The organism is Allobosea sp. GW821-FHT03A12 (assembly GCF_058986765.1).
This window is the reverse complement of record NZ_JBYSVZ010000004.1, coordinates 825978-918074: the sequence shown is the minus strand read 5'-3', so window position 1 is coordinate 918074 and position 92097 is coordinate 825978. Positions and strand designations below refer to the sequence as shown.

Here is a 92097-nt window from a genome sequence, read left to right as displayed (position 1 = left end):
CAGAAGGTGCTGGAGGAGGCGCCGTCGCCGCTGCTCGACGAGGCGACCCGCCGCAAGATGGGCGAGCAGGCGGTCGCGCTGGCCAAGGCGGTGAACTACGACTCGGCCGGCACGGTCGAGTTCGTCGCCGGCCAGGACAAGTCCTTCTACTTCCTCGAGATGAACACCCGCCTGCAGGTCGAGCATCCCGTCACCGAGATGATCACCGGCATCGACCTGGTCGAGCAGATGATCCGCGTCGCCCATGGCGAGACGCTCGCGATCTTGCAGGCGGATGTGAAGCTGAACGGCTGGGCGGTCGAATCCAGAGTCTATGCCGAGGACCCGACCCGCAACTTCCTGCCCTCGACCGGCCGGCTCGTGACCTATCGCCCGCCGAGCGAGGGCCCGGATGGCGAGGCCACCGTGCGCAACGACACCGGCGTGTTCGAGGGCGGCGAGATCTCGATCTACTACGATCCGATGATCGCCAAGCTGGTGACGCATGCGCCGACCCGCGAGGCGGCGATCAAGGCGCAGGCGCGGGCGCTCGATGCCTTCGCCATCGACGGCATCCGCCACAACATCCCCTTCGTTGCGGCGGTGATGCAGCATCCGCGCTGGATCTCGGGCAATCTCTCGACCGGCTTCATCGCCGAGGAGTTCCCGGAGGGCTTCTCGCTGCCGCAGCCGGAAGGCGAGATCGCCTTGCGCATGGCGGCGATCGCGATCGCCTGCGACCATCGCCTGAACAGCCGCAAGCGCCATGTCTCGGCGCAGATGGAGGGCTGGCGCAAGGTCGAGTTCGAGCGCACCCGCATCGTCTCGCTCGGCGGAGAACGCTTCGAGGGCGAGGTCTCGGAGCAGGGTGGGGGGGTGACGATCGCCTTCCCCGAGCGCAGCCTGACGGTCGCCAGCGACTGGCGGCCGGGCGAGCCGGTCTGGCGCGGCACGCTCGATGGCGTTGTCATCGCGGCGCAGGTCCGGCCGATCCTCAACGGCGTTTCGCTCGGCCATGCCGGCGCCTATGCCAACGCCCATGTCTACACGCCGCGCGAGGCCGAGCTGGCGGCGCTGATGCCGGAGAAGGCGGCGGCCGACACCGGAAAAGTGCTGCTCTGCCCGATGCCGGGCCTGGTCAAGGCGCTGCTCGTCAGCGTCGGCCAGGAGGTCAAGGCCGGCGAGCCGCTCGCCATGGTCGAGGCGATGAAGATGGAGAACGTGCTGCGCGCCGAGAAGGACGTCACCATCGCCAAGATCCTGGCCAAGGAAGGCGACTCCCTCGCCGTCGACGCCGTCATCATGGAATTCGCCTGAGGCGCTTGTCTTCGCCCGCCCGCCGGACGATTGTCGCCGCCCTATCATGCGAAGGTGGCGACCATGCTGACGATCTGGGGGCGGATCAGCTCCATCAATGTGCAGAAGGCGGTCTGGACGGCCGGTGAGGTCGGCCAGCCCTTCGAGCGCATCGATGTCGGCGGCAAGTTCGGCGGCAATCGCGAACCGGCCTATCTCGCCAAGAACCCGAACGGGCAGATTCCGACGCTGGAGGATGGCGAGGTCGTCATCTGGGAGTCGAACAGTATCGTGCGCTATCTCGCCGCGCGCTACGGCGCCGGCTGGATCTGGGAGGAGGACCCGGCGCGGCGGGCCGAGGCCGATCGCTGGATGGACTGGATGCTCTCCGAATTGCAGCCGTCGATGACCCCTGCCTTCTGGGGGCTGGTCCGCAAGACGCCGGGCTATACCGACGAGGCGGTGATCGCCGCCTCGGTCGCAAAGGCGCAAGCCAAGCTCGATATCCTGGAGGCGCACCTGGCGGGACGAGCCTTTGTCGCCAATGAGCGCTTCGGCATGGGCGACATCGCGGTGGCGCTCGGGGCGCATCGCTGGCTGCACATGCCGGTGCAGCAGAAGGACTGGCCCAATATCCGCCGCTGGTATGCGCAGGTTTCGGCGCGGCCGGCGGCCGCTCCGGCCATGCCGTTGCCGATCACGTGAGGACGGCAGCCTGCGCTTGACCCGGCCGATTTGGCGGTCATGATCGCCGCCATGCGCGGTTTCCTCGTCATTCCCGTCCTGATGGCGCAGTTTTCCTGCACGGCAGCGCTCGCGCAGGTGCCGACCAATCCGGTGCAGTCGGCCGATCGTCTGCAGGTCGCGAACTGCGTTCGGCAGGGCCTTGCCGCGAGCCCGGCCTGCATCGGCCTCGTCGCGGTGCCTTGTGTCAGCGCCGCCTCGGCGAATGATCGCGCCCAGGCCGAAATCTCCTGCGCGAGGCGCGAGGAGGCGGTCTGGCGCGAGCGCCTGACGCTGGCGGGAGCGGCGCTGGAGCGGACCCTCGAAGCGGGCGCGCGCAGCCAGTTCGCGGCGCTGCAGCTCGCCTGGCAGAGCTATGCCGTGCAGAAATGCGCCTTCTATGGCGCCTCGCAGCCACCGGCGCGCTCGGCCGGGCTGCAGGCGGGCTGCGAACTGCGCGAGGTGGCCGGGCGGGCGCTGGAGGTCGAGCGCCTGGCCGCACGGCAGACCCGCCGCCCGTCAGCGCAGCCGCCGCAGATCATACGGTAGGATCGGGGCTCGTCATGCTCGGGCTTGACCCGAGCATCTCTGGCAGGGGAGCGCCGGTCGGCGCCTTCTCGTCCTGAGATTCTCGGGTCTGCGCTTCGCTTCGCCCGAGAATGACGGCTTGGGATGACGGCGCTCGCCGCCGGCACTCACCGCAACGTGAACGCAAACCCGCACCGAACTCCCGCCGCGCTCGGCGGTTTCCTAACGGCCTGTCAGCTTTCTGTGGGTAAGGGAGGCGGGTCTGTTCAAGAAAATCATGTTCTTCGTCCTTTCCAAGATCCTCTGGTTCCTGGCCTCGCCGGTGAACCTCGCCATTGGCGGGCTGGTGCTGGCGAGCCTGCTCGCCTTCACGCGCTTTTCCGGGCCGGGGCGCTGGCTCGGGCTGATCTGCGTCGCCGTGCTCGGCCTGCTCGCCTTCAGTCCGCTGCCGCGGATCATCGTTCGGCCCTTGGAGGATCGCTTCCCGCAGCAGGCGGTGAACTCCGGCAAGGTCGACGGCATCATCGTACTCGGCGGCGCGATCGGCGTGGCGCGCGAGGACATCGTGCTCAACAACGCCGCGGCGCGAATGACCAAGGCAGTCGAGCTCGCCCGCGCCCATCCCGAGGCGAAGCTGGTCTTCACCGGCGGCGGCGGCAATCTGCTCTCGCCGCTGGTGCGGACCGAGGCCGACGGGGCGCGGCTGCTGTTCCTCGGGCTCGGCCTGCCGGAGAACCGGCTCGTCCTGGAGGACAAGTCGCGCAACACGGTCGAGAACGCAGTATTCACCCGCCGGCTGGTCGATCCCAAGCCCGGCGAGCGATGGCTCTTGGTGACCTCGGCCTGGCACATGCCGCGCGCCATGGGCGTGTTCCGCAAGGCGGGTTTCCAGGTCGAGGCCTTTCCGGTCGACTTCCTCTCGGCCGGCGCGCCGGCCGACTATCTCCGGCCCTATCGCAAGGCGGCGCGTGGGCTCGACATCGCCGACGACGCCTTCAAGGAATGGGCCGGACTGCTGGCCTATTACTTCGCGGGGTATACGGACGCGCTGTTCCCCGGGCCGGCGCAGGCCAAGACGAGCCGCTAGGCCGGCTGCTTCTCGCGGCTGATGGCGTCGAGCAAGAGCCTGGCGGCGATGCTCGCTCCATCCGAGCGGATCATCCGGCCCGTCTGAGCGGCACGTATCCTGATCTCGGACGACAGCGCGGTGACGAGTGCCGCCGACATCGACCCGGCTGTCGGGACAGCGCCGTCATGCGCTGCGCCGATGCCCAGCTCCGCTACCCGGCCGGCCCAATAGGGCTGGTCGACGATCTGCGGCACGACCACTTGCGGTACGCCAGCCATGGTCGCGGCCGTCGTCGTGCCGGCGCCGCCATGGTGCACGATCGCGGCCATCAGCGGGAACAGCGCCTGCTGGTTGATGTCGCCGGTGATGAAGCAGTCGCTTTCGTCGCCGCCCAGCGCGATGTCGGCCCAGCCGCGCAGCACGACCGTGCGATGGCCCTGTGCGCGGATCGTTTCGAGCGCAAGATGGGCGGCGTCCCGCGCTGATTGGACGAACATGCTGCCGAAGCCGACATAGATCGGCGGTTCGCCTGCCTCCAGGAATGCGATCAGCTCCGCTGGGAGCGGGCGGGTATCACGCAGGATCCACGCCCCCGTCTGCACGGCATCGCAGAGATCCGTCTGCCGCCACGGCCACAGGATCGAGTCTGAGGCCAGGAACGGCCGGTCCGTGAAGACGTGGTCGCGGGCATTGGCGACGGGCGGCAGGCCGACCGCGGCGCGATGTGTCGCCAGCGCCTCGCCGAACAGCGCATTCATGGTCCGCGCGTTGAAGTCCCACAGTTCGCGATTTTCGGTCACCTCCGCCGGCAGGGGATGGCCCGGATAGGGGAAGGGCCGGTGATGCTGCGACGGCAGGAAGAGCGGGCAGAAGGTGACGTGGCGATAAGAGAGGCCGCGCAGTTCAGCGACCGAGCGTGCGGCGCTCGCCGATGGAAACAGGCCGGTCGCGATGATCGCGTCGCAGCCCTTGGCCGCTGCGGAGATCGCGCCGAATTGCCCGGCCATCATGTCGGAGGCGAGCTTGTGGAAGTCGGCTGTCGATGCCGGCTTCGCCCGTTCGCTGACCCATTGGCGGATCGGCATGAAAGCCGGGGCCAGTGGCACCCCGGCTCGTTCGAGCAGCTCGACGAACTCCTGATCCGCCGGAGCGGAGACGATGGCCTCGACGCCGAGCGCCTGCAATTGCACGGCAAGCGCCGCCATGGGCTCGACATCGCCGCGCGAGCCGTAAGTCGATAACAAGACACGCATTTTGCTACTCCCTTTGGCCTGAGGTTCAGGCCGAGGGCAGCGTTGCTAGGACATGGAGGGGGGCTTGCCGCAAGCCCCGGGGCGCGTTAGACGATGATAGTGGCAAGAGGCGGAGGCGTTCCCCGCCTCTTTTTTATTGCAGCTGAAGCTGCGTCCTGCGAGCTGGCAGCACAGCCACCGACAACCTCGTCGACCATTCCAGACAGCATGAAACGGGCGCGGCCATCGCCGTCCGCAAATCGTTGTCGCGACACGAAGCAAGCTGATCGCCGTGAGACGGCCTAGTCTTCGCCGGCCGCATCGTCGCCCGGCAGGCGCAGGCGATAGACGCCGCGGAAATCGTCGGGATCGACCGGACGCCCTTTTCGTGTGATCACCAGCTTGCCGTCCTTCATCAGCTGCACGGCGACGCGGCGGATCGGCTGCATCAGCGGGCCCCAGCCATCGGGGTGGTCGCCGCCGAGGGCGCGGGCGACGTCCATCGGACCGAGCGTGCGCTCGCCGCCGCGCTCAGCCGCAAGGCGCAGGATGGTGTCGGCGAGTTCGTCGTCGGTCGGTCTGGTCATGGCGCTTGCTGAGCCGCGGAACGGGCTTCGTCAAGCCGCCTTGCGTCCCGCGCCCACTGCGGCTGCCGAATCCGAGGCGAATTGCCGGCGCCACATCACGGTCAGCACGGCTGCCGTCGCGATCAGGAAGAGCCAGGGCGAGATGAACCAGCCGAGATAGGCGAGCGCGAAGAAGAAGGCGCGCTGACCGCGGTTGAAATGCAGGCCGGCGACGATGTTCATTCTCACCGCCTCGCGCGCTGCGGCGATCGTCTCCGGCCTGTCGGCTTCCGTATGCGGCGGGATCGCGCCGATCAGGATGGCGCAGTAGTTGAACAATCGATAGGCCCAGCCGAACTTGAAGAAGGCATAGGCGAAGATCACCGCGAGGCCGATCACCTTGATCTCCCAGGCGGTGCGCGTCGTCTGCGTGGCGAAGGGCAGGTCGGCGAAGATCTGGACGACGCGGTCGGCCGATAGCAGCAGCGTCAGCGAGCCGCCGATCGCGATCAGCGAGGTCGAGGCGAAGAAGGCGGTGCCGTTCTGCAGCCCGTTCATCACCTGCGTGTCGATGATCCGGTTCTCGCGCTTGACCGATTCCATGATCCAGCGCTCGCGGCGCTCGTTCATCAGCGTGTTCAGGCTGCGCCGCGAATGCGGGCCGACCTCGACGGCCAAAAGATAGCCGATCCAGGCGGCAGCGAAGAAGGCGATCGCGATCAGGTCGAGCAGTCCGAATCCGGCCATGAGCCCCTCCGGCCGGCAGATTGGCGAGGCTGGCGCGCGCCCGCAAGCCTATCGATTGACGCCGGCCGCCGCAGCCGCCACTTTGCCGGCCTCTTAAGGGGAAGGCCGGCCATGCCGCAGACGATCACCAAGGGCTACAAGGCGCTGCTGGCCGAGGCGGAAGCGGCGGTGAAGACGCTCTCGGTCGAGGAGGCGAAGGGTCTGGTCGGGCGTGACGACACCGTCTTCGTCGACCTGCGCGATCCCCGCGAGCTCGAGCGGGAAGGGCGCATGCCCGGTGCCTTCCATTGCCCGCGCGGCATGCTGGAGTTCTGGATCGACCCGGAAAGCCCCTATGCCAAGCCGGTCTTCCAGGAAGACAAGCAGTTCGTCTTCTTCTGCGCCGGCGGCTGGCGCTCGGCGCTCGCGGCCAAGACGGCGCAGGACATGGGCCTGAAGCCGGTGGCGCATGTCGCCGGTGGCTTCGGCGCCTGGAAGAAGGCCGGCGCCCCGTTCGACGCGCCCGAGCCCAAGCAAGGCTGAGCCCGGCGCTTGTCCCATTACGTCGTCGTTTTCCTGGTCATCTGCTTCGTCTTCCGCAAGCCGCTCGGCCGCCTGCTGGCGAAGCGCTTCCCCGACCGGGCGAAGCGCCAGCGCGTGCTCGGCACGATCATCGCGGCATTCCTGCTGGTGATCGGGGTGAGGTTGCTGGCGCTGTTCTGGTGACGCGCGCGCCGCCCGCGCGTCATTCAACATCGTGACCGCAATGCGAAGCCCGATCGGTTTCCATTGCAACTACCCCATGCATTGGGCGCGGCTTGCACAATAAGCGGGCATCAGGCATCTTGCCGGCCTTGGCTCCAACTCAGGAAAGGGAGGGCTGAATGAATTTTATCTTCATCACCGCTCCCGCTGTGCGGGCACTCCACCACTAGGTTGGATCCGCACGAGGCCCGCCTGCCAGGCGGCCCGAGCCATCATTTCCAAGCGTCTTTTCTGAAGCCGCGGCTTTCGCTGCGCTTCGCCTGAATTTGGAGCCGGTCTCTCGGGACCGGATGCTTTCATGTCTCTTTCTCCCAAGACGGAGCGGCAGGAGCCGTTCCGGGCCGTTCTCGGCTTCACATTTTCGCATTGGGGCCGCCAGCGCTGGCGCGTCGCCGCCGTGGTCTTCACGGTAATGGCGGCGACTGCCGCCGACCTGTTCATGCCGCTCTATGCCGGGCGACTGGTCGATGCGGTCGCCGGCGACAAGGCGAGCGGGCTTGATGCCGCGCTCGCGGCGCTCGCCATGATGATCGCGCTCGGCGCCGGCACGGTGTTCTTCCGGCACCTGTCCTTCATCGGCATCACGCAGATGACCTTGCGCACCATGGGCGACGTGGCACGCGAAGCCTTCGCACGCCTGCAGCGCTTCTCGACCGACTGGCACGCCAATAACTTTGCCGGCTCGACAGTGCGCAAGATCACGCGCGGCATGTGGGCGCTCGACCTGCTCACCGACACGATCGTGATCGCGCTCTTGCCGTCATTGATCGTGCTGCTCGGCACGACGGTGCTGCTGGCCTGGCATTGGCCGGCGATGGGCGCGGTCGTCTTTGCCGGCGCGGTGATCTACTGCGCCGTGACGATGGCACTGTCGCTGCGCTTCGTCGCGCCGGCGGCGACGCTCGCCAATAGCTGGGACACGAGGCTCGGCGGCGCGCTTGCCGACTCGATCTCGTGCAACCCGGTGGTCAAGGCCTTCGGCGCCGAGAGCCGCGAGGACAGCCGCCTGACCGGCGTGCTGGCCAAGTGGGCCGGGCGGACGCGGCGGACCTGGGTGCGCGGAACCTGGTCGGGGACCGCGCAGCAGGTTGTCCTGCTCGGCTTGCGCGCCGCGGTCATCGGCCTGGTGATCTGGCTCTGGGCCAATGGTCAGGCCTCGCCCGGCGACGTCGCCTTCGTGCTGACCAGCTATGCCGTCGTGCATGGCTATCTGCGCGATGTCGGCCAGCACGTGCACAACCTCCAGCGTTCGGTGAACGACATGGAGGAGCTGGTCGCGATGCATTCGCTGCCCTTCGGCGTGCCGGATCGTCCGGGATCGACGGCGATGGACGTGACCGCCGGCGAGATCGCCTTCGAGCGGGTGACCTTCCACTATGGCGGTCACATCGAGCCGCTCTATCGCGACTTCTCGCTGACGATCAAAGCGGGCGAGAAGGTTGGCCTGGTCGGACGCTCCGGCTCCGGCAAGACCACCTTCGTCAAGCTGGTGCAGCGTCTCTACGACGTCACCGGCGGGCGCATCGCGATCGACGGGCGCGACATCGCCTCGGCGACACAGGCCTCGCTGCGCGCGCAGATCGCGATCGTGCAGCAGGAGCCGGTGCTGTTCCACCGCTCGCTGGCGGAGAACATCGCCTATGGCCGACCCGGCGCCAGCATGGCGCAGATCGAGCAGGCGGCGAAGCTCGCCAATGCGCATGAGTTCATCATGCGCCTGCCCAAAGGCTACGGCACGCTCGTCGGCGAGCGCGGCGTCAAGCTCTCGGGCGGCGAGCGGCAGAGGGTGGCGCTGGCACGCGCCTTCCTGGCCGACGCGCCGATCCTGATTCTGGACGAGGCGACCTCGAGCCTCGACTCGGAATCGGAGGCGCTGATCCAGGAGGCGATGGAGCGGCTGATGGAAGGCCGCACCACCATCGTCATCGCCCACCGGCTCTCGACGGTGCGCGCCATGGACCGCATCCTGGTCTTCGACCGCGGCAAGGTCGTGGAAGAGGGCCGGCATGAGACGCTGCTGACCCATGACGGCGGCATCTATCGGGCGCTGTTCGAGAAGCAGGTCAGCGAGCTGGCCAAGGGGCTCGTCGCCTGAACCACCAAAGCCCTGCCGCCCCTCAACGGGGCGGCAGGGCGGACCTTACCCTTGCTTTTGCTTATGGATTTATTGCGAAATCCGCATTCCACCGTCGGGAGCGAGCTCCTAGCATCGCGGCCGACAGGTGGGGGATTCATGGATCGTCGTCATTTCAGTATCGCGTTGGCTGCTGCGATGGCGGCGCCGCTGGCAGCGCGGGCGCAATCGGCCGTCTTCCTCGACTACACGCAGGATGCGCTCGACAGGGCCTATGACCAGCGCGTCTGGGCGCCGAACGCGCAGGAGGTGATCGCCCGATACGCCAGCGACAGTGCGGCGGTCCGGCAAAAATATCCGCCGAAGACGGAGCGCTACGGCGAGAGCGAGGCCGAGACGCTCGACATCTTCGCGCCGGCCGGCGCCAAGGGCCTGCCGGTGATGGTCTTCATCCATGGCGGCGCCTGGCGGGCGCTGGGGCGGGAGGACGCCTCGGCGCCAGCCACGACCTTCGTCGAGAACGGCTGCCTCTATGTGGCGCTGAACTTTGCCAATATCCCGGCGGTGCGCCTGCCCGAGATGGCGGCGCAGTGCCGGCGGGCACTCCTTTGGATTCACAGGAACATTGCGCGCCTTGGCGGCGATCCGCAGCGCATCTTCGTCTCGGGCCACTCCTCCGGCGGGCACCTCTGCGGCGTGATGCTGACGAGCGATTGGTCGGCGCTGGGCGGTCCGAAGGACCTGATCAAGGGCGGCGTCGCGATGAGCGGCATGTACGAGCTCTATCCGGTGATGCTCTCGGCCCGCAGCTCCTATGTCGATATCTCGAAGGACGAGCTCGCGGCGCTCAGCGCGATGCGCCATCTCGACCGGATCGCCTGCAATGTCATCGTTGCCTTTGGCGACAAGGAGAGCCCGGAATTCCAGCGGCAGTCCAACGAGTTCGCGACGGCGCTTGCCGGGATGGGGCGCCTGACGCGGCGGATCGTTCTGCCCGGGGCCAATCACTTCGTGGTGCCTGAGGCGCTCAACGATGCGAAGACCGAACTTTCTCAAGCCGTGCTGACGATGATGAAGGTAACCAGCTGAGGCAGCAGGCAACCGGACCAGGGTCAGCCGGGCTGGCAACAGCCGGACAGCAGGCTGTCCCTGTACCAGAGCGAGATCGTCATCGGCTTGTCCTCGTCGCTGTTGGTCGCCGAGCAAGCCTCATGGCCGATGACGGCGCGGATCTCGGATCTTGATCCGAAGGTCACGCCGGCGATCAGCGTCGTGTTGCGGCTCTGCTGCAGGGTGAAAGGGGAGGTGGAGGCCTCGCCGTTCCCATCCGAGAAGCGGGCCTTGCCGTCGGTCCCGAGCTTCAAGCTCCAATAGGGCTCGTCGCCGCCGCAGGTCAGCGGCGGGGCCGGGGTTTCCTGCGAGCGGGCGAATGCCATCGTGGGCATGGCAAGGAACAGCAGGATAGCGGCAGCACTGACGAGTTTCATCGATCTCGCTCCAGGAAAGACGCAATCCGGCTGCTACGAAACAGCGCCTTGCGCCACCATCCTCGCAGGATAGCGGCGCAAGAGCTGGTGGACGGTCGGCTCAGGCGGCCTGCGGCTCGTCCTCCTGGCGACGGCGGCCGAGCAGGAAGAACAGCGCCGAGCCGACGATGCCGATCGTGCCGGCTCCGGCGCCGACATAGATCATCTCGCTGTCCTGATCCGCCTGTTTGGCCGCATCGTCGGCGATGATCACCGCGTCCTTGCCCGGCTCGTCCGGCAGATACTTGATCTTCAGCGAGTCGACCGTGAGTTTGTCGTTGCGGATGATGCGATTGGCGAATTCGTTCGAGACCGAGATCTTCTCGGCGGTGCGGTCCTTGCCGGTGGCATCCTTCCAGGCGAGGTCGACGGAATAGCTGGTGCCGCCGCGGCGGCGCTTGGTCCGGGTCGCGCCCTCGACCGAGGCCTGCGCCTCGATGCCCTTCGCCGCGATCGTCCTGACGCGCTCGCCATCCTGCCAGCTGAAGAAGGCGAGGACCGGCCCTCCGATCGCTGCGATCAGCAGCAGCCATTTGATCTTGCCGGTGATCCAGCCGACGATTCCGCTCATTGGGGCCTCCATCGAGACAGTTCGGGAAAGGAGCCCGGAGCTTGCGTCTGGACGCCTCCCGCCTGTCCCGGCCAGCGCGATTTTCGCAAGTTGGATGGCCTCGCGCATGGCGCGCATGCGCCCGCGTCAATCTTTCGAAACTCGAACTATTCGGACGCTTTGCCGGCGCGGATCGCCGAGCTCGGCGCGGCGGCGCGTGGCCTGACACCGGCGACCGGACCGGCCGGCAGTTGCTCGTTCTGATCTTGATTCAACGGCTTGCCATCCTGAATCGGCTTGCTCAGAAAGCGATTCATCGAGGTAAGGTAAGTCTCTGGCAAGGCCCAGTTTCTGGCGCTGGCGATGACGCTTTCCAGATAGCCGGGACGGGGCTTTCCGATTTGCGCGCTACGCCCGACATAGATCAGCGCGCGCTTGGCGCCGCCTTCGACCACGACCGGCTGGTTGATCTTGATGTAGAGCCCGCTCGCCAGTTCCTCGAACTTGTCGAGCGTGCGGATGTCGCCGAGCGCGCAATCCCAGAGCACGCCATGGACGTTCTCGCGCGGGTCGCGGATCACCGAGGCATAACCGTCCGTGGTGATGATGAAGCGGTGCCGCGGCAGGCGCGCGAGGCCGAGTGCCGTCGAGCGCGGGCAGCGCTCGCGCATCGCGGCGACGTCCATGTTGGCGCCATAGGCAAAATAGAGGGGCATGTCGGCACCACGTCATTCTCGGGCAGAGCGTAGCGCAGACCCGAGAATCTCAGGACGGGGCGGCACTTGTTCTCACGCAGGCTTCTCGCCCCGAGATGCTCGGGTCAAGCCCGAGCATGACGCGTTCTGCGAGCGCCTCACTTCGTCTTGTTGAACAGCTCCCGCCCGATCAGCATGCGCCGGATCTCGCTGGTTCCTGCGCCGATCTCGTAGAGTTTGGCGTCGCGCAGCAGGCGGCCGGTCGGGTAGTCGTTGATGTAGCCGTTGCCGCCGAGCAGCTGGATCGCGTCGAGGGCGAGCTGCGTCGCCTTCTCGGCCGCGATCAGGATGGCACCGGCGGCGTCCTCGCGGGTGGTCTCGGCCCGGTCGCAGGCCTTGGCGACGGCGTAGACATAGGCCTTGCACGAGTTCATCGCGACATACATGTCGGCGACCTTGCCCTGGACCAGCTGGAACTCGCCGATCGACTGGCCGAACTGCTTGCGCTCGTGGATATAGGGCAGGACGATGTCCATCGCCGCCTGCATGATGCCGAGCGGGCCGGCCGAGAGCACGACGCGCTCATAGTCGAGCCCGCTCATCAGCACGTTGACGCCGCGGCCGACCGAGCCGAGCACGTTCTCCTCGGGCACCTCGCACTCTTCGAAGACGAGCTCGCAGGTGTCGGAGCCGCGCATGCCGAGCTTGTCGAGCTTCTGATGGGTCGAGAAACCCTTCATGCCCTTCTCGATCAGGAAGGCGGTGATGCCCTTCGGGCCGGCCTCCGGATCGGTCTTGGCGTAGACCACGAGTGTCTCGGCGATCGGGCCGTTGGTGATCCACATCTTGTTGCCGGTCAGGACATAGCGGTCGCCCTTCCTGACCGCCTTCGTCTTCATCGAGACGACGTCCGACCCTGAGCCGGGCTCGGACATGGCGAGCGCGCCGACATGCTCGCCGGAGATCAGCTTGGGCAGGTACTTCCTCTTCTGCACGTCGTTGCCGTTGCGGGCGATCTGGTTGACGCAGAGATTGGAGTGGGCGCCGTAGCTGAGGCCGACCGAGGCCGAGGCGCGCGAGACCTCCTCGATCGCGACGCAATGCTCGAGATAGCCGAGGCCGGCGCCGCCATATTCCTCCGGAACCGTGATGCCGTGCAGGCCGAGCGCGCCCATTTCCGGCCAGAGATCGCGCGGGAACTGGTTGGTGCGGTCGATCTCCTCGGCGCGCGGGGCGATCTTCTCCTGCGCGAAGGCATGGACGGTGTCGCGGATCGCGTCGGCGGTCTCGCCGAGGTCGAAATTGAAGGGGCGGGGCGCGTTGGCGAGCATGATGTCCTCCCGGCTCGGATGAGGCCTTTGCCCGGTTATAGCGCGGTTGCCGCCTAAGTCAGCGGGTGCGAGCGGGCAAATGGCTCTGCGCCGATGCGCAGGCTTTCGAAGGTGGCACGCGGCAAATCCGCCACACCTCGTCGATTTGGCTGGATGTGAACGGCTGTTCATTGCCTTGTGCGCGAGGAGGCCTGAGCCCTTCCGCTACGGTTGGGGCTTGATTTTTCGATGCGGAACGACTTGAAGCTTGCGCGGACGCTGCCGGCGCGTGGCCGGCGGCCGGCGCAGCTATGTCAGTCCGTTTCGATGCTCGCACTCGGCCTTGCGCTGCTCGCCGCCGCGCCTGCCGCCAATGCCCAATCGGTGACCGGCACCGGCGAGCTGACACCCGCCATCCCGGCGCCGCCGCTCCCGAACTGGAATCTGGGAGGGGGCAATCTCACCATCGGCGACACCGGCGCCGGCGCCTTGACCATAGCCGGTGGCGGGACCGTTTCCGATGTCCGTTTCGGCTCTATCGGCGGCCGGGCGGGCAGCACCGGCGCGCTGACGGTGACCGGCGCCGGCTCGAGCTGGAGCAGCGATCCGGGCTATATCTATGTCGGCCTTGCCGGCACCGGCACGTTGACGGTCGAGGATGGCGGCGCCGTCTCGACCGGCTACCTTCATATCGGCTATGCCGCCGCCGGCAACGGCACGGTGACCGTGACCGGCGCCGGCTCCAATCTGACCGCATCGACTTTTATCTCCGTTGGCTTCCACGGCGCCGGCTCATTGACCGTCGCGGATGGCGCCACGGTCTCCGGTGGCGGGGGCAGCGCCGACGGCAGCACTGTCGGCGCCTCCGCCAGCAGCAATGGCACGGTGACGGTGACCGGCGCGGGCTCGCGCTGGATTGATGCCGGCACCCTCACGGTCGGCCTCTTCGGCACCGGCACGCTGAGGGTCGAGAATGGTGGTGTCGTCGAGAGCCGCGACGGCCGGCTCGGCGCTGGCGCCGGTGGCACTGGCACGGTGACGGTGACCGGCACGGGCTCGACCTGGAGCAATAGCGGCCAGCTGATCGTCGGCAATTCAGGCACCGGCACGCTGACGATCGAGAATGGCGGCCAGGTTTCGAACACCAATGGCACGATCGGCAGCAACGCCGGCTCAACCGGCACGGTGACGGTGACCGGCCCCGGCTCGACCTGGACCAATAGCGGCTCTCTCTATGTCGGCGATTCCGGCACTGGCACGCTGACCATCGAGAATGGTGGCACGGTCTCGAGCACCTACGGCAATGTCGCCAGAAACTCCGGCAGCGTCGGCGCGGTGACGGTGAGCGGTTCCGGCTCGCGCTGGAGCAACAGCGGCGCGCTCCTTGTCGGCAACGCCGGTACCGGCACGCTGACCGTCGCGGCCGGCGGGGCGGTCTCGAGCACCACGGGCTATGTCGGCTTCAACCCCGGCGGCATTGGCACGGTGGCGGTGACGGGCGCCGGTTCGAGCTGGAGCAACAGCGGCGAGCTCACTGTCGGCCACCTCGGCACCGGCACGCTGACCGTCGCGAATGGTGGGACGGTCTCGAACACCACGGGCTATGTCGGCAGAGACTCCGGCAGTGCCGGCGCAGTGACGGTGAGCGGTTCCGGATCGAGCTGGAGCAACGGCGGCGACCTCTATATCGGCCACTCCGGCACCGGCACGCTGACGATCGAGAATGGCGGCAGCGTCAGCAACACGCTCTTTGGCTATGTCGGTACTTCGAGCGGCGGCATTGGCACGGTGACGGTGAGGGGCGCCGGTTCGAGCTGGACCAATGGCGGCGAGCTCTATGTCGGCTATTCAGGCTCGGGCACGCTGACGATCGAGAATGGCGGGACGGTTTCAAACACCCGTGGCTATGTCGGCTATGCGTCCGGCAACACCGGCACGGTGAAGGTGACCGGTGCCGGCTCGACCTGGACCAATAGCGGCGTGCTCCGAGTCGGCTATGAGGGCACCGGCACGCTGACGATCGAGGCTGGCGGCAAGGTCTCCAATACATTTGGTCTTGTCGGCGCCAGTTCTGGTAGCGGCACGGTGACGGTGACCGGCGCCGGCTCGACCTGGACCAACAGCGCCGAACTCTATGTCGGCGTTTCCGGCACCGGCACGCTGACGGTCGAGAATGGCGGCAATGTCACCAACACCACCGGTGGGATCGGCTCCAACGCCGGCAGCATCGGCACGGTGACGGTGACCGGCGCGGGCTCGACCTGGACCAACAGCGCCGAGTTCCATGTCGGCGCTTCCGGCACCGGCACGCTGACGATCGCGGATGGCGGCACGGTCACGGGCACCACTGGCTATGTCGGCACAAACACCGTTGGCATCGGCATGGTGACGGTGACTGGCGTCGGCTCGACCTGGGCCAATTCCGGCCCGCTCAATGTCGGCTACAGCGGCACCGGCACGCTGACCATCAAGAACGGCGGCAAGGTCAGCGCGCTGACGACGACGCTGGCAACCATCTCGGGCTCCAGCGGCACGCTGAACCTGCTCGGCGACGCTGTGAACGGCCGCGGCGTGCTCGAGACCGGCCAGGTGATCAAGGGCGCCGGCACGGCGACGCTCAACCTCGACGGCGGCATCCTACGCGCGACGCGCAACGAGGCCGACTACCTGTCCTACCAGTCCGGCTTCATCCGGCTGACCCTCGGCGCCAACGGCGTCGTTTTCGACAGCAACGGTTACGATATCGCCATCTCGACCATTCTCGAGGGTACAGGCGGCTTGACCAAGACCGGAGTTGGCACGCTGGAGCTGGGGGTCACGAATGCCTACACCGGCGGGACGACGATCCTGGGTGGCAAGCTGGCGATCTGGTCGGACGCCAATCTCGGCGCGGCCGCGGGCGGGCTGACGCTCAATGGCGGCACGCTGCTGGCGAACGACAGCTTCTCATCCTGGCGTACGGTGACGCTGGGTAGCGCCAGCGGCGGAATCGAGGTCGTGGCCGGTGAAACCTTGGTGCTGAATGGTTCGATCTCAGGCTCAGGCGGGCTGACCAAAAGTGGGACCGGCAGGCTGACGCTGGCGGGCTCCAACACCTATTCGGGCGCGACCCTCGTGCAGGAGGGCGGGCTCGTCATCCACGGTCCACAGGCCATGTCGGCGGCATCCGACTACAGCTTCGCCGCCGGGACGAGGCTCGACATCGCAGGCTCTCTCGGGACAGTGACGGCCGGCTCGATCGCCGGGGCGGGCCGGATCGAGATCGATGGCTCCACGACGCTGGAGACCGGCGCGACCAATGCCTCGACCACCTTCACCGGGCGGATCCTCTCCTCCGGCAGCCTGCGCAAGGTCGGCAACGGTACGCTGACGCTGACCGAGGAGAACAGTTATTCCGGCGGCACAGTGATCGCCGGCGGCGCGATCAGCATCGCCAAGGAGAGCAATCTCGGTAGCACCTCAGGGTCGCTGACGCTGGATGGCGGCGTGCTGCAGGTGACCGACACGCTGCTGCACGAGCTGACCCGCAATATCGTCTTCGGCGCGAATGGCGGCGGCTTCGACATCGTCGACGCCGGCAACAGCTTCTCGGTCGCGCAGTCCTTCTCCGGCACGGGGGCGCTGTCGAAAGCCGGCGCCGGCACGCTGGTGCTCAAGGGCACGCACAGCTATTCGGGCGCGACGACCGTGTCCGGCGGCACCTTGCGGGCGGGTCAGTCCGGCGCATTCTCTCAGAACTCGGCCTTCACGGTGGCATCAGGCGCGACGCTCGATCTCGCCGGCTTCAGCCAGACGATCGGCTCGCTCGCCGGCGCCGGCACGGTCGCGCTGGGCAGCGGCAACCTGACGACGGGCTCGAACAACGCCTCGACCACCTTCTCCGGCTCGATCACCGGCACGGGCGGTGTCACCAAGACCGGCACCGGCACGCTGACGCTCACGGGCACGAACAGCTATTCCGGCGCGACCAAGGTCACTGCCGGCAAGCTGGTGGTAAACGGCTCGATCACCAGCACGGTAGCGCTCGACGGCGGCACATTGGGTGGCTCGGGCACGATCGGCGGAGTCACTGCGCAGTCAGGCGCGACGGTGGCGCCCGGCAACTCGATCGGCACGCTGACGGTGGCGGGCAACGTCTCGTTCGCTGCGGGATCGACCTATCAGGTCGAGGTCAATGCGGCCGGGCAGAGCGACAGGATTGTCGCTTCCGGCTCGGCGACGATCTCGGGTGGGACGGTCCAGGTGCTCGCCGAGAACGGCAACTACGCCGCGAGCACGAGCTACACGATTCTGACCGCTACGGGCGGGGTCAGCGGCAGCTTCAGCAACGTCACGTCGAACCTCGCCTTCCTGACGCCCTCGCTGGTCTATGACAGCAACAACGTCACGCTGACGATGATGCGCAACGACGCCAGCTTTGGTCCTGATGGCGGTGGTGCGCAGCGGCCTTCCATCGCGCAGACCCGCAACCAGGGCTTCATCGCGATCGCGGCCGAGCGGCTGGGCGTCGGCAATCCGATCTATGACACGCTGATCTCAGCGACGGCGGCCGAGGCGCGGGCCGGCTTCGACCTGCTCTCGGGCGAGGCGCATGCGCAGGCGGTCTCGGTGATGATCGATGAGAGCCGGCTGGTGCGCGACACCATCCTTGGCCATCTGCGCGGGCCGCTGCTGACGCAGGCTCCGGGGCAGGTCGCGGGCGCCTTCACTGCCGATCTCCCCGGCCGCAAGGGGGCGATCGTCATGCCCGCGCCGCTGCCGCAGCCGCGCTATGCCTTCTGGGGCACGGCCTTCGGCAGCACCGGCAACACCGATGCCGACGGTAACGCCGCCTCGCTCAACCGCCGCAGCGGCGGCGCCCTGCTTGGCGCCGATGTCATGCTCTACGAGGCGCCGGGCTCCTCGCTGAAGGTCGGCGTCGCCGGCGGCTACAGCCAGTCGCGCTTCGATCTCGATGCCCGCCTGTCGAGCGGCAGGCTCGAAAGCGGCCATGCCGCGCTCTATGCCGGGGCGCGCTTCGGCAGCCTGCGTTTCGATGCCGGCGCGGCCTATAGCTGGTCCGAGAGCGACATCCGCCGCCAGGTCGCGATCCGTGGCTTCGGCGACCTCTTGCGCCTGCAGCGTCCCGGCTCGGTGACGCAGGGCTTCGCCGAACTCGGCTATGGCTTCGCCTTCAGCGGCTTTGCGCTTGAGCCCTTCGCCCAACTCGCTTTGATCCGCGTCAGCACCGATGCCGGCACCGAGCGCGGCGGGGCTGCGGCCTTGCGCGTGCTCTCTTCCGACCAGACGCTCGGCTTCACCACGCTCGGCCTGCGGGCCGAGGCGCGGCTCGGAGCGATGCCCTTGTTCGCCCGGGCCATGCTCGGCTGGCGACACGGTTTTGGCGAGCTGACGCCGCAGGCCCGCACCGCCTTTGTCGCCGGCACCACCCCGGCGCGCGTCTTTGCCGCCCCGATCGACCGCGAGGCCCTCGTCGCCGAGGCTGGGCTCGACTGGCGCATCTCCTCCGCAACCGCGCTCGGCCTGACCTACTCCGCGGCAATCGGCGAGCGCTCGCGCGACCACGCCCTCAAGGGCAGGGTCGAGATGCGGTTCTGAAAGAGGGATCCGCGGGGCGCACGACCGACCGCTCACCCCACAGGGCTTCAGCGAAACGCTGGGAGCAGGAGAGACGTTTTCGCGTGGTCCGGCCCGCTTTTCGAGCCGGCCCTGCATGTGGCTGCGGTTCTTTACCGGTGCCTGCGACTACCGTAGCCGGCGAGCTGACTACCGCCGGAGATTTGCCATGCCTCAGTCGTCGACCGTTTCACCGATTTCCACGGGCGCCCTCGTCCTGCGCTACACCGGGTTCCTTGTCATCGGCGTGGTCCTGCTGAACGTCGTCGTCCTGGCGCTCGAATCCTATTTCAAGTTCAGCCCCGGCAATATGGGCGCGATGGGGATATTCCTGATCTGGGGCGCAGGCACATGGGTCGGCCAGCTCTGGTTCCTGCGCGAGCAGGCGCGGCCGGCATCCGGCCGGGCCTGGACCGTCGCAGCCCTGTGCGCGCTCGTGACCTATGCGGTGCAGGCGGCCTTCGTGCTGTTGGCGGCGGGCGCTGCGCTGAGTGAATTCGGAACCCTGGGCCTGCGCCGGAGCAGCGACCAGATGATCATCTTCGGCGTGTTCGCGGGCGCCGCCGTGCTGGAACTGCTCGTCATCCGCCTGGCCATCGGCATCGGCGCGAAAGGGGCGGAGAAGCGGGCGCAGCGTCAGGCCGCCAAGGCCTGAGCCTGAGTTGACGCCATCAACCTGACGCGCTCAACCGGCATCGTTGGCGAAAAGACGCCGACGTTCTGCGGGTGTCGAAATCAGGAGCGACTGTGATGGCTACATTCATCCTGATTGCCGGAGGCTGGCAGGGCGGCTGGGTCTACGAGACGGTGGCCGACCTGCTCGCTGCGCGCGGGCACAAGGCCCTGCCGATCACGCTGTCCGGCCTTGGTGACAAGCCTGCCCCGGCGGCCAATCTCGATACCCACATAGAAGAACTCGTCGATGTGGTGAGGGCGCAGCGCGACGAGGTCGTCCTCGTTGGGCAGTCCTATGGCGGCATGGTCGTGAGCGGCGCGGCCGACGCCGTGCCGTCGCAGATCCGGGCGCTGGTCTATGTCGACGCCTATGTGCCTGATGACGGCGACTCTCTCTGGTCGCTGACAACGCCTCGTTTTCGGGAGGTCTTCATCGAGGGGGCGAAGGCCGACGGGCTGACCTGTGCGCCGCCGGCCCATCTCGACCCGCGCTGCCGGCCGCATCCGATCGGGACCTTCCTGCAGGCGATCAAGCTCAGCGGGCGCTGGCGCGAGGCGCCGCGCAAGACCTTCATCGGCGCGTTCGGATGGGAGGGGAGCCCGTTCCGCGACCTCCACGAACGCCTGAGCGGCGATCCGGAGTGGGTGACCTATGCCTTCGATTGCGGACACAACGTCGCGCGGCTCAATCCGGAAGCCCTGGTCGAGGTCCTGCTGGCGCAGGTTTGACGGCCTGTGCCCGCTACTGCCGGCCGATCACGCCGCGCCGGCGCAGCAGGAACAGCGTCAGCATCGAAGCGGCGAGGCAGGCGACCGTGACCATCTCGGCGCCGAGATCCGACTCCACCCAGGGCAGGCCCTTCACATTGATGCCGAACAGGCCGGTGATGAAGGTCGCCGGCAGGAAGAGCGCGGTCAGGATCGAGAGCGTGTAGAGCTGCCGGTTGGTCTGGTTGGCCGAGCGCACGGCGATCTCGTCCTGGAGCAGGCGGGCGCGATCCTGCACCGACTGGATGTCCTGGCGCAGCGTGTCGACCCGCAGCAGCAGGCGCAGCGCGCTGGCCCGCACCGCTTCCGGCGCCGAGCGCCCCGAAGGCGTCTCGGCGAAGCGCCGGAACAAGAGGTGCAGGCCGGCGAGCTGGCGATGCAACTGCACGGCGGAGCGGCGGACGGCGCCGACGCGTTGCGGCCCGTCCTCCAGCTTGTCGAGCAGGATCTGGTCCTCGACGCTGTCGGTCTCGTCGGAGAGCCGCACCACCGCGTCGGTGACGTCGTCGATCAGGTATTCGATGATGTGCTCGAAGAGCTCGGCCGGTGAGGCGATCTGCTCGCCGGCATTGAGCGCCTCGACCGCCTTGCGGACCGATTGCAGCGCCTCGCGCCGCCCGGTCAGCAGGAATCGCTCACCCACGGCCCAGGCGAGCGTGCCGACATTGTCGGTGCGGTCGACGATGTCGCGCGTGAGGTCATGGGCGATGCCCCAGACCAGGCTGCCGGTGTGGTCGAGCCGCTGATGTGTTTCGCGCGAGAGCAGGAGCTCGCGCGCCGCCGGCGGCAGCTCCCTGCGCTCGTCGATCCAGGCCTGCGCCCTGGTGTGGACGAGGTCGAGATGCAGCCAGACGAAGCCCTGTTCCGGCGCCAGCGTCGGCACTTCGTCGCGTGGCATCAGCGTGGGCGTGCCGTCGGCGGCGAAGCGATAGGCCCAGACGATGCCGGTCTGCGAATGGAGATCAGGCATCCGGGATGGGCGTCCGTCCATGCGCAACCTCGTGCCGGTAACCCTGCCGCCGCTCAGCCGGGCGGGGGCTTGCCCGGCCGATTATCGCCTTGGGCAGCTTTTCGCAATCGCACAAGATCGGGTGTGGGGCAGGGCGGCTCACGTGAGGATGCCGCGGCGCCTGAGGACGAACAGCGTCAGCAGCGAGCAGGCCAGGCACACCAGGAGGACATAGCCGAAGCCATTGGTGGTGTCGTCCCAGGGCACGCCCTTGGCGTTGACGCCGAACATGCCGGTGATGAAGGTCGCCGGCAGGAACAGGGCGGTCAGGATCGAGAGGAAGTGGAGCTGGCGGCCGGATTCCGTCGCAGTCGCCGCCGCGGCCTCTTCCTGCAGCAGGCGGGTGCGCTCGTGCAGGGCGTGGACGTCGTGGCGCAAGGTGTCGATGCGTTGCAGCAGCCGCATCGCCGCGCTCTTGACCGCGGCGGGGGCGGCCGGGCCGATCTCGGCCTCGCTGAAGCGGCGGAACAGCAGATGCAGCCCGCTGGCATGGCGTTGCAGCCGCACGATGGCGCGGCGCAAGGCGCCGATGCGCTTGGGCGTGTCGCTCAGCCGGTTGGCCAGCAGCTGATCCTCGAGCGCGTCGATTTCGTCGGTCGCCTGCAGGACAGCGGCGGCGATATCCTGGATGATGAAGGCGATGATGCGCTCGAACAGCGCCGCGGGCGTGCCGGAGCGCTCGCCCTTGCGCAGGCTGTCGGCGGTCAGGCTGATCGCCTGCAGCGGCTCGCGCCGGCCGGTGACGAGATAGCTCCGGCCGATCACCCAGTGCAACGGGCTGACATGGTGGGATTTGCCGACGGCGTCGCGGCCGACATCATGCACCACGCCCCAGACCTGATCGGCGGAATGGTCGAGGCATTGATGCTGCTCGTGGCCGATCAGGAGATCGCCGGCCGGCGCGGGAATGGCGGGCTCGGCTGCGATCCATTTGCGCGCACGCTCGTCGACCAGGTCGAGATGCACCCAGGCGAAGCCCTGCTCATCGCCGAGGTCGGGCATGGCGCCGCGATCCAGCAGGGCGGCGGGGCCGTCCGGATCGAACCGGAAGACCCAGAGGACGCCGTGCCGGGACTGGATGTCGGTCGGTGCCAGATGCGCGACTTGCATGAGCTGGACTTGATCCGCGCGAATGTGGGCAGGTCGGATTGAGAATGCCGGCGGCGCGGGGTGCGCGCCGCCGAGCGGTCGTCGCGCTCAGAAGAGCTGGCGGAAGACGACGAACAGGCCCGCCGAGAGCGCGATGGCGCAAGGCAGGGTCAGCACCCAGGCCATCAGCATGTTGCGCACGGTCGACATCTGCAGGCCCGATTTGTTCGCCGCCATGGTGCCGGCGACGCCGGAGGACAGAACGTGCGTGGTCGAGACCGGCAGGCCGAGCACGTCGGCGACGCCGATGGTAGCGGCCGCGACCATCTCGGCGGAGGCTCCCTGCGCATAGGTCAAATGCTGCTTGCCGATCTTCTCGCCGACGGTGACGACGATGCGCTTCCAGCCGACCATGGTGCCCAGCCCGAGCGCGATGGCGACCGCGACCTTGACCCAGAAGGGGATGAACTTGGTCGAGTTGTCGAGCGATTCCTTGTACGCTTTCAGCACCTTGCGGTCGGCATCGTCGAAGACCTTCTCTTCCTTGGCTTCGTTCTTGAAGATGCGGTTCAGCGCTTCCGAGGCAAGGTACATGTCGTTGCGGATGTTGCTCACCGCCTCGGCCGGCATCTTGGCGATGCCGCTCTTGCCGAGATCTTCGATCTCCTTGACGATGTCCTTGTTCAGCAGCGCCAGGGCCGGGAAGGTGGCGTCGTCGAGCTTCCTGGCATTGATGTAGTTGGTGACGTTGGTGCGCGGATTGCCGATGATGTTGTAGCCGAAACCCTTGCTCTCGAAGATCAGGCCGGCAGCGACGGCCTGGGCCCGGACCTGGGCGATCTCGGCGGCCGGGATGGCGCGGTTGAGCGCATAGGCGGTCGGGGCGCAGCCGATCAGGATCAGCATGATCAGGCCCATGCCCTTCTGGCCGTCATTCGAGCCATGGGCGAAGGAGACGCCGGTGCAGGTGGCGATCAAGAGGCCGCGGATCCAGGTCGGCGGCGGCTGGTTGCCCTTCGGCTCGGCGTAGAGCTCCGGGTTCTTCACCAGGACCTTGAGGGTCAGGAACACCAAGGCAGCGGCGCAGAAGCCGAACAGCGGCGAGAGCAGCAGCGACCAGCCGATCTCGATCGCCTTCGACCAGTCGACGCCGGCCGTCTTGTTGTCGGTGAAGAACAACTGGTTGGCGAGGCCGACGCCGATGATCGAGCCGATCAGCGTATGCGAGGAGGAGGCCGGCAGGCCGAGCGCCCAGGTGCCGAGATTCCAGATGATCGCAGCGATCAGCAGGGCGAAGACCATGGCGAAGCCGGCGCTCGAGCCGACATTCAGGATGAGTTCGACCGGCAGCAGCGAGATGATGCCGAAGGCGACCGCGCCCGAGGCGAGCAGCACGCCGAGGAAGTTGAAGAAGCCGGACCAGACCACCGCGACCTGCGCCGGCATGGCATGGGTGTAGATCACGGTCGCGACCGCATTGGCGGTGTCGTGGAAGCCGTTGACGAATTCGAAGGCGAGCGCGATCAGCAAGGCGACGCCGAGCAGGATGAAGGGCAGCCAGGTCGCCGCCGGCATGCCGGAGCCGCTGATGTCCTGGTAGAGCGACCAGACGGTGTAGGCGAGGCCGGCCATCATGATCGCGACGAAGATCAGGCCGGCGATCATGCCGCTGGGCGCATCGAGCTTCGGTTTTCCGGTCCCGGGTTCGAGACCCTTGCCCTGATCAAGCGTGATGGTGCTCATCGCGACGTCCCCACAACTCCGTTGAGATGCGAGGGAAGCTGAGCGGTGTTGCCGACAGTCTGATGACGATCGAACGTATTGTCTCGATCGCGGCAGGTCTTTGTAGCTGGTTGCTAAGTTTAGTTGTACGACTTTCGTCTAATCTAAGCAATCGATAGGAAGTTGATGTCCCGGCTATACGAGCCCGACGCTTCAGTCGTCGCGGCTGGCCAGCGAGCCGGTGGTCGAGACGTCGCGGGAGGCAGCGCGCGGAATCCTGCCGGGCGGCAGGAATTTCAGCGGCGTGCCGCCGGCCGCCTTCGGCGTCCTCAGGCCGGCCGGCGTGGCCGGCGGCTTCGGCGTGGTCGCGACCTTGGGCTCGCCGCCGCGCCATTTGCGGGCGCCGATGTCGTAGCGGCCGTCACGCCAGGCAGCGAACTCGTGCTCGCTGCCGAAGAAGGCGTTGCGGTCGACGTCGCCGGTGATGCCGGGGACGCGGCCGGTGGTGGTGAATTGCCAGAACTCCCACTGCTTGCGCTCATAGCGGTGATGCAGCGGAGCGGCGGTCGAGCGCAGCCAGTAGGGGTGGTCGTTGAACTCACCCTCCAGCACGTCCTCGTGGAAGGTGATGTCGGTATAGATGATCGGCTTCTTGCCGGTGTGCTCCTGCAAGCCCTTCAACATCTCGCGGATCTTGGCGAGTGCCTTCTCGCGCGGGATCTTCCTGCCGCATTTGGCGGATTCGCCGTTCCACTCGACGTCGAGCACCGGCGGCAGTGCATCGGGATCACGCGGGATATGGCGCTTGAACCAGCGGATCTGGTCCTTGGCCGGCCGGCACCAGTAGACGAAATGATAGGCGCTGCGCGGCACGCCGGCCGCCTTCGCCCCGGCCCAGTTCTTGCGGAACATCGGGTCGAGATGGTCGCCGCCCTCGGTCGCCTTGATGAAGGCGAAGCGGGTGCCGGCATCCTTGACCTTCTGCCAGTCGATGTCGTCCTGCCAGCGCGAGACGTCGATACCCTGGATGACGCGGCGGCGCGCATCGCGCACGCCGGCATGCGGGTCTGAATCGCCCTTCTTGGGATAGAGCGCCAGCGCCGGCTCGGCGCCGAACAGGCCGAGCAGGGCGCAGATCGCAAGCCGGCCGGTGGATTTCGTCAAGCGCCGCGCTTCTGGTCTGGTCTCAGCGCGGGGCGCCATGCTTGTCTCCTGTTCGCGAGAAAAGGATAGGCGGCCGCCGGGTTAAGAGGTGGTTAGCATTCGAGCGACCGGCTTCAGGCTTGGTTAACCGGCGGGAGGCTGGCGATGGACGATTCCGGTAACGAAGGGGAGGGCAAGGGCAGCCGGGTCCTGGCCTATGGCGTCCATGTGCTGACGGCGCTGGGCGCTGCGCTCGGTTTCCTGGCGCTGCAGGCCGTGTTCACCGGCAACCTGACGCTGGCCTTCATCTGGCTCGGCGTGGCGCTGGTGGTCGATGCGGTCGACGGGCCGCTGGCGCGGCGGTTTTCGGTCAAGAGCAGGGCGAAGCGCTATGATGGGGCGCTGCTCGACCTCGTCGTCGACTTCGTCACCTATGTCTTCGTGCCGGCGGCGATGCTGCTGCGGCCGGAGGTGATGGCTGCGCCCTATGGGCTGATCGCTGGCCTTGCCGTGACGCTGGCGAGCGCGCTCTATTTCGCCGACACCGGCATGAAGACCGACGACTGGTGGTTCCGCGGCTTCCCGGCGGTGTGGAACATCGTCGTGTTCTATGTCGTCGCCTTCGCGCCGCCGTCCTGGCTGGCGCTCACCGTCATCCTGATCGCCGCAGCGATGATGTTCCTGCCGGTCGTGTTCGTGCACCCGGTGCGGGTGCGGCGCTGGCGCGGGCTGACGATGGTGATGCTGGCGCTGTGGGGCATCGCCGCTGCGGCGACGCTATGGCAGGGGATGGCGCCGGATGTCTGGAGCAAGGCCGGGCTCGCGCTGGCGGCCTGCTATTTCGTCGGGCTCGGTCTGGTGCGGGCCAGGATGTCGCGTGGATAGAGCGCCTACTCGGAATCCGGTCCGGGCTCGTCGCTCTCCACGACCTCGCCGAGCGGCGCCGGCTGGAAGGAGGCGGCCGCGACCGTCCGGCTCGCGCCCGGCATCATCGCGACGGGCGTGTGCTCCGGGCCGGGGCTGGGATTCGCCGGAGCCGGGCGCTGACGCGTCCAGGTCCGAGTGCCGATATCGAAGCGACCCTCGCGCCAGCCGGTGAACTCGCCTTCATTGCCGTAGAAGGCGTTGCGGTCGACATCGCCCTTGATGCCGGGAACGCGGCCGGTGGTGGTGAACTGCCAGAAGGCCCAGGGCCGGTTCTCGTAGCGCGTCTCGGGCTTGGCCGCGGTCGAGCGGATCCAGTAGGCGTAGTCGTTGAACTCGCCTTCCAGGATGTCCTTGTGGAAGGTGATGTCGGTGTAGATCACCGGCTTCTTGCCGGTGAGCTGCTCGAGCTCGGTCAGCATCAGCCGGATCTTCTCCAGCGCCAGCGAGCGCTCGACCTTCTTCGGGCAGGTCTTGGAATGGCCGTTCCATTCGAGGTCGAGCACCGGCGGCAGCGCGTCGGGATCGTTCGGGATCTGCTGCTTGAACCAGACCGCCTGCTCATGCGCCGGGCGGCACCAGTAGACGAAGTGATAGGCGCCGCGCGGCACGCCGGCGCGGCGGGCGCCTTCCCAGTTCCGCTGGAAGGCCGGGTCGACATGATCGCCGCCCTCGGTCGCCTTGATGTAGACGAAGCGGGTGCCGGCGGCCTTGACCGAGGCCCAGTCGATCTCGCCCTGCCAGCGCGAGATGTCGATGCCCTGGATCGGATAGCGCCGGGCGGCCTCGACGCCCGGATGCGGGCGGGCATCGCCCTTGGAGGGATAATTGTCCAACGCGACGCAGCCGCCCAAGGCCGTGAGGGCGGCGAGCAGTGCGAAGGGGGCCAGGGACAAGGATTTCATGCGGCGGGCGGTCATTTCCCGGACAATTAAGGAGAAAGCTTGACGCCCGGTTTACGTTACCGGTTTTTCCGTGGCTGTCGCTTCGAGATTGAGAGCAATTTCGGCTGCCCGTCATTCCGGGGCGCCGCGTAGCGGCGAGCCCGGAACCCAGAACCGATACCGTTCAAGAGAAAGGCGGAAACGTCGCCATCTCGACGATCAGGCGCATCGGTTCTGGGTTCCGGGCTCAGCCCTGCGGGCTGCCCCGGAATGACGGGGGAGGTTCCGTCCCGCCTAGGCCAAGCGCAGCAGCACCGTCGCGATGCCGAGGAAGGAGAAAAAGCCGACCACGTCGGTGATGGTGGTGACGAAGGTGCCGGACGAGATCGCCGGGTCGATGCCGGCCTTGTCGAGCGCCAGCGGCACGGCGACGCCGGCGAAGGCAGCGATGATCAGGGTCGCGACCATGGCGAGGCCGATGACGACGCCGAGCATCGGATTGCCGAACCAGAAGCCGGCGACCAGCGCAGTGATCAGCGCGAAGGCGACGCCGTTGAGCACGCCGACGATCATCTCGCGCCGGAAGAAGCGGGCCATGTTCCAGCCGCCGAGCTCGCCGGTGCCGAGCGCGCGCACCGCGACCGTCATCGTCTGTGTCGCGGCATTGCCGCCCTGGCTGGCGACGATCGGCGCCAGCACGGCGAGCGCGACGAGCTTGCCGAGCTGCTCCTCGAACATCGCCATCACCGAGGCGCTGAGGAAGGCGGCGACCAGGCTGATGAAGCGCCAGCGAAAGCGGCCGAGCGCGACCTGGCGCACCGAATCCGAAATCTCTTCTTCCGCGTCGACGCCGCCGAGCTGCTTGACGTCGTCGTCGCCGGCTTCCTCGATCACGTCGACGATATCGTCGATGGTCATGACGCCGACGAGGCGGCCGGCGGCGTCGATCACCGGCGCGGCGACGAGGTTGTAGCGCTGGAACATGCGCGCCACGTCCTCGATGTCGTCGGTGGCCTGGACGACGCGGCGGTCGTCCTCGACGAGGTCGACGACGCTGACCGGGCGCTTGGTGCGCAGCAGCCGGTCGAGCGGGACCGTGCCGACGAAATGATGGCTGGGGTCGGCGACGAAGATCTCGAAGAAGCGCTCGGGCAGGTCCTCGGTGTCGCGCAGGAAGTCGATGGTGTGGCCGACCGTCCAGAAGGGCGGCACCGCGATCACCTCGGGCTGCATGCGCCGGCCGGCGGAGCCTTCGGGATAGTCGAGGCCCTGCTGCAGCACGGTCCTTTCGGCCGGCGTCAGCTTGTCGAGGATCTCGCGCTTGTCGGCCTCGTCGAGGTCCTCGAGGATGTAGACCGCGTCGTCGGTGTCGAGGTCGCGCACGCCCTCGGCGACGGTCTCGGGTGACAGCTCCTCGAGAATCTCCTCGCGGACGGCGTCGTCGACCTCGGTCAGGGCGGTGAAGTCGAAATCGCCGCCGAGCAGCGAGATCAGCTTCGGGCGCTCCTCGGGGTCGAGCGCCTCGATCAGGTCGCCGAGATCGGCTTCGTGGAGTTCCGCGACGAGCCCGCGCAGGGCGGTGACGTCGGAGAGCAGAACGGCCTGCGAGACCTGCTCGACGAAGCCGGCATCGATCGCGCCATCCTCGTCGCGGACCTTGCGCTCCAGCGTCTCGTCCGGAGCGGGCTCGGCTTCCACCATGGGTCGCTCCGCGATTCGAGGGCTGGGGGATACAGGGGCAGGGGATTCGCGCCGGAACGCGGATGCGCCCTTGTGTCAGCGCTATTGCTCCAAGGCAACGCGCCGCGAGCGGATTCGATGCATCCGCAACGAAAAACGGCGATCCCTGGGGGATCGCCGTTTCACGAGCCTTCGCTCTAAACTGGTGCGGTCAAGAGGACTCGAACCTCCACGGGTCTCCCCGCTACCACCTCAAGGTAGTGCGTCTACCAATTCCGCCATGACCGCAGCGGCTCCTTCGGGCGCCGCGCTGTGGCGGTGAACTCCGGAGCGGCGCGGGTCTAGCAAAAGCCGTGAGCCGGGACAAGCCCCGTTCGGACAGTCTTGTTGACGAAGTTCATCGGGCCGGAGATCGTCATGGCCGAACGCCGGGGTCGGCGCTGCCTGAGATGCAGCCGGCTCAGCGACAATCGCCGCCAGTCTGCGCTCCCGCGCCGGCCATGAGCGGGTACGGGAGGACGACGATGCGCGCATGTTCCATTGCTCTGGCCCTGAACGCCTGCCTCATGGCGACAGCGGCGCACGCGGCCTGTCCCGACGCCGCGGCGATCAGCGGCTTCGTCGCCGATTGGGAGGCGAAGCGTCCGGCCAAGGCCTTGCCAGTGGCGAATCCTGAGGATGCGACCTGCGCACGCGGCAAGCTCGTCGCCGAGCTTCAGGGCAAGCTCGGCAAGGTCGTCGGCTACAAGGCCGGGCTCACCGCCAAGGCGGTGCAGGAGCGCTTCAAGGCCGATGGGCCGGTGAGCGGCGTGCTGTTCGACAAGATGATTCTGAACGACGGCGCGAAGCTGCCGGCGGCCTATGGCGCCCGCCCGGTCTGGGAGGCCGACATGCTCCTCGTCGTCAAGGACGAGGGAATCAACATTGCCAAGACGCCGGAGGAGGCGTTGCGCCATATCTCAGGCATGCGCCCCTTCATCGAATTGCCGGACCTCGCGCTGGCGCCGAGCGAGACGCTCGACGGCACGCAGCTGCTGGCGATCAACGTCGCTGCCCGCTTCGGCGTCGCCGGCGCCGAGGTGCCGCTCAAGGCCGATGCGGCGACGGTGGCGCTGCTCGCGGAGACGAAGATCGTCGCGACTGATGCGGGCGGGGCGGTGCTCGCCGAGGGGACGGGCGCGGCGACGCTCGGCAATCCGCTGAATTCGGTGGTCTGGCTGGTGCAGGATCTGGCCAAGAGCGGCCGCAAGCTCGCCGCCGGCGACCTGATCAGCGTCGGCTCGTTCTCGCCGCTGACGCCGCCGAAACCGGGGCAGCAGATCACTGTCCGCTATGAGGGATTCGCTGGCACGCCGAAGGTCAGCGTTCAGTTCGAGTGAGCGCCGCTCAGGCCGCGTCGGCGACGGTTTCGAGCGTGTAGACGGTCGGCCGCATCAGCATCTCGGTGATCTCGACCGAGATGCGGGTGCCGGCGACGACGACATGGCCCTTGGCGAAGGGGTGGTTGTTGGCGAGGATCTGGACTTCGTCGTTTTCGGTCGCGTTGAGCTCGATGATCGCGCCTCGGCCCATGCGCAGCAGCTTGTAGATCGGCATCTGCGCCGAGCCGAGCACGACCGTGAGCTCTACCGCAACGTTGTCGAGATCGGCCTTCAAAACCTGCCTCCGCAGACTTAACTTCGAATCATTCCACGAACTTGCCAGCGATGCGCAAACCAGCGCATGAGCAGCGGCGAAGCGAAACGGGCGCGACACCGGTTTCCAAGAGTTGAACGGACAGGGTTAAGGCAAGGTGAAGACGCGCGAGGCGCTTTCGGTCTCGTTCCTGCCTGAGGCGGGTTCCGAGCCGGTCGAATGGGTGATCGCCGACGAGCCGGTCGGCTATGAGGCGGCCGTCGCCGAGATGGAAGTCCGCGCCGCGCTGATCGCCGACGGCGCAGCGCGCGAGCGCGTCTGGCTGGTCGAGCATCCGGCGCTCTACACGGCCGGCACCTCGGCCAAGGACGAGGACCTGCTGACACCGGAGCGCTTTCCGGTGCACCGGACCGGGCGCGGCGGGCAGTTCACCTATCACGGCCCCGGCCAGCGCGTCGCTTACGTGATGCTCGACCTGAAGCGGCGCGAGCCGGATCTGCGCCGCTTCGTCTCGGCGCTGGAAGCCTGGCTGATCGGCACGCTCGGAGCCTTCAACATCCGCGGCGAGCGGCGCGAGGAGCGCGTCGGCGTCTGGGTGCGCCGGCCGGAGAAGGGGGAGGGCGCCGAGGACAAGATCGCCGCGCTCGGCATCCGCGTCCGGCGCTGGGTCTCGTTTCATGGCATCTCGCTTAATGTCGAGCCGGAGCTGGCGCATTTCGACGGCATCGTGCCTTGCGGTGTCTCCGACCAGGGCGTGACCTCGCTGGTCGATCTCGGCCTGCCGCTGACGATGCCCGAGGTCGACAGCGCGCTGCGGGCCGAATTCGAGCAGATTTTCGGCCCGACCGTCGCCGTTCCCTGACGTTTACCTTGCGTTGACCATCCGCCGGGATGCTTGCCCCGTGACGAAACCATGGGGACGAGGACGATGAGGATCATCTTCGCGGGCTGCCTGGCGGCCCTGCTTTCTGCCTGCTCCACCACCGAGGAACGCATCGCCGGCGCTGCCGCAGGCGCCGGCACCGGCGCGATCATCGGCGGGCCGATCGGCGCCGTCGCGGGCGGGGCGGTCGGCGCTTTCGCGGCACCGACCGTGACCGGCTCGGTCAAGCGGATGCGTGAATAGGCCTTCGCCAATCCGATTCGAGAGACCGTCTTTCCGGGGCAGGCCGGAGGCCTGAGCCCGGAATCCAGAACCGATGCCGGTTCTGATGACGTGACCGATAGTGCCGCTTTTTCGGATAGGGCATCGGTTCTGGATTCCGGGCTCGCTGCTGCGCAGCGCCCCGGAATGACGGCGCGGTTCCGCGCACGGCGCATCTGTGCGCCGTCGCCTGTTTGCCTTTTGGCTGCGGCGCGCCATAACCGGACAAGGACTATCGCAAGGGAGCGCGCCGTGGCGGTCATCGAGAGCAAGGTCGATCTCAACTCGGCCGAGGCGCGCACCAATGTCGCGGCCTGGAGCATGCTGCGCGACCAATTGCTGGAACGGCGCGCCACCGCGGCGCTCGGCGGCAATGCCCGCTCGCGCGAGCGCCATACCTCGCGTGGAAAATTACTGCCCAGGGAACGCGTTCTGCGCCTGCTCGATCCCGGCTCCGCCTTCCTCGAGATCGGCTCGCTTGCCGCCTACGACATGTACGACAAGGATGTGCATGGCGCCGGCATGATCGCCGGCATCGGCCGCGTCGCCGGGCGCGAAGTGATGGTCGTCTGCAACGACGCCACCATCAAGGGCGGCACCTATTACCCGATGACGGTGAAGAAGCATCTGCGCGCCCAGGAGATTGCGCGCGAGAACAAGTTGCCCTGCATCTATCTCGTCGATTCGGGCGGCGCGAACCTGCCGCACCAGACCGAGGTCTTCCCCGATCGCGAGCATTTCGGCCGCATCTTCTACAACCAGGCGACCCTGTCGGGCCTCGGCATCCCGCAAGTCGCGGTGGTGATGGGTTCCTGCACCGCCGGCGGCGCCTATGTGCCGGCGATGTCGGACGAGACGGTGATCGTTCGCAACCAGGGCACGATCTTCCTCGGTGGCCCGCCGCTGGTGAAGGCTGCGACTGGCGAAGTCGTTTCGGCCGAGGATCTCGGCGGCGCCGATGTCCATGCAAGGCTCTCGGGCGTCGCCGACCATTATGCCGGCGACGACACCCATGCGCTCGCGATCGCGCGCCGCATCGCCAGCAACTTTAACAGCGTCAAGCGGCCCGATATCGACCTCGCCGAGACGGTCGAACCGCTCTACGGCGCGGACGAGCTCGATGCGGTCGTGCCGACCGATCTGAAGAAGCAGTACGATGCCCGCGAGATCATCGCCCGGCTGGTCGACGGCTCGCAGCTCGACGAGTTCAAGCCGCTCTACGGCTCGACCCTCGTGACGGGCTTTGCCCGCATCCACGGCATCCCGGTCGGCATCATCGCCAATAACGGCATCCTGTTCTCGGAGAGCGCGCTGAAAGGCGCGCATTTCATCGAGCTCTGCTGCCAGCGCCGCATCCCGCTGCTGTTCCTGCAGAACATCACCGGCTTCATGGTCGGCCGCGAAGCCGAGACGCGCGGCATCGCCAAGGACGGCGCCAAGCTGGTGACGGCGGTCGCCTCGGCCCGGGTGCCGAAGATCACCGTGCTGGTCGGCGGTTCGTTCGGCGCCGGCAATTACGGCATGTGCGGGCGCGCCTACAGCCCACGCTTCCTGTTCGCCTGGCCGAATTCGAAGGTCTCGGTGATGGGTGCCGAGCAGGCGGCGAGCGTGCTCGCGACCGTGCGCGGCGACAATCTCGAAGCCGAGGGCAAGCCCTGGACGGCGGAGGAGGCTGAGGCCTTCAAGGCGCCGATCCGCGACAAGATCGAATCCGAGGGCTCGCCCTATTACGCGACCGCCCGGCTCTGGGACGACGGCATCATCCTCCCCTCCGAGACTCGCCGCGTGCTGGCGCTCGCCTTCTCCGCCTGCCTCAATGCCGAGGTGCCGGAGACGCGCTTCGGCGTGTTCCGGATGTGAGCCCGAGGCGTCATGCTCGGGCTTGACCCGTAGCGGTACGGTTCGTTCTTAGCGAGGATCGCCAGTGCTGGCTCCTCCCTTCCCCCTTGTGGGGAAGGGGTGGGGATGGGGGTGGTGCCGCCTGGTGAGCGGCTGCTGGAAATGGAGCTGGCAACAGCGATAGCGCTATCAGCCCAACTCGATCGCTTCGGCTTTGCGACCCCCACCCCTGCCCCTCCCCACAAGGGGGAGGGGTTTCCGCGCGGGTCCGATCAGAACGACGCCTCCAGCATCGCCAGATAATCCGCCGCACTCGCCGGCCGCGGATTGGTCGCGCTCGAATGATCCTGCGTCGCCGCCTCGGCGATGGTCGGCAGCACCTCGCGCGGCACGCCCATCTGCGACAGCGAGCCCGGCAGGCCGAGGCGCTGCGTCAGCCCCGCGACCCAGGCGGCAAGGTCGGCATCGGCGGCAAGACCGAGCACGCGGCGGATCTCCGCATATTTCGCGCCGGAAACCTGCTCGTTGAAGCGCAGCACGGCCGGCAGCAGCACGGCGTTGAGCGTGCCGTGATGGAGCGAGACCTGCTTCAGGCCGCCGAGCGGGTGCGAGAGGGCGTGGACGGCGCCGAGCCCCTTCTGGAAGGTGAGGCCGCCCTGCAGGGCGGCCATCAGCATCTCCTTGCGGGCCTCGCGATCGGAGCCGTCCTTGGTTGCGCGCTCGATATTGAGGGCGGCGCGCTTCAGCCCGTCGAGCGCGATCGCCTCGGCCGGCGGGTTGTCGCGCGGGCTCAAATAGGTCTCGATGCAATGGGTCAGCGCATCCATGCCGGTGGCTGCTGTCAGCATGGCCGGCAGGCCGAGCGTCAGCTCGGGATCGCAGATGGCGAGCTTCGGGATCAGGTGCGGCGAGATGAAGCCGAGCTTGCGGCCGTCCTTCAGTGTGATCAGCGCAGCGCGGCCGACCTCGCTGCCGGTGCCGGCAGTGGTCGGCACCGCAATCACCGGCGCGACCTTGCTGGTCACCTTCGGGATGCCGCCCAGGATCGCGGCATAGGTCTCGAGCGGGCCGTCATGGCCGGCGAGCAAGGCGACGCCCTTGGCGAGATCGATCGGCGAGCCGCCGCCGATGGCGACGAGGCCGTCGCAATCATGCTCGCGATAGAGCGCGAGCGCGGCTTCGACCGCTTCCTCGGTCGGGTTGGTCGGAGTGTCGACGAAGAGCGGGGCGTTGCCGAGCAGGGGCGAGGCGGCGCGCAGGCGCTGGATCAGATCGGTCGCCGCCAGGCCGCGATCGGCGACGATCAGCGGGCGCGCGATCTTCAGCTCGGTCAGGCCGGGCGCGATGGTCTTGAGCTCGCCGAAGCCGAACTGGACGGTGGTCAGATAGGTGATCGTCGCCATGAAGTCCTCCCGCCCGCTCAGTTTTCGGGCGGGCCTGCGATTTGTCGCGCGCCCGGCGCAATGGCGCCAGCCCCGGAGCCCCGACGCTGACGCAAGGCAGCCCGGCGGCCAGCGGGATCAGGATGAAGCTTCGCCGGCGCCTTGCCGCTCGCGCCAGTAGCGCAGGGCCAGCGGCCAGAGATGCCAGGCGACGCTGCCGAGCAGGGCGAAGCCGAACAGGAACGAGCGCCGCGCGCCGCTGGTCAGCGCCTCGGCGGTGTCGTCATAGGCGAGGAAGGTCTTGCCGCGCGAGGTCGCCTCGTAGACCAGCTTGTGGCCGGGATCGACCAGGAAGCGGACCTGCTGGCCGCTATCGAGCCGGTCGATGCCGTCGACCCAGAGCCCGCGAGCCGGCCGATAGAGCTGCTGGTAGTTGATGCGCGGGTTGTCGCTGAGCACGACGAGCCAAAGATCCTGCGTCCGGTAGGTCGCCGTCCCGCGGCGTCCCGAGCTGACGCGCATCAGCGGGGTATCGTAGCTGATCGGACCGACATGGTCGGCAACCAAGAGATCGCCGCGCGCCAGCGGCAAAGTGCGCCAGCCGGCGATGAGCAGCCAGAGGCCGAGGATGAGGGAGATCGCGGCGCCGAGCCAGGCCCAGAAATCCGGTGGTTTCGCAGCCTCGGCCATCGCATCTCCGGATCAGTTCTGCTCGATCGTAACACGCTCCTTGGCAGTGTCAGAGGCGGAGCTGCTCGCGCGCCGTTCGAGCACGAGCAGGGCGAGGCCCGCGGCGATGATCAGGGCGGAGCCGATCAGCATGGCCGAGGTCGGCCAGTCCCCGAAGACGAACCAGCCGAAGACCAGCGCCCAGACGATCAGCGTGTACTGGTAGGGCACGACGACCGAGGCCTCGGCCAGCTTGAGCGAGCGCGTCACGCAGAGATGCGCGACCATGGCGACGATGCCGAGGAGGCCGAGCAGGCCGAGGTCGGCAATGCTCGGCGTCACCCAGCCGAAGGGCAGCAACAGCAGGCCCATCACCAGCGCGCCGAGCGTCTGCCAGAACACCAGGGTGACGTCGGGCGTGCCGCGCAATTGCCGGCCGGTGATCATCATCGCAGCGAAGGAGAAGCTGCCGACGAGCGCGATGATCGCGGGCAGGGACAGGCTCTGCGCCGACGGGTTGAGCGTGATCACGACGCCGACGAAGCCAGCCGCGACCGCCAGCCAGCGGCCGCCATCGACGCGCTCGCCGAGCAGCAGCGCCGCCAGCACCACGGCCCAGATCGGCGCAGCCAGCCAGAAGGTCATGGTGTCGGCGAGCGGCAGATAGGACACCGCCCAGTAGAACAGCGCGACCTCGCAGGAGCCGAGCGTGACGCGCAGCAGCTGCAGGCCCGGCCGCTCCGGCCGCAGCGTGCGTCCAACGCCCTGCTTCACCACGAAGGGAATGATCGCCAGCAAGGCGACGGAGGAGCGCAGCACGAGGACCTGGCCGATCGTATAGGTCGCGACCAGCCATTTTCCCATCACGTCGTTGAGCGAGAACAGGAGAATGCCGAGCAGCATCATCAGGATGCCGGCGAGGGTGGCGTTTCGGCTGGGCATGGTCTCGTGGCAGGCGGCGGACGGGGCGCCCTTCATGGCCTGCCGCAAGGGAGGCGGCAAGCCGGCTCCACGCAGGGGGCGGGCGCAGCGCGGGCAGGGCATGCTGCCCGCTCATGATATTTTCATGTTGACTTAATTAAGTGATTGACTAAATGAAGGACATGGATCGTTTCACCGCCCTTGCCGACCCGACCCGCCGCCGCATCGTCGAGATGCTCGGCCAGCGCGCCATGGCGGCGGGCGAGATCACCGCGCAGTTCGGCGTGAGCGCACCGGCGATCTCGCAGCATCTCAAGGTGCTGAAGGAGGCGGGGCTGGTGAGCGTCGAAGTCAGCGGCCAGCGCCGGATCTACCGGCTCGATCCCAACGGGCTCGATGCCTTCGACGCCTGGGTCCAGCAGGTGCGCGGCTTCTGGAATGGCGGGCTCGACCGCCTGGAACGAGAACTCTCAAAACCCGACGACGACTGAGGAGAGACGTGATGAACGAGTATGGAGTTGTCCTGGAGAGCGGCGCGGTCCGCTTCGAACGGCTTCTGCCCGGCCCGCTCGAGCGGGTCTGGTCCTATCTTACCGATTCCGAGAAGCGCAGCACCTGGCTGGCCGGCGGCGAGATCGAGCCGCGCGTCGGCGGCACGGCCGATCTCCTGTTCAAGCATTCGCAGATCACCAGCGAGCAGCCACCGGAGCGCTATCGCGAGATGAACGACAAGGGCTGGCCGTCCAAGGGCATCGTGACGCGCTATGAGCCGATGACGGCGCTGGCGATGACCTGGCCGGGCGAGGGCGATGCCAGCTCCGAAGTGACCTTCGAGCTCGCTCCCGAGGGTGACAGGGTCAAGTTGGTGGTGACGCATCGCAAGCTTGCCGACAAGGCGGAGATGGCCAGCGTCTCAAGCGGTTGGCACGCCCATCTTGGCCTTCTCGAAGACAAGCTCGCCGGCAACCCGCCGCGCGGCTTCTGGTCGCGGATCGAGACGCTCGAGGCAGACTACGCCAAGCGCTACGCCGATCAGCCGGGCTGAAAGGAAGCTTTTCAGCCGCGGTTCTAACCGAGGGGGAGAGTCGCTCTCCCCCTCGTGACTTGGTGGGCCGGTGCGGGATCGACTAAACTTGCTCCGTTGCAACGGAGTATGTCCGTCATGTTGATCAAGCGTCGCGCCGGCTGGGAGATGCCCGAGAGCCAGGCGACCCCGGAAGCCATTTTCCTCGATCGCCGGCAATGGCTCGCCGGCAGTGCCGGCGTGATCGCCGGCGCCGCCTTGCCGCAGATCGCTAGCGCCCAGGGGGCCGACCCGACGCTCGACCTCTATCCGGCCAAGCGCAACGCGGCCTATGCGCTCGACCGGCCGGTGACCGACGAGGAGCTGGCGGCGAACTACAACAACTTCTACGAGTTCGGCACGTCGAAGGAAGTGGCCGCTGCGTCGAAGCGGCTGGTCGCGCGCCCCTGGACGATCGCGATCGACGGGCTGGTCGAGAAGCCGTTCGAGATCGGCTTCGACGACCTGATCCGCAAGGTCACGCTGCAGGAGCGGCTCTATCGCTTCCGCTGCGTCGAGGCCTGGTCGATGGCGGTGCCGTGGACCGGCTTCCCGCTGAAAGAGCTCGTCGCGCTGGCCAAGCCGCTGTCGGGCGCGAAATACGTCCAGATGCAGACCTTCATGAACCCGAAGATGGCGCCTGGCCAATCGCAGCGCTGGTACCCCTGGCCCTATACCGAGGGGCTGACCATGGCCGAGGCGACGCACGACATGACGCTGATGGTCACCGGCATCTACGGCAAGCCGATCCCGACCCAGCACGGCGCGCCGCTGCGCCTGATCACGCCGTGGAAATACGGCTTCAAGTCGGTGAAATCGATCAGCAAGATCAGCTTCGTCGCCGAGCGGCCGAAGACCTTCTGGGAGGGCTTGCAGGCCTCCGAATACGGCTTCTGGGCCAATGTGAACCCGGAGGTCTCGCATCCGCGCTGGAGCCAGGCGAGCGAGCAGGTGCTCGGCACGCGCGATCGCAAGCCGACGCTGCTGTTCAACGGCTATGCCGAGCAGGTGGCGGAGCTCTACAAGGGGCTGGAGAAGGAACGGCTCTGGGCCTGAGTTGGGGCTGTCTCGGATATCCTTCAGCCCTCATCCTTCGAGACGCGCCTGCGGTGCTCCTCAGGATGAGGGCTGCAAATCGACGCTACGCTCCGTCCGGGACGACCGCTGACATTGGGCTGCAGGAATCGGGTGCCCTCCGGCGCGCCGCTGCGCTAGCGTGCAAGGCATGACAAGCTTCTGTCTCTTCACCACTGCGATCGGCTCCTGCGCGCTGGTCTGGCAAAGCGAACGCATCATCGCGGCGCAATTGCCCGAGCGCGACGAGGATACTGCCCGGCGCCGGCTGGCACGGCGCTTCCCCGACAGCGTCGAAGCCGAGCCGCCTGCGTTCGTGCGGCAGGCGATCGACGATGTCGTCGCCCTGCTGGCCGGCGAGCAGCGTGACCTGTCGCATCTGCCGATCGACCTCTCGGCCACGCCGGAGTTCAACCGGCGCGTCTATGCGGTGGCGCTGTCGATCCCGCCCGGCGAGACCCTGACTTATGGCGAGGTCGCAGCGCGGATCGGCGAGCCCGGCGCGGCGCGGGCCGTCGGCGTCGCGCTCGGCCAGAACCCGATCCCGATCATCGTGCCCTGCCATCGCGTGCTTGCCGCCGGCGGCAAGACCGGCGGCTTCTCGGCCGATGGCGGCGTCGAGACCAAGCTCAAGATCCTGACGATCGAGAAGGCGCGCACCAGCGCCGAGCCGTCGCTATTCGGCGCCCTGCCGCTGCAGGCGCGGCAGAGATAGGGCGGAGCCAGAAAAAGGGCCCGCTGCCTGGCAACGAGCCCCATCTGGTGGAACTCTCAGTTCTTCGCCAGGCCGAGATCCTTGAGCACGCCACTGCCGCGCTCGCTGAAGGTCTTCACATAGTCCTGCAGTTGCGCCGGCGTGTCCCAGACCGGCGTGATGCCGCGATCGGCCATGCCCTTGCGGACGTCCTCGCGCTTCATCGTGCGCTCGGCCGCCTCGTAAAGGATCTTGCGGCGGTCGGCCGGCACACCCTTCGGGGCGGCGATGGCGAACCAGTTCTGATAGGTCCAGTCGAGGCCGGCTTCCTTGGCGCTGGGCACGTCGGGGAAGTTCGGATGGCGCTCCTCCGTCATCATCAGGATGGTGCGCACGCGGCCGCCGTCGAGCATCGCCTTGGCTTCGATCGGCGAGCCGGTGAAGGCGGTGATGCCGCCGGCCGCGAGATCCTGCAGGGCCGGCGCGCCGCCATTGCTCGGCACCCAGCGGATCTGGTCGGCCGGCAGGCCGGCCGCCTTCATCAGCCCACCCGAAGCGACGTGCCAGGAGCCGCCCGTGCCGGTGCCGGAGGAGGTGAAGGTGCCCTTCGGGTTCTCCTTCACCGCCTTGAGGAAGTCGGCGACGGTCTTGTAGGGCGCGTCGGCCTTGACCGTGACGCCGGCGGGAATGAGCGAGACGCGCGAGAACATGTCGACGCTGTCGACCGTCAGGTCACCGAGGCCGAGCGTCTTGAAAAAGGAGAGCTCGGGGCTGACGCCGCCGATGGTGTAGCCGTCGGCCGCGCCGGTCGCGATCGCGGTGTGGCCGGTGACGCCGCCGCCGCCGGTGCGGTTGATGACGTTGACCGGCTGCTTCAGCTCCGCTTCCAGCCCATTGGCGAAGATGCGCATCACGGCATCCATGCCGCCGCCAGCCGCCCAGGGCACGATCAGTTGCACCGGCCGGTCCGGAAAGGCGAAGGCCGGCGCCGCGCCGATGGCGAGCGCACCCAAGGCCAAAGCGAACGTGCGGAAACCCTTCATCTTACTCCTCCCATGCTTGTCGTTGTCTCTTGCATGCAAGGAGTAGAGCGCTCCTGCCTTAGCGGCAAGGGTGTATGCGGAATTTTGTATGCAGGATATCGACCTCCTCGCCCGCATGGAGGTCGTCACCCAGCCGCAATGGTGGAGCCGATCGGCTGGCGGTAGGACTTTGGCTCGCGGGAGCGGCCATGGCGTTGCCGGTGCGTGGGAGGAAACGATGGTTTCAGTCAGACGGCTCGTTCCGGCGGAGTGGCACGAGGCCTTTCCGATCGTCGTGCAATTGCGGGCCGCGCTCGACGAGGCGGAGTTCCTGCAGCGCGTGCGGCGGCAATCCTTCTCCGGCTACGAGCTGGTCGGCGCCTTCAGTGACGGCGCGCTGGTCGGCGTGCTCGGCATGCGACCGGTCCATACGCTGGCGCGCGGGGGACATCTGCATGTCGACGACCTTGTGGTGGACGAGCGGGTCCGCAGCGGCGGAATCGGCCGGGCCTTGCTCGCCTTCGCCGAGGAGGATGCAAGGGCGCGCGGCCTGAATGCGGTCTTCCTCGACGCCAGGCGCGAGGCGATTCCGTTCTATGAGCGCGAGCGCTATGCCTTCCATCCGGCGCCGTCGATGAAGAAGCTGCTAGGCGGGTGAGGCGCCCGCTTACAGCGGGATTGCCGTCGTCTCCTTGGCGGTCTTGTTCACCACCATGGTGTAGTAGCGCGTCACATTGCTGCCTTCGCCGAAGAGCAGCTCGCACAGCGCCGTGACCTCGTCCATGTCGGCGACGCGCAGCATCAGGATCACGTCGGTCTGGCCGGTGACACCATAGGCCTGGACGACGGCCGGTTGGCGCGCCGCCAGTTCGAGGAAGCGCCGGCGGCTCGGCTCGTCATGCCGGGCGAGCTCGACGGCGATGATCACCTTGAGGCCCTTGCCGGTCCTGGCGGGATCGAGGATCGCGACGGTGCGCAGGATCAGCCCGGCCGCTTCCAGCCGCCTGATCCGACGCAGGCAGCTCGATGGCGCCAGCCCGACCTCGTCGGCCAACTGCGCATTGGTGCGCGAGGCGTCGGCCTGGAGCAGGTTCAGCAGCTTCCTGTCGATGCGGTCCATCGCGGCCATCCCAGCGCTCGCCATGCAATAAAATTGCACGAAGGCGGCGATTTTGACCACTGCCGCGCATGCAGTGGCGCTAGTCTTCCGGCTGCCAATCGAGGATCGCCGCCGATGCCGCTCCAGAGTCAGTTCTATCGCAAGACGGTCGAAACGCTGGCCGTCTATCGCGAGCTCGTGGTCGTCATGGTGCCGATCGCGGTGGCGACGCAGGCTCTGGCGGAGCTCGGCGTCATCAAGGCTGCCTCGCCCTGGCTGGCGCCGGCCATGACGCTGTTCGGCCTGCCGCCGGAACTGGCACTGGCCTGGTTGACCGGCTTGCTGGTCGGGATGTGGGGCGGCGTGATCGTGCTGTTCACGCTGATCCCGACCCTGGCGCTCAGCAGCGCCGACATGACCGTGTTCTGCGGCCTGCTGCTGATGGCGCACGCCATTCCGGTCGAGCAGCGCATCGTCGCCAAGGCCGGGCCGAACTTTTGGATGACGTCGATCATCCGCATTGCCGGAGCGATGGCCTTCGCCGCGCTGCTGCACCAGCTCTTTGCGATGACCGGCTGGCTGTCGCAGCCGATCGCGCCGGTCTGGCAGCCCGCGGCGGGCGAGGGCGGCTGGCTCGGTTTCGCCTATGGCACTGCCAAGACGCTGCTGGTGATGCTCGCGGTCCTGCTCGCCTTGTCCTGGGTGATGGAACTGCTCAGGGCGGCCGGCATCCTCGATGCGCTCTACAAGGGGCTCGCCCCGCTCTTCCGGCTGGTCGGCCTGCGGCCGGAGGCGCTGCCCTTCACCACGGTCGGCCTCTTGCTCGGCATCTCCTATGGCAGCGGATTGATGCTGGCGGAGGTGCGCCGGCAGCCGATCGAGCCGCGCCAGATTTTTCTCGCCAGCATCTTCATGGGCTTCGCCCACAGCCTGATCGAGGACACGCTGATCGTTGTGGCGCTCGGCGCGGATCTGACGAGCGTGCTGTTCGGGCGGCTGGCGTTCGCCATCGTGGCGACGGCGGCGATCGCCTTCGTTCTTGAGCGGATTTCGGATACGCCCATTGAACAGGGCGATACAGCGAGCCGTCCTTAGCCCAAGCTGAACGCCTCGTGCACGGCGCTCTGGACGCCGCCGCCCATGATCGGACCGCCACCGGCGACGTGGATGGCGTCGCCGACCAGCGCGGCGCCGAGGCCGTGGCGCGGCGTCAGCATCGGGGCGTATTGCTCCCAGCCGTCGCTGGCGGGGTCATAGGCCTCCATCTGGCCGAAGACGCGGTTGGTGCCTTCGCCGCCCATGATGAAGACCTTGCCGCGATAGAGTACGGCGCCATGGCCGGAGCGGGCGGTCGGCAGCGGGTTGCGCGGCGCCCATTTGTCGGTCGCCGGATCATAGGCGTGGTGCAGGTTCGAATTGGTGTGGAACGAGTCGACGCGTCCGCCGATGACGTGGATCAGATTGCCGATGGCGAGCGTGCCCGTATGGTCGCGCGCCGTAGGCATGGGCGCGCGCTCGCTCCAGGCATCGGCCTTGGGATCGTAGACGCGGTGCCAGTTGACCGAGGTCTTGCTCTCGGTGGTGTCGCCGATGGCGCCGCCGATCGCGTGCAGCACGCCGTTCAGGCCGACGATCGCGGCCGAGCCGATCGGGCGGGGCAGGGGCGCGATCTCGGCCCATTTGTCTGCCTTGGGATCATAGACGAAGCAGCGCGGATGCGGCTTGCGGTTCTGCTCGAGGAAGCCGCCGATGGCGTAGAGCTTGCCATCGAGGAAGGCGACGCCGACATGGTTGGCGCCCTGCGGCAGGGGCGCGCCGTCGCTCCATTTGTCGGCCTTGGGATCGTAGACATGATGATAGGGCCGGTCGGTGCGCTGCTCGCCATAGCCGCCGACGATGTGCATGCGGTCGTCATGCGCCGCCGCCCAGGCCATCTCCGAGCGTGGCAGCGGCAGTAGGGCCTTCGCGCTCCAGCGGCCGGGATTGGCGGCCTTCGGTGCCGGTGAATCGAAGACGTTCTGCGAGGCGGCGAGCTCGGGCTTGCCGATCCGGCCGGGCTGGTTCAAGCGCTCGTAATGGCCGCCATGCTGCTCATGGCCGGGCTGTTGGGCCAAGGCGGGGGAGGCCAGCGCCGCGGCTCCGGCTGCGATGAAGCTTCGGCGGTTCAGGCTGGTCACGATGCGTCCTCCCTCGCTAGAACTGTAGGGCAGGCGCCAACGCTGGCAAGCGGCCGGCCTGCGCGAAAAGCGGTTCCGTATACTGCATACGCTGGTATGCTGCGGCACCTGAAACGGTTGAAAACACGGTAAGGCGAGGAAGCGCATGTCTGGGCATAACAAGGTCGCGATCATCACCGGTGCCGGCTCGGGCGTCGGCCGGTCCGTCGCCATCGCCTTCCTGAAGGACGGCTATCGCACCGTGCTGGCCGGGCGCCGCGCCGATGCGCTGGAAGAGACGATCACGCTCTCGGGCGCCCCGGCCGGGCAGGCGCTCGCGGTCTCGACCGACGTGACCGACAAGAAGTCCGTCGAGGCGCTGTTCGCCAAGACCAAGGACAAGTTCGGCCGGGTCGACGTGCTGTTCAACAATGCCGGTGTCAATGCGCCCGGCGGCGTGCTGCTGGAGGACCTCTTGCTGGAGGACTGGCAGAAGGTGGTCGACACCAACCTGACCGGCCCGTTCCTGTGCACGCAGGAGGCTTTCAAGGCAATGAAGTCGCAGGAGCCGCGCGGCGGGCGCATCATCAACAACGGCTCGATCTCGGCGCAGGTGCCGCGGCCGAACTCGGCGGCCTACACGGCGACCAAGCACGCCATCTCCGGCTTGACCAAGACCTCCTCGCTCGACGGGCGCAAATACGACATCGCCGTCGGCCAGGTCGATATCGGCAATGCGCTGACCGAGATGGCCAAGAAGATGACCACCGGCGTGCCGCAGCCGGACGGCTCGATCAAGGTCGAGCCGGTGATGGATGTCGACCACGTCGCCACCACCGTGCTGCATATGGCCGGCCTGCCGCTCGAGGCCAACATCCTGTTCGTCACGGTGATGGCGACCAAGGCCCCGCTCGTCGGGCGCGGGTGAAGCTGTAGCCTGCCGGCGCCGACGGTTTCGGCGCCGGCAGCTTCCACCTTTACTTCTCGTCCCAGATCTCGCGGTCGATCTTGCCGGCAAGTTCCGGATATTGCGCCGTCTCGAAGCGCGGCGTTCCGGTCCTGCGCTGGGCGATGAAATCGGCGGTCAGCTTCGCCACGGTGCCCGAGAGCAGCACGATCGCGATCAGGTTGATCGTCGCCATCAGACCCATCACCGCATCGGCGGCATCGAACACGGTGGCGACGCTCTCATAGGCTCCCCAGATCACCATCGCCAGCGAGCCGAGGCGCAGGAGGCTGAGGCCGGTGGTGCCGTTGACGCCGAGATAGGTCATGGCGTTCTCGGCGTAGGCGTAGTTGCCGATGATCGAGGTGAAGGCGAAGAAGAAGATCGCCACCGCGATGAAGTAGCGGCCGGCGGCGCCGATATGCACGGTCATCGCCTCCTGCGTCAGCGGCGTGCCGGTGACGCCTGAGCCCGGCACGAGCTTGTGCGAGAGCAGGATCATGATCGCCGTCGCCGTGCAGATCAGGATGGTGTCGATGAAGACGCCGAGCGCCTGGACGAAGCCCTGCGAGGAGGGGTGGTGCGGGTTCGGCGTCGCCACGGCGGCGATGTTGGGGGCCGAGCCCATGCCGGCCTCGTTCGAGAACAGGCCGCGCTTGACGCCGTTGAGCATGGCCGCCGCGATGCCGCCGCCGGCCGCTTCCAGCCCGAAGGCGCTCTTGACGATCAGGGCGATCATCGCCGGCACCTCGGCGATGTTCACCACCAGCACGTAAATTGCGACCAGGAGATAGGCGATCGCCATGAACGGCACGACATACTCGGCGACGCGGGCGATCGTGCTGATGCCGCCGAAGATGACTACGGCCGAGAGGAGAGCGAGCGCGACGCCGACATAGATCTTGTCGAAGCCGAAGGCGCCCTGCATCGCATCGGCGATCGAATTGGCCTGCACCGCATTGAAGACCAGGCCGAAGACGAGGATCAGGCAGAGCGAGAACAGCACGGCCGCCCAGGGCGCGTTCAGGCCCTTGGCGATGTAGAAGGCCGGGCCGCCGCGATATTGCCCGTTCTCGTCGCGGACCTTGTAGAGCTGGGCGAGGGTGCTTTCCGAATAGGCTGTCGCCATGCCGACGAGCGCGACCATCCACATCCAGAAGATCGCACCGGGGCCGCCGAGATAGAGAGCGACCGCGACGCCGGCGAGATTGCCGGTGCCGACGCGCGAGGCAAGGCTGGTGCACAGCGCCTGGAAAGGGGTGATGCCGCTCTTGTCCTCTACCGGCGCGTTCATCACCGAGCGGAACAGCTCGGGGAAATGCAGGATCTGAACGAATTTCAGCCGCAGGGTGAAATAGATGCCAACCGCCAGCAGGCCGTAGATCAGCACATAGCCCCAGAAGACGGTGTTGAGGAATTCAATGATCGCAGTCATGCCAATCGTCTCCCCGTCAATGAAAGCGTTGAATATTCGATCTCGTCTTGCGTGCTGCCTACCTGTCTCTGGTCTCTCAAAGGGGGATGTCCGCCCGACTCGCCTCGTGGTTGCGTCTCGCCAGCTAAACATGCGGTTCCGCGAGTGGGAAGACGGCTTGCGGCGCGGCGCGATTGCGCCAGACTATCCAGCCTGATCCGGAGCGGGCATTGACGGGCATCGAGAGAGCAGACTCTGCACCGGACGAGCCCGGCCACGCCGCGCCGGTCGATCCCAAGGTCGCGCGCGCCTATCGGCTGACGATCTGGGGCATCGCGCTCGGCATCCTGATCTTCGCCGGCAATGTCGTGCTCTGGGCGCTGGCGATCGGCAACAACCAGCTGTTCAAGGACGGCGTCGACTGGGTCTATGACGTCGCGCTCTACGGCATAGCAGCGCTGGTCTTCGGCCGCGACGAGCGAGCCGAAAAGCTGGCAGCGCTCGGCATCGGCGCGGTGATGGCGGTCGCCGGTCTGCACACCCTCTACGACCTCTGGGACAAGATCGCGCGGCCGCGACCCATCGAGCTCTTCACGCTCGGTTTCTCCGCCGCGAGCGCGATCCTGATCGCCTACCTCATCATCGGCGTGCTCTGGCGCTTCCGGGCTGAGTCCAACCCGGTGATCAAGGCAACCTGGCTGTCATCGCGCAACGACGCGATCTCGACCACCGGCTTCGCGCTGCTCGGCCTCGCCGCGCGGCTATTGCCGGTGCGCTGGCCGGAATACCTGTTCGACGTCTTCGTCGCCTTCCTCTGCTTCCAGGCGACCTGGGCGATCTGGCGCGCGACGAGACAGTCGCAGGATCGAACCAAAGCCGAAGCAAAAGGAGAATATTCTCTCTAGACCAAGGTCGTACGACCCAGTTCTTCCGCCTTGATGGCAAACAAAAAAATCCTGTCCGGCTTCTCCGGCGGGCCGCGTGGCGAAATCATGGCAGCCCCTGCAATTCATGCCGAAACGGGCCGATATCGCGGCTCTTTCGGCGCCAAGGAGCGCCATAATGTCCGTTCTCTCCCTCATCCGCCACGGCGTGGCCGCACTGGCTGCGAGCCTCGTGCTCGGCGGCGCGGCGCTGGCCCAGACCGGCCCGCTGGTCTCGACCGAATGGCTGGAGAAGAACCTCAGCGATCCCAAGGTCCGGATCGTCGAGGTCAGCGTCGAGCCCGGCATCTATGAGCGCGGTCACATCCCCGGCGCGCAGAACGTCGCCTGGCATACCGATCTGGTCGAGACGGTCTCGCGCGATATCGCCGGCCCGGAGAAGTTCCAGGCGCTAGCCCGCAAGCTCGGCGTCGACAAGGACGTGACCGTCGTCCTCTACGGCGACAACAACAACTGGTTTGCCGCCTGGGGCGCCTGGGTGTTCGACATCTACGGCCTGCGGGACAATGTGAAGCTGCTCGATGGCGGCCGCAAGAAATGGGAGCTGGAGAAGCGCCCGGTCGCGACCAATCCGGTGCCGGTCAAGGCCTCCAGTTTCACCGCCGGCGCGCCCAACAAGGCGCTGCGCGCTCGCCTCACCGACGTCGTCGCCACCGTCGAGAAGACGTCCGAGGCGCGCGTGCTCGACATCCGCTCGCCGGACGAGTTCTCCGGCAAGATCATCGCCCCGGCTGGCTTCCATGAGCTGGCGCTGCGCGCCGGCCATATCCCGGGCTCGGTCAACGTGCCGTGGGCGCGGGCGGTCAACCAGGCCGACGGCACGCTGAAGTCGCCGGAGGAGCTGAAGAAGCTCTATGCCGAGGTCGGGATCGACGGCTCCAAGCCGGTGATCACCTCCTGCCGCATCGGCGAGCGCTCAAGCCACACCTGGTTCATCCTCTCGCGCGTGCTCGGCTATCAGGCCGCCAACTATGACGGCTCCTGGACCGAGTACGGCAATGTCGTCGGCCTGCCGATCAGCAATCCGGCCGGCACGGTCTGGGGCGGCAAGTAAGGTCGGATGAGCATCTCCGACGATAGCGGCGCGCTGGACTATGAGCTGGCGCGCCGGCAGGCGGGGGCGGAGCCGATCAGGCTGCCGCCCTTGCGCTACATCGCGGCGGCTTTGGTCGCCGTTGCGATCGCAGTCTCGATCTACCTCGTCCGGCGCCATGGCGATCCGGCGCCGCAGCTCCAGCTCTCGCTAACCCTCGGCGCTGCCTTCGGCTTCGTGCTGCAACGGGCGCGCTTCTGCTTCTTCTGTATCTGGAAGGACTGGCTCGACCGGCGCGATCCGCGCGGGCTGCTCGGCATCCTCACGGCGCTGGCGGTCGGGCTCGCCGGCTACACCCTGATCTATGGCGCCTGGCTGCCCGATCCCACCGGCACGCGCTTGCCGCCGACGGCGCATATCGGCCCGGTCGGCCCGGCGCTGCTGCTGGCGGGGCTCGCCTTTGGCGCCGGCATGGCGATCTCCGGCTCCTGCATCAGCGCCCATCTCTATCGGCTGGGCGAGGGCTCGCCGACCTCGCCTTTCGCGCTGATCGGCGCTGGCCTCGGCTTCATCCTCGGCTTCCTGAGCTGGAACGAGCTCTATCTCCTGACGATCTCGGAATCGCCCGTGCTGTGGCTGCCGCACCAGCTTGGCTATGGCGGCGCGCTGCTGGCGGGGCTCGCCGTGCTCGGCGCGGCCGCCTGGTGGCTACTGCGGGTTGGCCGGCCGAGCGAGCACGGCACTTCGGACAAGGCGCAGGTCGATCCCATCGCTGCGATCTTCCTGCGGCGCTGGCCGGCCTGGCTCGGCGGGCTGTTCGTCGGACTGATCGGTGTCGCCGCCTATCTGCGCCTGTCGCCGCTCGGCGTCACTGCCGAGCTCGGCTCGCGCTCGCGCCAGCTGGCGACCCAGTTCGACTGGCTGCCGGCGCGGCTGGAAGGGCTCGACAGCTTCCGGGGCTGCGCCACCCTGATCCGCGATGCGCTGCTGACGCCGAACGGCCTCTTCGTTGCCGGGCTGGTCGCGGCTGCCTTCGCCGCGGCGCTGGCAGCGGGCGAGTTCAAGCCAAAGCGGCCGAATGGCGGGCATGTGCTGCGCGGGCTGCTCGGCGGTGTGCTGCTCGGCTGGGGCACGGTGTTCGGGCTCGGCTGCACGGTCGGCACGCTGCTCTCGGGCATCTCGGCCGGCGCGGTCTCGGGTTGGGTGTTTGCGCTCGGGCTGATCGTCGGCACCACGGCGACGTTGAAGCTTGGGCGGCGGTTGCGACTGCTGGATTGAGGCGGTGAAAGCCAGCCGTCATTCTCGGGCGGAGCGAAGCGCAGACCCGAGAACCTCATGACGAGAAGGCTCAGTCAGCGCCTTTCGGTCCTGAGATGCTCGGGTCAAGCCCGAGCATGACGCGCCTTTTGAGGCGCTGTGCCCATCCGCCACTTGCGCAACAAGGCGCAGACAAGGGCTTCGGCTGGGCTATAACGGGAGTATCGGTTCGAGGATGCCCCCATGTCGATTGCCGCCAAACTGCCTTCCATCCTGATCGCCAATCGCGGCGAGATCGCTTGCCGGGTGATCCGCACCGCCAAGCGGCTCGGCCTGCGCACCATCGCCGTCTATTCCGACGCCGATGCCGAGGCGCTGTTCGTCGAGATGGCGGACGAGGCCTATCGGATCGGCCCGGCGCCGGCGCGCGAGAGCTATCTCGATGCGCAGAAGATCCTCGCAGTGGCGAAGGAAGCGGGCGCGGCCTGCATCCATCCGGGCTACGGCTTCCTCTCCGAGAATGTCGAGTTCGCCGAGGCCTGCGCGGCTGCCGGTATCGTCTTCGTCGGCCCGCCGGCCTCCGCCATCAGCGCCATGGGCCTGAAGGACGCCGCCAAGGCGCTGGTCGAGAAGGCCAATGTCCCGGTCGTGCCGGGCTATCACGGCGCCGAGCAGGACGTCGGCTTCCTCGCCAAGGAGGCCGAGCGCATCGGCTATCCCGTGCTGATCAAGGCGGTCGCCGGCGGCGGCGGCAAGGGCATGAAGAAGGTCGACCGGCCCGAGGATTTCGCTGACGCGCTTTCCAGCGCCCAGCGTGAGGGCAAGAACGCCTTCGGCGATGCGCGCGTGCTGGTCGAGAAGTACGTGCTCTCGCCGCGCCATGTCGAAATCCAGGTCTTCGGCGACAGCCATGGCAATGTCGTCCACCTCTATGAGCGCGACTGCTCGCTGCAGCGCCGCCACCAGAAGGTGATCGAGGAGGCTCCGGCGCCGGGCATGACGCCGGAGGTGCGCGCCGCCATGGGCAAGGCGGCGACGGAAGCCGCCAAGGCGGTCGGCTATGTCGGCGCCGGCACGGTCGAGTTCATCGCCGACGGGCGCGACGGCCTCAGGGCTGACCGCTTCTATTTCATGGAGATGAACACCCGCCTCCAGGTCGAGCATCCCGTCACCGAGGCGATCACCGGGCTCGACCTCGTCGAGCTCCAGCTCAAGGTCGCGGCCGGCGAGCCGCTCGGCTTCAGCCAGGAGGACGTGCGGGCCGAGGGCCATGCCGTCGAGGCGCGGCTTTATGCCGAGGATCCGGAGAAGGGCTTCCTGCCCTCGACCGGCAAGCTCTGGGCGCTGCAGTTCCCGCAGAGCGAGGACATTCGCATCGACACCGGCGTCGAGGCCGGCGATTCCGTCTCGCCGTTCTACGACCCGATGATCGCCAAGGTGATCGCGCATGGCCGCACGCGCGACGAGGCGCTCGACCATCTCGCCTTCGCGCTCGGCGAGACCATCGTCGCCGGCCCTCGCACCAATCTCGCCTTCCTGAAGAAGCTCGCCGAGGCGGAGGGCTTCCGGAAGGGGCCGTTCGACACCGGCTTCATCGAGCGCAACATCACCGCGCTCGGGGCCGAGCCGCAGCCGCTCGATGCGGCGGCGGTCGCGGCGGCGGCGCTGCAACTGGAGGAAGAGCGCCAGGTGGCGCTGCTCGACCTCGCCGTCGAGCGGACTGGCGACGAAGCCAAGTCGCCCTGGCTCGATGCCGACGCCTTCTCGATCATGCCACGCCCGGCGCTGGGCCTGCCGCTGCTGGTCGATGGCGAGCGGATCGAGGCCAGGATCGAATGGAACGGCGACGATGCCCGCGTCTCGCTGCCGGGCCATCCGCTGCCTGAGGGCGAGCACGAGGTGACGTTGGCCAGGGCCGAGGCCGGGACCTATCTCGCGCTGCATCGCGGCCGGCAGACCTCCGTGGCGCTGTTCGACCCGTTCAGCGTCGATCTCAATGCAGTCGCCGGCGCTGGCGGCGTGATCAAGGCGCCGATGCACGGCAAGCTGATCGCGCTCTTCGTCAAGGCGGGCGAGGCGGTCGTGAAGGGCCAGCGCCTCGCCATCGTCGAAGCGATGAAGATGGAACACGTCCTGACCGCCCCGCGCGACGGCACCGTCACCGAACTTGGGGCCGAGCCGGGCGCGCAGGTGGCCGAGGGTGCGAAGGTGGTCGTGCTCGGGGAGTGAACCGGCTGCGACGCTGGAGGCCGGGCTTGGCTTGTTCTCGAAAAGGCTCAGGGCTTAGGGCTCGGCGTGAAGCGGTAGTGGATGATGTCCATGACCACCGCTTCGTCAGCAGTCCGGTTGCGATAGCCGTGCCGGCGGTCGGCGGGAAAACGCAGCGACTGGCCCTGCCTGAGCGGCCGCCACTTCTCCTCGATTAGCAATTCGACCTCGCCGTGCTGGACGGTAATGTGCTCGACGACGCCGATGTCGTGCGGCTCGGAGATACTCTCGAAGCCGGGCGCGAAAGTGAGCTCATAGAGCTCGAAGCCGAACCGCGCCTCGTAGGGAAAGACGAGAGCCCGCTGCATGCCTTCCCGCGAAGGGCGCACGCGTAGTTCGGCGGCGTCTCGCAGGAGCAGGACATCGTCGCTCCCGCCATCGACTTCCAGCAACGCGGTCATGGGAACGCCCAGGCCCGTGGCGATCTTCCAGAGCGTCGCGATCGTCGGCGCGGATTCACCGCGCTCGATCTGGCCGAGCATCGCCTTGCTGACCCCGGTGCGGGCCGCCGTCTGATCAAGACTCCAGCCGCGATCGCTCCTGATCGACTTGAGCAGCTTCGGCGTCTCGACCGGGCCGACGGGCTTCATGGCAGGCGTCTCCGTATCGTGCGTTATTGCGCACAAATGTCTTGTGCGTTAAAGCGCACGCATCGCTCCTACCATCCTGCCGAAGGCTTGTCCCATGCAGCCAAACACCAGGCTCGATCTCGACCGCATCCGGCAGGCGCAGGACGAGATCGCGCCGCTGTTTCGCGACACGCCGCAGTTTCCATCGCCCACGCTCGGCGCGCTGCTTGGCTGTGAGCTCGTCATCAAGCTTGAGACCGCGAACCCGATCGGCTGCTTCAAGGGCCGCGGCACCGAGGTCGCGATGGCGCGGCTCGCTCGAAGCTCCGTCCAGAAGGCCGCGGTCTGCGCCAGCGCCGGCAATCTCGGCCAGGCGCTCGCCTATAGCGGCCGGGCGCGCGGCATCGGCGTCACGGTGATCGCGGGGAAGGGCGCCAATCCCGGCAAGATCGAGCGTATTCGCCGGCTGGGCGGGAGGGTTGAGCTGGTCGACGGCGATATCGAGACTGCCCGTGAGCGGGCGCGGGAGATCGCGGCACGTGGCGAGGCCTTCCTGATCGAGGACAGCGAGAACCTCGACACCTGCGAGGGGGCGGCGACGATCGGGCTCGAACTCGTCGAGGGCTTCGATCACATCGATGTCGTCCTGCTCGCGCTCGGCGGCGGCGCTTTGGCCACCGGCGTCGGCCATGTCTTCAAGGCCCTGTCGCCGGCGACCGAGATCGTCTGCATCCAGCCGAAAGGCGCGCCGGCTCTAGCGCTGTCCTGGCGCGCCCGATCGGTCGTGACCACTGAGAGTACCGACACCATTGCCGACGGTGTCGCCGGACGGTTTCCGATCCCGGAGGTGCTGAACGATCTGCTCGCCATCGCCGATCATGTTCCGCTGGTCGAGGAAACCAGCATCGTCGAGGGCATGCGGCTGCTCTATCGGCATGCCGCCCTCGTCACCGAGCCGTCCGCCGCGCTCGGCATCGCGGCGATGTTGGAAGACCCGGAGCGCTATCGCGGCAAGCGCGTCGCCACCGTGATCTGCGGGGCGAACGTCCTGCCGGATCGGTTCAGCGCCTGGATGCAGAGCTAAAGTGCATCGAGCGCGACGATCGCCCGCTCCGCGACGGCGAGGTTGATCTCGGCGAGTGGATCCTCGTCGCCGAGGAACCAGGCGGCCGAGAGCCCGCACCAGGCCAGGACCCATTTGAGCAGGCGCTCGCGCTCCAGCCCCGATTTCGCCAGCGCGATCTCCAGTCGCCTCTCGAAACGGCCAGGCAAGACCGCGACCGGCGGCTCGGGATCGGCGAGGTCGGGATCGCAGAACAGGATGGTGTATTCGAAGGCGCGATCGCCGATCACCGATTTCGGGTCGATGGCGAGCCAGCCCTTCGCCTCGAAATCGAGGACGTTGTCGTGGTGCAGGTCGGCATGCAGCGGCACGATCTCGCGCTGCGCCGGCAGAAGCTCGTTCGCCGCGGCGGCTGCGCGGGCGAGGATGCCGCCACGCTCCTGCGCCATTGGGAATAGATCCTTGAACCAGGTCTCAAGCGGGATCAGGCCGGACGGCGCTGGCCCGCGCGGCTTCTGCAAGGCGGCGATGGCGTCGCAGAGGATGACGGTCGCCTCGTCATCACCCGCCGCGCCGCTGCGGGCCATGGCGGCGAGCGAACGCGTGCCGGTGGCGCGCTCGATCAGCATCGCCTCGCCATTGTCGCCGCGGGCGAGCAGTCGGGCGGCGCCGTCGCCGTTCCAGTATTCGAGCGGCAGGTAACCCTGCCGCTCGTCCTCGACCTCAGGCAGCTTCAGCATGGCCGGCTGGCCGGCGTGCAGGACGGGCAGCAACTGGCTGGCATGGGTCTTGATCGGCTCGCCGGCCGGTTCGAGGGTCCAGCGGGTCAGCCAGGGCGAAAAGACATTGGTCGGCATCGTCGGTCGTCTGTTCCGTCATTGCGAGCACAAGCGAAGCAATCCAGGGGATTACGCGGGCGGCTATCGATTGCTTCGTCGCTGCGCTCCTCGCAATGACGTCGGAGGTCAATCGGCGGCCCGGCCGCGGCCCATCAGCGGGTATTGCTCGACCTCGTAGATCTGGCCGGAGACATGGCCGCTCTCCTCCGACAGCCAGAAGGCGGTGTGGGCGGCGATCTCGGCCGGCTGCATGATCTGGCCGAAGGGCGCGAATTCGAGCGGCACCTCCTTCTCCCAGCCGGGCTTCTTGCCCTCGCGCTGCTGGGTCGCATCCTCATTCGCGGTGAAGGTCCAGCCGACATTGAGCTGGTTGACCCGGATATGCTCGCGCCCGAGCGTGTTGGCGAGGTTGCGCGTCATCGTCATCAGCGCGCCCTTCGACATCGAGTAGACGGTGAGGTTGGAATTGCCGCACCAGGCGTTGATCGAGCCGACGGTGAGGATCGCGCCGCCCGACTTCTGCAGACGGAAGGCGCGGATCGCGGCCTCGGCGCAAAGTAGCGGCGCGCGGGTGTTGATCGCGATCATGTGGTCGAAGAAGGCGGCCGTGGTCTCACCGAGCACGCCGCGCGGATAGATCCCGGCATTGTTGACGAGCCCATCGATGCGGCCAAAGGCTTTTCGCGTCGTGTCGACCAGCGCCTGGGCCGTTGCCGGCTCGGCGAGATCGCCGATCGCGCCGGCGGTCGCAGGGCCGAGCTTGCGGCAGGCGGTGTCGACCTCGTTCTGCTCGCGGCCATGGATCAAGACCTTGGCGCCCTCTGCGATCAGGCGTTCGGCCATGGCGTAGCCAATGCCGGTCGAGGAGCCGGTGACGAGAATGGCCTTGCCTTGCAGTCCGCGCATGTCGTGCCTCCGTTCGGGTCGGCAGCCTTAGTAGCCTGCGAGCGCGGCGCCGTCATGGCCGCGCTGCTGCGGGCCACCCCGGCGCGGCGCGGTTGTGGAGAAAGGCCGCGGGCTCTGGCGAGGCGCGTCGGCGAGGATTAGGTTGCCCGCCATGCCGCTCCATATCCTCAAGCTCTGCGTCGGCGCCGAATCGATCAGCGATCTCGAAGAGTGGATCGCCGAGCGCCAGGCGCTGCGGCGTGCCCGCGGCGAGCCGGCGGAGCAACTCCACACCACCCGCATGGTGCCGAAGCGGATCGAGGAGATCGTCAACGGCGGCTCGCTCTACTGGGTGATCAAGGGCCAGGTCTCGGCCCGCCAGCGCCTGATCGACATCCGCCCCTTCACCGATGGCGAGGGCATCGGCCGCTGCCACCTCGTGATGGAGCCGGTGGTGGTGCCGGTCGAGCCGCGGCCGTTCCGGCCGTTCCAGGGCTGGCGCTATCTGCAGGACAAGGACGCGCCGCGCGATATCGACGGCCGCAGCGGCGATCTCGGCGTCATGCCCGAGCAGATGCGGCGCGAGCTGGCGGAACTGGGGCTGCTGTAGCCCGAGCATCATGAGATTTCCGGGAGCGGCCACCGCAGATCGCCCTGAGGCGTCTCTGCGGCGGTTTCTTCCTGCTATTGGCCTGCCGGAAGCTCAGCCCGGATTGAGGGCTGCGAAGATCGTCTCATAGCGGCCGTCCCGCTCGGCCCAGCGCCGGGCATGGTCACGCTCGAGCAGCAACTCGCCGCGGGGATGATCGGCCCGTTCGAGCAGTTCCATCACCTCGGCGACATAGGCTGCGAGAGGCATGGCGCGGGGATCGGCGGCCTGCTGGGCGCCGGTGAGTTCGGTCTGGACGTACGGCGGAGAGAGTTCCAGTACCTCTACGGGAACCTTGCGGAGCTGATGACGCAGCGACTGCAGCCAGGAATGCAGGAAAGCCTTGCTGGCGCAATAGGTCGGGAAGTCGGCGTGCGGGACGAAGGCTAACGTGGAGCTGGTCGCGAGGATCGTCGCGTTCAGCTGGCCTCTCAGGAGCGGCAGCAGTGTCGCTGTAACCCGCAGCACACCCAGAATATTGGTCGACACGATCGCCTCCGCATCGGCGATGTCCCAGCTGTCGCTCATCATGTCCTCGCTGCGCGAGATGCCGGCATTGGCGATCAGCACGTTCAGTTCGGGAAAGCGCTCTCGAATGTCATTGCCGAAACGGGACACGTCGCAGGGATCGTCGAGATCGAGCACGACCCCGATCATGCCGGGGCGGTCCGCCGTGATCTCGTCGAGCAGGGCCTGCCTTCGTCCGGCGACGATAACGCGGTTGCCGCGGTCGTGAAATGTCTCGGCGAGCGCGCGGCCGATGCCGCTGGTGCCGCCGGTGACAAGGATGGTGTTGCCAATCGTCTTCATGCGTTGCTGCCTTCATCAGGTTCCGGGGAAGGACGGCCACGGCGGCCTTTGGAACGCTGACGGCAGGTGGCCCGCTGAAGACGGCGTGGCCTCGCGGCAGGCGAAAGCCTGTCCGGAGTAGTCGTCTCAAGCGGGCTTGCGGCCGCAAAGCAGGTGAGTGGGGGCATACCGTGGCGCCTTGTGCATCGAGATCTCCCTGCTGGGACCTTCTCGACCAAGGACGCGTTGGATGACGGTAACGCCTACGGCAGCGCCGTTGCGGCGGCTGCGGGAGCCGGGGTAGTCCGGTTGTCTCCCAGCGTCAATAGGAGGTCTCCTGCTTGTGTCGTGCGGCGGGAGAGCGAAGGCACTCTATTGGACGAGCGCCTTGCATGCGAGCTTATCGGGGCCGGCTTGCCTCACACCCCGATATTGTCGATCAGCCTGGTCCCGCCGATGCGTGCCGCGATCAGCAGCCGGATCGGGCCGTCGGCGCGCGAGGTCACCGGCGCCAGCGTGTCGGCATGGCGGGCTTCGAGGTAATCGAGCTCGAAGCCGGCGGTGATGATCTCGTTCTGCGCATCGGCGACCGCCTGGAAGAGCGGATCGTCGTTGCGGATGCGGGCGGCGAGGGCCTGCATCACCTTATGCAGCGTCGGAGCCAGTCCGCGCTCCTCGGCCGAGAGGTAGCGGTTGCGCGAGGACATGGCGAGGCCGTCAGCCTCGCGGAAGGTCGCGAGCGGCACGATCTCGATACCGAGATCGAGATCGCGGGCCATGCGCGTCACCACCTTGAGCTGCTGGTAGTCCTTCTCGCCGAAGATGGCGAAGTCGGCCTTGCTCTGCGTGAACAGCTTGCAGCAAACCGTTGCGACGCCTTCGAAATGCGTCGGGCGGAAGCGATCCTCCAGGCTGACGGCAGCCGGGCCGAGCAGCAGCACGCGGCTGGCGAAGCCCGGCGGGTACATCTCCTCGACCGCGGGAAAATAGATCGCATCGGCATCGACGGCCTCCAGCTGGGCGCGGTCGCTGTCGAAGGTGCGCGGGTACTTCTTGAAGTCCTCGTGCGGCGCGAACTGCGTCGGGTTGACGAAGATCGAGACGATGACGCGGCGGGCATGCTTCTGCGCCTCGGTCACCAGGGCGATATGGCCCTCGTGCAACGCGCCCATGGTCGGCACCAGCGCGACCTTCTCGCCTGCAGCATGCCAGGCTGCGACGGCCTCGCGCATCGCCTTGACCGTCTCGAACACCGCGACCTGCGACATAGCGCTTCTCCCTGAGCTCGGGGGACGGGTAGCAAATGCTGGCGGCGCGGCCAATATCTTCGGCATGAGCGAATCCCGGCGAACAGCATGACGCGCGAAGACGGCAAGGCAGTGGACAAGGCGGGCGAAACGCGCCCAGCCGAGAATGCTGCGCGCTCCAAGCCCGGCGAGATCGATCGCTTCGTCGCGGCGGCGAAGCAGCTCGCGCCGCTCGCGACCGGGCAGGCCGGGCGGCTCGTCTTCGCGCTCGATGCGACGATGAGCCGGCAGCCGACATGGGATCTCGCCTGTTCGCTGCAGGGCCAGATGTTCGAGGTCGCGGCGAAGACCGGCGGGCTCGCCGTCCAGCTCGTCTATTTCCGCGGCTTCGACGAATGCCGCGCTTCGGGCTGGCTCGGCGAGCCGCAGCGCCTGACCGGGCTGATGAACAGGATCGATTGCCGCGGCGGCCAGACGCAGATCGGCCGCGTGCTCAAGCATGTCCGCGACGAGGAACGGCAGGTGCCGATCCGCGCCTTCGTCTATGTCGGCGACGCGATGGAGGAGGATCTCGACCGGCTTTGTGCGCTCGCCGGCGAGCTCGGCCTGCGCGGCGTCAAGGGCTTCCTGTTCCAGGAAGGGGCCGATCCGGATGCCAGCGCCGCCTTCGCCGAGATCGCGCGGCTGACCGGCGGTGCCCATGCTCGCTTCGACGTCAATGCGCCGAATTCCCTGCTCGACCTGCTGCGCGGCGCCGCGGCCTATGCCAGCGGCGGGCGCGAGGCGCTGTTGAAGCTCGCAGGGCAGAATGCAGCGGCGCAAAGGCTGCTTACGGCGATGGAGGGCCGCAGATCGTGAGCCTGCTCTACGGCATCGCTGTGCTGATCCTGATCTGGTGGCTGGCGAAGCTCTTCGCCGGCGCCGACCCGAAAAAGCTGGTCAGGGTCGGCAAGGTCATCGGCGGCGTCGCTTCGCTCGGCGTCGCGGCGCTGCTGATGCTGCGCGGGCGACCCGATATGGCGATCTTCCTCGGCGGTCTCGGCGCCTGGCTGCTTGGCTGGAGCGCCTATGGGCCTGGCGGCCTCAAGATGCCGGAATGGGCACGGGACTGGGGCGGCACCGGCTCGGCCGGACGCTCGAAGGTCGCATCGAGCCTGCTGGAGATGGAGCTCGACCATGACAGCGGCGGCATCAGGGGCAAGGTCCTGGCCGGCGCCTATGCCGGGCGCGATCTCGACGACCTCAACCCCGCCGAACTCAGTGCGCTCTTGCGCGAATGCCTCGCCGGCGATCCCGACGGTGCGCGCCTGCTAGAGGCATATCTCGACCGCCGGGCGCCCGGATGGCGTGAAGACGCTGATCGTCACCGCGACGCGGGGCAGCGCGGCCCGGCGCGCACGGGCGCGATGTCGGACGAGGAGGCCTACGAGATCCTGGGGCTTCAGCCGGGGGCGGGCCAGGAGGCGATCCGTGAGGCCCATCGGAGCCTGATGAAGCGCATCCATCCGGATGCCGGCGGCACCAGCGGGCTTGCCGCTCGTGTCAACCAGGCCAAGGATACCTTGCTGAAAAAGCATGGTTGATCTCCTTCCCGGATCGATCAGCCGCGGGTGGCGAAGCAGGAGAAGCCGCCGCGCTTGAGCTGGGCGCAGGCCTTCTCGGCGTCCTTGGACTCCTCGAAGCCGGCGAAGCGGGCGCGGAACAGGGTGGCGCCGCCCTTCTCGACCTTCTCGGTGAAGGGCGAGGCGTCGGCGAGCGAGCCCGAGGCCTTGGCGCGGGCGCGGCTGAGGATGTCCTTGGCCTTGGCTTCGTCGTCGGTGGCGCCGAGCTGGATCACCCATTTCGAGGCGATCGAGGTCTTCTCGGCCGGCTTGGCTTCAGGCGCCTTGGCGACATGCGCCACCTTGACCGGAGCGGGAGTCGGCTCGGGCAGGCGAGCCTCGACCTTCTTCGGCATGGGCTGGATCTCGTCCTTGACCGCCGCTTCGGCGACCTTGGCGATCGAGGAGGTGGTGTCGACATTCGCCGGCGGACGCAGGACCTTGCCTTCAGCCGGGGCCGCGCCGATCGACCAGCGCATCGCCGACGGCGTCGTGGTCGCGGCGACCGGGCGCATATTGGAGAGGGCGAGCGCCTGGGCGCTGCCGCTGAGGGCGCGCGGCGGCGGCATCTGGGCGGTCGTCGTCGTCGCGGCATAGGCGCGGGCGGCGGCCGGAACCTCTGGCTCGGCGCGCGGACGCGGCACCGGGATCGGCGCAGGGGCCGGAGCGGGCTCGGGCGCCTGGGCGACGAGCGCCGGGCGAGCCGGCGGCTCGGGAGCCGGCGCCGGGGCTGGGGCGCGGAAGCGCTCCTGCTGCGGCTCGGAGGCCTCGGCGATCATCGGGGCGCTGCGGCCGCCGGCGCTGGCGCGCGGCAGGCTGGCGAGGACGAGATCGGACATGATCTTGTCGCGCGAGGCGCCGGAGCGGCCGCCGAGCACGATCGAGACGATCTGGCGGCCTTCCGACTTGGCCGAGGTCATCAGGTTGAAGCCGGAGGCGCGGGTGTAGCCGGTCTTGATGCCGTCGACGCCCTCGATCTTGCCGAGCAGGCGGTTATGCCCGCGTATGGTGCGCGAACCGTACTGGAAGGAGCGCATCTGAAAGAGCGGGAAATAGCGCGGGAAGCGCTCCTGGATCGCCCGGGCCAGGATGGTGAGGTCGCGCGCCGTGGTGATGTTCGGCGGTGAGTTCGGCAGGCCGTGCGGATTGTAGAAGCGGGTCGAGTCCATGCCGAGCGAGCGCGCCTTGCGCGTCATCTGCTCGGCGAAGGCCTCTTCGGAACCGGCGATGTTCTCGGCGACCACGACGGAGGAGTCGTTGGCCGAGAGAGTGATCATGCTCTTGATCGCATCCTCGACCTCGATGGTCGAGCCGGCGCGCAGGCCGAGCTTGGTCGGCGGCTGCGAGGCGGCATAGGCCGAGACCTTGAGTTCGGAATTCATGGTGAAGCGGCCGCGCTCCATCTGCTCGAAGAGCATGTAGAGCGTCATCACCTTGGTGAGCGAGGCCGGGATGCGCGGTGCATCCTCGTTGACGGCGTGCAAGGTGCGGCCGCTCTTCACGTCGACCACCATCGCCGCGTAAGGCGGGGCATAGCCGCCCGAGACATGGCGCCGCTTCTTGCGCGCCGCCTCGGCCGGGGAGACCGTCGCTGTCAGCACGACGGCAGCAGCACTCACCACCCCGATGAACGCAAGCCAGCGCCCGCGTCGGGATCCAACGCAACCAGAAGCCATGCAACTCGCCTCAACTTCACCCACCCGTCCGTCGCAGGCTTTGCAGCGTGGCGCGAAGGACACAGATGCAGAGGTTAGGCGGATGCGGTTACGGAGCGGTTAAGCGCCGGACAGCTTTCGCATGGCCGTTTCGTACGGCCGTCACACATGGCGGTCAGGTTGCAAACCGTCTCCGGTGCACGCCGGGCGGCTCTGCGTTTGGTGCATTGCAGCGCGAGCTTGACTTTTATGTTGCGGTGCACAATATCAGGAAGCGCCCCGGTGATGGACCTTTTCATCTGACCAAGGGGTACGAAACCCGGGCCATTCCGGCTCGTCAGCAGAGGCGGCGCGTAAGCGCCGAAAGGGACACCATGATCCAGCAGTTCGAGACCATCCAGAAGGCTTCCAAAGAGAACGTCGACGCCGCTCTGAAGGCTTTCGGCGCCACCTCGAAGGGCGTGCAGGCTCTGGCCGTCGAGGCCACCGACTACGCCAAGAAGTCGTTCGAGGCCGGCACGGCCACGATCGAGAAGCTTGCCGGCGTGAAGACGCTCGACAAGGCCATCGAGATTCAGTCGGACTACGTCAAGACCGCTTTCGAGGGCTATGTCGCCCAGGTCACCAAGATCGGCGAGCTCTATGCCGCGATCGCCAAGGACGCCTACAAGCCGTTCGAGGGCATCGTCGCCAAGGCCGTCCCGACCCCGGCCAAGTGATTTTGGCGCGGCCGGCTTCGCCCGGCCGCAGCTGATCACCTGAGAATTTCAAGAAGCCCGGCCTCGGCCGGGCTTCTTGGCGTTTGGGCTCCGGCTACCCCGTCCGCCTGCGCGGCAATGCTCTGGCAACCGGCGGGCGATGTCTTCCGGCCACCGCATTCCGCCTGATGGCGGGCAGGTGAGCCAGGAGCCGCGATGAGCCGTTCGACGATCGCCGAAGACGCATCGGGCAGCGCCGAGGCGCCTCCGGCCAGCGAGTTCCGCGAGCCGCCCCGGGAGGCCTGGTACTGCGTCAAAAGCACCGGCAGCCTGGCGACGGGCGCGATGGCGAGCGTGGCCGTTCTCGGCGAGCAGATCGTGATCGGCCGCACCAAGCTCGGCGAGCTCTTCGCCTTGCGCGATCGTTGTCCGCATCGCGGCGCGCCTCTATCCGAGGGGCGGTTCGACGGCGTCGCGATCACCTGTCCCTTCCATGGCTGGCGCTTCGGGGCCGATGGCCGCTGCCGGGCGATGCCGACGCTGGTCGATGGCGACGTCACCGATCCCGGCCAGGTCAAGGTCGGTGAGTTTCCGATCCGCGAGAGCGACGGCATCATCTGGCTCTATCCCGGCACGCGGCCGGAGCTTGCGCCGCCGGTGCCGGCCCTGACGCTCGCGGGCAAGACGCGCTGCCGCATCGCCGTCTCGGTGCTGGTCGAGGCCTCCTATGATCTCAGCGTGCTCAGCCTGATCGACCCCGGCCATGTTGGCTATGTCCATAATTCCTGGTGGTGGCGGCCGACCGCGACGGCGCGGGAGAAGATCAAGGATTTCGAGCCGCTGCCCTTCGGTTTCCGGATGAAGGCGCACAAGGCGGCGGCGAATTCCCGTGGCTACCGCCTGCTCGGGCGGCCGCAGACGGAGGTCGACTTCCTGCTGCCCGGCCAGCGGATCGAGCGCATCCGCATGGGCGAGCGTGCCATCGTCAACGCGACCTTCGCCACGCCGATCGATGCGCGCCGGACGCTGCTGACCAATGTGCTGCTGTCGGACCTGCCTCAGCTCATGCCGCTCGCGCCGGTGATCAGGCTGGCGGCGCATGCCTTCCTGCGTCAGGATCAGCGCATCCTCGAACTCGCCCAGCAAGGGCTGGAGCGCAAGCCGACCATGCTGCTGCTCGGGCAGGCCGACCGGCTGGCGCAATGGTATTTCCGCCTGAAGCGCGACTATGCCGCAGCACGCCGGGAGGGCGCTGCCTTCACCAATGAGCTTACTCCCGAGCGGTTGCGCTGGCGTACCTGAGGTCGGTTCAGCGCTGCAAGGCCTTGGGAAGCCCGGCCATTTCGCTCCGGCTCCTGCTCCGTCCGATTCAAAAAGGGCGCTTTGCTGTGGCATGCGCTCGGAACGGGCTGGCGAAGCGGGGGAGACGACTGTAAATTCGTGAGCGAAGCACTATCTTGATGTCAGCCTTCGGGACGGACACCTTGAGCCAAGCAGCCACGACGCCGATCGATCAGGACCTGCCAGCCGGCATCGCGCCGCGCGGGAACTCGTCCTCTTTTGTGCCGCGTCTGGCATCGAAGCCGCGGGCGCCGTCCGGCCCGACCGATAGCGACCGCACCGGGACCGGTACTGCGGTTCTGACCCGCACAAGGACGCGCAAGCCCAACCTCTATCGCGTGCTGATCCTCAACGATGATTACACGCCGATGGAGTTCGTGGTGCATGTGCTGGAACGGTTCTTCAACAAGGACCGGGCCGAGGCGACGCGCATCATGATGCACGTCCACCAGAACGGCGTCGGCGAATGCGGCGTCTTCACCTACGAGGTCGCCGAGACCAAGGTCACCCTGGTGATGGACCTCGCCCGCAAGCACATGCATCCGCTGCAATGCGTGATGGAGAAGAAGTAGCTTTGAACACCATCCTTTCGACTCTGGACTGGGAGCGCTGACCTTGCCGAGCTTCTCGCGCAGCCTCGAACAGGCGCTTCACCGGGCCCTCGCGCTCGCCAATGAACGCCACCATGAATATGCGACGCTGGAACACCTGCTGCTGGCGCTGGTCGACGATCAGGACGCCGCCGCGGTGATGCGCGCCTGCAGCGTCGATCTCGACACGCTGCGCCGCAACCTCGTCGACTATATCGACGCCGAACTGACCAATCTGGTCACTGACGGGCGCGATGATTCCAAGCCGACCGCCGGCTTTCAGCGCGTGATCCAGCGCGCGGTGATCCATGTCCAGTCGTCCGGCCGCGAGGAGGTGACCGGGGCGAACGTGCTCGTGGCGATGTTCGCCGAGCGCGAGAGCCACGCCGCCTACTTCCTGCAGGAGCAGGACATGACCCGCTACGACGCGGTCAACTATATCAGCCACGGCATCGCCAAGCGCCCTGGCGCCAGCGAGAGCCGGCCGGTGCGCGGCGCCGAGGAGGAGCCGGAGCAGCAGCGCGAGCAGCGCAGCGAGCAGGCCAATGACGGCGACAAGGACAAGAAGAAAAAGGAAAGCGCGCTCGAGGCTTACTGCGTCAACCTCAACCGCAAGGCGAGGGACGGGCGCATCGATCCGCTGATCGGCCGCGAGGCCGAGGTGCAGCGCACCATCCAAATCCTCTGCCGCCGGCAGAAGAACAATCCGCTGCTGGTTGGCGACCCCGGCGTCGGCAAGACCGCGATCGCCGAGGGCCTGGCGCTCAAGATCGTGCGCGGCGAGGTGCCGGAGGTGCTGGAGGACGCGACCGTCTTCTCGCTCGACATGGGCACGCTGCTTGCCGGCACGCGCTATCGCGGCGATTTCGAGGAACGCCTCAAGCAGGTGATGAAGGAGATCGAGCAGCACCCGAAGGCGATCATGTTCATCGACGAGATCCACACGGTGATCGGCGCCGGTGCGACCTCGGGTGGCGCGATGGACGCCTCGAACCTGCTGAAGCCGGCGCTGGCCTCGGGCACGCTGCGCTGCATCGGCTCGACCACCTACAAGGAATACCGGCAGTATTTCGAGAAAGACCGGGCGCTGGTGCGCCGCTTCCAGAAGATCGACGTCAACGAGCCGTCGGTGCCGGATACGATCGAGATCCTGAAGGGGCTGAAGCCTTATTTCGAGGAGTTCCACAAGCTGCGCTACACCAACGACGCCATCAAGGCGGCGGTGGAGTTGTCGGCGCGCTACATCCATGACCGCAAGCTGCCGGACAAGGCGATCGACGTGATCGACGAGACCGGCGCCTCGCAGATGCTGGTGACCGAGGCCAAGCGCAAGAAGACGATCGGCGTCAAGGAGATCGAGGCGGCGGTGGCGACGATGGCGCGCATCCCGGCCAAGACCGTCTCCAAGGACGATGCCGAGGTTCTGCGCAACCTCGAGACCACGCTGAAGCGCTCGGTCTACGGCCAGGAGAAGGCGATCGAGGCGCTGTCCTCCTCGATCAAGCTTGCCCGCGCCGGCCTGCGCGACGGAGAGAAGCCGATCGGCTGCTACCTCTTCGCCGGCCCGACCGGCGTCGGCAAGACCGAGGTCGCGCGCCAGCTCGCCTCTTCGCTCGGCGTCGAGCTCGTGCGCTTCGACATGTCGGAGTACATGGAGCGCCACACCGTCTCGCGGCTGATCGGCGCGCCTCCCGGCTATGTCGGCTTCGACCAGGGCGGCCTGCTGACCGACCAGATCGACCAGCATCCGCACTGCGTGCTGCTGCTCGACGAGATCGAGAAGGCCCATCCCGACCTGTTCAACATCCTCCTGCAGGTGATGGACCACGGCAAGCTGACCGACAACAACGGCAAGCAGGTCGATTTCAGGAACGTCATCCTGATCATGACCACCAATGCCGGCGCTGCCGACATGGCCAAGAACGCCTATGGCTTCACCCGCCAGAAGCGCGAGGGCGACGACACCGAGGCGATCAACAAGCTGTTCGCGCCGGAGTTCCGCAACCGGCTCGACGCGACGATCTCCTTCGGCCATCTGCCCAAGACGGTCGTGGCCCGCGTCGTCGACAAGTTCGTGCTGCAGCTCGAGGCGCAGCTCGCCGACCGCAATGTCACCATCGAGCTCTCGGACGAGGCGCGCGAATGGCTGGTCGAGAACGGCTATGACGAGGCGATGGGCGCCCGGCCGATGGCCCGCCTGATCCAGCAGACGATCAAGACGCCGCTCGCCGACGAGGTGCTCTTCGGCCGGCTGAAGAGTGGCGGCGCGGTCAAGGTGGTGGTGATCCAGTCCGAGACCGGCATCAAGGTTCTCGGCCTCGAATTCCCCGACGGGCCGGTCAAGCCCAAGCCGGAGAAGGACGTCGCCGCCGCGGCCGAGAAGCGCACGCGCAAGCCGCGGGCCAAGGGGTTGACTAAGACGCCGGGCAAGGCCAAGTCGGCCGGATCGGGTGGCGCGAAGCGCGGGCCGAAGCCGGATGCTCCGGTCGAGCCGCCGAAGGCTGCGCGTAGCGTCCGTACCGTTCCGAAGGTTCCGTTGACCAAGGCCTGACCCGGTGTTCTTCAAGCGCAAGTCGGAAAGCGTCTGGGCTCAAGAAGGAGAGGTCGCCGCGCAGGCGGCCGCTCCGGCGCCGAAGGAAAAGCTCGGCTGGTTCGAGAAGCGGGCGCGCCGGCGCCGGCGCCGGATCATCTTCGAGGAGGTGCTGGGCTGGATCATGGTCCCGGCCTTCCTCTATCTGCTCTATCTCGGCTATCGCGCCGTCGGCGGCATTCCGAAGGAAGCGATGGATTTCTTCCAGGAGCTGATCGGGCTCGCGATGAAGGGTCTCTGATCCGGCTTGCGCTGAGCGCAGGGCTGGCGCGCGGTGCGGTGGCTGTCATGCGACCAGCGTCATGCGCTTTAAGCGAAAGGGCTCGCAGCTGCTGCGGGCCTTTTTTGTATCCTTCGGTCCGATGATCCGATCCTCGAACGCTTCGCTTTCTGATCGCAGCGGCGCTGTCCCGCCAGGGATCGAGCCAATGGGCAACTGATGGCGCAGAGCGATGGCAAGATGACCGAAGCCGCTCCCAACCAATGGCTGCGACCATGGGCGCGCGGCTTTCGCGATGCGGTGATGTTGCCGGCCTGGATCGTCGGGCTCTCGCTGATGGGCGTCGGCACGCTGGCGCGCGATGTCGGCTATCCGGTCGAGGCCGCCGTGCTCTCGACCTTCCTGGTCTGGGCCGGCCCGTCGCAGGTGCTGTTCTTTGCCTCGGTCGCCGCAGGCGCCGCCTGGAGCGCGATCGCGCTCGCCATCGGCTTCGCCTCGTTGCGCTTCCTGCCGATGACCGTGTCGCTGCTGCCGCTGTTGCGCCGGCCGGGGCAGAGCGTGGCGCAGCAGATGCTGATCGCGCATTTCGTCGCCGTCACCGCCTGGGTCGAGGCGCTCCGGCGGCTGCCGAACATCCCGCCCGAGCAGCGCGTCGGTTACTTCCTCGGCTTCGCCAATGCACTGATCGTTGTCAGTGCGCTCTGCACCTATGCCGGCTTCCACCTTGCCGGCATCGTGCCCGCGCCGGTGGCGGCCGGGTTGCTCTGCCTGACGCCGATCTTCTTCCTGTCCTCGATGGTCGCCGGCATTCGCGGTCTCGGCGACACCATTGCGATCGGGCTCGGCCTCGCGCTCGCGCCGGTGGCGAGCTGGGCGATCGGCGGCGGTTTCGATCTGATCGCCAGCGGCATTGTCGGCGGCAGCATCGCCTTCCTGGTGCAGCGCTGGCGCAAGGCGCGGAAGGCGGGCGCATGACCCAGCCGATCGCCTTCCTCGACGGGCCGTGGTGGCCCTATCTCGCGCTCATCCTGTTCGCGGTGCTGCCGACCGAGATCTGGCGCTGGCTCGCCGTCGCCTTCGCGCGGAAGCTGGACGAAAGCTCGCCCTGGCTCGAATGGGTCAGGCTGGTCGCGACCTCGCTGCTCGCCGGCGTCGTGGCCAAGCTGGTGCTGGCGGCTCCGGGCGCGCTCGCGGGCGTGCCACTCACGATCAGGCTGGCGGCGCTGGCCGTCGCCGTGACGATCGTCGTCGCCTGGCGGCGCCGGGTGTTGCTGGCGGTGCTGGCTGGCGAGGCGGTGCTGATCGGCGGCGCGATCTGGTTGGGCTGAAGGACGAGACGCACCCGGTCTCCTCCATATGAAAACCGGCACCCTTGGGGGCGCCGGTTCGCTGATAGTACCGATGGCTGTCTGTGCGGGCCTCAGGCCGGCCGGGGCGTGAAGCTCGGGCGGATCGGCTGGCTGGCAGCCGGCTGGGTGCGGTACCACTGCGTCACCGCCTCGACGCGCTGGGTGTGGCGCGGATAGTGCGAGACGATCTTGAGGAAGAAGCCGGCGATGCCCGGCACCATCTGCTCTTGCCCCTGGAAGGCGTCGGGGTTCATCTGGGCGTTCAGCCTGGCGCTGCCGCAGGCCAGCATTTGCAGGCCGGTGCGGGCCGCCTGCAGGTCGCGGGCGACGAAGGCGCCGATGCGGTCGCAGGTCAGCTCGCGGCCGCGGGAATAGGCGGCGCCGAGGAAGGGGACGATGTGGCCGGGGAAGCGCAGATAGCTCCAGGGCTCGTCGAGATGGCCGGCGACATGGTGGCCGAGCTCATGGCCGATGACGAAGCGGACCTGCTCGTCATTGTCGGCGTCGATCAGGGCCGAGGTCAGCCAGATATAGCGCTGACGGCCAACGAGGCGCAGCGCCATCGCGTTCAGCACGCCGCTGGAATTGTAGACGAAGGTCTGCGGGATCTCGCGCAGGCCGAGCGCGCGGGCGCCGTCTTCCACCATGCGGTGGATATGCGGGAACTGGTCGGGCCCGACCATGACGAAATGGCCGATCATGTAGGCGCGGGTGAGGGCGCGGGCCCAATAGGAGACCAGCCAGAAGATGCCGAAATAGAAGAGCAGCACCAGGCCATGCCAGATCGAGCCGCTCAGCAGGGCGACGGCGATGACGCCGAGTACCACCGCCCAGATGGCAATCCCGACGACCAGCATGATGCTGCCGTAAAGCTTTTCCTTGGGATGTTTGACTTGGGAAATATCGAAATTCATAGCGCAAGGGCTCCAGCATGGATGAAATCAGCTAGCGGGAGCGCCTTGTCCACATTTGAGCCATAATCGCGTCGGGTTGCGTGTGGTCCGAGTTGGTTTCGATCTGACGTTGCGTCACTCATGTGGGCCGCAGCACGCGCTATTCGGCCACCAGCGAGATGTGCCGGAGCTTGTCGGGATTGCGCACGACATAGATCGCATGGACGCGCCCGTCGCGGATGTCGAGGGCGGTCGCCTGCAGGGTCTCGCCGCGTTCGAGGCTGAGATAGCCGGGCAGGCCGTTGATCAGCACCGGCCTGTACAGCGTGGTCGATTTCTGCTGGCTGATCACCTTGCGAGCGATTCCGGCGAAGAAGCGCAGGACGCGATCCATGCCGTGGAGCACGTTCGCGACCGCCAGCACCTTGCCGCCACCGTCGCTGTGGAAGGCGACGTCCTGCGCGAGCAAGGTCTGCAGGTCGCTGGTATCGGCCTTGTGGGCGGCCTTGAAGAAGGCCTCGACGAAGCGCTTCGCCTCGGCCGGGTCGATCTTGTTGCGCGGCGGCATGTCGATGCGGACATGCTCGCGAGCGCGCTTGGCGAGCTGGCGGCAGGCGCTCTCGCTGCGGTCGATGGTGCGGGCGATCTCGGCGAAATCCAACTCGAAGACGTCGTGCAGCAGGAAGGCGGCGCGCTCCAGCGGCGAGAGCCGTTCCAGTGCGAGCATCAGCGCGATCGGGGCGTCGAGCTGGGTGTCGACATCGGATTCGGCCGCGCCGATCTCCTCGACCAAAGGCTCGGGCAGCCAGGCGCCGACATAGAATTCGCGCTTGCTGCGGGCCGACTTCATCTGGTCGAGGCAGAGGCGCGTGACGGTGCGGGCGAGATAGGCGCGCGGCGCCTCGACCTCGCCCTGGGCAACGTCACGCCAGCGCAGCCAGGCCTCCTGGACGATGTCCTCGGCATCGCTGACCGAGCCGAGCATGCGATAGGCGAGGCGGGTCAGGAAGCGGCGATGCGTTTCGAAGATATCGTCCGGGAGCGGTGTCATCGTCTTCTCAGGCAGTCGTCGCTTCGGATTTGGCCGGGCGGTCATGCGGATGGCTCGTGCGGAAGCCGATGGCGATCCGGTTCCAGGTGTTGATCGCGCCGATCAGCAAAGTGAGCTTCACGGTTTCCTCCGGGCTGAAATGGCTGACGACCTCCTCATAGGCCTCATCCGGCGCATGGGTCTGCGAGATCAGGGTCAGCGCATCGGTCCAGGCCAGCGCAGCGCGCTCGCGCGGGGTATAGAGCGCCGACTCGTGCCAGGCGTCGAGCAGGAAGAGGCGGGCCGGGCTCTCGCCCTCCTTGATCGCATCGGCGGAATGCATGTGCAGGCAATAGGCGCAGCCATTGATCTGCGAGGCCCGCATCTTCACCAGATGGATCAGGCTGTGTTCGAGGCCGCTGTCCTTGATCGAGGCTTCGAGCGCGATCATCGGCTTCATCGTGTCGGGGGCGGTGACGTAGGGATTGAGACGCTTGCTCATGATGGGGGCTTTCGTGCTGTGCAGATGTGCGGCCCGGCGCGCTCGCGCCGGGCTACTGGCGACAAGGTCGAGGCTCAGGCCGCGGCCTTCTCGCGGCGACGATCATTCGGATGCAGCGTGCGGAAGCCGCAATTGATCCGGTTCCAGAGATTGATCATGCCGATCGCGACCGAGAGGTCGACGCAATCCTTCTCGTCGAAATGCTCGCGCAACTCAGCGAATGCCTCGTCGCTCGGGCTGCGATCGACGAGTCGCGTCAGCTCTTCGGTCCAGCGCAGGACCGCGCGCTCGCGCGGGGTGAAGAGCTCGGATTCCTCCCAGGCGCTGAGCAGGGCAATCCGGATCTCGCTCTCGCCGGCCTTGCGCGCGTCGGCGATGTGCATGTGCAGGCAGTAGGCGCAGCGGTTGATCTGCGACGCCCGGATCTTCACCAGCTCGAGCAGGCTGTGCTCCAGCTTCGACTGGTTGATGTAATCCTGCAGGCCGAGCATGGCCTTGTAGGCGTCGGGCGCGGTCTGGAAGCCGTTGAGGCGCTGGGTCATCGTAGTCTCCATCGTGGTTCGATGAAGACAGGACGAGACGGCCAGCGCCCGCGTGACATGCCGCTCAAAGATTTTTGAGCGCAGCCCGAATTTTTTCTGCGGCGGCCGCGAGATCCTCGGGCTTGGCCATCTCGCTGGCAGGTGGCTTCATCGCGACGCCGTCATGGCGCGGAATGACATGGACGTGCAGGTGGAAGACGACCTGGCCGCCGGCGGTCTCGTTGAACTGCTGCACGGTGATGCCGTCGGCGGCGAAGGCCTTCATCTGCGCTCGGGCGATGCGCTGGGCAATTCCCGCGACATAGCCGAGATCGTCGGCGTCGATGTCGAGGATGTTGCGGGCCGGGTTCTTCGGGATCACCAGCGTGTGGCCGGTCGCGCGCGGCATGATGTCGAGGAAGGCGAGAGCCCGGTCGTCCTCGTAGATGCGGTGGGCCGGCAATTCGCCGCGCAGGATCTTGGCGAAGATGTTGCTGGGATCATAGGCGGTCATCGCGCAGGTTCCGGTCGTTGGTGGGCAGGGGAGTCAGTTGTCGCCAGCCTTGCGGAAGGGGCTCTCCTCCGCAAGCGCAGCCACTGCAGAGCTGATCTCACGCCGTTCGCCGGGCAGATAGGCGGCGACGGCGCGGGCAAGGCCGGGATCGGCGAGGAGATGGGCCGAGCGGGTGATCACCGGGCGATAGCCGCGGGCGAGCTTGTGCTCGCCCTGGGCGCCGGCCTCGACGCGGACGAGCTTGTGCGCGATCGCGTAGTCGATGGCCTGGTGATAGCAGAGCTCGAAATGCAGGAAGGGGTGGTCCTCGATGCAGCCCCAGTTGCGGCCGTAGAGCGTGTTGCCGCCGCGGAAATTGATGGCGCCGGCGATGTTGCGGCCGGCGCGGCGGGCGAGCACCAGCACGATGCGCTCGCCCATGCGCTGACCGATCTCGGAGAAGAAGCGGCGATTGAGATAGGGGCGGCCCCATTTGCGCGAGCCGGTGTCCTCGTAGAACGCGTGGAAATCGTCCCAGACACTTTCGGTGAGGTCCGAGCCCGAGAGGACCGAGACTTCGATGCCGGCGGAGAGCGCCTCGCGCCGCTCGCGCTTCAGCGCCTTGCGCTTGCGCGAGGCCAGCGTGGCGAGGAAGTCGTCATAGCTGGCAAAGCCCTCGTTGCGCCAATGGAACTGGATGTCGTGGCGTTCGAGGAAGCCGGCTTCGAGCAGCGCCGCCATGTCCGGCTCCTGCGCGAAGGTGACATGGACGGACGAGCCGCGGACCTGCTCGCGCAGTGCCTCCAGCCCGGCGATCAGGGCTTCGCGTGCATCGTTGGCGTGCGGCCCTTCGGCGACGAGCAGGCGCGGGCCGGTCGCGGGGGTGAACGGGGCGGCGACCTGGATCTTCGGGTAGTAGCGGCCGCCGGCGCGCATATAGGCTTCGGCCCAGCTATGGTCGAAGACGTATTCGCCCTGGCTATGGCCTTTCACGAAGGAAGGCGCGGCGGCGATCAGGCGATCATCGGCAGCCTCGACCAGGAGATAGGCGGGCGACCAGCCGGTGCGGCCGCCGACGCAGCCGCTCTCTTCCAGCGCGCGCAGAAAAGCATGCGAAACGAAGGGGTTGTCCGGGTCTGCTTGAGAGATTGAATCCGCTTGCTCGCAGGCTGATTCAAGCAGTCGGCCGGCGCCGGGATTGGCGCAGGCGTCCCAGTCCGCGGCCGGGACGCTTTTCAGCGAGGTGGCAACGCGGACCCTGAGAGTGTCGCGTGTGCCGGTTTCGCTCAAGGCAGGAAGCCCTCGAAGACCATCTGGTCGGCATGCTCGGCAGCGCGGGCGCGGTCTTCCGGCGTGCGCACCGTCCAGCTCATCAATGGCAGGCCCAGCGCTTTGCGGCAGAGGAAAGGCGCGGCGCTCGGCAGGTCGCTGACCTTCCAGGACACGAAGTCCGGCCGGCTCTGCTCGAAATGCAGGAGATTGGCGAGAGCATGCTTCTCACTGGGAGAAAGCCGGTCGTAGTCACCATAATTGTATTCGTTCATGGCGACGATGCCGCGGGCGAAGCCGGGCGCGAGCCCGCGCAGGGCCGCGACGATGACGGGATCGAAGGATTTCAGCACGATCGGCTGGCCCTTATGGGCTTCGAGGATCTGCGCGGTGCGCCTGGCCAGCCGCAGGTCGCCGTCGAAGCGGCTCTTGATCTCTATCACCAGCGGCGTCTGCCCGCCGATGGCGTCGAGAAAGCCGGTCAACGTCGGGATGCGGTCGCTGGCGCCCTTCAGGCTGATCTGCGCGAGGTCGGCCGCCTTGCGGGCATCGACGCGCCCGGTTTCAGCGGTAAGACGGTCGAGGATGTAGTCGTGGAAGACGACAGCGTCCTCGTCCGCGCTGAGCTGGACGTCGCACTCGATCGCGAACTTGCCGGCGATCGCGCCGGCTGCCGCCGAGAGCGAGTTCTCGATCACGCCGCCGGCGGCATCGTGCAGGCCACGATGCGCGATCGGGCGGGCGGTGAGCCAGGCTTCAGCGGCCATCAGGCGATCTCGAACATGGCTTCGACCTCGACGGCGGCGTCGGCCGGCAGGTTGGCGACGCCGATGGTCGAGCGGGCATGGCGGCCGGCATCGCCGAGCACCTCGACCATGAAGTCGGAGGCGCCGTTCATGATCGCCGGCAAGGCGGCGAAATGCGGGGTGGCGTTGATGAAGCCGCCGAGGCGGACGCAGCGCCTGATCCGGCCGAGATCGCCGCCGAGCGCCGCCTTGGCCTGGGCGAGCACGTTGATGGCGCAGAGCTTGGCCGCCTCGAGCCCGGCTTCGTTGAAGATCTCGCCGCCGAGCTTGCCCTTGTGCGCATCGGACAGCTTGCCGTCGAGGCCGAAGCAGAGCTGGCCGGAGATGATCAGGAGGTTGCCGGTGATGACATAGGGAACGTAGTTCGCGACCGGCGCGGCTGGGGCAGGCAGGGTGATGCCGAGGGCAGCGAGCTTGGTGTCGATGGCGTTCATGATGGGAGGCTCCCGGCCTGCGCTGGACAGGAGCCTTTCATCGCCGATGGCAGGCCGGCCCGCAAGCGCGGTGCGGCGTGGCAGATGCGCCTGCCGGGCAGGGCGGATCAGGCGGCGGAACGCTTCGCCAGGTAGCGCTCGGCCGGGGCGTTACGCGAGAGATTGGGACCAAGCGCCAGCCGCGCCGCCGTGTAGCGCTCGAAGTCGGCCTGGTTCGGCAGCGAAGGGATGGTGACGGGCTCGCCATGGTCGAAGCCGGCCAGCGCCGCATCGACCATGGCGTCGACCTCCATGATCATTTCGGGCGGGAAGCCGTCGACATCGACGCCGGCCCGGGCCCAGATCTCGGTGCGGGTGGCGCCAGGCAGCACCGCCTGGACCCTGACGCCGGCCGGCTCGAGCTCCTTCTGCAAGGATAGGCTGAGGTTCAGCACATAGGCCTTGGTGCCGCTGTAGCTGCCGTTGAACAGTTCCGGCGCGAGCGCCAGCACCGAGGCGACATTGATGATCGTGCCCTGCTTGCGGGTCACGAAATTGCGAGCCGCTGCAGCAGCGAGGCGGGTCGGGGCGATGACGTTGAGCTCGATCATGGCCTGGAAGCGGTCGATGTCGCCGTCGACCAGCGTGCCGGAGACCGACATGCCGGCATTGTTGACCAGAAGGGTCAGGCTCTGGTCATCACGCAAGCGCCGCTCGATCTCGGCGAGATCGGCCTTCGCCGTCAGGTCGGCCTTGAGCCATTCGACCTTGCGGCCGGTCTCGTTGCGAAGGCGTTCGGCGAGCGCTTCGAGGCGTGTCGTGTCGCGGGCGACGAGGACGAGATCATAGCCACGGCGGGCCAATCTGTCGGCGTAGACGGCACCGATCCCGGTCGAGGCGCCGGTGATGAGGGCGGTGCCGAGCTGCTGCGTGGCCATGGTCAACTCCTGGTCTGGCGAGCGGTGATTTTTTTCATGATGACCATCATGATTGAATTTAGATGATCGCCATCATATAAAGAGTCAAGGGGCTGGATTGCCGATTTTCAAAGGAGCGGGCCGATGCGGGTGAGCCGCGAACAGATGGCGGAGAACCGCGAGCGCATTCTCGAAACAGCGGCGACGCTGTTCCGCGAGCGCGGTTTCGACGGGGTCGGCGTCGCCGATGTCATGAAGGCGGTCGGCCTGACCCATGGTGGCTTCTATGGCCATTTCTCGTCGAAAGACGATCTCGCCGCCCAGGCGCTCGGACGCGCCTTCGTCCATTCCGGGCAATGGGCTGCCGAGGCGAAGGCGGCGGATCCGGAAGCGCCGCTGCAGGCGATCGTCGATCGCTATCTGTCGCCGTCGCATCGGGATGATCCTGGCCATGGCTGCCCGGTCGCAGCTCTCGGCAGCGACACGGCGCGTCAGGGCGAGGCATCGCGCCTTGTCGCGACGGAGGGCGTGCGCACGGCGATCAAGGGCCTCTCGGCCACAACGCCGGGGGCGACCGCGGATGAGCGCCGCACCACAGCGATTGCGAGCTACGCCACACTTGTCGGTGCGCTCGTCCTGTCGCGCATGGTCGACGATGCGGCGCTGTCGGACGAGATCCTGACCGCGGCCAGGGATGCCCTTCGCTCTGCCGAGGCGTGACCGGCGCAACCTGCGTTGCCTCGCCTTGTTTGCGCCATTGCCGCAATGCACCTAGATTTGCAGGGCTGCAGTTCGCCCCGGCTAAGAGCGCGAATCGAGGATCGGCATGAAGACGTATCGCGGCGGGATCGCAGGCCTGGCGGTGATGGCGGCGACGGGAGCCTGGGCGCAAGCGCCGGCCCCTGCTTCGGCGGGGCGTGTCGTGCTGGTGCCGCACCGGGCGGTCTATGATCTCGTGCTCGACGACGGCAAGCCCTCGCGCGACATCACCACGGCGCGCGGCCGCATCGCCTTCGACTTCTCCGGCGATGCCTGCGACGGCTATGCGCTCTCCTTCCGCCAGGTCACCGAGCTGACCAGCGAGGGCGGGCCGCGGGTGATCGATGCGCGCACCACCAGCTTCGAAGAGGGCGATGCGAAGAGCTATCGCTTCAAGACCGAGAGCTCGGCTGCCGGCGCACCGGCCGACATCGTCGACGGCACAGCCAAGAAGGGCGAGGCTGGCTACGAGGTGCAGCTGCGCGCGCCCAAGGCCGAGACGCATCGCGAGCCGAGCGCCGCGATGTTCCCGAACGAGCAGATGAAGGCGGTGATCCAGGCCGCGCGCGAGGGCAAGAACACCCTCAATGTCCGTCTCTATGATGGCGCCAATTCCGGCAAGGACGTCTACGACACGCTCTCGGTTATCGGCCGCAAGATCACGACGCCCGCCGCCGAGGCACCGCTGCGCAAGCCGGAATTCGAAAAGCTGGCGCGCTGGCCGGTGACGATCTCCTATTTCAAGGTCGGTTCCGGCGAGAGTACACCGGCTTACACCGTGTCCTTCGAGCTCTATGAGAACGGCGTCACCGGCGCGATCCGGCTCGATTACGGCTCCTTCGCGCTGCGCGGCACGCTCACGCGTCTGGATCTGCTTCCGGCGAGCGACTGCTCGAAGTAGAGGTCGAGCGACGGCGCGTATCGCGCAGCGACAGGCCTTTCTCGATCGCGGCGTCGCCGAATTTGGCGCGGACCTTGTCGAGGGCGTTTTCCATCGCCTTCAGTCTGGGCGTCTGCTGGTCGGCGAGGTCGCCGCGGTCGGCCTCGGCCGGATCGGAGAAGTCGCTCATGCCGATGCCGATCAGCCGGTAGCGCGGCCCGGTGCATTCGCGCCTGAGCAGGTCGCGCCCGGCGGCGAACAGGCGCGCCGCGAGTTGGCTCGGCTCGGGCAGGCGGGCGGCGCGGGTGATGATGTGGAAGTCGTGGGTCTTGAGCTTGAGCGTGACGGTGCGCCCGGCGAGCTCCTGCGCCTTCAATCGCTGCGAGGTCCTCTCGCAGAGCCGCCAGAGGATCGGCTCCAGCTCCTCGAAGCTTGCGAGGTCGACATCGAGCGTCGTCTCGGAGGAGACGGTCTTGGCCTCGTGCTCGACCGTGACCTTGCGCGGGTCGATGCCGAGGGCGAGGTTGCGCAGGCGCGGCCCGTCCTTGCCGACCAGGCGGTAGAGCGTCGCGATCTCGGCCTTGGCAAGGTCGCCGATGACGCGGAAGCCCGATTGCGCCAGCTTCGCCACGCCGGCCTTGCCGATGCCGGGGATCATCCCGACCGGCTTCTGGGCGAGGAAGGCGACGGCCTCGGCCTGGCCGATGATCGAGAAGCCGCGCGGCTTGTCGAGGTCGGAGGCGACCTTGGCGAGGAACTTGGCGTAGGACAGCCCGACCGAGATGGTGATGCCGATCTCATCCTCGATCCGGCGCTGGAAGCGGGCGAGCGTCAGCGCCGGGCTGGCGTGATGAAGGCGTTCGGTGCCGCCGAGGTCTAGGAAGGCCTCGTCGATCGAGAGCGGCTCGACCAATGGCGTCAGCTCCTGCATCAGCCTGCGAACCTGGCGCCCGACCGCGACGTATTTCGCCATGTCCGGCTTGATCACGGTGGCTTCCGGACAGGCCTTCAGCGCCTGGAACATCGGCATGGCCGAGCGCACGCCAGACATGCGGGCGATGTAGCAACAGGTCGAGACCACGCCGCGCTTGCCGCCGCCGACGATCACCGGCTTGTCGAGCAGCGAGGGATCGTCGCGCTTCTCTATCGCGGCGTAGAAGGCGTCGCAGTCGATATGGGCAAGATGCAGGCTGTCGCGCTCGGCATGGCGCAGCAGCCGAGGCGAGCCGCAGGCCGGGCAGCGGCGCACCGGCGCACTGGCCTCGTCATGATCGCGCAGGCAGTCGCGGCAGAGCGCCCGGGACGAGACGGCGAGTCCGGCGGCGCTGGTCACGGCTCGTAGGCTTCGGGCGGACCGGCCAGGACCTCGCGCGCCTGCGCCACCATTTCGGGCTTCAGGCTCAGATTTCCGGCAAACTCGAGCAGCAGCGAATCGCTGGCGCAGAGATGGTCGAGCACGCCGAGCAGGAAGCCGGGCTCCTGCGCGGCACTGCGCAGGGTGGTGGGGCCGAGGCCGGTTGCGGCCAGGAACGGTTCCAGGCGCTCCGGCTCGGAGGCCAGGAAGGCGAGGGCCTTGAGCGCGAGAGTCTGCGCTTCCTCGCTGGTGATCGGGTGAGGCATGGCCATCTATCTATGATCGGCGAGTCGGGTTTCGGGTTTGCGTTTCGTCAACTGCTCGCATGTTAAACCTAGCACTGAACGCGGCCGACAGCCTGAGAAATCCGACATCGGATGACCGGGACTGGACGGACTGGGGGACAGATGAAGAAGACGGTTCTGATCGTCGAGGACAACGAGCTCAACATGAAGCTCTTCAACGACCTGTTGGAGGCCCATGGTTATGCGACCCTCAAGACGGCCGACGGCATCGAGGCGATCGAGCTGGCGCGCACGCATCATCCCGACCTGATCCTGATGGACATCCAGCTGCCGGAGGTCTCCGGGCTGGAGGTGACGAAATGGATCAAGGAGGACGACGCGCTGAAGTCGATCCCCGTGATCGCGGTCACCGCCTTCGCGATGAAGGGCGACGAAGAGCGCATCCGCGAGGGCGGCTGCGAGGCCTATATCTCCAAGCCGATCTCGGTGGGCAAGTTCCTCGAGACCGTGCGCGCCTATGTCGGCACGGCCTGAAGGGAAACGCTGAGCCATGTCCGCCCGGGTGCTGGTCGTCGACGACATTCCTGCGAATGTGAAGCTGCTCGAAGCCAAGCTCGGCGCGGAGTATTTCGACGTCACCACCGCGACGAACGGGATCGATGCGCTGGCGATCTGCGAGCGCGGCGAGACGGACATCGTCCTGCTCGACGTGATGATGCCCGGCATGAACGGCTTCGAGGTCTGCCGCCGGCTGAAGAACAGCGCGACCACCGCCCATATTCCGGTGGTGATGGTGACGGCGCTCGACCAGCCGAGCGACCGGCTGAAAGGGCTCGATGCCGGCGCCGACGACTTCCTGACCAAGCCGATCGACGACACCTCCCTGTTCGCGCGCGTTCGCAGCCTGGTCCGGCTGAAATCGGTCACTGACGAACTGCGCCAGCGCGCGCTCGCCTCGCGTCAGCTCGGCATCGCCGACCCGCTGGCCGCGGCCGCGGCCGAGACCGGGCTCAACGGCCGTGTCCTCCTGATCGAGGACCGGCCGCTGATCGCCGAGCGCCTGACGCAGGCGCTCTCGGCTTTCCATTCGATCGAGACCGAGCCCGATGCGCAGGCCGCGCTCACGCGCGCCGCCGAGGGCGATTTCGAGATCGTGCTGGTGAGCCTGGATCTGCAGAATTACGACGGTCTCAGGCTCTGCAGCCAGCTGCGCTCGCTGGAGCGGACGCGCAATCTTTCGGTGCTGCTGCTCGGCGAGGCCGAGGACAAGTCGCGCGTGCTGCGCGGGCTGGAGATCGGCGCGCACGACTTCCTGGTCCGGCCGATCGATCGCAACGAACTGCTGGCGCGAGCCCGGACGCTGGTCCGCCGCAAGCGCTTCGCCGAGCGGCTGCGCGACAGCGTGCAGTCCTCGATGGAAATGGCGGTGATGGACCAGCTCACCGGGCTGCATAACCGCCGCTATCTCGACAGCCGGCTTTCGACGCTGTTCGACGAGTCGGCGCTCAGGGCGCGGGCGCTGTCGCTGCTGGTGCTGGACGTCGACCGCTTCAAGGTCGTCAACGACACATGGGGGCATGACGCCGGCGACGAGGTGCTGCGCGACTTCGCCGACCGGATCCGCGCCTGCACCCGCGGCATCGACCTGGTGGCGCGTATGGGCGGCGAGGAGATGGTCGTCGTGCTGCCGGACACCGCGCTCGATGCGGCCCAGGCTGTCGCCGAGCGCATCCGCAAGCGCGTCGAGGGCGAGCCCTTCCAGATCCAGCGCGGCCAGCGCGCGATCCCGGTGACGGTGTCGATCGGCGTCGCCAGCCGGCGGGCAGGCGATGGCGGGCCGGTCGAGATGATGAAGCGAGCCGACGAGGCGGTCTACCGGGCCAAGGCCGCCGGCCGCAATCGCGTCATCGTCGCCAATGCCGCCTGAGCGCAAGTCACCGGGACGGTAAGGTTTCCAAGTAGGGTTAAGTTTCGATGAATAATGGTGAATCAATCGTCTCCGATTGATTCGAGGGGCCTTCCGCGTAGGGTGATTTCCACGAGAGCGGCTGCCGAGCAGCCGTCCGGAACGCCCTTCGGAAGCCCAGGTTCCGCCGCATCTCCTGGGTCACCGCTGGGCTCGGCCGGTCGATGGCGGGATTCTGGCCTCCTCAGCCCCGCCGTCGGCCGGCCACCTCGTTTTCGGGGAAAGCGCCTCAGCGCAGATAGCGCTCGACCAGCTCCGGTATCCAGTAGCCGAGCACACCGAAACCGACGAGCAGCAACAGCAGGAGCAGCGCGGCCCGCACCCGGTGCGTCCAGCGGCGCGACTCGTCAACCTCGACGATCAGGCGCAGGAAGCCGCGCACCAGCCCGCCCGGACGCGGATGCTGTTCGGCTGGATCGGGGCCGTTGCTCAAGGGCGCTCCTGCGGATGGCGCGGCCTGAGCCGCGCGTGCAAGCTAGAAGATCGGCGCTCCCGGCGCCAGCGCTCCGCGGCAAGCTGGATCGAACTGCTCGCGCCGAAGGCCACTGGCGAGTCGATCGGCGAATACTGGCCAAGAACTAGGCGCCGAAGGGGGTGCAAGGCTGCATTAACCATCGTCGTCTCATGCTAACCTGACGACGATTCGCAGGCCCTGCTATTCGGCTGCGAAGCTGCTGGCCTTGTATCCTAGCACGAGCCGACGCCGATCCGGCCGGCATGGCCTCATCGGTAAAGCGGACTCCAAGGAGCGACCCATGCGTCTCATCGCATCGGCGCTCTGCCTCGCATTGCTGCCGTGGGGCGGAGGGCCTGTTCACGCGCATAGCTGGTACCCTTACGATTGCTGCAGCGACCGCGATTGCTGGCCGATGGGGCTCGATGCCGATGCGCGCGAACCCGAGCCGCGCATCGTTCCGGGCGGATACCTCACCCATGACGGGCATTTCGTGGCCGAACGGGACACGCGCGTCTCCAAGGACGGGCGCTTTCATATCTGCCGCAGTGGCGGGATGCTGACCGGCTCGGTGATCGCGCCGTCGCAGCGGCCGATCTGCCTGTTCGTGCCGAAGCCGGCCTTCTGAGCGGCGCCGCCGACGACCAGCGTTGCCTCCGATCGACGGAGGCAACGCCGGCTGGCTTCACCTCGGGGTGGAGCCGTCCGACCCGGTCGACGATCCACCGCTGCCGGCGCCGGCGCCTACGCCGACGCCCAGCCCGCCGACATTCGCTCCGAGGCCGGCACCCAGCCCGCCGCCACCGAGACCGGCGCCGGCACCGACGCTAGCGCCCCCGACGCTGGCTCCGACACCTGCTCCGAAGCCGCCGCTGTTCGCGGCTGCGCCGACGCCCGCGCTGGCGCTGGTTCCGCCGACATTGGCCCCGGCGCCGACGCCGCTATTGTTGGCGCTGGCCCCGACGCCGGCACTGGCGCTGGTTCCTCCGACATTCGCTCCGGCCCCGACGTCGGCTCCCACGCCGCTGCTGTTGGCGCCTGCACCGATACCCGCGCCGGCGTTGACGCCACCGACGTCGGCTCCGGCCCCGAGGCCTGCTCCCAATCCGCTGTTACCGGCTCCGGCGCTGACACCAGCACCGACATTGGCGCCCGCGACGCTGGCTCCTGCTCCAGTGCCGGCTCCCAAGCCGCCGCCATTGACGCTGGTGCCGACGCCCGCGCCGACATTGGCGCCCGCGACATTCGCTCCCGCGCCGAGGCCGACGCCGATGTTCCCGTAATTGGCGCCAGCGACGAGGCCGCCATTGACCGAGTTGCCGCCGATATCAGCGCCGAGCCCCGCGGTCGCGCCGATGCCCCTGGTGTTCACCCCGGCGCCGACCCGGGCGCCTGTGCGGGTGCCGCCTGCGTCGATGCCGGCTGTCACGCCAAGCCCGATGCCGCGCGAGCCGGTTCCACCTCCAGGCGACGTGCCGCCACCGGGAGCGGTGGCTACGCCGCCATTGCTGCTGGCCGATGACCCGCTGCCATTGCCGCCGCCTGAGGGCCCATTGCCGCCGCGGCCGCCACCGTCGCCGCCGCCAATACCGGCGCCGGATGTGCCGGAGCCACCGCTGACGCTATTGCCAGAGCCGACGCCGAGCGAGCTGTATTGCAGCATCAGCTGCGACTTGATCCGCGCCGAAAGCTTCAGGCAGTCGGATCGTCCTGTTCCGCTCAACCCTGCACAGACATCTTCGGCGATGGCCGATGTGGGGGCGGTATTGCAGACTGCCAGCAAGATGCAGCCTGCAAGAGGTCCAGTAATCTTGGCCTGCATGGTCAGATCTCCCTGCAACCCACCCAAGCTGTTTACGCTGGGGTCGGCAGGCCGGTTTCAGGGGGTCGACTATCGTGACTACGACTTGTTTGCCGCAAAGACTAAGAATCGAAACGTTTTTCTGTTCGCGGTTGGGGGTATGAGGTCCGGCACCGTCGCGACTGCGGGCGTGAGCGCCAGGACGAGAGGGCGGCCCTTGCCGCCGCTGAGCGATAGACCCTAGGCGTTCGACCACCACGGGAGCGGCCAATCGCCTGACATTCTGACGGGAGGAGGCGAGCGGGACATTCGGAGGGCAGGGGCCTTCCCCCGCGCCCATGCCCGCCTCGGCACGGGCATTCTCGACATCGGCAAGATCCCGCATGCCGGCGCCGGCCAGTCCGGTGCGGGGCGCAATCGTCATGTACCATCCGTGCCACACCCCATCGATTTGGCGGGTTGTGAACGGCTGTTCATTGCCTTGCGCGCGAGGAGGCCTGAGCTTCCCGCTGCGGTTGGGGCCCGATTTGTCGATGCGGAACGATCTGAAGCTGGCGCGGATGCTGCCGGCGCGCGGTTGGCGGCCGGCGTGGCTGCATCAGTCCGTTTCGCAACTCGCGCTCGGCATGGCTCTGCTCGCCGCCGTGCCTGCCGCGCATGCCCAATCGGTGACCGGCAGCGGCGACCTCAATCCAGGGATACCCGCGCCGCCGCTGACGAGCTGGGACCTCGCCGGCGGGGAACTCTTCGTCGGCGACTACGGCACGGGAACGCTGACGATCGAGAATGGCGGCACGGTCAGCAATGGCCGCGCCAATCTCGGCTACAATACCGGCAGCACCGGTACGGTGACGGTGACCGGTGCCGGCTCGAGCTGGGCCAATGCCGGTGATCTTTATGTCGGCTATTATGGCGCCGGTACCCTGACCATCGAGAATGGTGGCCGTGTCACCAACAGCGTCGGCCTTGTCGGCCTCAATGACGGCGGCACCGGCACGGTAACGGTGACCGGCGCCGGCTCGACCTGGAATAGCGGCCAGATCATTCTCGGCAGGTCAGGCAGCGGGACGCTGACCATCGCGAATGGCGGCACGGTTTCAAACACGGGTGCCAATCTCGGCGACTACTTCTCCGGGGTCGGCACGGCGACGGTAACCGGGACCGGCTCGACCTGGACCAACAGCGGCGACCTCAATGTCGGTTATGCCGGCACCGGCAGGTTGACGATTGAGAATGGCGGTACGGTGTCGAGCGCCGCTGCCTATGTCGGCTACGCCGGCACCAAGACTGGCACGGTCACGGTGACCGGCGCCGGCTCGACCTGGACCAACAGCGCCGGACTCGTGGTCGGCAACAGCGGCACGGGGACGCTGACCATCGCCGATGGCGGCAAGGTCTCGAACGTTGTTGGCAATATCGGCCACAACGCCGGCGGCACCGGCACGGTGACAGTGACCGGCCCTGGCTCGACCTGGACCAATAGCGGCGAGCTCCATGTCGGCCGTGACGGCAGCGGCACGCTCACCGTCTCGAATGGCGGCACGGTCTCGAACACGATTGGTTACCTCGGCTACAACGCCGGCGGCACCGGCACGGCGACGGTGACCGGGGCCGGCTCGACCTGGACCAATAGCGGCGACCTCCATGTCGGCAATTACGGCACCGGCACGCTGAGCATCGAGAATGGCGGCACAGTCTCGAACAGCAACATTGGCTATGTCGGCTACAACGGCGGCAGCGGCACCGTGACGGTGACCGGGGCCGGCTCGACCTGGACCAATGGCAGTAGACTCTGGGTTGGCAACGGCACGCTGACGATCGCGGATGGCGGCGCGGTCTCGAATACCGATGGCACAATCGCCGGAGGGTCCGGCAGCACCGGCACGGTGACAGTGACGGGTGCCGGCTCGACCTGGACCACGAGCGGCAATCTCGTTATCACGCGCGCCGGCGTGCTGAGGATCGAGGATGGCGGCGCCGTTTCGAGCGCCAGTGGCCGGCTCGGCATCAACAGCGGCAGCGCCTCGGCGACGGTGACCGGTGCCGGCTCGACCTGGACCATGACTTACGATCTTTCTGTCGGCGGGGTGGGCACCGCCACGGTCACAATCGAGAATGGCGGCAAGGTGTCGAGCGGCTCCGGCTATGTCAGCGGCAGCTCTACCGCTGGCACGATGACAGTGACCGGTGCCGGCTCGAGCTGGACAAATTCTGGCAGTCTTCATGTCGGCTACACCGGCATCGGTACGCTGACCATCGCAGATGGCGGCAAGGTTTCGAACACGGTCGGCAATCTCGGCTACTTTGGCGCCAGCAGCGGTTTCTCCGGCATCGGCTCGGTGACCGTGACAGGCGCCGGCTCGACCTGGACCAACAGTGGTGGGTTGCGTGTCGGCCTTGACGGTACCGGGACGCTGATCGTCGAGAATGGCGGCAAGGTCTCGAACACGGTCGGCTATGTCGGCAGGAATGCCGGCAGCACCGGCACGGTGACGGTGACCGGCGCCGGCTCGACCTGGACCAACAGCGCCGAGCTCTTTGTCGGCTACGCCGGCACCGGCACGCTGGCCGTCGAGAGTGGCGGCAAGGTCTCGAACACCAACGCCCGTGTCGGCTCCCAGGCCGGCAGCACCGGCACGGTGACGGTGACCGGCGCCGGCTCGCGCTGGAGCAACAGCACCGAACTCTATGTCGGCTATCAGGGCACCGGCACGCTGACCATCGCCGCTGGCGGCGTGGTCACCACCGCCGGCGCGGGTGGCTTCATCGGTATGCAGGCCGGTTCGACCGGCACGGTGAAGGTGACCGGCGCGGGCTCGGCCTGGACCATCAGCAACGTCTCGGCCGAAACCGGGGAGCTTTATGTCGGCTCGGCCGGCACCGGCACGCTGACCATCGAGGATGGCGGCGCGGTCAGGAACACGTCCGGCTATATCGGCTACGCCTCGGGCAGCACCGGCACGGTGACGGTGACCGGCCCAGATTCGCGCTGGACCGTCGCCGGCATCCTCGATGTCGGCCATGACGGCTCCGGCACGCTGACCATCGCCGATGGCGGAATAGTCCAGGCCGTCCTCAGCCAGGTCGGAAAAAACGGCTCCGGCACCGGCGCGGTGACGGTCACGGGCACCGGCTCGATCTGGCAGAGCAACAACGGCATCGAAATTGGCGGCAACGGAACGGCGACCGTCGAAAAGGGCGGCCATGTCGGAACGACTTGGCTGAACCTTTACGGCGGCACGCTGAACCTGCTCGGCGATGCCAGCAGCGGCCGTGGCGTGGTCGAGGCCAACTACGTCATCGTCAACCCCGGAAGCACGCTCAATCTGGACGGCGGCGTCCTGCGCGCGCGCACGAACCAGTCCTCGTTCCTCGACAGCGCCGGCGTGGTGACCATCGGCGCCAACGGCGCCTTCATCGACAGCGGTGGCCACTATATCGCCGTCTCGGCCAGTCTCGGCGGCACGGGCGGCTTGACCAAGCTCGGCAGTGGCACACTGGTCCTGACCGGGAACAATAGCTATGCCGGTGGGACGACGATATCCGCTGGCTGGCTCGTAGTCGGGGCGGACGTCAATCTCGGCGCGGCCTCGGGCGGCTTGACGCTGGACGGCGGCACGCTGCTGGTTACCGGTGGCAGCTTCTCCTCCGCACGCACGGTGACGCTGGGTAGCGCCAGCGGCGGCATCGAAGTCGATAGCGGCTATACCTTGGCGCTGTCCGGCACGATCTCCGGCACCGGCGGGCTGACCAAGAGCGGGGACGGCCAGCTCACCCTGTCCGGCGCCAGCACTTATTCGGGCGCGACCACGATTGCGGCCGGCGAGCTCCTCATCGATGGTGCGCAGGCCATGTCGGCGGCGTCCGACTACACTATCGCGGCGGGCGCCTCGCTCAACGTCAACGACACGCTCGGCACGGTCACCGCCGGCTCGATCGCTGGCGCCGGCCAGATCCGGATCGCGCAAGGCTCGACGCTGGAGACCGGCGCGACCAACGCCTCGACCACCTTCAACGGCATGATCTCTGGCGATGGCAGCATCAGGAAGGTCGGCACCGGCACGCTGACGCTGACCGAGGGCAATAGCTATACTGGCGACACCACGATCGCGGGCGGGGCGATCAGCATCTCGAAGGAGAGCCGGCTCGGCGCGACCTCAGGGTCGCTGACGCTGGATGGCGGCGTGCTGCAGGTGACCGACACGCTGCTGCACGAGCTGACCCGCAATATCGTCTTCGGCGCCAATGGCGGCGGCTTCGACATCGTCGAGGCCGGCAACACCTTCTCGGTCGCGCAGTCCTTCTCGGGCACGGGTGCGCTGTCGAAGGCCGGCGCCGGCACGCTGGTGCTCAAGGGCACGCACAGCTATTCGGGCGCGACGACCGTGTCCGGCGGCACCTTGCGGGCGGGTCAGTCCGGCGCATTCTCGCAGAACTCGGCCTTCACGGTGGCATCAGGCGCGACGCTCGATCTCGCCGGCTTCAGCCAGACGATCGGCTCGCTCGCCGGCGCCGGCACGGTCGCGCTCGGCAGCGGCACGCTGACGGCTGGATCGGACAACAGCTCGACCACGTTCTCCGGCACGATCTCCGGCACGGGCGGCGTGACCAAGGCTGGCAGCGGCACACTGACGCTGACGGGCACAAACAGCTATTCCGGCGCGACCAAGGTCACTGCCGGCAAGCTGGTGGTCAATGGCTCGATTGCGAGCACGGTGACGCTCGATGGTGGCACGCTCGGCGGCTCGGGCACGATCGGCGGAGTCACTGCGCAGTCCGGCGCGACGGTGGCGCCCGGCAACTCGATCGGCACGCTGACGGTGGCGGGCAACGTCTCGTTCGCTGCGGGATCGACCTATCAGGTGGAGGTCAATGCGGCCGGGCAGAGCGACAGGATCGTCGCCTCGGGCTCGGCGACACTCGCGGGCGGGACGGTCCAGGTGCTCGCCGAGAACGGCAACTACGCGGCGAGCACGAGCTACACGATCCTGACCGCTACGGGCGGGGTCACCGGCCAGTTCTCGACGGTGACCTCGAACCTCGCCTTCCTGACGCCGTCTCTTGGCTATGACAGCAACAACGTCACGCTGACGATGATGCGCAATGACGCCTCGTTCGGACCGGGCGAATCCGGTCGCGCCTCCATCGCGCAGACCCGCAACCAGGGCTTCATCGCGATCGCGGCGGAGCGCCTGGGCGTCGGCAATCCGGTCTATGACGCGCTGATCTCGGCGACGGCGGCCGAGGCCCGCGCCGGCTTCGACCTGCTTTCGGGCGAAGCGCATGCCCAGGCGGTCTCGGTGATGATCGAGGAAAGCCGGCTGGTACGCGACACCATTCTCTCCCATCTGCGCGGCCCGCTGCTGACGCAGGCGCCCGGTCAGGTCGCCGCGAGCTTCTCGGCCGACCTGCCGGGCCGCAAGGGGGCGGTGACGATGCCGGCCCCGGTGCCGCAGCCGCGCTATGCGTTCTGGGGCACGGCCTTCGGCAGCACCGGCAACACCGATGCCGACGGTAACGCCGCCAGCCTCAACCGCCGCAGCGGCGGTGCCCTGCTCGGGGCAGATATCATGCTCTACGACGCGCCCGGCTCGTCGCTCAAAGTGGGCGTCGCCGGCGGCTACAGCCAGTCCCGCTTCGATCTCGATGCCCGCCTGTCCTCGGGCCGGTTGGAGAGCGGCCATGCCGCGCTCTATGCCGGCGCACGCTTCGGCAGCCTGCGCTTCGATGTCGGCGCGGCCTATAGCTGGTCGGAGAGCGACATCCGTCGCCAGGTCCAGATCCGCGGCTTCGGCGACCTGTTGCGGCTGCAGCGCCCGGGTTCGGTGACGCAAGGGTTCGCCGAGCTCGGCTACGCCTTCGCCTTCAGCGGCGTCGCGCTGGAGCCCTTCGCCCAGCTCGCCCTGATCCGGGTCTCGACCGATGCCGGCACCGAGCGTGGCGGCGCGGCGGCCTTGCGGGTCCTGTCCTCCGACCAGACGCTCGGCTTCACCACGCTTGGCCTGCGCGCCGAGGCGCAGATCGGGGCGATGCCGCTGTTCGCCCGGGCCATGCTCGGCTGGCGCCACGGTTTCGGCGAGCTCACACCGCAGTCCCGCACCGCCTTCGTCGCCGGCACCACCCCTGCACGCGTCTTCGCCGCCCCAATCGATCGCGAGGCTCTCTTCGCCGAGGCTGGCCTCGACTGGCGCATCTCCTCCGCCACCGCGCTGGGCCTGACCTACTCGGTGGCGATCGGCGAACGCTCCAGGGACCACGCCCTCAAGGGCAGGGTCGAGATGAGGTTCTGAAAGAGGGATCCGCCGGCGCGAATGCGCCGATTGAATTTGCGTCGCTGTGGAGCAAATCTGTGAGCTGCCGGGTTATCGCATGGCAACCACGATCCCGCCTTGCGGTCAGCGCCTGCGGGACGGCCCGGCGTCGAGAGGACGGAGACAGCAGTCATGGCGGACAACGGCAACCACGAAGCGCTGGATGATCTGATCGCGCTGCTGCGCCGACAGATTTCCGACCTGACGGAACAGGCTACGGCCGCGTCCGGCTCCGGGAGCGAGGAGAGATTGTCGGACCTGCTCAACGAAAAGCAGGACCGCCTCAACGAGCTGCTGAAGGAGCGCTCCGCCGGGGAAGGCTGAGGCCGGGGCATCCGAGGTCAGGGACGCAAGGGGAGCGGCGCCACGCAACTCCCAAACGGGCGCCGGCTGCGCTTCTCCCAAAAACGAAAAAACCGCCCTGCGAGGGGCGGTTCTTCAAAACCAGATCAAGCAGTTAGGCGGATCGCCTCACTTAATCTTGGTTTCCTTGAACTCGACGTGCTTGCGCGCGACGGGGTCGTACTTCTTCTTCGACATCTTCTCGGTCATGGTACGCGAGTTCTTCTTGGTCACGTAGAAGTACCCGGTATCCGCGGTCGAGATGAGCTTGATCTTGATGGTCACGGCCTTGGCCATGGCGGAGCCCTCGAACAGATGGGGCCGCCGTCGGCCCGTGCAGAAAACAAAATGGCCGGGCGAGCCCGGCAATCCGATGGGCGGGGAATGCCGTATCGGCGTCGGCAAGTCAAGGAATATCGGGCGGGCACACGGATTTTCCGCCGCTCGGTGCCGTCAGAGCAGCTCGCGCACGAAGCTGCCGCGCTTCTCCCAGTAGAACGGAACCGGCAGATACTGGGCGAATCCGGCCTTCAGCCGCTCCTCGACCTCGGCGATGATCACCTTGGTGATGGTCGGCAGGTCGAGCTCGCGCGCCTCGTCGAAGGTGACGGAGACAAGGTCGGTAAGCTCCGAATCGGGGCCGATCACGCCCTCGACCTTGCCGGCGACGGCACGGGCGTCGACGGCGAAGAAGCGGGTGTCGAAGCGCTTGGGCCGACGCGGCGGGGTGATGGCGCGGGCGACGAAGGTGATGGCGCCGAGATCGGGGAAGACGCCCTTGGCGGCGAAGTCGGCCCAGACGCCCTCGGGCGGATTCTCGGGCGAGCCGTAGTCGGCGCTGCCGAAGAGGAGGCCGGTCTCTTCGAAGGTCTCGCGGATCGCCGCCAGCGCCAGTGCCCGGCCGCGCTGCAGGCTCGGGCGCACGCAGCGTGCGAGCAGGCGCTGCTCGCAAGGGCCGGCGAGGGCGCCGGTCGCGGCCATGCGGCGGTCGCCCGCCTCGATGCGACCGCCCGGGAAGACGTATTTGCCCGGCATGAACTTGTGGCCGGCATGGCGCTTGCCCATCAGCACCCTGGGCTTCTTCCCGGAATGATCGAGAATCAGCATGGTCGCGGCGTCGCGGGGGCGCAGATTGACGTTGGTGCGCGCCCGTTCGGCCTGGGTCAGGGTGATGGTGTGGTCGCTCATCGGCCGCCGATCGCCTTCATGGCGGGCTGGCGCTCGGGCTTGGGCATGGCGCCGCCGAAGCCGTGCATGCGCAGCGCCCATTGCAGGCCGATGACCGCACCCTTGGCCGGCTGCATCAGCGCCAGGCTGAGGAAGACGGTCAGCGGCAGCCAGACCCAGAGATGCAGGGCGATCGACCAGTCGGCGTATTTCTCCGCCAGCAGGATGCCGCCGACGACGACGTGGCCGACGATGGTGATGACGATATAGGGCGGCAGGTCGTCGGCCCGCTGGTGGTGCAGGGTCTCGCCGCAGGCCTCGCAGGAATCGACCGGTTTCAGGAAGGCGCGGAAGAGCTTGCCTTGGCCGCAATGCGGGCAACGGCCGAAGAGGCCGCGACGCATAGCCTGACGCCAGTCGCGAGCCTGGACCGGCTTGGGATGGTGACAATGTATGGACATGGAGAGTCTTCGTGGTTCAGGGCATCAGCGTCTGCGGCCTGATCGTGTAGGCGGGGGCCGGCCCTTCTTTCGCCCCATAGGTAAAGGAGGCCGTGACCTTTTGCCAGAGCGGTCGGATGTCGCGGGCCTTCCCTCTGTGAGCAACTCGAATCGCAGCGCTCCGGCGACGGGGGCCGCCTCGACCAATTTGACGTGGACGCGGTCGCCGAGGCGCCAGCTTTCACCGGTACGATCGCCCACCAAAGCATGAGCGCGCTCGTCATGGCGGTAGTAGTCGGCGCCGAGCGTCGAGGCCGGAATGAAGCCGTCGGCGCCGGTGTCGTCGAGCTTGACGAACAGGCCGGCGCGATTGAGGCCGGCGATGCGTCCGTCGAAGCTCGAACCGATCTGGTCGGCGAGGAAATGCGCGATCAGCCGATCGGTGGTCTCGCGCTCGGCCGCCATGGCGCGCCGCTCGGCTGCGGAGATCCTGGTCGCGACCTCGCGCAGTTCGGCGAGCGTGGTCGACTTCGGCAGGCCGTCATCGCCGAGCTTCAGCGCTGAGATCAAAGCGCGGTGCACGATCAGGTCGGCATAACGGCGGATCGGCGAGGTGAAATGAGCATAACGGCGCAGGTTGAGGCCGAAATGCCCGTAATTCTCGGCGACGTATTCGGCCTGCGCCTGGGTGCGCAGCACGACCTCGTTCATCAAGAGCTCGTTCTCCGAGCCCTTGATCATGGCGAGGATGCGGTTGAACAGCACCGGCCGCAGCGCCGCGTCCTTGGGCAGCTTGATGCCGATCGAGGCCAGGACCTCGCCGAGCGCCCGCATCTTTTCGAGCGAGGGCTCATCATGGCAGCGATAGATCAGTGGGCTCTTCGCCTTCTCCAACGTCTCGGCCGCGGCGACGTTGGCGAGGATCATGAACTCCTCGATCAGCCGGTGCGCAGCGAGCCGCTCGGGCACGATCACGCGGGTGACCTTGCCGTCGGCGTCGAGGACGAGCTTGCGCTCGGGCAGATCGAGATCGAGCGGCTGGCGGGCGTCGCGAGCGCGGGCGGCCGAGCCATAGGCGGCCCAGAGCGGCATCAGGATGCTGTCGCGAATGAGCCCGGTGAGATCGTCCGTCTTGCCGTCGATCGCAGCCTGCGCCTGCTGGTAGGAGAGCTTCGCCGCCGAGCGCATCATGATGCGATGGAAGCTGTGGCTCTTCTTGGAGCCGTCGGCCTTGAGGATCAGGCGGACGGCAAGGGCAGGGCGGTCCTCGCCGCCGCGCAGCGAGCAGAGATCGTTCGAGATCCGCTCGGGCAGCATCGGCACGACGCGGTCGGGGAAATAGACCGAGTTGCCGCGCTCCAGCGCCTCGCGGTCGAGCGCCGAGCCGGGGCGGACGTAAGAGGCGACATCGGCGATGGCGACGGTGACGATGTGACCGCCGGGATTGTCGGGGTCGTCGTCCGGCGCGGCGTGGACGGCGTCGTCATGGTCCTTGGCGTCGGCCGGATCGATGGTGATCAGCGGCAGTGCCCGCCAGTCCTCGCGGCCGGCGAGGGTGGCGGGCTTGGCCGCTTCCGCCTCCGCGATCGTCGCCGGCTGGAACTCGTAGGGGATGCCGTGGGCGTGGATCGCGATCAGCGAGACCGCGCGCTCGGATTTCAGCGAACCGAGCCGCTCACGCACCCTGGCCTGCGGCGGGCCGAAGCGGCTTTCGCGGGCGAAGGAGACCGAGACGAGATCGCCGTCCTGGGCGTTGCCGGTCTGGCTCTTCGGAACAATAGCCTCGCGTCCCTGCGCCTTCTTGTCGACGGGAACGAGCCGGCCGGAGCCGTCGGGCAAGGCGCGGAAGATGCCGAGCACCTGCGCCTTGGCCTTGCCCATCACCTTGAGCGTGCGGCCTGACCATTGATAGCCGTCGACGCCGCGCAGCTTCGTCAACTTGAGCAGGACATGGTCGCCTATGCCGGGGGCTGCTGCCGGCGCCACGGCCTTCGGCTTGCGGCGGAATTCGCGCTGGCGCTCGATCAGGATCTTCGGCGCTTCGCCCTGATCGGCCTCGTTCCATTCGAGCGGGGCGGCGACGAGATCGCCCTCGCGGTCGCGCGACTTGATCTCGCAGAGCAGGACGGCGGGCAAGGCGGCATGCGGCTTGACTGGGCCGGAGCCGCCATTCTCCTCCAGCTCGAGCTCGCGCAGCAGGCGCTTCAGCCAGATCTTGCCGCCGCCATCGAGCTGGAAGGCCTTGGCGATGTCGCGGCGGCCGGGCTCGCGGCCGGCGGCGCGCTCCTCCTCGATGAAGGCGAGGATGGCGTCACGGGAGAGGTCGGCGTCGGGACGGGA

General features: G+C 67.5%; 89 protein-coding genes and 1 tRNA gene (1 of these 90 cut by a window edge). 45 read left to right on the top strand and 45 right to left on the bottom strand.

Features of this window, described 5'->3' with window-relative positions; genetic code table 11:
* The 4 genes from AC3WLC_RS18605 to AC3WLC_RS18590 form a co-directional block, all read left to right on the top strand.
* The coding region (locus tag AC3WLC_RS18605) for an ATP-binding protein (RefSeq protein WP_493685382.1) at window positions 1-1296 on the top strand (1296 nt) is incomplete at its 5' end.
* 63 nt (window positions 1297-1359) lie between these two features.
* Complete coding sequence (locus AC3WLC_RS18600; protein ID WP_493685380.1) at window positions 1360-1980, top strand: glutathione S-transferase family protein; 621 nt, start codon at window positions 1360-1362, stop codon at window positions 1978-1980.
* A 51-nt stretch (window positions 1981-2031) separates the two neighbouring features.
* Window positions 2032-2547, top strand: coding sequence for a hypothetical protein (locus AC3WLC_RS18595; RefSeq protein WP_493685379.1), 516 nt, complete (start codon window positions 2032-2034; stop codon window positions 2545-2547).
* A gap of 256 nt (window positions 2548-2803) precedes the next feature.
* Window positions 2804-3613 carry a YdcF family protein gene (locus tag AC3WLC_RS18590; RefSeq protein ID WP_493685378.1) on the top strand — a complete coding sequence of 270 codons (810 nt, stop codon included), beginning with the start codon at window positions 2804-2806 and terminating at the stop codon, window positions 3611-3613.
* Here the strand turns inward: AC3WLC_RS18590 and AC3WLC_RS18585 are convergent.
* The 3 genes from AC3WLC_RS18585 to AC3WLC_RS18575 all read right to left on the bottom strand — a co-directional run bounded on the left by AC3WLC_RS18585 (window position 3610) and on the right by AC3WLC_RS18575 (window position 6140).
* Window positions 3610-4848: a glycosyltransferase gene (locus tag AC3WLC_RS18585; RefSeq protein ID WP_493685377.1), complete on the bottom strand. Its 1239-nt coding sequence runs from the start codon at window positions 4846-4848 to the stop codon at window positions 3610-3612. The two genes, AC3WLC_RS18590 and AC3WLC_RS18585, sit on opposite strands and share 4 nt — an antisense overlap.
* Window positions 4849-5129: 281 nt before the next feature.
* Entirely contained in the window at window positions 5130-5414 is a 285-nt protein-coding gene (locus AC3WLC_RS18580; protein WP_493685375.1) for a DUF3253 domain-containing protein, read from the bottom strand.
* A gap of 30 nt (window positions 5415-5444) precedes the next feature.
* Window positions 5445-6140, bottom strand: coding sequence for a DUF599 domain-containing protein (locus AC3WLC_RS18575; RefSeq protein WP_493685374.1), 696 nt, complete (start codon window positions 6138-6140; stop codon window positions 5445-5447).
* A gap of 111 nt (window positions 6141-6251) precedes the next feature.
* Between AC3WLC_RS18575 and AC3WLC_RS18570 the strand changes: the two genes are divergently transcribed.
* The 4 genes from AC3WLC_RS18570 (at window position 6252) to AC3WLC_RS18555 (ending at window position 10047) form a co-directional block, all read left to right on the top strand.
* Window positions 6252-6662 carry a rhodanese-like domain-containing protein gene (locus AC3WLC_RS18570; protein WP_493685373.1) on the top strand — a complete coding sequence of 137 codons (411 nt, stop codon included), beginning with the start codon at window positions 6252-6254 and terminating at the stop codon, window positions 6660-6662.
* Window positions 6663-6671: 9 nt separating this feature from the next.
* Entirely contained in the window at window positions 6672-6845 is a 174-nt protein-coding gene (locus tag AC3WLC_RS18565; protein WP_493685372.1) for a hypothetical protein, read from the top strand.
* A 337-nt stretch (window positions 6846-7182) separates the two neighbouring features.
* On the top strand, window positions 7183-8979 hold the full coding sequence (locus AC3WLC_RS18560) for an ABC transporter ATP-binding protein (protein ID WP_493685371.1): 1797 nt from the start codon (window positions 7183-7185) through the stop codon (window positions 8977-8979).
* Between the two features lie 138 nt (window positions 8980-9117).
* Window positions 9118-10047: an alpha/beta hydrolase gene (locus AC3WLC_RS18555; RefSeq protein ID WP_493685370.1), complete on the top strand. Its 930-nt coding sequence runs from the start codon at window positions 9118-9120 to the stop codon at window positions 10045-10047.
* Between the two features lie 23 nt (window positions 10048-10070).
* On the opposite strand, the gene AC3WLC_RS18550 is transcribed toward AC3WLC_RS18555, so the two are convergent.
* From AC3WLC_RS18550 to AC3WLC_RS18535, 4 genes are all read right to left on the bottom strand, one after another.
* Entirely contained in the window at window positions 10071-10445 is a 375-nt protein-coding gene (locus AC3WLC_RS18550) for a hypothetical protein (protein ID WP_493685369.1), read from the bottom strand.
* A gap of 100 nt (window positions 10446-10545) precedes the next feature.
* The gene (locus tag AC3WLC_RS18545) at window positions 10546-11055 is read right to left on the bottom strand and encodes a hypothetical protein (protein WP_493685368.1); all 510 of its coding nucleotides are present in this window, start codon (window positions 11053-11055) and stop codon (window positions 10546-10548) included.
* A gap of 146 nt (window positions 11056-11201) precedes the next feature.
* Entirely contained in the window at window positions 11202-11750 is a 549-nt protein-coding gene (locus tag AC3WLC_RS18540; RefSeq protein WP_493685367.1) for a gamma-glutamylcyclotransferase family protein, read from the bottom strand.
* 137 nt (window positions 11751-11887) lie between these two features.
* Window positions 11888-13060: an isovaleryl-CoA dehydrogenase gene (locus AC3WLC_RS18535; RefSeq protein WP_493685366.1), complete on the bottom strand. Its 1173-nt coding sequence runs from the start codon at window positions 13058-13060 to the stop codon at window positions 11888-11890.
* A 228-nt stretch (window positions 13061-13288) separates the two neighbouring features.
* Here AC3WLC_RS18535 and AC3WLC_RS18530 point away from each other — a divergent pair, with 228 nt between their 5' ends.
* The 3 genes from AC3WLC_RS18530 (at window position 13289) to AC3WLC_RS18520 (ending at window position 20059) form a co-directional block, all read left to right on the top strand.
* Window positions 13289-18637, top strand: a complete 5349-nt coding sequence (locus AC3WLC_RS18530; protein ID WP_493685365.1) for an autotransporter domain-containing protein — start codon at window positions 13289-13291, stop codon at window positions 18635-18637.
* Between the two features lie 115 nt (window positions 18638-18752).
* The gene (locus AC3WLC_RS18525) at window positions 18753-19310 is read left to right on the top strand and encodes an ABZJ_00895 family protein (protein ID WP_493685364.1); all 558 of its coding nucleotides are present in this window, start codon (window positions 18753-18755) and stop codon (window positions 19308-19310) included.
* 95 nt (window positions 19311-19405) lie between these two features.
* On the top strand, window positions 19406-20059 hold the full coding sequence (locus AC3WLC_RS18520) for an alpha/beta hydrolase (protein WP_493685363.1): 654 nt from the start codon (window positions 19406-19408) through the stop codon (window positions 20057-20059).
* 13 nt (window positions 20060-20072) lie between these two features.
* Here the strand turns inward: AC3WLC_RS18520 and AC3WLC_RS18515 are convergent, their stop codons facing one another.
* The 4 genes from AC3WLC_RS18515 to AC3WLC_RS18500 form a co-directional block, all read right to left on the bottom strand.
* On the bottom strand, window positions 20073-21068 hold the full coding sequence (locus tag AC3WLC_RS18515; RefSeq protein ID WP_493685361.1) for a CorA family divalent cation transporter: 996 nt from the start codon (window positions 21066-21068) through the stop codon (window positions 20073-20075).
* 138 nt (window positions 21069-21206) lie between these two features.
* Window positions 21207-22217, bottom strand: a complete 1011-nt coding sequence (locus AC3WLC_RS18510; protein WP_493685360.1) for a CorA family divalent cation transporter — start codon at window positions 22215-22217, stop codon at window positions 21207-21209.
* Between the two features lie 87 nt (window positions 22218-22304).
* Window positions 22305-23939 carry an inorganic phosphate transporter gene (locus tag AC3WLC_RS18505; RefSeq protein WP_493685358.1) on the bottom strand — a complete coding sequence of 545 codons (1635 nt, stop codon included), beginning with the start codon at window positions 23937-23939 and terminating at the stop codon, window positions 22305-22307.
* A 192-nt stretch (window positions 23940-24131) separates the two neighbouring features.
* On the bottom strand, window positions 24132-25082 hold the full coding sequence (locus AC3WLC_RS18500) for a glycoside hydrolase family 25 protein (protein ID WP_493685356.1): 951 nt from the start codon (window positions 25080-25082) through the stop codon (window positions 24132-24134).
* Between the two features lie 144 nt (window positions 25083-25226).
* Here AC3WLC_RS18500 and AC3WLC_RS18495 point away from each other — a divergent pair, with 144 nt between their 5' ends.
* A complete protein-coding gene (locus AC3WLC_RS18495) occupies window positions 25227-25946 on the top strand; it encodes a CDP-alcohol phosphatidyltransferase family protein (protein WP_493685355.1) in 720 nt (239 codons plus the stop codon).
* Window positions 25947-25951: 5 nt separating this feature from the next.
* Here the strand turns inward: AC3WLC_RS18495 and AC3WLC_RS18490 are convergent, their stop codons facing one another.
* The 3 genes from AC3WLC_RS18490 to AC3WLC_RS18480 all read right to left on the bottom strand — a co-directional run bounded on the left by AC3WLC_RS18490 (window position 25952) and on the right by AC3WLC_RS18480 (window position 28837).
* Window positions 25952-26890, bottom strand: coding sequence for a glycoside hydrolase family 25 protein (locus AC3WLC_RS18490; RefSeq protein ID WP_493685354.1), 939 nt, complete (start codon window positions 26888-26890; stop codon window positions 25952-25954).
* A gap of 273 nt (window positions 26891-27163) precedes the next feature.
* Window positions 27164-28570 (bottom strand): magnesium transporter, encoded by a 1407-nt coding sequence (gene mgtE / locus AC3WLC_RS18485; protein WP_493685353.1) that lies wholly within the window; start codon window positions 28568-28570, stop codon window positions 27164-27166.
* 182 nt (window positions 28571-28752) lie between these two features.
* A tRNA-Leu gene (locus AC3WLC_RS18480) sits at window positions 28753-28837 on the bottom strand.
* A gap of 236 nt (window positions 28838-29073) precedes the next feature.
* On the opposite strand from AC3WLC_RS18480, the gene AC3WLC_RS18475 reads away from it, so the two are divergent.
* Window positions 29074-29928 carry a 2-keto-4-pentenoate hydratase gene (locus tag AC3WLC_RS18475; protein WP_493685352.1) on the top strand — a complete coding sequence of 285 codons (855 nt, stop codon included), beginning with the start codon at window positions 29074-29076 and terminating at the stop codon, window positions 29926-29928.
* 7 nt (window positions 29929-29935) lie between these two features.
* Here AC3WLC_RS18475 and AC3WLC_RS18470 read toward each other — a convergent pair whose 3' ends face one another.
* The gene (locus AC3WLC_RS18470; protein WP_092159516.1) at window positions 29936-30205 is read right to left on the bottom strand and encodes a FliM/FliN family flagellar motor switch protein; all 270 of its coding nucleotides are present in this window, start codon (window positions 30203-30205) and stop codon (window positions 29936-29938) included.
* 136 nt (window positions 30206-30341) lie between these two features.
* Here AC3WLC_RS18470 and lipB point away from each other — a divergent pair, with 136 nt between their 5' ends.
* From lipB to AC3WLC_RS18455, 3 genes are all read left to right on the top strand, one after another.
* Window positions 30342-31046: a lipoyl(octanoyl) transferase LipB gene (lipB, locus tag AC3WLC_RS18465; RefSeq protein ID WP_493685351.1), complete on the top strand. Its 705-nt coding sequence runs from the start codon at window positions 30342-30344 to the stop codon at window positions 31044-31046.
* A 66-nt stretch (window positions 31047-31112) separates the two neighbouring features.
* Window positions 31113-31310 carry a hypothetical protein gene (locus AC3WLC_RS18460; RefSeq protein WP_346358742.1) on the top strand — a complete coding sequence of 66 codons (198 nt, stop codon included), beginning with the start codon at window positions 31113-31115 and terminating at the stop codon, window positions 31308-31310.
* A 339-nt stretch (window positions 31311-31649) separates the two neighbouring features.
* Window positions 31650-33188 carry a carboxyl transferase domain-containing protein gene (locus AC3WLC_RS18455; protein WP_493685409.1) on the top strand — a complete coding sequence of 513 codons (1539 nt, stop codon included), beginning with the start codon at window positions 31650-31652 and terminating at the stop codon, window positions 33186-33188.
* 251 nt (window positions 33189-33439) lie between these two features.
* Here AC3WLC_RS18455 and gbd read toward each other — a convergent pair whose 3' ends face one another.
* The 3 genes from gbd to AC3WLC_RS18440 form a co-directional block, all read right to left on the bottom strand.
* Window positions 33440-34570: a 4-hydroxybutyrate dehydrogenase gene (gbd, locus tag AC3WLC_RS18450; RefSeq protein WP_493685349.1), complete on the bottom strand. Its 1131-nt coding sequence runs from the start codon at window positions 34568-34570 to the stop codon at window positions 33440-33442.
* A gap of 117 nt (window positions 34571-34687) precedes the next feature.
* A complete protein-coding gene (locus tag AC3WLC_RS18445; protein ID WP_493685348.1) occupies window positions 34688-35239 on the bottom strand; it encodes a hypothetical protein in 552 nt (183 codons plus the stop codon).
* 12 nt (window positions 35240-35251) lie between these two features.
* Entirely contained in the window at window positions 35252-36160 is a 909-nt protein-coding gene (locus AC3WLC_RS18440; protein ID WP_493685347.1) for a DMT family transporter, read from the bottom strand.
* 161 nt (window positions 36161-36321) lie between these two features.
* On the opposite strand from AC3WLC_RS18440, the gene AC3WLC_RS18435 reads away from it, so the two are divergent.
* The 4 genes from AC3WLC_RS18435 (at window position 36322) to AC3WLC_RS18420 (ending at window position 38991) form a co-directional block, all read left to right on the top strand.
* Window positions 36322-36630: an ArsR/SmtB family transcription factor gene (locus tag AC3WLC_RS18435; protein WP_493685345.1), complete on the top strand. Its 309-nt coding sequence runs from the start codon at window positions 36322-36324 to the stop codon at window positions 36628-36630.
* A gap of 11 nt (window positions 36631-36641) precedes the next feature.
* Entirely contained in the window at window positions 36642-37184 is a 543-nt protein-coding gene (locus AC3WLC_RS18430; RefSeq protein ID WP_493685344.1) for an SRPBCC family protein, read from the top strand.
* A gap of 117 nt (window positions 37185-37301) precedes the next feature.
* Window positions 37302-38258, top strand: coding sequence for a protein-methionine-sulfoxide reductase catalytic subunit MsrP (msrP, locus tag AC3WLC_RS18425; protein WP_493685342.1), 957 nt, complete (start codon window positions 37302-37304; stop codon window positions 38256-38258).
* 169 nt (window positions 38259-38427) lie between these two features.
* Complete coding sequence (locus AC3WLC_RS18420) at window positions 38428-38991, top strand: methylated-DNA--[protein]-cysteine S-methyltransferase (RefSeq protein ID WP_493685341.1); 564 nt, start codon at window positions 38428-38430, stop codon at window positions 38989-38991.
* A 56-nt stretch (window positions 38992-39047) separates the two neighbouring features.
* Here AC3WLC_RS18420 and AC3WLC_RS18415 read toward each other — a convergent pair whose 3' ends face one another.
* Complete coding sequence (locus AC3WLC_RS18415; RefSeq protein WP_493685340.1) at window positions 39048-40013, bottom strand: tripartite tricarboxylate transporter substrate binding protein; 966 nt, start codon at window positions 40011-40013, stop codon at window positions 39048-39050.
* 217 nt (window positions 40014-40230) lie between these two features.
* Between AC3WLC_RS18415 and AC3WLC_RS18410 the strand changes: the two genes are divergently transcribed.
* Complete coding sequence (locus AC3WLC_RS18410) at window positions 40231-40650, top strand: GNAT family N-acetyltransferase (protein WP_493685339.1); 420 nt, start codon at window positions 40231-40233, stop codon at window positions 40648-40650.
* Between the two features lie 9 nt (window positions 40651-40659).
* Here AC3WLC_RS18410 and AC3WLC_RS18405 read toward each other — a convergent pair whose 3' ends face one another.
* Window positions 40660-41112, bottom strand: coding sequence for an Lrp/AsnC family transcriptional regulator (locus tag AC3WLC_RS18405; RefSeq protein WP_493685338.1), 453 nt, complete (start codon window positions 41110-41112; stop codon window positions 40660-40662).
* A gap of 114 nt (window positions 41113-41226) precedes the next feature.
* Between AC3WLC_RS18405 and AC3WLC_RS18400 the strand changes: the two genes are divergently transcribed.
* On the top strand, window positions 41227-42186 hold the full coding sequence (locus AC3WLC_RS18400; protein WP_493685337.1) for a nucleoside recognition domain-containing protein: 960 nt from the start codon (window positions 41227-41229) through the stop codon (window positions 42184-42186).
* Here the strand turns inward: AC3WLC_RS18400 and AC3WLC_RS18395 are convergent.
* Window positions 42183-43268: a Kelch repeat-containing protein gene (locus tag AC3WLC_RS18395; protein WP_493685336.1), complete on the bottom strand. Its 1086-nt coding sequence runs from the start codon at window positions 43266-43268 to the stop codon at window positions 42183-42185. The genes AC3WLC_RS18400 and AC3WLC_RS18395 overlap by 4 nt on opposite strands.
* 145 nt (window positions 43269-43413) lie before the next feature.
* On the opposite strand from AC3WLC_RS18395, the gene AC3WLC_RS18390 reads away from it, so the two are divergent.
* Complete coding sequence (locus AC3WLC_RS18390) at window positions 43414-44175, top strand: SDR family oxidoreductase (protein ID WP_493685335.1); 762 nt, start codon at window positions 43414-43416, stop codon at window positions 44173-44175.
* 49 nt (window positions 44176-44224) lie between these two features.
* Here AC3WLC_RS18390 and AC3WLC_RS18385 read toward each other — a convergent pair whose 3' ends face one another.
* Complete coding sequence (locus AC3WLC_RS18385; protein ID WP_493685334.1) at window positions 44225-45628, bottom strand: alanine/glycine:cation symporter family protein; 1404 nt, start codon at window positions 45626-45628, stop codon at window positions 44225-44227.
* Window positions 45629-45837: 209 nt separating this feature from the next.
* On the opposite strand from AC3WLC_RS18385, the gene AC3WLC_RS18380 reads away from it, so the two are divergent.
* From AC3WLC_RS18380 to AC3WLC_RS18365, 4 genes are all read left to right on the top strand, one after another.
* On the top strand, window positions 45838-46512 hold the full coding sequence (locus tag AC3WLC_RS18380; RefSeq protein ID WP_493685333.1) for a cation efflux transmembrane domain-containing protein: 675 nt from the start codon (window positions 45838-45840) through the stop codon (window positions 46510-46512).
* A 157-nt stretch (window positions 46513-46669) separates the two neighbouring features.
* A complete protein-coding gene (locus AC3WLC_RS18375) occupies window positions 46670-47605 on the top strand; it encodes a sulfurtransferase (protein ID WP_493685332.1) in 936 nt (311 codons plus the stop codon).
* 6 nt (window positions 47606-47611) lie between these two features.
* Window positions 47612-48862: a YeeE/YedE family protein gene (locus AC3WLC_RS18370; RefSeq protein ID WP_493685331.1), complete on the top strand. Its 1251-nt coding sequence runs from the start codon at window positions 47612-47614 to the stop codon at window positions 48860-48862.
* 222 nt (window positions 48863-49084) lie between these two features.
* Window positions 49085-51070, top strand: coding sequence for an acetyl/propionyl/methylcrotonyl-CoA carboxylase subunit alpha (locus AC3WLC_RS18365; RefSeq protein WP_493685330.1), 1986 nt, complete (start codon window positions 49085-49087; stop codon window positions 51068-51070).
* A 47-nt stretch (window positions 51071-51117) separates the two neighbouring features.
* Here the strand turns inward: AC3WLC_RS18365 and AC3WLC_RS18360 are convergent, their stop codons facing one another.
* Entirely contained in the window at window positions 51118-51699 is a 582-nt protein-coding gene (locus AC3WLC_RS18360) for a helix-turn-helix domain-containing protein (protein WP_493685329.1), read from the bottom strand.
* Between the two features lie 94 nt (window positions 51700-51793).
* On the opposite strand from AC3WLC_RS18360, the gene AC3WLC_RS18355 reads away from it, so the two are divergent.
* Window positions 51794-52762, top strand: coding sequence for a threonine ammonia-lyase (locus AC3WLC_RS18355; protein ID WP_493685328.1), 969 nt, complete (start codon window positions 51794-51796; stop codon window positions 52760-52762).
* On the opposite strand, the gene AC3WLC_RS18350 is transcribed toward AC3WLC_RS18355, so the two are convergent.
* Window positions 52759-53598, bottom strand: a complete 840-nt coding sequence (locus tag AC3WLC_RS18350) for an aminoglycoside phosphotransferase family protein (protein ID WP_493685327.1) — start codon at window positions 53596-53598, stop codon at window positions 52759-52761. The two genes, AC3WLC_RS18355 and AC3WLC_RS18350, sit on opposite strands and share 4 nt — an antisense overlap.
* A gap of 108 nt (window positions 53599-53706) precedes the next feature.
* Window positions 53707-54486: an SDR family NAD(P)-dependent oxidoreductase gene (locus AC3WLC_RS18345; RefSeq protein WP_493685326.1), complete on the bottom strand. Its 780-nt coding sequence runs from the start codon at window positions 54484-54486 to the stop codon at window positions 53707-53709.
* Between the two features lie 151 nt (window positions 54487-54637).
* Here AC3WLC_RS18345 and AC3WLC_RS18340 point away from each other — a divergent pair, with 151 nt between their 5' ends.
* Window positions 54638-55075, top strand: coding sequence for a DUF1489 family protein (locus AC3WLC_RS18340; RefSeq protein WP_493685325.1), 438 nt, complete (start codon window positions 54638-54640; stop codon window positions 55073-55075).
* 93 nt (window positions 55076-55168) lie between these two features.
* Here the strand turns inward: AC3WLC_RS18340 and AC3WLC_RS18335 are convergent, their stop codons facing one another.
* On the bottom strand, window positions 55169-55924 hold the full coding sequence (locus AC3WLC_RS18335) for an SDR family oxidoreductase (protein WP_493685324.1): 756 nt from the start codon (window positions 55922-55924) through the stop codon (window positions 55169-55171).
* Window positions 55925-56322: 398 nt separating this feature from the next.
* The gene (gene panC, locus AC3WLC_RS18330; RefSeq protein ID WP_493685323.1) at window positions 56323-57171 is read right to left on the bottom strand and encodes a pantoate--beta-alanine ligase; all 849 of its coding nucleotides are present in this window, start codon (window positions 57169-57171) and stop codon (window positions 56323-56325) included.
* Between the two features lie 87 nt (window positions 57172-57258).
* Between panC and AC3WLC_RS18325 the strand changes: the two genes are divergently transcribed.
* Window positions 57259-58008: a VWA domain-containing protein gene (locus tag AC3WLC_RS18325; RefSeq protein ID WP_493685322.1), complete on the top strand. Its 750-nt coding sequence runs from the start codon at window positions 57259-57261 to the stop codon at window positions 58006-58008.
* On the top strand, window positions 58005-58733 hold the full coding sequence (locus AC3WLC_RS18320) for a DnaJ domain-containing protein (protein ID WP_493685321.1): 729 nt from the start codon (window positions 58005-58007) through the stop codon (window positions 58731-58733). Before AC3WLC_RS18325 ends, AC3WLC_RS18320 begins: the two co-directional genes overlap by 4 nt.
* A gap of 17 nt (window positions 58734-58750) precedes the next feature.
* Here the strand turns inward: AC3WLC_RS18320 and AC3WLC_RS18315 are convergent, their stop codons facing one another.
* Window positions 58751-60427, bottom strand: coding sequence for an SPOR domain-containing protein (locus AC3WLC_RS18315; protein WP_493685320.1), 1677 nt, complete (start codon window positions 60425-60427; stop codon window positions 58751-58753).
* 353 nt (window positions 60428-60780) lie between these two features.
* On the opposite strand from AC3WLC_RS18315, the gene AC3WLC_RS18310 reads away from it, so the two are divergent.
* From AC3WLC_RS18310 to AC3WLC_RS18280, 7 genes are all read left to right on the top strand, one after another.
* Entirely contained in the window at window positions 60781-61125 is a 345-nt protein-coding gene (locus tag AC3WLC_RS18310) for a phasin family protein (RefSeq protein WP_152013764.1), read from the top strand.
* 195 nt (window positions 61126-61320) lie between these two features.
* Entirely contained in the window at window positions 61321-62406 is a 1086-nt protein-coding gene (locus AC3WLC_RS18305; protein WP_493685319.1) for a Rieske 2Fe-2S domain-containing protein, read from the top strand.
* A 260-nt stretch (window positions 62407-62666) separates the two neighbouring features.
* Window positions 62667-63017: an ATP-dependent Clp protease adapter ClpS gene (clpS, locus tag AC3WLC_RS18300; protein WP_493685408.1), complete on the top strand. Its 351-nt coding sequence runs from the start codon at window positions 62667-62669 to the stop codon at window positions 63015-63017.
* 43 nt (window positions 63018-63060) lie between these two features.
* Complete coding sequence (clpA, locus tag AC3WLC_RS18295; RefSeq protein WP_493685318.1) at window positions 63061-65586, top strand: ATP-dependent Clp protease ATP-binding subunit ClpA; 2526 nt, start codon at window positions 63061-63063, stop codon at window positions 65584-65586.
* A gap of 4 nt (window positions 65587-65590) precedes the next feature.
* The gene (locus tag AC3WLC_RS18290) at window positions 65591-65866 is read left to right on the top strand and encodes a hypothetical protein (protein WP_493685317.1); all 276 of its coding nucleotides are present in this window, start codon (window positions 65591-65593) and stop codon (window positions 65864-65866) included.
* Window positions 65867-66085: 219 nt separating this feature from the next.
* The gene (locus AC3WLC_RS18285; RefSeq protein WP_493685316.1) at window positions 66086-66820 is read left to right on the top strand and encodes an AzlC family ABC transporter permease; all 735 of its coding nucleotides are present in this window, start codon (window positions 66086-66088) and stop codon (window positions 66818-66820) included.
* Entirely contained in the window at window positions 66817-67173 is a 357-nt protein-coding gene (locus AC3WLC_RS18280; RefSeq protein ID WP_493685315.1) for an AzlD domain-containing protein, read from the top strand. Before AC3WLC_RS18285 ends, AC3WLC_RS18280 begins: the two co-directional genes overlap by 4 nt.
* A 92-nt stretch (window positions 67174-67265) precedes the next feature.
* On the opposite strand, the gene AC3WLC_RS18275 is transcribed toward AC3WLC_RS18280, so the two are convergent.
* The 9 genes from AC3WLC_RS18275 to AC3WLC_RS18235 all read right to left on the bottom strand — a co-directional run bounded on the left by AC3WLC_RS18275 (window position 67266) and on the right by AC3WLC_RS18235 (window position 74059).
* Window positions 67266-68108, bottom strand: coding sequence for a M48 family metallopeptidase (locus tag AC3WLC_RS18275; RefSeq protein WP_493685314.1), 843 nt, complete (start codon window positions 68106-68108; stop codon window positions 67266-67268).
* A 139-nt stretch (window positions 68109-68247) separates the two neighbouring features.
* Entirely contained in the window at window positions 68248-69138 is an 891-nt protein-coding gene (locus AC3WLC_RS18270; RefSeq protein WP_493685313.1) for a sigma-70 family RNA polymerase sigma factor, read from the bottom strand.
* A gap of 7 nt (window positions 69139-69145) precedes the next feature.
* Window positions 69146-69619: a carboxymuconolactone decarboxylase family protein gene (locus tag AC3WLC_RS18265; protein WP_493685312.1), complete on the bottom strand. Its 474-nt coding sequence runs from the start codon at window positions 69617-69619 to the stop codon at window positions 69146-69148.
* Window positions 69620-69693: 74 nt separating this feature from the next.
* A complete protein-coding gene (locus AC3WLC_RS18260) occupies window positions 69694-70161 on the bottom strand; it encodes a carboxymuconolactone decarboxylase family protein (protein ID WP_091842041.1) in 468 nt (155 codons plus the stop codon).
* Window positions 70162-70225: 64 nt separating this feature from the next.
* Window positions 70226-70654, bottom strand: a complete 429-nt coding sequence (locus AC3WLC_RS18255; protein WP_493685311.1) for an HIT family protein — start codon at window positions 70652-70654, stop codon at window positions 70226-70228.
* A gap of 33 nt (window positions 70655-70687) precedes the next feature.
* A complete protein-coding gene (locus AC3WLC_RS18250; protein ID WP_493685310.1) occupies window positions 70688-71923 on the bottom strand; it encodes a GNAT family N-acetyltransferase in 1236 nt (411 codons plus the stop codon).
* Window positions 71920-72669 carry a glycerophosphodiester phosphodiesterase family protein gene (locus tag AC3WLC_RS18245; RefSeq protein ID WP_493685309.1) on the bottom strand — a complete coding sequence of 250 codons (750 nt, stop codon included), beginning with the start codon at window positions 72667-72669 and terminating at the stop codon, window positions 71920-71922. The genes AC3WLC_RS18250 and AC3WLC_RS18245 overlap by 4 nt, the downstream gene beginning before the upstream one ends.
* Window positions 72669-73142, bottom strand: a complete 474-nt coding sequence (locus tag AC3WLC_RS18240; protein ID WP_493685308.1) for a RidA family protein — start codon at window positions 73140-73142, stop codon at window positions 72669-72671. Before AC3WLC_RS18240 ends, AC3WLC_RS18245 begins: the two co-directional genes overlap by 1 nt.
* 107 nt (window positions 73143-73249) lie before the next feature.
* Window positions 73250-74059 (bottom strand): SDR family NAD(P)-dependent oxidoreductase, encoded by an 810-nt coding sequence (locus AC3WLC_RS18235; protein ID WP_493685307.1) that lies wholly within the window; start codon window positions 74057-74059, stop codon window positions 73250-73252.
* A 123-nt stretch (window positions 74060-74182) separates the two neighbouring features.
* Between AC3WLC_RS18235 and AC3WLC_RS18230 the strand changes: the two genes are divergently transcribed.
* On the top strand, window positions 74183-74758 hold the full coding sequence (locus AC3WLC_RS18230; RefSeq protein WP_493685306.1) for a TetR/AcrR family transcriptional regulator: 576 nt from the start codon (window positions 74183-74185) through the stop codon (window positions 74756-74758).
* Window positions 74759-74864: 106 nt separating this feature from the next.
* A complete protein-coding gene (locus tag AC3WLC_RS18225) occupies window positions 74865-75698 on the top strand; it encodes a cell envelope integrity EipB family protein (RefSeq protein WP_493685305.1) in 834 nt (277 codons plus the stop codon).
* Here the strand turns inward: AC3WLC_RS18225 and AC3WLC_RS18220 are convergent.
* A complete protein-coding gene (locus AC3WLC_RS18220; protein WP_493685304.1) occupies window positions 75655-77010 on the bottom strand; it encodes a DNA polymerase IV in 1356 nt (451 codons plus the stop codon). The two genes, AC3WLC_RS18225 and AC3WLC_RS18220, sit on opposite strands and share 44 nt — an antisense overlap.
* Window positions 77007-77303 carry a DUF3572 domain-containing protein gene (locus tag AC3WLC_RS18215; RefSeq protein WP_493685303.1) on the bottom strand — a complete coding sequence of 99 codons (297 nt, stop codon included), beginning with the start codon at window positions 77301-77303 and terminating at the stop codon, window positions 77007-77009. Before AC3WLC_RS18215 ends, AC3WLC_RS18220 begins: the two co-directional genes overlap by 4 nt.
* Window positions 77304-77438: 135 nt before the next feature.
* Between AC3WLC_RS18215 and AC3WLC_RS18210 the strand changes: the two genes are divergently transcribed.
* Both AC3WLC_RS18210 and AC3WLC_RS18205 read left to right on the top strand, forming a co-directional pair.
* Window positions 77439-77810, top strand: a complete 372-nt coding sequence (locus tag AC3WLC_RS18210; RefSeq protein WP_091842024.1) for a response regulator — start codon at window positions 77439-77441, stop codon at window positions 77808-77810.
* Window positions 77811-77826: 16 nt separating this feature from the next.
* Window positions 77827-79203 carry a PleD family two-component system response regulator gene (locus AC3WLC_RS18205; protein WP_493685302.1) on the top strand — a complete coding sequence of 459 codons (1377 nt, stop codon included), beginning with the start codon at window positions 77827-77829 and terminating at the stop codon, window positions 79201-79203.
* A 268-nt stretch (window positions 79204-79471) separates the two neighbouring features.
* Here the strand turns inward: AC3WLC_RS18205 and AC3WLC_RS18200 are convergent, their stop codons facing one another.
* Window positions 79472-79675: a hypothetical protein gene (locus tag AC3WLC_RS18200; RefSeq protein ID WP_493685301.1), complete on the bottom strand. Its 204-nt coding sequence runs from the start codon at window positions 79673-79675 to the stop codon at window positions 79472-79474.
* Window positions 79676-79997: 322 nt separating this feature from the next.
* Between AC3WLC_RS18200 and AC3WLC_RS18195 the strand changes: the two genes are divergently transcribed.
* Window positions 79998-80324 carry a hypothetical protein gene (locus AC3WLC_RS18195; protein WP_493685300.1) on the top strand — a complete coding sequence of 109 codons (327 nt, stop codon included), beginning with the start codon at window positions 79998-80000 and terminating at the stop codon, window positions 80322-80324.
* 57 nt (window positions 80325-80381) lie between these two features.
* Here AC3WLC_RS18195 and AC3WLC_RS18190 read toward each other — a convergent pair whose 3' ends face one another.
* The gene (locus tag AC3WLC_RS18190; RefSeq protein ID WP_493685299.1) at window positions 80382-81359 is read right to left on the bottom strand and encodes a hypothetical protein; all 978 of its coding nucleotides are present in this window, start codon (window positions 81357-81359) and stop codon (window positions 80382-80384) included.
* Between the two features lie 671 nt (window positions 81360-82030).
* Here AC3WLC_RS18190 and AC3WLC_RS18185 point away from each other — a divergent pair.
* Together AC3WLC_RS18185 and AC3WLC_RS18180 are read left to right on the top strand one after the other, a co-directional pair.
* Window positions 82031-87787: an autotransporter domain-containing protein gene (locus AC3WLC_RS18185; RefSeq protein WP_493685298.1), complete on the top strand. Its 5757-nt coding sequence runs from the start codon at window positions 82031-82033 to the stop codon at window positions 87785-87787.
* A 153-nt stretch (window positions 87788-87940) separates the two neighbouring features.
* The gene (locus AC3WLC_RS18180) at window positions 87941-88132 is read left to right on the top strand and encodes a hypothetical protein (RefSeq protein WP_493685297.1); all 192 of its coding nucleotides are present in this window, start codon (window positions 87941-87943) and stop codon (window positions 88130-88132) included.
* 147 nt (window positions 88133-88279) lie between these two features.
* Here AC3WLC_RS18180 and rpmG read toward each other — a convergent pair whose 3' ends face one another.
* The 4 genes from rpmG to rnr all read right to left on the bottom strand — a co-directional run.
* Window positions 88280-88447: a 50S ribosomal protein L33 gene (gene rpmG, locus AC3WLC_RS18175; protein WP_091828458.1), complete on the bottom strand. Its 168-nt coding sequence runs from the start codon at window positions 88445-88447 to the stop codon at window positions 88280-88282.
* Between the two features lie 156 nt (window positions 88448-88603).
* Window positions 88604-89338 carry an NUDIX hydrolase gene (locus AC3WLC_RS18170; RefSeq protein WP_493685296.1) on the bottom strand — a complete coding sequence of 245 codons (735 nt, stop codon included), beginning with the start codon at window positions 89336-89338 and terminating at the stop codon, window positions 88604-88606.
* Window positions 89335-89778 (bottom strand): DUF983 domain-containing protein, encoded by a 444-nt coding sequence (locus AC3WLC_RS18165; RefSeq protein ID WP_493685295.1) that lies wholly within the window; start codon window positions 89776-89778, stop codon window positions 89335-89337. The genes AC3WLC_RS18170 and AC3WLC_RS18165 overlap by 4 nt, the downstream gene beginning before the upstream one ends.
* A 24-nt stretch (window positions 89779-89802) precedes the next feature.
* Window positions 89803-92097, bottom strand: the 3' portion of a protein-coding gene (gene rnr, locus AC3WLC_RS18160; protein ID WP_493685294.1) for a ribonuclease R. The gene runs 60 nt beyond the window's last position; 2295 of the gene's 2355 nt are visible here — the last part of the coding sequence; its start codon lies beyond the right edge, outside the window; its stop codon occupies window positions 89803-89805.

Bases quoted from the DNA above. Each gene is read 5' to 3' on its own strand.
- AC3WLC_RS18600 (WP_493685380.1), top strand. From the start codon at position 1,360: ATGCTGACGATCTGGGGGCGGATCAGCTCCATCAATGTGCAGAAGGCG.
- AC3WLC_RS18595 (WP_493685379.1), top strand. From the start codon at position 2,032: ATGCGCGGTTTCCTCGTCATTCCCGTCCTGATGGCGCAGTTTTCCTGC.
- AC3WLC_RS18590 (WP_493685378.1), top strand. From the start codon at position 2,804: ATGTTCTTCGTCCTTTCCAAGATCCTCTGGTTCCTGGCCTCGCCGGTG.
- AC3WLC_RS18585 (WP_493685377.1), bottom strand. From the start codon at position 4,848: ATGCGTGTCTTGTTATCGACTTACGGCTCGCGCGGCGATGTCGAGCCC.
- AC3WLC_RS18580 (WP_493685375.1), bottom strand. From the start codon at position 5,414: ATGACCAGACCGACCGACGACGAACTCGCCGACACCATCCTGCGCCTT.
- AC3WLC_RS18575 (WP_493685374.1), bottom strand. From the start codon at position 6,140: ATGGCCGGATTCGGACTGCTCGACCTGATCGCGATCGCCTTCTTCGCT.
- AC3WLC_RS18570 (WP_493685373.1), top strand. From the start codon at position 6,252: ATGCCGCAGACGATCACCAAGGGCTACAAGGCGCTGCTGGCCGAGGCG.
- AC3WLC_RS18560 (WP_493685371.1), top strand. From the start codon at position 7,183: ATGTCTCTTTCTCCCAAGACGGAGCGGCAGGAGCCGTTCCGGGCCGTT.
- AC3WLC_RS18555 (WP_493685370.1), top strand. From the start codon at position 9,118: ATGGATCGTCGTCATTTCAGTATCGCGTTGGCTGCTGCGATGGCGGCG.
- AC3WLC_RS18550 (WP_493685369.1), bottom strand. From the start codon at position 10,445: ATGAAACTCGTCAGTGCTGCCGCTATCCTGCTGTTCCTTGCCATGCCC.
- AC3WLC_RS18545 (WP_493685368.1), bottom strand. From the start codon at position 11,055: ATGAGCGGAATCGTCGGCTGGATCACCGGCAAGATCAAATGGCTGCTG.
- AC3WLC_RS18540 (WP_493685367.1), bottom strand. From the start codon at position 11,750: ATGCCCCTCTATTTTGCCTATGGCGCCAACATGGACGTCGCCGCGATG.
- AC3WLC_RS18535 (WP_493685366.1), bottom strand. From the start codon at position 13,060: ATGCTCGCCAACGCGCCCCGCCCCTTCAATTTCGACCTCGGCGAGACC.
- AC3WLC_RS18530 (WP_493685365.1), top strand. From the start codon at position 13,289: ATGCGGAACGACTTGAAGCTTGCGCGGACGCTGCCGGCGCGTGGCCGG.
- AC3WLC_RS18525 (WP_493685364.1), top strand. From the start codon at position 18,753: ATGTGGCTGCGGTTCTTTACCGGTGCCTGCGACTACCGTAGCCGGCGA.
- AC3WLC_RS18520 (WP_493685363.1), top strand. From the start codon at position 19,406: ATGGCTACATTCATCCTGATTGCCGGAGGCTGGCAGGGCGGCTGGGTC.
- AC3WLC_RS18515 (WP_493685361.1), bottom strand. From the start codon at position 21,068: ATGCCTGATCTCCATTCGCAGACCGGCATCGTCTGGGCCTATCGCTTC.
- AC3WLC_RS18510 (WP_493685360.1), bottom strand. From the start codon at position 22,217: ATGCAAGTCGCGCATCTGGCACCGACCGACATCCAGTCCCGGCACGGC.
- AC3WLC_RS18505 (WP_493685358.1), bottom strand. From the start codon at position 23,939: ATGAGCACCATCACGCTTGATCAGGGCAAGGGTCTCGAACCCGGGACC.
- AC3WLC_RS18495 (WP_493685355.1), top strand. From the start codon at position 25,227: ATGGACGATTCCGGTAACGAAGGGGAGGGCAAGGGCAGCCGGGTCCTG.
- AC3WLC_RS18490 (WP_493685354.1), bottom strand. From the start codon at position 26,890: ATGAAATCCTTGTCCCTGGCCCCCTTCGCACTGCTCGCCGCCCTCACG.
- mgtE (WP_493685353.1), bottom strand. From the start codon at position 28,570: ATGGTGGAAGCCGAGCCCGCTCCGGACGAGACGCTGGAGCGCAAGGTC.
- AC3WLC_RS18475 (WP_493685352.1), top strand. From the start codon at position 29,074: ATGCGCGCATGTTCCATTGCTCTGGCCCTGAACGCCTGCCTCATGGCG.
- AC3WLC_RS18460 (WP_346358742.1), top strand. From the start codon at position 31,113: ATGAGGATCATCTTCGCGGGCTGCCTGGCGGCCCTGCTTTCTGCCTGC.
- AC3WLC_RS18455 (WP_493685409.1), top strand. From the start codon at position 31,650: ATGCTGCGCGACCAATTGCTGGAACGGCGCGCCACCGCGGCGCTCGGC.
- gbd (WP_493685349.1), bottom strand. From the start codon at position 34,570: ATGGCGACGATCACCTATCTGACCACCGTCCAGTTCGGCTTCGGCGAG.
- AC3WLC_RS18445 (WP_493685348.1), bottom strand. From the start codon at position 35,239: ATGGCCGAGGCTGCGAAACCACCGGATTTCTGGGCCTGGCTCGGCGCC.
- AC3WLC_RS18440 (WP_493685347.1), bottom strand. From the start codon at position 36,160: ATGCCCAGCCGAAACGCCACCCTCGCCGGCATCCTGATGATGCTGCTC.
- AC3WLC_RS18435 (WP_493685345.1), top strand. From the start codon at position 36,322: ATGGATCGTTTCACCGCCCTTGCCGACCCGACCCGCCGCCGCATCGTC.
- AC3WLC_RS18430 (WP_493685344.1), top strand. From the start codon at position 36,642: ATGAACGAGTATGGAGTTGTCCTGGAGAGCGGCGCGGTCCGCTTCGAA.
- msrP (WP_493685342.1), top strand. From the start codon at position 37,302: ATGTTGATCAAGCGTCGCGCCGGCTGGGAGATGCCCGAGAGCCAGGCG.
- AC3WLC_RS18420 (WP_493685341.1), top strand. From the start codon at position 38,428: ATGACAAGCTTCTGTCTCTTCACCACTGCGATCGGCTCCTGCGCGCTG.
- AC3WLC_RS18415 (WP_493685340.1), bottom strand. From the start codon at position 40,013: ATGAAGGGTTTCCGCACGTTCGCTTTGGCCTTGGGTGCGCTCGCCATC.
- AC3WLC_RS18410 (WP_493685339.1), top strand. From the start codon at position 40,231: ATGGTTTCAGTCAGACGGCTCGTTCCGGCGGAGTGGCACGAGGCCTTT.
- AC3WLC_RS18405 (WP_493685338.1), bottom strand. From the start codon at position 41,112: ATGGACCGCATCGACAGGAAGCTGCTGAACCTGCTCCAGGCCGACGCC.
- AC3WLC_RS18400 (WP_493685337.1), top strand. From the start codon at position 41,227: ATGCCGCTCCAGAGTCAGTTCTATCGCAAGACGGTCGAAACGCTGGCC.
- AC3WLC_RS18390 (WP_493685335.1), top strand. From the start codon at position 43,414: ATGTCTGGGCATAACAAGGTCGCGATCATCACCGGTGCCGGCTCGGGC.
- AC3WLC_RS18385 (WP_493685334.1), bottom strand. From the start codon at position 45,628: ATGACTGCGATCATTGAATTCCTCAACACCGTCTTCTGGGGCTATGTG.
- AC3WLC_RS18375 (WP_493685332.1), top strand. From the start codon at position 46,670: ATGTCCGTTCTCTCCCTCATCCGCCACGGCGTGGCCGCACTGGCTGCG.
- AC3WLC_RS18370 (WP_493685331.1), top strand. From the start codon at position 47,612: ATGAGCATCTCCGACGATAGCGGCGCGCTGGACTATGAGCTGGCGCGC.
- AC3WLC_RS18365 (WP_493685330.1), top strand. From the start codon at position 49,085: ATGTCGATTGCCGCCAAACTGCCTTCCATCCTGATCGCCAATCGCGGC.
- AC3WLC_RS18360 (WP_493685329.1), bottom strand. From the start codon at position 51,699: ATGAAGCCCGTCGGCCCGGTCGAGACGCCGAAGCTGCTCAAGTCGATC.
- AC3WLC_RS18355 (WP_493685328.1), top strand. From the start codon at position 51,794: ATGCAGCCAAACACCAGGCTCGATCTCGACCGCATCCGGCAGGCGCAG.
- AC3WLC_RS18350 (WP_493685327.1), bottom strand. From the start codon at position 53,598: ATGCCGACCAATGTCTTTTCGCCCTGGCTGACCCGCTGGACCCTCGAA.
- AC3WLC_RS18345 (WP_493685326.1), bottom strand. From the start codon at position 54,486: ATGCGCGGACTGCAAGGCAAGGCCATTCTCGTCACCGGCTCCTCGACC.
- AC3WLC_RS18340 (WP_493685325.1), top strand. From the start codon at position 54,638: ATGCCGCTCCATATCCTCAAGCTCTGCGTCGGCGCCGAATCGATCAGC.
- AC3WLC_RS18335 (WP_493685324.1), bottom strand. From the start codon at position 55,924: ATGAAGACGATTGGCAACACCATCCTTGTCACCGGCGGCACCAGCGGC.
- panC (WP_493685323.1), bottom strand. From the start codon at position 57,171: ATGTCGCAGGTCGCGGTGTTCGAGACGGTCAAGGCGATGCGCGAGGCC.
- AC3WLC_RS18325 (WP_493685322.1), top strand. From the start codon at position 57,259: ATGACGCGCGAAGACGGCAAGGCAGTGGACAAGGCGGGCGAAACGCGC.
- AC3WLC_RS18315 (WP_493685320.1), bottom strand. From the start codon at position 60,427: ATGGCTTCTGGTTGCGTTGGATCCCGACGCGGGCGCTGGCTTGCGTTC.
- AC3WLC_RS18310 (WP_152013764.1), top strand. From the start codon at position 60,781: ATGATCCAGCAGTTCGAGACCATCCAGAAGGCTTCCAAAGAGAACGTC.
- AC3WLC_RS18305 (WP_493685319.1), top strand. From the start codon at position 61,321: ATGAGCCGTTCGACGATCGCCGAAGACGCATCGGGCAGCGCCGAGGCG.
- AC3WLC_RS18285 (WP_493685316.1), top strand. From the start codon at position 66,086: ATGACCGAAGCCGCTCCCAACCAATGGCTGCGACCATGGGCGCGCGGC.
- AC3WLC_RS18280 (WP_493685315.1), top strand. From the start codon at position 66,817: ATGACCCAGCCGATCGCCTTCCTCGACGGGCCGTGGTGGCCCTATCTC.
- AC3WLC_RS18275 (WP_493685314.1), bottom strand. From the start codon at position 68,108: ATGAATTTCGATATTTCCCAAGTCAAACATCCCAAGGAAAAGCTTTAC.
- AC3WLC_RS18270 (WP_493685313.1), bottom strand. From the start codon at position 69,138: ATGACACCGCTCCCGGACGATATCTTCGAAACGCATCGCCGCTTCCTG.
- AC3WLC_RS18265 (WP_493685312.1), bottom strand. From the start codon at position 69,619: ATGAGCAAGCGTCTCAATCCCTACGTCACCGCCCCCGACACGATGAAG.
- AC3WLC_RS18260 (WP_091842041.1), bottom strand. From the start codon at position 70,161: ATGACCCAGCGCCTCAACGGCTTCCAGACCGCGCCCGACGCCTACAAG.
- AC3WLC_RS18255 (WP_493685311.1), bottom strand. From the start codon at position 70,654: ATGACCGCCTATGATCCCAGCAACATCTTCGCCAAGATCCTGCGCGGC.
- AC3WLC_RS18245 (WP_493685309.1), bottom strand. From the start codon at position 72,669: ATGGCCGCTGAAGCCTGGCTCACCGCCCGCCCGATCGCGCATCGTGGC.
- AC3WLC_RS18240 (WP_493685308.1), bottom strand. From the start codon at position 73,142: ATGAACGCCATCGACACCAAGCTCGCTGCCCTCGGCATCACCCTGCCT.
- AC3WLC_RS18235 (WP_493685307.1), bottom strand. From the start codon at position 74,059: ATGGCCACGCAGCAGCTCGGCACCGCCCTCATCACCGGCGCCTCGACC.
- AC3WLC_RS18230 (WP_493685306.1), top strand. From the start codon at position 74,183: ATGCGGGTGAGCCGCGAACAGATGGCGGAGAACCGCGAGCGCATTCTC.
- AC3WLC_RS18225 (WP_493685305.1), top strand. From the start codon at position 74,865: ATGAAGACGTATCGCGGCGGGATCGCAGGCCTGGCGGTGATGGCGGCG.
- AC3WLC_RS18215 (WP_493685303.1), bottom strand. From the start codon at position 77,303: ATGGCCATGCCTCACCCGATCACCAGCGAGGAAGCGCAGACTCTCGCG.
- AC3WLC_RS18210 (WP_091842024.1), top strand. From the start codon at position 77,439: ATGAAGAAGACGGTTCTGATCGTCGAGGACAACGAGCTCAACATGAAG.
- AC3WLC_RS18205 (WP_493685302.1), top strand. From the start codon at position 77,827: ATGTCCGCCCGGGTGCTGGTCGTCGACGACATTCCTGCGAATGTGAAG.
- AC3WLC_RS18195 (WP_493685300.1), top strand. From the start codon at position 79,998: ATGCGTCTCATCGCATCGGCGCTCTGCCTCGCATTGCTGCCGTGGGGC.
- AC3WLC_RS18190 (WP_493685299.1), bottom strand. From the start codon at position 81,359: ATGCTGCAATACAGCTCGCTCGGCGTCGGCTCTGGCAATAGCGTCAGC.
- AC3WLC_RS18185 (WP_493685298.1), top strand. From the start codon at position 82,031: ATGCGGAACGATCTGAAGCTGGCGCGGATGCTGCCGGCGCGCGGTTGG.
- AC3WLC_RS18180 (WP_493685297.1), top strand. From the start codon at position 87,941: ATGGCGGACAACGGCAACCACGAAGCGCTGGATGATCTGATCGCGCTG.
- rpmG (WP_091828458.1), bottom strand. From the start codon at position 88,447: ATGGCCAAGGCCGTGACCATCAAGATCAAGCTCATCTCGACCGCGGAT.
- AC3WLC_RS18170 (WP_493685296.1), bottom strand. From the start codon at position 89,338: ATGAGCGACCACACCATCACCCTGACCCAGGCCGAACGGGCGCGCACC.
- AC3WLC_RS18165 (WP_493685295.1), bottom strand. From the start codon at position 89,778: ATGTCCATACATTGTCACCATCCCAAGCCGGTCCAGGCTCGCGACTGG.